The organism is Exiguobacterium sp. KKT215 (assembly GCF_055635335.1).
Window position 1 is genome coordinate 1,566,653 of the sequence record NZ_CM145756.1, and the last position, 115,343, is coordinate 1,681,995.

Genomic DNA, 115,343 nt, shown 5'->3' on the forward strand with positions numbered 1-115,343 from the left:
CGATGTGTTTGGCATCGCGTTTCGTCGCGAGTCGAATCATAACGTCCTCCTTTGTATTGCAGTATTTGAAATACAAATATAACGGACCGTTTCGACTCTTTTCAACCATCTTGCTCATATCACGTGAACGGGACGACCTCGCCTCCATTCAACTGATAACTATACGTCATTGTCGCGTTCAGACTGTGCGATACGGAACAGTAGCGATCAACCGACAACTCGATGGCACGACGGACCCGCTCTTCAGGCATGTCCCCATCGAGGACGTATAAGATGTGAATCGCCGTGAACTTCTTCGGATGTTCCGTCGCCCGGACACCGTCGATGTTCATCTCGAACCGCTCGAGCGGTAAGCGCATCTTATGCAAAATCGAGACAATATCGATGCCTGTACAGGCCGCCGTCGCCTGCAGGAGCATCTCGGTCGGCCGTGGACCGGTGTTGAGACCACCGACTTCCTCCCCGGCGTCGAGCGTCACATCATGCCCCGACGGCGTCGTCGTCTGGAACGCCATCCCTTGTTTCCAATTCACTTGTAAATGCATCTCTGTCTCCTCCTTATGTTTCGATAGCTTACTATTCCCTTGAATGAGGTATTATTAATCTATGCAGTGAAATTGTCGTTTAGGGAGTTGGTCGCATGGATTGGTCGGTCATTATTAGTTGGGGACTGTATATCGTCCTCGGATTGAATTTATTGTTCGCATTAGCCGTCATATTCGCGGAGCGCCGTGACGTCGGGGCGACGTGGGCATGGCTGCTCGTTTTATTTTTCTTACCAATCCTAGGGTTCATCGTCTACATGTTTCTCGGACGTCAGTTAAAGAAAGATAACTTCTTCAACTTGAGCGTCGAAGAGCGCTCGTTCCACGCCCTTCAAGTCGACAGTCAAATCGAGCAGATTCGCCGGAAAGAGACGATGATTGCTCAACCGTTATTCGAGAAGTACGAGCAATTGCTTGAGATGAATTTGCGCTCGTCAAAGTCACTCATTAGCGTCCACAACAAATCCGCCATCATGCATGACGGAGAACAGAAATTCAAAGCGCTCATGGACGATATCCGGAGCGCCGAGACGGAAATCAACATTCAGTACTACATCATTCAACGGGACGCGCTTGGGAAGGCGCTCATCCACGAACTGATCGAGCGTGCCAAGGCGGGTGTCAAAGTGCGTCTCCTCTATGACGCGGTCGGCTCGCGCAGCCTCCGCAACTCCGACTTCAAAGAATTGATTGCCAATAACGGCGAGGTCCGTGTCTTCTTCCCGCCGACGCTCGGTTTAATCAACTTTAAATTGAACAACCGGAACCACCGGAAAGTCGTCATCATCGACGGCAAAATCGGCTACGTCGGCGGCTTCAACGTCGGGACCGAATACCTCGGTCTCGTCGAGAAGTTTGGCTACTGGCGTGATACGCACCTTCGAGTCGAGGGAGACGTCGTCTACCATTTGCAACACCGGTTCATTCTCGATTGGAACTATTCCGGCAGCAAACATCACGACCCGGAGAACTCATTCTGTTTCGCCCGCCACGATATTAAGGATATGTCTCCAATGCAAATCGTGACGAGCGGTCCGAACTCAGACACGGAACATTTGAAAAACATGATGATTAAAATGATTATGTCGGCGAAGGAGCGCGTCATCATTCAGACGCCTTACTTCATCCCGGATACGAGTTTCATGGACGCCTGTAAGATGGCGCTCCTGTCCGGTGTCAAGATGGACATCATGATTCCCGGCAAGCCCGACCATCCGTTCGTCATGTGGGCGTCACTGTCATTCCTCGGCGAACTGCTCGACTATGGGGCGAACGTGTATATGTACGGGGAAGGTTTCCTGCACGCCAAGACGCTCGTCGTCGATGATGAGATTTCAACCGTCGGGACGACGAACTTGGATGCCCGTAGCTTCCGGTTAAACTTTGAAGTGAACGCCGTCATCTATGACGAGCGAGTCGCGCTCGAACTCGCCTCGTTGTTCGAGTCAGACGTCGCCGTCAGCCGGAAGTACACGATTGACGATTATTCAGCCCGGAAATGGACCGTCCGAATGCGCGAAGGCGTGTCACGATTGCTCAGTCCGATCTTATAACCTCCATTTATTGTAGTCGCCCTGTTGTGTCGGATTAGCCATCGACATGACGGGGCGATTTTGTTGGGTCGAAGGTGAACGTTTACCTCACAACAAGCTGTGACGGTTTCTCGTCATATTCTAAATTTTGTTAGCTTTTAAAAGAATACTCGCTAGTTCTTTCCCAATTTAGGGTATAAAGTATCAGTACGAACGTCCTACACTACCGCTACGGTTAGGAAAGGAGGAAGTATGCGTTCACGCATATGTCATACAATGGCTGATCAAGAACGGACTCATCATGACACGCACACCACGAAACCCGATCCTTCCTCATGGGACCAGCTTCCAATCGGCCTGTTCGCCTTCGATCGGCACGGCCAAATCGTGAGCTACAATGAATCATTTGTCCATTTACTTGGGATACTTCCAACCTCGAATCTAATATTCGAGCGATGTAGCTCTTCCTCGTTCGACTTCTTGGGCGCCATCCGGAACGTCTTGAACGGCGAGACGATTCGCTTGGCCGGCTGGTATAAGGCGCCGGAGCGGCAACCTCGCTTCATCCGGACGACGATGTCCCCGAGTTTTTCAGCAGATGGAAAACTCGACGGCGGTGTCGGTATTTTAGAAGACGCGACGGAACAACGTCGCTATGAAGAGCGGATGGAACACTTGTCTTCGCTCGATCCGCTGACGGAACTATACAATCGGAAGAAAGTCGGGGATGTTCTCTCGACGACGGCTCAGGAGACCGTCGACAAGCGGGCACCCGCCGCTGTCATCATGCTCGATATCGACTACTTCAAACTTGTCAACGATACGTTCGGCCATCCGACCGGAGACCTCGTCTTACGTTCGATCGCCCAACTACTCAGGCGCAACATCCGCAAGTGGGACTCGATCGGCCGCTGGGGTGGTGAGGAATTTTTAATCGTCGCCCCGCAGTCGACACTCGCCGATGGCGTTCAGCTCGCGGATAAGCTCCGGCAAAAGATTAACGCCGAGCCGTTCGGTCCCGTCCCGCGCGTTACATGCTCGTTCGGCGTCAGTTCGCTCGAAGGCGGAAAGACGGTCGAGCAGGCACTCCAAGACGCAGACGAGGCGCTTTATGTCGCCAAAAACCGCGGCCGCAATCAAGTGTCGAGCAAACGATAGTGTTGAAAAAGGATGCGTCCGTGCATCCTTTTTTTGTGGACAGACGATTGCGTCAAGTTGGCTTGCCTTTACAAACTTGAGGTAGATGATGCCAGGGCATTCATTCGGTCATCAGTCAGTGAAGCATACTTGTAATAAACAAAAAAGGGATGATCATCTGCCTCGAACAGATCCTCATCCCTTTTTCTCATTCATACGTTAAAGCGTGATACGAGCTCCTGCAACTCTTCTGCCATATCCGCAAGTGACTTCGCGGATTGCGCAATCTCTTCCATCGAACCGAGTTGGTCCTCCGTCGTCGCGGCCACTTGCTTCGAGGCGACCGAGTTCTCATCGGCGATATGGGCGATTTGCGTCGCTGCGGCCGAGGCTTCTTCGACGTTCGCGGCAATCTCTTCAACCGTCGCCGTCACGTCCTCGATTCGCGGTGTCATCGCCTGCGTCTGGGTCATAATCGTTTGGAAACGCTTGGCCGTGTTTTCCGTCGTCTCGAGCCCGGCTTTCGTATGAGCCGACACTTCTTTCATCAACTGGACCGAACGTTCCGTCTCTTGTTTGATATTGTCAATCAACTCGGAAATCTGTTTCGTCGACTGTTGCGATTGTTCGGCGAGTTTCCGTACTTCGCTCGCGACGACGGCGAAGCCTTTCCCGTTCTCACCAGCCCGCGCCGCTTCAATCGCAGCGTTCAAAGCGAGCAAGTTCGTCTGGGTCGCGATGCCGTTGATGACATCAACGATATTGCCAATCTCGTTTGACCGTTCGGCAAGCGAGTGGATGACTTTCCCAAACGTCTCGACCGATGAGTCGATCGCTTGCATCTGGGCCACGTTTTCCGTGACAGCAGTCGTCCCGTTCTCGGCCTCGAGCGCCGTCTCCCGTGACAGCTCTGACACGTCGGTCGAGCTTTCCGCGATGCGCATGATACCACCGGTGATGGCTTGGAGCGATACGGCGTTATCGTCAAGTTGACGTTTCGAGTCATCCGCTCCGGCGGCCATCTGTTGGACCGCACCGGCGATTTGTTCCGAGGCGGCCGTATTCTGCGCCGAGTTGGCCATTAGTTCCTGTGACGAGGCGGCGACTTGTCCGATTGATTGATCGAGATTTTGGATGATGGCGCGCAAGGAACGCGTCATCTCGTTGAAACTTGCGGCGACACGACCGACTTCGTCATTCGACTCGACGACGATGTCTTCGGTCAAGTCACCGGCTTGAATTCGTTCGGCCCCGACCGTCAAGCGGTTCAACGGACGCAAAATCGAGCGTAAGATGACGTAGAGCAGTCCCGCTGCCAAGACGAGCATCAATCCGATCACACCGACGGTCGTCCATAAGATTCCAGACGTCTCATCCGTGATTTCTTCATCATACAGCGTCCCGGCAATTTTCCACCCGGTCAACTCGTTCGTCATGAAATCCATCTGCTTGCCTTCATTCTCGAACTCATAGGCAAAGCGGCCCGCATTTTCCGCATAGAGCGGTTCAATCCATTCGCCTTCCCCTTTTTCCCCAGGCGCCATCGTCGGATGGGTGACGAACTGTTGTAACGCATCAAGAATTGTCACGTAGCCTTCTTTCCCGATTTGAATGCTCGCCGCGACGGCTGCGATATCGTCAACGTCGACGTCCACCGCGATCACCCCGCGACCATCCGTCCCTGTCTGCGACAGCGTGATCATCATCTTGTTCGAGGCTGCATCGACATATGGGTCCGTCACGACGACGTTCCCACCGGCCGCTTCGGCCGCTTCATACCAAGGACGCGTGCGCGGGTCGTAATCATCCGGTAACTCTTGCGCCGGATAAATCGTCATCTCGCCACCAGTCGAGGCGTAGTAAATATTCGTCACGTTCGGATGCGTCTCCAAATACTCGAGAAACTTCTCTTCCAAGTCGAGGTTCTCTGCCCCCGACTCGTAAAGGGACGAATCAATCCGTCCCGCAAAGAACGCGACATCGCGTTGAATCGGTTCAATCAGGTTGGTGATTTCATCATTCATCCGCTCCACTCCCGCGTGGGCCGACTGCATAATTTGTTCGGTGATTTTCTGTTTCGCCTGATTGTAGGCGACAAACCCAATCAATAAAGAAGGAATCAATAATAGCACCAACGACATCGTAATCAATTTTTGTTTGATGGTGATGGTTCGGTCGTTCATTCGTCTCATAAAACAACTCCCATTCTCGAGAAAAACTCGTTATGTTAACCTTTGTATCGGACAGATGGAGGAGGATGTTGACACCCTAGACAAAAAAACATCACCTTTTTCTATTTTTCATCATTGAAACCCTTTTCATACACAAAAAGACCGTCTGTTCGCAGGAAGCGAACAAACGGACTCAGTCGTTGGTCAAATAGCGGGCCAGATTGTCGAGTGTGGAGCGAAGTCCGGCATCATGGTCTTGTTTCTGAATGCCCGGCGGCACGTTCTCACAGACGATCGTGATGCGCGTCCCTCCATCGAGCGCCTCCAAATTCCACGTCTGAATCATCTCACCAGCAAAGGCCGGGTCGGATGACTCGAACGTTCCGATTTGAACGATTTTGAGGCCGGGAACGAGTTCCAAAAAACGGCCGTTCGACACGTCGGTCCGGTCCGTCGTTTTGCCGGAGGCGAAATCAGTTTCTTCATACGTAAGAACGAGCTGGTACGTGCCTCCAATCCAAGGCTCGAACACGGTGGCGCGAGCCGACATGCCTTCCGGCGGTAGCCACTCGACGAGCTCATCAGGGTTGAGAAATGCTTGATAGACCCGTAAAGGTGTTGCCTCAATCCATGTCGTGGCTGTATCGATACGTCGATTCATTTCGGATCACTCCTTCATCGAATGCTGAGAATTATCCGGCTGTATCCTGTTTTCTAGGAATTGATGTAGTGTTACCATCACTTCTGTCAAAACGGTGAGCGTTCTAAACGTATCTTGATTTGACACTCAATTTTTATCACTCGAATCCTCAATTACTTTGCCCTCAGTACGAGTCATTGTTTGAACTCGTCTCCTATCCAACTTGCCCACAGGTGTATACGGCAACTTCTCAACAAAAGTGATTTCTCGGGGGATTTGGTATGCAGCCACTCGCGTGCGTAACCAGCTCAAAAGTGCTTCCTCCGTCATTTTATTATCAGCATATAGCTGTACGAATGCCTTCAGAATGTTGCCAGCGTAGACATCGTCCACACCGATGACAGCGACGTCTTCGACACTCGGATGATTGCACAAAGCAGCTTCGATTTCCGACGGATAGATATTGTTGCCGGCTGAAATGATCAAATCGTCTGTTCGTCCACATAGAAAATAATAACCGTTCTCGTCCCGGTAACCCATATCGCCAGTTTGAATCCAAAGGTTTTGGCTGTTTTTCATGGACCACTTATTCCGAATACAAAATTGCCCAATCCTGCCGGGTTCAACTTCTTTTCCATCCACGACTACTTGCAAGTGGCTTCCCGGAATTGCTTTTCCGAGCGTGTCTGGATGATCATATAAATCTTCGGGAGTAGCAATGATGTTCAAGCCGGCTTCCGACGTTTCGTATAGGTTGTATAAGACGTTCCCCAGATGATGGGTTACTTCACTCACTAAAACCGGATTTAGTTTTGCACCTCCAGACGCAATGCAAGCCAGGGATCCGAGCGCTTCTTGATCGTGCTTCAACATTTTATGGACCATCAAAGGAACGACCGTGACCACTTCCACTTGATGCTGCCGAATGAGGGCGCATGCGTTTTTCGCATCAAAGCTCTCTTGAATGATAACTTTCTTTCCTAAAGCCAGAAATGATAGCAGGACAGCGATCCCGTAGCCATGGTAAATCGGCGTTGCAATATAGGCCGTGTTGTATGTTGGCAGCTGCAATCGGTTCAGTAAAGCCGCAAACGGATTTAGAAAATTAAACAAGGATGGGCGGTGAACCACTTGTTTGGGCTTTCCAGTTGTACCACCGGTCAACAAGACAACCTTTCCGCTGGAAGAGGCCGTCAGTTTGTCTTTTCGATGTGGAGCCGACGTTGACAACCTGTTGATGGATTCATGTGTTTCATGATAACTGACGAGTTTCGCATGTTGATATGAAGATTTTTCAATCAATCCACTAAATTCTTCGTCGTAAATCAGGAAGTCGAAACGATGTTCTTGCACGAGGCGATCGAACTGTAGTTGACTCATCGAACAATTGAGCAAGTATATATCTGCGCCGAGCCGTGAGGCAGCAAAGATGCCTTGCACGAACGACGCGTGGTTTTTACAGAAGAACGCTACTCTATGTCCTTTAACAATTCCATACCTCTCTGCTAAAAGAGAAGCGAGATGTTCAGAGCGCTTCTGCAACTCCTCATAATTGAGTGTTCCCCGACTATCTACCAAAGCAGTCTTTTGGCCTCCTGTCTTTTCCGTCAATGAAAAAAGAAGCATCAGGTTTACACCGTTTTGACGGATTGCCAAGCAAAGACGTCCTAAGTTCGATGGGGAAAGAAAATTGAGCTGCGACAATATGTTCAATAAATTAAACATGGTCTCTGTCACGCTCCTTTTTCTTTACTAACTTGAGAACGATAAAGGATAACGGTGATCTGAAAACAACTGAAGCCCATTGACCTAGAATCAGCCACCACGGTTTATAAACTTTTCGTTTCGTATACAAGGCGTGTCCAATCATTTCCGCCACGTGAACCGGTGACATGGCAGGAGAACTCTGATAAGCAATGGTCGGTTTAATCATGGGTGTTCTCACGAGCGGCAGGTAAATAGAAGTGGTGTATATGTTTTTGACTTTCAGTTCCGGCTCCGCCGAGCGCAACCACGTATCAAACGCGGTTTTCGACGCCTGGTAGGCAGCCCAATAAGGTATGGGGAATAACAAGACGTTGATAGAGGAAAGATTGATGATTTGCCCATTATTCTTGGCAAGCATCGGAATGAGCGATAGCAATAACTGGACCGGGGCAAAATAATTAAGTGCCATTGTACGTGTGAAGTCATGGTAACGATCCAGCGACTGGGCAATTGGACGGTTTATGGAGATGCCGGCATTGCTGACGACAACATCTAATCCGTTCGTCAATTGATGCAGAAATGCCAGCAAGCCTTTTCGTTCCTCTTCATTTCGCAAATCTGCCGGGAATACTGTTACACGGGCTGTAGCCTGTTCAATGTCGACTTTCATGATGTTCATGTTTGCTTCGCTGCGCGCCACTAGAATCAGGTGCGCAGTCGTATCCGCTAATAGATAGGCGAACTCTTTGCCAATCCCTGAACTCGCTCCAGTAATCAGGACAGTCTTCCCATCCATTTCTTTTTTCATCTTCTCAAAATTGAAGGAAGGCGATAAAAACAGGGCTCTCTCCAATAGAGTGTAGTTATGCATGTCGCCAGCACCTTTTTATAAAATATCGTGATTTGATAAGTTAGCTTCTCACTAATTCATTTCATAAATTTTACCATTTTTATCCGATTCATGAAATAGGTAAGGATATCGTGAATACATTCCACATAAAGGCGTCAATACGGGATTTTAATTTCCACGTTCAAGTGTTGTACGTAATGTTATAAGGAAATCCTCATAATTGTAATCCCAAATTTGTTAAGTTACCCTATCGGAAAAGGGGGTAAAGATTTGAATACATTATTGGAAGAAATCAAAGCGTATAAAGAACAATTCAAACAAAAGGCACCAGCTGAAAAGCAACGATTGATGGCACAGGCGACGCAAGAATTGAAAGATTCGGGGATGGCGTCCGGTCTAGTAATAGGCGATCAAGCACCGATGTTTGAATTGCCTCATGCGGACGGAACTCAAATCGATTTGAAGGTACTTCTTCAAAAAGGACCTGTTATCGTCACGTTTTATCGCGGTGGATGGTGCCCCTACTGTAACCTCGAACTCCGAGCGTATCAGCGAGAATTGGCACAAATCGAGGAAAAAGGTGCGACACTCGTGGCCATCAGCCCGGAAACGCCAGATTATTCGCTATCGACGAAAGAAAAGAACGAGCTCGACTTTTACGTATTGAGTGACGTGGACAACCATGTCGCACGACAATTCGATCTCGTCTTTGATATGCCAGATTACTTAATTGAGATTTACGAAGCATCCGGACTTCACGTTGATTCACATAACGGGAATGAGGACTGGCAGCTTCCGAAGCCAGCGACATTCATCATTCAACCAGATGGCACGATTTCATTCAGTGATGTACCCTCTGATTATACGGAACGTGTCGACCCGAAAACAGTCATCGGAAAATTGTAAAAAGTGAGGAGATGACACGTGTCATCTCCTCATCTGTTTTAAAAAAAGACTGTAGAGGGATCTACGGTCACTAAGCTTAGGCTCCCATAATTGAATCATGACGGGTCGTTTCCCAACCATATGCCACTTCGCGGAGCAACAATTCGCCAAACTTCCGATCTTTTTGGTCGATGACCTGTCCTTGTTTCCGCTCATAAAATGTACGGAACGGATTCATCTCAAGCGCCCAAATCAAAAGTCCCGCCTCACACATGGATTGGACGGCATGTTCAAGAAGAGCGGACCCGATTCCGTTCCCTTGATGATTCTCCAAAATATAGATGGCATATACTTCGTTCGTATGGTTCGGATACTCCCCTGTTCGCTCTTCGCCGTAAAGGACGAAACCCACAATCTCATCATTCACAATCGCCACAAAACCGGCTATTTCTTGCCGATGAAGCGCTGTCCGCAACCGTTCTGCCCATTCAATGGAACCGGAAGAAACTTTTAATAAATACTCAGTTGGTACGATCCCCCGATAGGTCGTACGCCATCCGTTCACACGCACTCTCGCAATCCCATACACATCATCTGGTTTGGCGACCCGAATGTCCAATGTGACCCCCTCCTAACCCGAAGCTTTACAAATAGTTTACCACAAATCCCCAACTCACAATCCAAGATTACGTGAATTTTGATCGTTCTTCCAACACAAAAAAAGAGACGCCACCTCCACTGAGGCAACGTCTCTCGTTGATTATGCAACGTCTTTTGATTGAACCTGTGTTGACGATGTTAAAGGTTTTTTCAAGAATGACAAGAGCAGTGCTCCAATCAAGGCTCCGGCAAGAATCGCGAGGGCGTAAAGACCCATGCTCATGACGACGTTTCCAGCTCCTTCAAGAAGTGGGAAGACGAAGACTCCACCGTGTGGCGCTGGCAATTGGATAGCGAAGAAGGCTGACAATCCACCAGCGATGGCTGATCCGAGAATCGCTGACGGCAATACCCGAATCGGGTCGGCCGCTGCAAACGGGATGGCCGCTTCCGTAATGAACGAGGCACCCATGATATACGCTGTCTTCCCGGCTTCACGTTCTTGTTTCGAGAACTTTTGACGGGCGAACACAGTCGAAGCGAATGCGACGAGAAGCGGTGGTACCATCCCACCGGCCATGACAGCTGCCATGATTTCTTGGTTACCGGCAGTGAGTGCCGCTGTACCAAAGACGTAGGCTGTTTTGTTGATCGGACCACCCATATCGACGGCCATCATTCCACCGACGATAACACCGAGCAAGATGGCGTTGGCACCGCTCAGGCTGTTCATGACATCCATCAACCATGTCATGAAGGCTGCGATTGGTTTATTGACAACAAGTAACATAATCATACCGGAAATAAATGATCCAAGTAACGGATAGAGCAATACCGGTTTAATTCCTTCAAGCGAGGCCGGTAGTTTAGAAAGTGCTTTAACCAAGAAGAGGACGACATATCCGGCAAGGAAACCGGCGATGAGTCCGCCGAGGAATCCGGCGCCACCTTGGCTGGCTAATAAACCAGCGACAAGACCTGGTGCGAGACCTGGACGGTCGGCGATTGACATCGCGATGAAACCGGCAAGAATCGGGACGAGGAAGCTAAAGGCTGCACCACCGATTGTGTTGAGTTGTGCCGCAAATTCATTGAATGACGGGTCATCTGGGTTTGCCGAGTTGATGCCCCAGAAGAAGCTGATGGCGATCAAGAGACCACCAGCGACGACGAGTGGGAGCATCGCGGATACACCGCTCATCAAGTGCTTGTAGATGCCTGTGCGCTGTTCTTTCGTCCCACCTGACGAACCGGTTCCCCGATACACCGGTGCGTCTTGTTTGACGGCCCGGTTGATCAACTCTTCCGGCTTCCGGATGCCTTGGGCGACCGGGACTTCGATAACATGTTTTCCGGCGAACCGGTCCATCTCGACGGCTTTATCGGCCGCGACGATGATGGCAGTCGCTTTCGCGATATCGGCAGCTGTCAATTCGTTTTTGACACCGGTCGAACCGTTCGTCTCGACTTTGATGTCAACTCCCATCGCCTCTGCTTTTTGCTTCAAGCTATCGGCAGCCATGTACGTGTGCGCGATACCCGTTGGACAAGCCGTGACAGCAAGGATGTAAGGCGCGTCCGCTTGAACCGGTTTCGAAGCAACAGGAGCCGCCTCAGCCGCTTCTTTTTCTTCGATGGCCCGAATGACGTCATCTTCTGATGTGGCCGCATAGAGACGTTCTTGGAACGCTGGATCCATAAGGAAGACCGATAATTTCGAGAGTGTTTCCAAGTGTTCGTTATTGGCGTGCTCCCCGGCAGCGATCATGAAGAACAAGCGGCTGTCTTGGCCGTCGAGTGCTTCGTAATCGATTCCTTCCGAGCGTCCGAAGGCGATGGCCGGTTGTTTGACGGCTTTCGTCTTCGCGTGCGGGATGGCGATCCCTTCACCGAGTCCGGTCGTACTTTGTGCTTCACGTGCGAGAATCGCGTCGCGGTAGCCGTTACGGTCCGATAGTTTGCCAGCGTGGTCGAGCACGTCGACGAGTTCTTCGATGACTTCGGCTTTCGAACGGCTGCGGAGATTCAGTTGAATCGTGTCCTTTTTAAGAAGGTCCGTGATGTTCATGTTGTTTCCTCCAATCGAGATAGTGGGGTGACGCTGACTTCGCCGACCAAGCGGTCCACGTCTTCTTTTGTGCACAGCCCGAACGTATATGCAGACGCGCTGCCGGTCGTGACCGCATAGCGGAACGCCTCGGTTGCGTCGTGGTCGAGAATGTTGGCGACGAATCCGGCGACGAGTGAATCGCCTGCGCCGACCGAGTTGACGAGTTTGCCACGCGGTGTGTTCGCCGTATAAGCGCCTGAAGCGTTCACGAGCATCGCACCGTCACCGGCGAATGAGACGATGACGTTTTGAGCACCGCGTTCGACCAACTGCTCCGCATATGGAAGTGCCTGCTCGAACGTCTCGATGTCTGTATCGAACAGTTCACCGAGTTCATGGTGGTTCGGTTTAATCATGAGCGGTTTGAGTGAGAGGACTTCGAGCATCGCTTCCTTCGTCGTATCGACGACGAACTCGGCACCGTTTGCCCGAACCGTCTCAGCGAGCGTGCGGTAGAGTGTATCCGGCAGATTGCCCGGAATGCTTCCGGCGAGGACGACGATGTCGCCCGGTTGAACGTGATCGAACTGACGCGTCAACCGTTCAAGTTCCGTGTCCGAGATGACCGGTCCGCTCGCGTTCAATTCCGTCTCTTCTTGCGCTCGAATCTTGACGTTGATGCGCGTCTGACCATCGACTTCGACGAAATCGGTTTGGACGCCTTTGTCGGTCAGCGCCTTCTTGATGAAGTCTCCCGTCGTGCCGCCGACGAATCCTAACGCGACCGTGTCGACGTCATATTCACGTAAGACGAACGCGACGTTGATGCCTTTTCCTCCGGCCCGTTGCGTCGTCTCTTGAATCCGGTTGACTTCACCGAGGACGACCTCAGGGAGCGTCACATAATAATCGATTGAGGGGTTCAGTGTTAACGTGTAAATCATTGGGCGTTCACCACCTTTGTGATTGATTGAATTGAACTGACGCTTGTCGAGTCGCTCCATGTGACGAGTGTGGCCGCTTCGAGCGGTGCCACCCGACTGAACGAACGTTTCCCGAATTTTGAATCGTCCGCCAAAATGTACGCCTCGCGAGCCAGTTCGATTGCTGTTTTTTTGACGAGTGCCTCTTCCGGGTCTGGGGTCGTGTACCCGGCCTCTAGGTCGACGCCATTGATGCCAAGAAAAGCGAGGTCGACCCGATAGTTCATCATGCTCTCTCGAGCGTTATAACCGACGAGTGCCTGTGTCGACCGTTTCAACTCACCGCCGATCACGAACGTCTTGATATCGAGGTCGAACAAGTCGTTGGCGATCGGTAAACTGTTCGTCACGACGATGACGTCTTTTCCATCTAAAAAAGGAACCATCGCTTGCGTCGTCGTCCCGGCATCGAGATAGACGGACATCCCGTCTTCGATGAATGTCGCGGCCTTCCGTGCAATCGCGACTTTTTCATCGACGTGTTGATCTCGTTTCTCCTCGAACGTCGGCTCCTCTTCGTAGCGGGCCACGAGCGTTGCGCCGCCGTGTACCCGTTCGAGATAACCTTCTGCTTCGAGGTCGGTCAAATCCCGGCGAATCGTCGACTCCGACGATGCCGTCAACTCGACCAATTCTTTCAATTTGACAATCTTTTGCTCCGACAGACGTTGCAAAATCAGTTGATGTCGTTGCTTCGTTAACATCATATTCCCTCCGTAGCTCTAATATAAAGCGTTTTCATTTAAAAAACAATCATAAACATTCAAAAACATTCATCTTTTTTTACGTTGTCACAATTATAACATAAAAAACGGTCACTTAGTGACCGTTTTTGACAGTTCATTATCGTTTCATCAACCAATCGTTCAATCGGCGGATGAGTTCGGGATGAAGCGGCGCCTCAATGGCGTCCCGATATTCCTTATGCAACGTGAGGAGCGCGTGCGGACTCGTCCGTTCGACGAGCAAGTGGTTCATGTCATGGATGATGTGGCTGTCGACGTCCCCTTTCGTCCGAATCGAATGGACGTGCTCCGGTGGGACTTGGACGTCGCGGTCGCCGGTCAGGGCGAGCACGGGAACACGCACATGTTCGAGCCGCTCCCGGACGTCATAGGATGCATGCTCGCGAATCCACTTGGCGTTGACGACTTGGCCGCGGTACTTGAAAGCGGCGACATTCGTCCGTAACGACCGTTCGAGCAAATCGTCTTGGCGCTGACGAATCTTCTTCGGGACGCCGGTCAATCGATAGAACACGCCCTTGAGTCCTTTCACCGAACCGACTTCAGTTGCAAGTGCGTCGGCTTGCAACAAAAACATCTTCTTCGAGGAATCGTTGAATCCGGCGAGAAGAATCAGTCCGGCCGCGTTCGTCTCGAGCTGGACCGCCGGGGCGATGACGGCCCCTTCGCTGTGGCCGAGCACATACATGTCCCCTGCGTCCGGCTCCTGTTCGATGGCGTTGACGACGGTGATCGCATCTGTCACCAGGTCGTGCAGACCGACTTTATTGAAATCACCGTCCGATTCTCCGATGCCTTGTTTATCATACCGATAGACGTTGACACCCATCTTAAAGAGCGCCTCGGCCAGTTTTTTATATGTGCCGAATTGGGATGGTCCCAAATTGCCGTCTCTGTCGCTCGGCCCGCTCCCGCTGAGCAGGACGACCGTCTTTCGGGGCTCGCCGTGGGTCATCCACGTACCGGCCAGTTGTCCATAATTCGTTGTCACGTTCAGTTGTCGTTCCATCGTATCGCCTCCCCTTTCATCATACCGAAGTATTTAAGAGAGGACGAGTGTTTATCCGTAAAGAAAAGACGTTCTTATTAGGAACGTCTCGGGAAAAATCGTTTCATTGAGTGATCAGCCACTGCTTCAGCCATTCAACTTGCTCTTCCATCACTTCATTGGATAGACGATCTAGATTATCGTATTCAGTATGCAAGTCATAAACCGCCAACCGCGAATCGCTCAGGACGGCTAGAGGTAAGTCAGCTTCTCCGTAGCTGTCCAGACTTGAACTGCCTAATATCGTCACATCAAGTGAGTCGAACGGTTCTGTCTCTAAAAAGGAGTGGCGTTTCATCCCAATCGTTCGAATGTAAAGTGGGTCGTCGCCCGTTCCTATGGCATCTAACTGCAGAATCGTCTTTACCGATGGTTGACGCTCTTTCAATTGAGCGAGATAGTCATCACTTGCCTCTTCTCCAAACCCACTACCATTTAAAAAAACGTAGCGGATTGTGGCATCGGTTTTCACACCGTCCATCTTTTCTAATAAATGATAAAGGACGGAAGACCCACTAACGCTTGAGAGGACATGATCCCCTTTCCACGAAGCGTCAAGGCGAGACATGATGACAATTTCTTCATCCCCTTCCCCTTGTTGAACATACTCTATATACGGTATTTCTTCGCGGTACGGTTCGATGACAATCATTTCGCCATCACGAAAAGCTTTGGCCGCCTCTCCATCGACTCCGGTACCCCCAATCGGTAATGTATAGGAAACAATCACGAAGCCGCTCTCATCCGGTTCATTTGGATGCGGTGTAATGACGTAACCGGCTGCCCCTGCTTCAGCGAGTTTACCTAAGTAACGGTTGGCCGCTTCATCATTATCGATGACCCCGTAATAATCTGACGTATAGGCCGTATGCGACTTTTCGAGAGAAGTGTCTGTCATCGGCAACACAATCACTTTGCCTTCCACTTGTTCGATGGGGTCATCCCAGTTCATATGTAAAAGTTCACCTTTGATCTCCTGTTCGAGCGCCATGCTCGAGTATCCTTCAAAATAATCGTCGCCTAGATAAATGTCCGTCCAATAAGTAGAGCGCTCCACGTAATGGACGACACGCTTCGCACTCACTTCTAGCTCTGTACCAAATGTGTCAAAAAACTCAAAACTATCATAACTATCTGCATCCCGATCTTGTGACGCAAAATATTCAGCCGTTTCATAAGGACTTGTTGATGAAAGCGGATTGAAATAAAGAAAAACGGTAAATAGTGCCGACAGTAAGCTGTACATAATTGTCATTTGCGTATCTCCATCAAAATTACTCACCAATAAATGGTTGTATTATCCTATTATATTAAGTGATCTGACAATTGTATATTTCTTTTCACAAAAAAACGGCTTCCCTCTGAATGAGGGAAACCGTTTGATTGGTGCAAGACTTATACGCCTTCGTAAGCAGCGTACATAATCTCTTTCAATTCTTCAACGAGCGGCATTTTCGGGTTAGCCGTCGTACATTGGTCTTCAAACGCGTCGACTGCCATCTTGTCGACTTTCGCGTCGAGGTCCGCTTTCTTGATGCCTTGGGCTTTGAACGAGAGCTTGATGTTCAAGCGCTGACCAAGCTCGATGATCGCTTGGATGAGCGATTCGACGCCTTCTTCCGTCGTGCTGGCTGGAAGTCCGAGGTAGCGCGCGATTTCAGCGTAACGCTCGTCGGCGATGAATGACTCATATTTCGGGAACGCCGCGAGTTTCGATGGGCGTGTCGCGTTATAGCGGATGACGTGCGGCATAAGGATCGCGTTCGTCCGTCCGTGTGGGACATGGAACTCGCCACCGATTTTGTGTGCGATCGAGTGGTTGATACCGAGGAACGCGTTCGCGAACGCCATACCAGCCATTGTTGATGCGTTGTGGACTTTCTGACGTGCTTCGGCGTCACTGCCGTTCTCATACGCTTTCGGGAGGTAATCGAAAATCATCTTCATCGAACGAAGCGCGAGTCCATCCGTATAGTCGTTTGCCATGACCGAAACGTACGCTTCGATGGCGTGTGTCAACACGTCCATTCCTGTATCAGCCGTGATTGAAGCTGGGACCGTCATGACGAACTCAGGGTCGACGATGGCGACGTCCGGTGTGATCGCATAGTCAGCGATCGGGTATTTGACGTTGCGTTTCTTATCCGTGATGACCGTGAACGGTGTCACTTCAGAACCCGTACCTGATGTTGTCGGGATGGCGACGAACATCGACTTGTTACCGAGCGTCGGGAATTTGTACGTCCGCTTGCGGATATCCATGAATTTTTGGCGAAGGTTCGAGAACTTCTCTTCTGGGCGTTCGTAGAAGAGCCACATGCCTTTCGCGGCATCCATCGGTGATCCACCACCGAGGGCGATAATCATATCTGGTTGGAAGTGACGCATCGCTTCGGCACCGCGCATGACCGTCTCAACTGACGGGTCTGGCTCGACTTGGTCGAAGATGCGGTACTCGACGCCAGCCGGCAAGTTTTTGACGACTTTATCGGCAAATCCGAGTTTGACCATCATTTCATCCGTGACGATCATCGCCCGTTTTTTCGATGTGAGCGATTGAAGGTATTGGACCGAGTTTTTCTCAAAGTAAATCTTTTCAGGGACTTTAAACCATTGCATATTCACGCGACGTCTCGCCACCTTTTTCACGTTGAGTAGATGTTTCGCCGTCACGTTCTCAGAGACGGAGTTTTTACCGTACGACCCACAACCGAGTGTGAGTGATGGTGTCATTTCGTTATAGAGATCACCGATGCCGCCGTGTGCCGTTGGCGAGTTGACGATGATGCGGCAAGCTTTCATCCGGAGTCCGAATGCGAGGATGGCGTCGTCGTCAGTCGAGTGGATGGCTGCCGTATGACCGAGACCACCGATTTCAAGCATCTTCTCTGCGATGGCGAAACCTTCTTCACGCGATTGGACTTTGTAGGCTCCGAGTACTGGGCTGAGTTTCTCATGTGAGAGCAACTCTGTCGCACCGACCGTCTCGAGTTCGGCGATCAAGATTTTCGTATCGGCCGGGACTGTGAGTCCAGCTCGTTCGGCGATCCAGGCTGCAGGCTTCCCGACGATTTCCGGGTTGACCGCACAAGAGTCTGTTTTAATGACGAGTGTCTCGAGTTTTGCTTTCTCTTCTGGTGAGCAGAAGTAGCAACCGAGCGCCGTCATTTCGGCTTTCACTTCTTCGTACACTTCTTGGTCGACGATAATCGCTTGTTCAGATGCACAGATCATCCCGTTATCGAACGTTTTCGACAAGATGATGTCCGAGATGGCACGTTTTACTTTTGCTGTTTTGTCGATGTAGGCCGGAACGTTACCAGGACCGACGCCAAGGGCTGGTTTACCAGTCGAGTAGGCTGATTTGACCATCGCCGCTCCACCAGTTGCGAGGACCATGGCGACTCCTGGGTGGTTCATGAGCGCTTTCGTCGCGTCGAGTGACGGTTTTTCAACCCATTGGATCAAGTGTTCCGGAGCTCCCGCTTCGATGGCTGCGTCACGAAGGATGCGTGCCGCTTCACTTGAACACTGTTGTGCCGATGGGTGGAAACCGAAGATGATCGGGTTACGTGTTTTGATGGCGATGATTGCTTTGAACATCGTCGTTGATGTCGGGTTCGTGACCGGTGTGACCCCGGCGACGACACCGACTGGTTCAGCGATGTACGTGATGCCGTTTTGCTCATCGTCCTCGATGACGCCGACCGTCTTCTCGCCACGGAGTGAGTTATAAATATATTCTGTCGCAAAGATGTTTTTGATCATTTTATCTTCAAACACACCGCGACCTGTTTCTTCATATGCATGTTTCGCGAGGGCGACGTGTTGTTCGAGACCGGCTAACGCCATCGCTTGAACGATCGCATCGATTTTCTCTTGGTCGAACGTCATCAATGTCTCAAGCGCCGTGTGGGCTCTAGTGACGAGCGTATCGACCATCTGTTCTGCTGATGTTTCTACTACTGCTTTCTCTTTAACTGCCATGTTGGTTTCCTCCTCATGAATGAGAGCTTATACTGTTGACTTGATGGAGAGCACGGGGCAATCAGTTGGTTTGAGAAGAGTTTGTGCTTTCCTTCACATTCATAGAATACAATGTTTCTCGCATTTTGTGCGTGACAACAATGTGAACTCTTTCACAATATTTTTTAGGAGAATGAGGATAGGGCTTGCTTTTTCATATGACGCTCAGTAAAATCGAATGCGTTTTCATGAAAATAAAGCATATGCGATATGTAAACGCTTACATCCATTGTGTCCATGATGAGGCGAATGCGCTGTGCAAAATGTCACGGGATGAGGATTGGTCGTCCACCCTGCGCTCGGTCGTGTATAATGAAGAAAGAACCTAATTAGGAAGTGACATGATTATGCCGAGACAAGACGCAGCCGATCAGTTCGTGAAACTGATCCCATTAATTCGCCGGAAGTTATTACGTCGTTCCGACCTTCCGCAAATCCCAAACTTAAACTTTTCCCACTTTCATCTCCTCATGTTGATTGAAGATGAAGGTGCGGTCACGAACGGACACATCAGTGAGACGTTATCGATTGCCCCGCCGAACGTGACGCCGCTCATCACGAAGCTCGTCGATGAGGGCTACATCACCCGCGTCCCGGACGAACGCGATCGCCGCGTCATCTGGAATCAACTGACCGAAAAGGGCGAACTCGTCCTCCGCGAGCGTCGCGATTCGTTCCGTCGCCTGTTCGAGGACCGTCTCGCGTTTCTGAACGAGGAAGAGACGGACCGCCTAATCGACAGTTTGAAGACGTTGACGGAGATCGTCGAGAAGATGGATAAAAGCGAGGGATGATTTTTGCTCGTCAACATCCACGTCTTCTTATATAATCGAGGATGAATCAATCGAACAATGGAAAGAGAGATGACATGTAATGGGTCGTAAATGGAACAACATTAAAGAGAAAAAGGCGTCAAAAGACGCCAATACGAGTCGCATCTATGCGAAGTTCGGCCGTGAAATCTACGTAGTCGCCCGTCAAGGGGAACCAGATCCAGAATCAAACCAAGCACTCAAGTTCGTCGTCGAACGAGCGAAGACGTACAACGTCCCGCGCGCAATCATCGACCGCGCCATCGACAAAGCGAAGGGCGGCGACGAAGAGAACTTCGATGAGCTCCGCTATGAAGGATTCGGACCGAACGGCTCGATGCTCATCGTCGACACGCTCACGAACAACGTCAACCGGACGGCGTCTGAAGTCCGCGCCGCTTTCGGTAAAAACGGCGGCAACATGGGTGTCAGCGGGTCGGTCGCTTACATGTTCGACGCGACGGCTGTCATCGGTGTCAACGGCATGTCTGCTGACGACGTACTCGAACTCATGATGGAGCACGACCTCGACGTCCGTGATGTCATCGAAGAAGATGAGACGGTGATCGTCTATGCGGAACCAGAAGCGTTCCATGCCGTCCAGACTGCCTTCAAAGCAGCAGGCATCGAGACGTTTGAAGTCGCCGAGTTGACGATGCTGCCACAAAACGAGATTGCCCTCGACGACGAGTCGAAAGAACAGTTCGAAAAACTACTCGACGTCCTCGAAGACCTCGAAGACGTGCGCCAGGTATACCATAACGTTGAAGGATGACGAACGAGCGATAACTTTTCGGAGTTATCGCTTTTTTTGAACAATCGATTTGACAACCCGAAACACGTATGTTAAATTTCAAAAGTCTTTATCATATTAAAGTGATAACAAGAGAAAGAGTTTTGAATGAAAGGTGTTGGAAATGATGAATGCTGTCTTATTAGCTGTTATCGTATTATTCGCTCTTGCGATCAGTCGAGTTCACATCGTCTTATCGCTCATCCTTGCCGCCGTCGTCGGTGGTCTGGTCGGAGGTCTCGGGTTCAATGAGACGTTGACCGCCTTCAGTGACGGGCTCGGCGGAGGTGCGACAATCGCCCTTAGTTACGCGTTGCTCGGCGCATTTGCCGTCGGTCTATCAAAAACAGGGCTCCCAGACGTCCTGGCTGAAAAGTTAATCAGCATGTCAGGCCGCGACGTCACAGGCAAAAGTGTGACCCGGGTCAAGGCATTGTTGCTATCGTTCCTCTTATTACTAGCAATCAGCTCGCAGAACGCGCTACCGATTCACATCGCGTTCATCCCGATCGTCATCCCGCCGCTCCTCGTGCTGTTTAACGAGTTGAAGCTCGACCGCCGTCTCGTGGCGACGATTCTCACATTCGGTCTTGTCACCCCGTACATGTTACTCCCGGTCGGATTCGGCGGCATTTACTTGAATGAGATTTTGCTGCCGAACGTGGAAACTAACGGCATGACCGTCGGTGATGTCAACATCGTCAGCATCATGGCCATCCCGGCCCTCGGTATGCTCGTCGGTCTCATCACCGCCTTCTTCCACTATCGGAAGCCGCGTTCGTATGAGACGATTCAACTCGGACCAAGCGACTATGAGGTCCGGACGTTGAGCCCGCTCAAGATTTGGCTCACGGCCGTTGTCATCCTCGTCGTGCTCGTCGTACAGCTTCAAACCGAGTCGATGATTGCCTCGGCTGTCACAGGACTCATCTTGTTGACGTTACTTCGCCTCATCCCTTGGTCAGAGGCCGATGACATCTTCACGAGCGGCATGCGCATGATGGCCTTTATCGGCTTCGTCATGATTGCAGCAAGCGGTTTCGCCGCCGTCATCCGCGCGACCGGTGCCATCGAACCACTCGTCAGTGGTGCGAGCGGCATTATGGGTGACTCACAATTTATCGCCGCACTCGTCATGCTCCTCGTCGGACTAGTCATCACGCTCGGCATCGGTTCGAGTTTCTCGACGGTTCCAATCATCGCGGCCATCTTCGTCCCGCTTTGCATCCAGTACGGTTTCTCGGTCGAGGCGACGATCGCCATCATCGGGACGGCCGGTGCGCTCGGTGACGCCGGTAGCCCGGCGAGTGACTCGACACTCGGCCCGACGAGTGGCTTGAACGCCGACGGTCAACACGACCACTTGCGTGAGACGGTGTGGCCGACGTTCCTTCACTACAATATCCCGCTCATCATCTTCGGTTTGATTGCCGCCATGGTATTGTAATCACTTCCGATTTCGCCGCGCGTAAATCGTGCCGAGCAAGACGAGCACGAGTAAAAACCAAATCCCGGTATACATGAGGATTTCGATAATCATTGCTAACTCCTCCTAAATATCCATGTAAAAAAGGAGCGACATCGCGTCGCTCCTTTTTATGATGAAGTTTTTAGCTGTTGTTGACAAGTGTTCAAGTATCCGTCGACGGTATCCGCGACTTCGCGACCTTCCCGGATCGCCCAAACGATCAAACTTTGTCCCCGTCTCGCATCCCCTGCGACAAACACACCCTCGACGTTCGACGTATAGTCATGGTTCGCCTCGATGCCGACCTTCCGGAGTTCACGTTCCGGTCGTTCGAATCCGATGGCGACAAGCACGAGATCGGCTGGATATGTCTCGACCGAACCGTCGACGACGAAGAATGTCGCCTGTCCGTCCGGTTTGACGATTTTCTCCATCCGTTCCGTCTCAATCCCGACGACCTGATCCCCTTGTTTGATGACCCGGTTCGAACGAATCAAATACGTACGCGGGTCACGGTCGAAGTGTTCGATTGCTTCCGCATAGGCATAATCGGTCGACAACGTGTCCGGCTGGAGCGGCCATGGCCGTTCCGGCGCCCGGAACATGCCTTTCTCCGGGTGCTTCCCGAACTGTGTCACCGACTTGGCGCCTTGACGGATCGCCGTCGCCACACAGTCCGCGCCCGTGTCACCGCCACCGATGACGATGACGTCTTTCCCGTTCGCGTCGTATCGGGCGTCGAGCGATTTCCCGCCGAGCGTACGCGTCGACTCGGTCAAATAATCCATCGCCGGCTCAACGCCTGTGGCATCATCCCCATCGATGCCGAGCGTACGTTGCTTTTGAGCCCCCGTCGCGAGAATGACGGCATCGTACGTGTGACGGAGTGACTCAATCGTCACATCGGTCCCGACGTTGACGCCCGTCTTGAAGCGAATCCCCTCCGCCTCGAGTAAACGTACACGACGCCGGACGACATCTTTCTCGAGCTTCATGTTCGGGATGCCATAGAACAACAGGCCGCCCGCCTCATCCGCTTTCTCATAAATCGTGACCGCATGACCGAGCTGATTCAACTGATCGGCCGCCGCGAGCCCGGCCGGCCCGCTGCCGATGATGGCGACACGGCGTCCGGTCCGTTTCTCGACGTGACGAGGTTTGACCCAGCCTTCCTCGAACGCCCGGTCGATAATCGTCCGTTCGATCGATTTGATGGCGACCGGGTCCTCACTGATGCCGAGCGTACACGAGCCTTCACACGGCGCCGGACAGACACGACCCGTGAACTCCGGGAAGTTATTCGTCTCCATCAATCGCTCGTAGGCCCGATACCAATCTTGATCCGAGACAAGCTTGTTCCACTCCGGAATCAAGTTATGGATCGGACAACCGATCGTCTCTTGTCCGATCATGTCCCCGACGTGACAGAACGGGGTGCCGCAATCCATGCAGCGCTCGGCTTGTTTGACGATTGGTCCGTCTTCCATGCGGGAAGCGTATTCTTTATAATCATGAACCCGTTCGACGACAGAACGCTCCGGCAATGTCTGTCGTGGGATATCGATAAATTTATGTCTCATACTCCCCCTCCTTCAGTCACGACACGGAATAGTTCGAGGGCGCGGTCGGCGTCACTCAATTCCGGACGCGTCGCCTCGATGTGACGCATGACGTCAAGCACGTTCGCATAGTCACGCGGCACGATTTTGACGAAGCGTTTACGTTCTTGCTCGAACGCCTCGAGCACGGCTCTCGCTTTGACACTGTCCGTATGGAACTGGTGCATCTCGAGCAGTGCGTAAATCTGTTCGGCATCCTCGTCGGTCAATTCACGGTCGACCGAGACGAGCTCTTGGTTGACGAGCTGTTCGTACGCTTGGTCCCCGTACAGATAGGCGACCCCGCCCGACATCCCGGCCCCAAAGTTACGTCCGACATCCCCGAGTACGACGACCGTGCCGCCGGTCATATATTCACAGCCATGGTCGCCTACCCCTTCGGTCACGGCGACGGCACCCGAGTTACGGACGGCAAACCGTTCTCCGACGTGACCGTTGAAGAACGCCATCCCGGACGTCGCCCCGTAGAGACAGACGTTCCCAGCGATGACTTGTTCACTCTCTTCGAACGGGGCATGTTTCTCGGCGATGACGGCGAGCTTTCCGCCGCTCAAGCCTTTCCCGACATAGTCGTTGGCGTCGCCGATAACCGAGATGGTGATCCCGTTCGGCAAGAAGGCACCAAGGCTTTGTCCGGCCGAGCCGCTGAGTCGGAGTGAAATCGTGTCCTCGGCGAGTCCGACGTTGCCATGCACTTTCGTCACTTCATGACCGAGCATCGTTCCGACGGCGCGGTCCGTATTGCGGACACGTCCGACGAAGAACGTCGGTTGGAGCGATTTGATGGAACGCGAGACGGCTGGAATCAATTTGCGGTGATCATACGACTGATAGGCCGGATGGGCCAACTCCTCTTTCTCCGGCAAAGCCGTCGGAATCGACAACATCGGCGTCAAATCGAGCGTTTTCGCTTTCGGATGCGCTTGTTTCCAGGCACTCTCCTCCAATAAATCGGTCCGACCGATGACGTCACGAAGCGAGGTCGCTCCGAGCGAGGCTAAAATCTCCCTTACTTCCTCGGCGAGAAACGTCATCAAGTTGACGACATGTTCGGGTTTCCCCATGAACTTCGCACGCAACGCCGGATCTTGGGTCGCGACACCGACAGGACACGTATCGAGGTGACACGCCCGCATCATGATGCAACCGAGCACGACGAGCGGTGCCGTCGCGAATGCGTATTCCTCGGCACCGAAAATGGCGGCGAGGACGATATCGCGTCCGGTCATGAGTTTGCCGTCAGTCTCGAGCGTGACGCGGCCCCGAAGCCCGTTCAACGCGAGCGTCTGGTGCGTCTCGAGCAGACCGAGCTCCCACGGGAGTCCTGTATGCTTGATTGACGTCCGCGGCGACGCCCCGGTCCCACCGTCATAACCGCTGATGACGATCGTATCGGCGTTCGCCTTGGCGACACCGGCTGCAATCGTCCCGACGCCTGACTTCGAGACGAGTTTGACGCTGATTTTCGCGTTCGGATTGACATGCTTCAAGTCAAAGATGAGTTGCGCTAAATCTTCAATCGAATAGATGTCGTGGTGTGGTGGTGGCGAGATGAGACCGACACCTGGGACGGAGCCGCGCACTTCGGCGACCCATGGATATACTTTGTTCCCAGGCAATTGTCCGCCCTCACCCGGTTTCGCCCCTTGCGCCATCTTGATTTGAATCTCATCGGCGTGATACAAGTATTCGGCCGTCACGCCGAAACGTCCACTCGCGACTTGCTTGATGCGACTAACGCGTTCACTGCCGTCCTCGTCAGGGGTGAACCGCTTCCGGTCTTCCCCGCCTTCCCCTGAGTTACTCTTGCCGCCGATTCGGTTCATGGCGATGGCGAGTGTCTCATGGGCCTCTTTTGACAAAGATCCGAACGACATCGCTCCCGTCTTGAAGCGACTGACGATTGATGCGACCGACTCGACCTCGTCGAGTGGAATTGCATCCTGTTGTTTAAATGCGAACAATTGGCGCAAGAATTGACCTGATGACTCATGGAGCTTGACGTAGGCGTCATAATACCGGCGCTCGTTCTCGCGGCAGGCTCGTTGTAAGAGGTGAATCGTCTTCGGGTTGAAGGCGTGTTCTTCCCCATCGGCGCGCCACTGGAAGTCGGTCCCGGCCTCGAGTGGTCGCTCGCGCTTATAGGCGGATTCGTGCTGCCGGCGCGACTCGTCTTCAAGTTCGGTGAAACCGATACCAGACAACTGTGACGTCGTCCCGCGGAAATGGCGTTCAATCAAAGCGCGGTCGATACCGACCGCCTCGAAGATTTGTGCACCGCGGTAACTTTGTACGGTCGAGATGCCCATCTTCGACATGATTTTCACGATGCCGTCGACCGAGGCCGTCTGATAGCGGCGGACCGCCTCATCGAACGAGTACGAAAGTTGACCGGCCTCGACCGCCTCGGCGATTGTCGCATAGGCGAGATACGGATAGACGGCGTCGGCGCCGTAACCGATTAAGGCGGCCGCTTGATGGACCTCGCGAACTTCACCGCTCTCAGAGACGAGACTGCATGATGCCCGTAGGTCGACGCGAATCAAGTGCTGGTGGACGGCGCTCAATACGAGTAGCGCTGGCATCGCGAGCATATCTTCATTCATGTTTCGGTCCGACAAGACGATGACGTCGGCACCGTCGCGGATGAGCGCCTCGACTCGCCCGAACAACGCCTCTAACGAAGCCTCCAAATCGTGTGTATATGACGTATCGACCCGTTCGACGCGCAACGTCTCGTTCACTTTTTCGAGTGCGACCGCATCGAGGAACGGGTGCTTGAGCCAGACGCGACGGGCGTGACCACGGCCGGTATGGACCGGGTTCGCTTGTGGCCCGAGCCATGTGAATGTCGCCGTGACGATTTTCTCACGCAATGCATCGATCGGCGGGTTCGTGACTTGGGCGAAGTGCTGTTTGAAGTAATGGAACAAAGAGCGTGGCCGCTCAGACAACACCGCGACCGGTTGGTCATGTCCCATCGACCCGATTGGATCCTTTTTTTCGAGGATGAGCGGGACGAGATATTGTTCAATGTCCTCTTTCGTGTATCCGAACGCACGCTGCTTTCGATGCAGGTCGGCGACGAACGGCTCGTCGACCGGTCCATCGCTGAGTTCGGTCATCTGCTTCAACCATTTACCGTACGGCTCGGCCCGTGCGATCGTCTGTTTGATTTCCGCGTCCGGGATGAGTCGTTTCGACTCCAAGTCGATTAATAACAGCTGCCCAGGACGGAGTCGTTGCTTCGACTTCACGTTCTCGGCTTGTACCGGGATGACGCCGCTCTCTGACGACAAAATGAGCTCACCATCCAGTGTCTCGATATAGCGCATCGGTCGTAGTCCGTTTCGATCCAAGATGGCCCCGATTTGACGGCCGTCCGTGAAGACGACACCGGTCGGCCCATCCCAAGGCTCCATGATCGACGAATGATATTGATAGAAGTCTTTTTTGAACGGGTCTATTTTTACTTCCGCGAACGGCTCAGGGATGAGCATCATCGCCGTATGGGCGATGGACCGTCCGGTGCGTGTGAAGAACTCGAAGGCGTTGTCGAGCATCGACGAGTCGCTTCCCGTCTCTTGAAGGACCGGGAACAGCTGATTGACATCCTCGAACAAATCGGTCGAGGTCACGCCTTCACGAGCCCGCATCGCATCGATGTTTCCGCGGAGCGTATTGATTTCCCCGTTATGGACAATCATACGGTTCGGATGCGCCCGTTCCCATGACGGGAACGTGTTCGTCGAGAAGCGGGAATGGACGATGCCGAACGTGCTCTTAAAGGACGGCGCCTGCAAATCGAGATAGAAGCGCTCGATTTGTTCCGGCGTGAGCATCCCCTTATAGACGATCGTCTTTGTCGACAAGCTCGGCATGTACAGGTTCAACGCTTCGGTCTTTTCAATCGTCCGCCGGAGCTGATAGAGCGTCCGCTCGTTCGAGTCATAGTCCGCGAACGGGCACGAGACGAACCATTGATAGATGGTCGGCTGTGTCACGCGGGCATGTTCACCAATCGCATGTGGATTGACCGGGACTTCGCGCCAGGCGATGGTCGCAAAATCGAATTCGTCGGCGATTGCTTCCATCTGACGTTGCTTGTCCTGCAGTCTCGACTCATCCGGTTGGAAAAAGACCATTCCGACTGCATAGCGACCTGGCGTCGGCAAATTCATCGTCTCCAGGAACAGTTCGTGCGGCAGCTCGGTCATGATGCCCGCGCCGTCTCCCGCATCGATGACCCCTTGTCCGCCACGATGTTCTAGCTTGCAGAGCATCGACAGCGATTTACTAACGATGTCATGTTTTTTCTCTCCATTTAGGTTGACATATAGCCCAATGCCACATGCGTCTTTTTCGAATCGTGAATCGTACAAGCCTGTTCGCTTCATCGAATCAACCCCTCTCTCTCGATCTTGTTTCGTAAATTTTATTTTGTTCTAAATATTCTGATAAATCAAGTGGGTTGTATACTATTCTGCATAACACAAATCGTCAAAGTCATAATTGAAAGCGGATTCATTAGCTTTATCAAGCTATTTATGAAAACCACTTATAATCTATAAAGAATAATTATCCATCAAATATATTAGTATATAGGTTCACAAGAACTTAAATATTCACAAGAAAAAACGATAACCAAATTAGGCTACCGCTTCAACTTCAACCAACTTATTCGACCGTCTTGCGAGAATGGTGTAAAAATGCCCGTGGCTTCTTCCAAATGATCAAGCCTACATAACCGAGCGTGAGCAAAATCAAGGCGCTGACGAGGACGACGTAAAGCGTTGCTTCCTCGATTCGCGCGAAGATGGCAATGTACGCCCAGACGAAGACGAGCGGATAGATGAAGTCACGATGCCACCACATGAAGACGAGTGCTAGGACGACCCCGACCATGAGCATGAGCGACGTCCAAGCAAGCTCGTCGAGTCCGAGCACGGTTGTGACCCGCTCCCGATTCATGACGACGAACACGTTGACGATCGTCGCGACGGACACCCAGCCGATATATATCGAGAATGGGAACCGGTCGAGCCAGCTCGTCGACGTCCGGAAGGCGATGTAATAGAGCCAAGCGAGCGTCGCCAAGAACGCGACCATGACGACGAGCGAGGCGATGAACCACTCGTTCGTAAACGTGAGCAACCAAAGGCCGTTCAAGATACACGAGACGAGAAAGCCCGCTTTCATCCGATTCGCCTGCCGGTTCGCGACCGACCCTTTCTTCAATTGCAAGACGAGCCAGACGGCGAGCGCGACATAAATCACGCCCCAAATCGAGAACGCATAGCCGGCCGGTTTGAAGTAAATATCGATGCGGTCCGACACAGCAGCGTTTTCACCGCTCGCGAAGTAGTTGATGACGACCGTCGCCAAAAATGCCAGCCAGTTAATTAAAGGCCATTTTGATAAGTCCATAAGTAGGATCCTCCGAAGAAGACCTGACACCTCCTTTATTAGCATAGTTTTCTATACCCATGTGCCAACGCTCATACACATCCGGACTAGCTCTAGGAAGAATCGCTAATTACACAATAAAACGACCCCGGTCTCAACCGGAGTCGTTTCGAAGAAGCGGCAGTGTCACCGCATTCGAGATTGCCCACCTGAATTCATGGACAAAAGCATCAATTGTTTAAAAGTCAATCTCGTCCGGGTCTGGACCGAGACGGTCATGTGTCGCCACGGAATCGATTTTCGCCAAATCGTCTGCATCAAGCGCGAAGTCGAACACATCGAAGTTCTCTTGAATCCGGTGCGGTGTGACCGATTTCGGAAGCGCGACGTTCCCCGTGTCTAAATGCCAGCGAAGCACGACTTGGGCCGGTGTCTTCCCATGTTTCTCAGCGATCTCGGCAAAGGCCGGGATATCGAGAAACTTCCCTTGCATGAGCGGGCTCCATGCCTCGACTTGGATGCCCTCGTCTTGGCAATATTCGACGAGATCAGGTTGCGGGAGTTGCGGATGGAGCTCGATTTGGTTGATGAGCGGCGTCATGAGACCTTCCTGTTTCAACGTCTCGAGATGATGCTCTTTGAAGTTCGACACGCCGATCGCCTTGATTTTACCAGCCTCATAGAGGTCAATTAAATCTTTCCATGCCTCGACGAACCCGTCGACTGGCCAGTGGAGCAGACAAAGATCTAAATAGTCAGTCTCGAGTCGAGCGAGTGATTCATCAAACGCCTCTTTCGTCCGGCGTTGGCGAATGTCTTCGTTCCAAATCTTCGACGTCAAAAAGATATCTTCACGAGTGACGCCTGATTCTTGAATCCCTTTGGCGACACCCTCTTCATTCTTATAGACGGCTGCCGTATCGATATGGCGATATCCGACTTTGAGTGCCTCGGCGACGGCCTGTGGCGCCTCCGTCTCGTTGTCGACTTGCCATACCCCAAAGCCGATCATTGGAATTTTGATACCGTTGCGTAACGTTGCGAGTTGCATACAGTCATTCCCCTTTCCAATCTGTTCGAGCTGATTGTATCATACCCGTCATTCTATTTCGAAAAACTAAATCGTCAAATCTTTTCGCGTGAAGCGTCCATAAGATAGGAGCATGCCGACGACGAGAATCCCCGCCAACAAGAAGAAAGAACGAAGCGCGGAATCCCCTTGGATTTGTGCGTTGGCGTCAAACAACGAGAAAATCGACAGCGCATTCACCCAGTCGAGCTGGTCACTAAATCCCGAGAACACGTTCGCCATTAAGAAGAGGGCGAATATCCCCCCCGTGACCATGTAGGACCGCGAGCTGTCGTCGAATAGGCTCGCGAGCACATAAGCGAGCGTTCCGAGCACGAGCAGCATCAGACCCGCGTTCAACTGAAGTGTCCACAATAAGCCGAGGTCAATCTGTAAATCGAACAACACGTTGGCGAGCATCAGACTAAGCCCATTCAGTCCGACGAGCAGGGTTGACGCCAACAAGAGTACGACCAGACTGGCCGTCACATAGCCGGCTCGTGAGATCGGGGCGGCCAAATAGAGCATGACCTCGCCTGAGTCGACGGGTTTGGCCATGAGCCGTGAGGCGAATGTGAGCGCGAACAGGATTGCCAACACGTAAAAGATGAGCCCATAGTAATTGCCGGCCAATAAATTCATGACGTTGACCATCGCCATATTTGGATCGATTTTGAACACATCGAGCAGTTCAGGTGGCAACGAATCCAGTTTACCTTCAATCAGCCCCGTCTCTTGGATGGACGGGAACACCGCCGCCAAAAAGAAGAGATAGAGGCTGGTCCCGAGCGAGTAGCCAAGAATCCAGCTCCGGTTTTGTTTAAACAGTGCCGCGATGAGAACCATTTAGTTCGCCTCCCCGTAATATTGCATGAACAGATGTTCAAGCTCGTCGGTGCCGCTCGACAATGATTGGACCTCATGACGAGCGAGCCGGTGAATCAAGTCGTTCAACTCCTCGACCGTCGACAAGTTGACAGTGACGACCACTCCATCACGCATACCAATTTCTTCGCTCAAGCGCTGAGCTGTCGCCTCGTCCTTCAATTCGATTCGATACGTCTTCTGACTATGCCGTTTCAACTCGGTCATCTCCGCTTCGATAATCATCCGACCGTCGCGGATGAGCGCGGCCCGGTCGCACGTCTTCTCCATCTCGGGAAAGTGGTGCGAACTCATCAACACTGCCTTACCCGCCGCCTTCTCCGAGATTACCCAATCGACGAGTCGTTCCTGCATGAGCGGATCGAGCCCGCTCGTCGGCTCATCGAGAATATAAACGGGCACATCTTTCATGAAACATGTAACGATGGCGAGCTTTTGTTTCATCCCTTTCGACATCTTACGCACTTTGAGCGATGTGTCAAAAGCGAACACGTTAGGCAACGTCCGTTCGCGCTCAGCACTTGTCGCATGTAGCTTTCGGGTAAGCCGGATGACGTCCTCACCGGTCATATCCTGAGGGTAATTGATTTCGCCCGGTAAATAACCGACGAGCGCCTTCACCGTCTCACTCTCGTTCCAACAGTCGTGACCCATAACGGTGGCACTACCGGAATCGGCGTGGAGCAACCCCATCAAGTGACGAATCGTCGTTGATTTCCCTGCCCCGTTCGGCCCGATGAAACCGAAGACGGTACCAGGTTCAACGGTGAACGACACGTCGAAGATGCCGTGGGATGAATCGAACCGTTTCGTCAATCCTTTCAATTGAATCACTGATCTCACTCCTTAGTTTTGAAATATATAGTTTATATGATTACAAAACTAGTATATCACGTTATTTTTTGAAATGGAAATGGTATATTGGTTACAAAACTACAAAAGAAGCGAGGATGCCCATGGATGGATTCACAAAACGGACCGAGACGAAGCGACGCGCGATTTTAGACGCGGCCATTCGACTGATGGCCGTGAAACAGTCCCGTTTCACGGTGAGCGAGCTGGCCCGCGCAGCCTCGGTCTCACCGGTATCGATTTATAATTATTTTGGTTCGAAAGAACAAGTGATCATCGCCGTCTTGACCGAGATGACGGAAGAACAGATGGGATGGATCGAGTCACAAATCGCTGACCATGTCCCGTTCGATCAATTGCTGATTGAGATTTTGTCTCGTAAAATCGAGACGGCTGGGCTGTTCGACGAGACGATTACGACGATGATTCAAGCGGACGCATCGTGGCAACAGTTGGCCGGTCGAGGCTACGCCGCATTCCGGCAATTGATTGAATATGGAAAGACGAGCGGGGCCATCGACCCCGAGCTGTCGACCGATTCGTATATACGGTACGTCCAACTCGTGCAGCAGGCGATTTTATCCGACCCGAGCCTGTCGACGTCACCGATGACCGATTCGATGCAAGATTATTTCCGATTTTTCCTTCACGGCATCATCCGGAAATAACAAAAAAGTCGCCTTCCCCTTCTCATGTATATAGTAAGGGGGTAGGCGACTTTTTATATTTCATTGTTATTTATCGTTCGTTCGGAACACGGATTCCTCGATTGGATAGAGTGACAGGTCAAGCTCGCAGTCCCCGGTCATAACGAGGTCGGCGAGCACTTTCCCGATGAACGGACCGACCGTCAAACCGGACGAGCCGAGACCGTTCGCGACGAGCAACTGCTCCGCTCCAGGCACGCGTCCGAGAATCGGAATCGAGTTCGGGGTGACCGGGCGAAAGCCGACCCGCGTCTCAATCAGTTCGGCCTCAGCGAGTCCAGGGGCCGATTCCAGCCCTTTCGAGAGCACTTCATGAATTCCGATTGCCGTCGGCCGTGCGTCGAACGCCTTGTCACGCTCATGCGTCGAACCGATGACGATTCGCCCTTCTTCAAACCCGAGCAAATAGCGGCGCCGCGGCGGCATGACGACCGGCCAGTCGGACGCATCCGTATCCGGAAGCTGCACGTGCACGATTTGCGCTTTCTCCCCGGCGACACGGGCCGTATAGCCGATCGGCTCCATCAAATCGGGCAACCACGCCCCACAGGCGAGCACAATCTCATCCGCCTCAAAGCGGACACCGTCGCACTCGACATGATAGCCGTCCGCTTCGACGAGGACGGCCGAACCGTCGACCAAGGTCACGCCACGCTTCACGGCGACCCGTTCGAGGGCCGCTCGCAATTTCTCTCCATCCACACGAGCCCCGCCTTCGACAAGGAGGGCGTCATATTCGTCCGAGAGCGGTGGAAATAGCGCTCTCGCTTCTTCCGCTGTCATCCGGGTCAACTCCCCGATTTCTGGTGCTTCTTCCCGGCGTAGCGCCGTCCGTTCTTGCATCTCGTTCAATTTCTTGTCTTCATGCAAGGCGAGCGTCCCGACACGTTTGTAGCCGGTCTCCGTCTCGCCTTCTTGTTTCAAGTCCTCGACGACCGTCGCATAGTAGTGAGCGCCGCCTTTGGCGAGCGCGTACCATGCCTTATTGCGACGCTGGGCAATCCATGGGCAGACGATGCCTGCCGCGGCGTCGGTGGCACGGCCCTTCTCTTTCCGGTCGATGACGGTGACGTCGGCTTTCCCGGCTAAATGGTAAGCGGTCGAGATGCCGACGATTCCTGATCCAATTACAATCACTTTTTTCATAACAGCTGCGCCTTCATCGGTTCGACGTCGGCTTCACATCCTTTCATAAAAAATCACCGGCCCGAAGGCCGATGATCAGTCGCGCATGGCGAGGCGATACAGTAAATCAAGAATTTCAATATAGAGCCAGATGAGCGTCACAATCAAACCGAACGCTGCGACCCATTCGAGCTCTTTCGGAGCCCGGCTCTCGACTTGACGAGCAATATAGTCGAAATCGAGGACGAGCGCGAGTGAGGCGATGATGACGATCACAAACTGCACGCCGATGGCGAGCGGTGACGAGCCCGTCATGAACGGGAGTCCTGAACCGAAGAAACTCATCCCGATTTGGACGAGATAGAGCAACATGACCGTAAAGATCGCGGCTGTGACTCCGGCACGGAACTTTTGCGTCACTTTGACGAGACCCGTCGAGTAGACGAACCACATCGCGAACGCGACGATGAACGTCGTCAAGACGGCACGGCCGACGATGCCCGGGAGCATCGCTTCAAAGAAATAGGAAATCAATCCGACGAACACACCTTCAACGATGCCATACAATGGTGCGACAACGGGTGCTGTTCTCGGTTTGAACGTGATGACGAGCGCCAAAATCAAACCGAGAATGAGCGAACCAATCATGAGCGGGAACAGCAATGCTTCTCCGATCGTCGGTACGAGCATCCACGTCGTCCCGGCGGCTGCCGTGACGAGCAAGAGTAGTGTGAACACTTTCGACCACGTGCCGGCTTTCGTCATCGGCGTGGTGCTATAAGCTGTTGTCTCCATCGATTTACGGAGAACTGGATTCGATTTAAGTCTCAACTGTCGTTAACCCCTTTATTCTATTTTCAGTGTTTGGCCATGACTTTGATGAATTCCCGCATATAGTCAGGCAGGTCAGGTGGACGGCGGCTCGAGACGATATGGCCATCAACGACGACCGGCTCATCATGCCAAATCGCACCGGCGTTTTCCATATCATCTTTAATGCCCGGTGTGCTCGTGACGTTGACACCATCGAGAATTTTGGCTGAAATCAACACCCAGCCCGCGTGACAGATTTGACCGATCGGCCGCTTCTCGTCATGCATATAACGGACGAACCCTTTCACCGAATCAAATCGGCGCAACAAGTCTGGGGACCAGCCACCTGGGACGAGGATAGCGTCGTATGATGAGATGTCGACATCATCGAACGCGATGTCCGATTTTGCCGGGACGCCGTACTTGCCGATATAGGCGTGATCCGCCTTCTCGCCGGCCAGGATGACGTTTGCGCCTTCCTCGCGCAACCGATGGACCGGATACCATAATTCTAAATCTTCAAAGTCGTCGCTGACGATTTGCAGGACATTCTTACCTTCTAATTGCATCGAATCCCTCCCTTTATTTGTCTTTCACAAGTATACCCCATAAGCCACGTGGCGAAAACAGGGACTGTCCGCCAAGTGCGCATCTCGCTCTCGATTGAATCAATTTGTTTGTGTCACGGTCACGATCACATTTCCAGCCTTTCCTCCGGCATCAACGTATCGGTGCGCCGCGACGATGTCCTCGAGCGGATAAACCGAATCGATGACAGCCTTTAACCGGCCGGCTTCAAACAGCTCGTTCAAGAAAGCCAAATCCTCTTTCCGTTCACTGGCAGGTCCTTGCCCAGCGACAGAACTGAATTTCCCGTGTGCGGCGACATGTTTCCGGGCCATCCGCTTATCGATTTTACCAGCCGCATCGAACACAGCGTCGTATGTGGTCAGTTTCTCGTCGTAGCCGTCTATGGTGTAGTCAATCATCACGTCCGCGCCGAGATTTCTGACAAGTTCGAAGTTTCGCTCCCGACAGACTGCCGTTACGTGAGCCCCGTAATATTTCGCGATTTGAACGGCCATCGAACCGACTGCCCCGGACGCCCCGTAAATTAATACGGTCTTCGCTTGTTCGATGTTCGCTTTACGCAAAAAGTGAAGAGTCGTCGTCCCGCCGAACGGCAAGCTGGCTGCTTCGACAAAACTAGCGTTGTTCGGCATGCGCTCGACACATTTACTCGCTTTGACACACGCATATTCAGCATAGCCGCCGAACCGCATCCCGGTCAGTGCATAGACGCGGTCGCCGACCTTGAACTGCTCGACACGACTGCCCGTCTCGACGACCTCGCCTGCCAAGACGACACCGAGAATCGGTTGGCGCGGTGCCTTGAAACCGACGACGATTCGCATCGGCAGCTTGCCTAGAGCCGGTACATCGAGTGACCGCAACCGCCGGTCACCTGAATGGACGGCTGTCGTATGGACTTGAATCAATAACTCGTCCGATTTTGGCACAGGCTTGTCGACCTCTTGGAGTTGCAACACGTCCGGTGGTCCATATGCGGTACAAATCACTGCTTTCATCATGTTCCTCCTCACAAGACTGAACAAAACAATGAGCTGTCACGACAAAGGATTTTTGCACGGTTTAATCTACTATTGTCACATCTTCAACTTGTGAAACGTCAGCGTATAAAAAAATTGAAATACACTTATCTGTGACGTAGCTCTACTATATATTGTGTCATTTACTGATATTTTATATGAAATCTTACTATTTTTTGATAGGGTAAAGAAGAATGAACGAAGGAGGTATTTCTACTATGAAACAATACCATGATTTATGCACCCATATCCTCGAGCACGGTGTCGTCAAAGAGGACCGCACCGGGACCGGGACGACGAGCGTGTTCGGTTACCAGATGCGGTTCAATCTTCAGGACGGATTCCCCCTGGTCACGACGAAAAAACTACATACCCGCTCAATCATCCATGAACTGCTCTGGTTCATCACCGGCGATACGAACGTCAAGTATCTTCAAGATAACGGTGTCCGCATTTGGAACGAGTGGGCAGACGAAGACGGCAATCTCGGCCCTGTCTACGGGGCGCAGTGGCGCTCGTTCCCGAAACCAGACGGCACGAGTGTCGACCAACTCGCGCAAGTGATCGAGCAGATTAAGACGAACCCTGATTCGCGTCGCCTCATCGTCTCGGCATGGAATCCAGGGCAACTCGAGGACATGGCGCTCCCGCCGTGCCACCTGTTGTTCCAATTTTACGTCGCGGACGGCAAACTATCATGCCAGCTCTATCAACGTAGCGCTGACACGTTCCTCGGCGTACCATTCAACATCGCGTCATACGCCTTGCTCACGCACATGGTCGCCCATGTGACCGGCCTTGAGGTTGGCGACTTTGTCCATACGCTCGGCGACGCCCACATTTACCATAACCACCTCGAACAAGTGAACCTTCAATTGACACGTGAGCCACGCCCGCTCCCGACATTGAATATCTTGCGAGATGTGACGTCGATCGAGGACTTCCGTTTCGAGGACTTCGAAATCGTCGGCTATGACCCGCATCCTCATATCAAAGGAGCGGTCAGCGTATGATCGTCCACGTCGTCGCCATCGGAAGCAATCGAGAAATCGGGAAAGATAACGCCTTGTTGTGGCGCCTGCCCGATGACTTGAAGCAGTTCAAAGCCATCACGACGGGCCAAACGGTCGTCATGGGTCGTAAAACGTTCGAATCGATCGGTCGTCCGTTACCGAACCGCCGCAATATCGTCGTCACGTCAGAACGATCGTTTTCAGCTGAAGGTGTCGATGTCTGGCACGACCTCGAGTCGCTCAACACCGAGACGACAGACCTTTACATCATCGGCGGCGCGACGCTTTATGAGCAAACACTCTCGATGACGGACCGGTTCTATGTTACTGAGGTCGACGGCACGTTCGAGGCGGACACGTATTATCCACCGCTGCCGGACGGGCTCACCGTGACGGACGAACAGTTCCATCCGGTCGACGAGCGGCATGCCTATAGCTTCACTTTCCGTCAATATGACAAAAGGGACATCGACTGAGTCGACGTCCCTTTTTAGTCGGGCAATTTTTCGAGCCATTGCTCGATTTTTTCAGTGATGACATCATGATGGTCCTGTTCGGCCAAGTCGTCGTATAGCGTACCGAGCTCGAGTGCCGTCCGTTTCGACAACGCTAACACATGACTGTACTTGCCACGCTGCTCTTTGACGGCCGAGAGCGTCCCTCTCGTCTCCGTCGTACTCGATTCGTCTAAAATGAACATCTCCATATGATCGTTACAGGCGTAACGGTCGTAAGGACGATAGATGACCTCGTATCGTCGATGCTGTTTCGGCAATTGTTCGGCGAGCATGGTGTACTTCTCCGGGCTCATCGTCACGTAAGCGAGCCGTTTTTCTTCCCGGACCGCCGTCGAATAACGGATGATTCGATTGCGACCGTCACGCTTCGCCTTGTAGAGCGCCTCGTCGGCGTAAGCGCACCACTCCCCGAGTGTCATCCCGGTCTGACAGACGCGCGTATAGCCGATGGACACCGTCACGTGATGCTCGTATGTAAACGTCATCTCTTCGATTCGGCTGCGGACCCGTTCGAGCACCGCATCGACGACGTGGCGCTCGGACACGTTCAAGATGATGAGGAACTCTTCCCCGCCGTAACGAATCAACTCGTCACTCGAGCGAATCGCCAAACGAACCTCCTCGGCGACGCGATGCAGCACCTCGTCCCCATACGCATGACCAAACGTATCGTTCAACTGCTTGAAATGGTCGATGTCGAGCAGCGCGAGGGTGAAGCTTTCACCGGACCGCTCTAGACGGGACATGAAGCGACTGAACGTCGCTTTCAAATATTTACGGTTGAAGGCGCCTGTCAATTCGTCGACGAGCAGCGCATTCGAGACGAGCCGTGCCTTCTCGATATGATGTCCGAGCCGCACGAGCCGCTCTTCCATCGGGATCCATTCTTCCCAATAGTCATCGAACCCATACGAGTAGGCGGCGAGTCGATAATGTTCATTCGTTCCGATCACAATGAGCGGGACGTACAGCTTCTTCATCTTGCTGACGAACGATTGGATTGCCCGCTCCGGGAAGCGTGCCCACAGTTCGACGTCCATGATGATCGCCTTCGGCACATCTTCATAATCGTATTCGACGGCTTCTTCTAACGTCTGTAAAAAGACAGGACGCGCCCCGAGCTTTTCCACCCGCGGCTTATAACGGCTGAACGTCGCAAAGTTGTTCGACAAAATCAAGACGAGGTCCTCGTCTTCTTGCTCGATGCCGAGGATCGTATGGATATATCGTTTCACCGGGGCAATCAATGCCATCGCTTCTGCTTGCGTCAGGACGGCCGGCAACTCACGCACGTCAGATTCGACACGACTGAAGATTTCAAGCAAGTGCATGAACCGTCGCTGTTTCACTTCTTGTTTCATCCAATCCAATAAAAACTCGATGTCTGTTGTTTGAATCTGTCTCGCGCTCGTGATTTGCGCCAAAATCTTATGTATACGATCTGTGAGTTGCTGCTTCATTCCCGACCCCCCAGTTTCGTTCTCCCGATATTCGCTTCTGACTATGATTATGCGACTTCATCCACGAAAATACAACTATTTACTTATTTTTTTCCTATTGTTTTACAGAAAGTTAGTGCTTACGACCTAATAGACAATAATTAAAGAGCGGTCATGGACCGCCCTTCCCTTATTTACCAACTTTTAGGTTAGGAGATGTCATCTCTTCCGGACGAATCCATTGATCGAACTGCTCTTCCGTCAATAGTGCAGTCTCGAGCGCCGCTTCCTTCAACGACGTCCCATTTTTATGGGCGAGCTTCGCGATTTTGGCTGCGTTCTCGTACCCGATATGTGGGTTGAGTGCCGTCACGAGCATGAGCGACCGTTCCACGTTGTGTGCGATGACGTCCAAATCTGGTTCGATGCCGACGGCGCAATGCACGTCGAACGAATGTAGACTGTCCGTCAACAGGCGGCACGTCTGGAGGAAGTTGTACATGATGACAGGCTTGAACACGTTTAACTCGAAGTTTCCTTGGCTCGCCCCGAATCCGATTGTCGCATCATTACCGAGCACTTGAGCCGCGACCATCGTCAACGCCTCGCTCTGCGTCGGGTTGACTTTACCTGGCATGATCGAGCTACCCGGTTCGTTTTCCGGAATCAAAATCTCGCCGATACCGGCACGCGGACCAGAAGCGAGCCAACGGACGTCATTGGCGATCTTCATCGCGTCCATGGCGAGTGCTTTCAAGGCACCATGTGTGAACACGAGCTGATCGTGGCTCGTGAGCGCATGGAACTTGTTGACGGCCGTGATGAACTGTTTGCCGGTCTCTTGCGAGATTTTCTCGGCCACGACTTCGCCGAACTGCGGATGGGCGTTGATGCCCGTCCCGACTGCCGTTCCGCCGAGAGCGAGCTCTGTCAACGGTTCGAGCGTACCCTCAATCATCTGTTTCGACAGCTCGAGCATACGGACCCAACCGCTAATCTCTTGACCGAGCGTAACCGGCGTCGCGTCTTGCAAGTGCGTCCGACCGATCTTCACGATGTCCATGAATGACTCGGCTTTCTTCGCGAGCGTCGCGTGGAGCGCCTCGATTGACGGCAACACATGGTCCTCGACTGCTAAGATGGCCGCAATGTGCATCGCCGTCGGATACGTGTCGTTCGAGCTTTGCGACTTGTTGACGTCGTCATTCGGATGAATCGTAAGCGTCTGACCACGCTCCTTTAACTTATCGTTCGCCAAGTGGGCGATGACTTCGTTGACGTTCATGTTCGACTGTGTCCCTGAACCCGTCTGCCAGACGACGAGTGGAAACTCGGCGTCATGTTGCCCAGCGACGATCTCATCGGCGACTTCGGCGATGACGTCGGCTTTCGCTTGCTCCAACACACCGAGCTCAGCGTTGGCAAGTGCGGCACCTTTTTTCAAAATCGCGAAGGCATGCACGACCTCAAGCGGCATTTTTTCCGTCCCGATTTTAAAGTTCTCTAGACTGCGCTGTGTTTGGGCTCCCCATTTGGCTGAAGCCGGAACGTTGATTTCCCCCATCGTGTCCCGTTCGATCCGATATTCCATGAAAATTCCCCCTCTTTTTTTGACTACGCTTTCATTTTAGCGAAACTTTTGCAAAAAAGAAATCATTCCCCTGCAATTGACAAAAAGTCGGGCCCACGCCCGACTTTTAGCCTGTCATCAATGCCCGTTTCGCCACGTCGTGAGCCCGGTTCTCTGCTCGCGGAATCCATTTGATGAACTTATTCGGCAATTCGTCATACAGCGTTAGCGCCTTGACGAACAACGGACGCATCGATGGGTCTTTGAAGAAGCGCTGTTCAAGCGCCCGTACGACCGTCTCGGCGTCTGAATAGAACATAAATGTCAATTCGCCCGTCAGTTCGTGTGCTTGTTCGAGGGCGAACGCGAGCGCGGCGAGCTCCGCCTGAACGCTGGTCAACCCGACGCGTTTGGCGATATACGTGGACACCGTGCCGTCGGTCGTCTTGATCCAGACGCCAAGACCGTTCTCACCCGCCTCCTGGTTCGTCGCCGCATCAAAATAAATGTGAACCAAAGCGATACGCCTCCCAATCGGTCTCAATCGGTGCATGAATATCGATGAGCGAGAGACGTTTCGACAAGAGCGCCACTTCTTCTTGCCCGTCGAGTTTCTTCGCAAACTTCTGATGCGCCTCTTGAAGCGCTTCTTGTCTCACGATGTCGTATAGCGTTTCGACCGTGTCATATGACTGGACAAGAATGGTCGCTGTCTTCGGTCCGATGCCGCGGATACCGGGAATATTATCTGAGGCGTCGCCTTGGAGCGCCTTCACATCGACGAACTGCTCTGGTCGGACGCCGTACGTCGCAACGAACACTTCCCGATTCATGATCATCTCTTCCCCTTTTTTCGGAACGATTTGAAACACGTTCGGGGAAAGCAACTGATGCAAATCGCGGTCTGACGAATACATATACGATTCGCCCGGGAACGCGGTCGCGACGGCCCCAATCAAGTCATCGGCTTCGTACCCGGCGAGCTCAGACTGAAAAATCCCGCGCTCGGTCAACGCTGCCCGCAACTTGACGTAATCGTGGAACAACGGTTCCGGTAAGCCGGTGCGAGTCGCTTTATAGTCCGGAAAGAGGGCGTAACGATGCGTCGTTTCGCGTGGTCCGTCCCAAAAGAAGGCGATATGCGTGAAGTCGTTCGTCCACCCGTCAACTTTTCGAAGTAACCCCTTCAACGTCACATCGGGGTCGAGAGCCCGACGACGCTCTGTGGCAAAATAATAACGTGACAGGAGGTTAAACCCGTCGACCAACATCAATTTCATCATGCATTCACCTCACAAGCTTGTAATCCGCGCGTGAGCGCGTCCCGGTCGAGATTCTTTCCAATCCAGACGAAGACGGAACGCGAGTCGTCGCTCGATTCGTTCGCGAACGTCGCCCCCATCAGTTGATTCGTCGCTTGGACGACGAATTTTGATGTTTCTCCGTCTAAACGGACAATCGCCTTCAAGCGATAGACATCATCTTCATAGTGCATGAGCACTTCTCGGACGTATTGAGTGACGCGTTCCCGTTTGAGCGGCACGTCCGTCGTGAGCGTGATGGCCCGAAGTGATGAGACCGAGGAGTGCCCGGCCGTCAGTTGCCCGAGGAGTTGTTCGTCGATTCGTGAGAGCTGGAACGTATTCTCCGTCAAGTCATAGTCGCCGACCGTCTGAACCGTCTCGATGACTCGAACGGTCGGATTCAGCGCATTAATCCGCTCATGCGCCTGTTCGAGCGCATCCGCATCGACGAGGTCGACTTTATTCAACAAAATTACGTCCGCATAGGCGATTTGATGAATTCCTTCAATAAATAGCTCACGGTCCAGTTGACTGGCATCGACGACCGTCAAAATCGCCGTCAACTTGAAGCGCGTGCGCAAGTAGTCGTCATAATAAATCGTCTGAATGATCGGTGCCGGGTCGGCCACACCGGTCGTCTCGATGACGATGCGGTCGAACGTATCCTTTGATGCGAGCTGATAGAACGTCTTGCTTAAATCGCTTTGAATCGAACAACAGATGCAACCGTTCGACAACTCGATCTGCTCTTGGTCCATCTTGACAATCAACTGTTCGTCGATATTCACCGACCCGAGCTCGTTGACGATGACGAGCAGCCGCTCGTCCGTCGCTTCTAGCAAGCGATTCATATAGGTCGTTTTTCCGGCGCCTAAAAAACCGGTCACCAATTGCACGGGAATCATGTACTGCACCTCACCTTATAAATTTTCGTGAACTCGCGCCCATTTCTCATAGCGCGCATCCAGCAAGTCAATCAAATGAAGCATCCACGCTTCTGTCGTGACCGGTAACACGCTCGAGCCCCACTCGCGCTTGCCGTGGTGGGATAAAATCATATGCCAAATCCGATGATGGGCGTCGAGCGACAACGTGACGCTTGCGGCCTGTTGACTCTTCTCGAACAACAGTCCGCCGTACGGCATATGTCCGATCAAGCTTCCCATCGGATTGATCGAGATGCCGGTCGTCTCACTCGTACCGTTAACCGAGAACAGTTGCTCGAACCGTTTCGGGGACGACAGCAAGTGACTGTACTCGAACAACTTGCCGATATCATGGAATAAAATCCCGAGCGCGAGTTCGTCCCAACGGAGCGGCTCCTTCAATTCTGCGATGGCCTCGCAGGCCGCATAGAGCGACTCGAACGTGCCCCGGAACGCCTGTTCAACTTTTACACCGTTCATCGTATTCCATACGTCTACTTTGTGCAACTGCTCGGCTTCTTTTATGACCCGAAACGCCATCGCCAAATGGTCGTCCTGTTCTTGGATGCGATAACCGAGTCGAAGCATACAGACCGTGTGCTTCAAGAGGCCGCCGACATAGTTATGATGATGATACAGTGCAGCCGGTGCGAGAACGAAATCGTCCCAATAGCGGTCGAGTAGCGACATCGCGATTGCTTGATAGTCAGGCGAGAGCGTCGACAGAATCGCGAACAGCTCGTCGGCGTATTGATCCATCGTCTCGTCTCCAGGAAGACCTGGCAACAATGAGACGGCCTCGTCCCGGGCAATCGGTTTGGCCCGGTCGATTGTGATTGACTTGGCGCCGTCCGGTTTCGGATAGACATCGATTTTCCCTTCAAGCTCGATCACACCAGACTCGTAAATCGGTAACAGCTGCTCTTCGTTGCCACGCAACCATTGCTTGGCACGGATGAGTCCGCTCGATGTCGTCAAATTCAGTTGCAGCCATTTGGCACCCGATTTGCCTTCTCTCACTTCGACTGTACTGACGAGCGCTTTCGTCTGGACCGGTGTCCCGTCCGTAAGGTCAGTCAATCGCGTCGACGCTTTTTCGACGGTCGGGAGTTGGAACCGCGTCCGGTCGAAGCCGCTCCCCGTGATCGGATCAATCTGTTGGTAATAATTCATATACAATCCCCTCCTTCTTCTCTTTGCCCATTGTATCGTGTTTTCCACTTCGAGGCGAACATACTTTCGTTATAGGTCATGAAGTTTCCTAAATTATATTGAAAGCGCTTACTAGAATTGATACGATAAAGATAGCTAGATAAAGGGGGAACTCACATGATTTCATTGGTAGATACGTACGAACGATTGATCGCAACAGGGGAAGCGACACGTTACGCCACTACGCATTCAACAATCGCCAGCATTTTACAGGCATCGACTTGCCCGGTCTCACATCACGAACTCGTCGCGGCGGTCTCAGGACATGCCGGCAACCCATATACGCCGGACCAGCTCGTCGACTCCGTCATCGAGCATGAGATGAAAGGCGCGATGGCCGTCCTCGTCGTTGCCGGCTATCCGATTCAAACACCGCTCGCCAAGGCCGTCGTCTTATCGGCGTTCGCCCGGACGAACCGGATGAATATCGAGAAGCTGAAAGAACTTGGCCATGCCGACCTACTCGTGCGCATCCAGTCGGCCGAACGGTCATGGAAACGAACGTATACACACTTATACCGCTCGGCACCGAGTCAGCTCTGTGACCAACTCGACTCACTCCTCGGCGGTTGTGCCGTCCATCGTGTGCTCGAAGCCATCGATTTCGATTCGAACGTAAAAACGGCATAAAAAAAGAGCGGTCCCCGGGCCGCTCTTTCTTTATGCCGTTCATTAGCCTTCTGTCACTTCGACCGCTTCCGGTTCGAACAATGTGACGTTCCGGGCTGGTGAGAACGTTGAAATCGCATGTTTATAAATCAACTGTTGGCGCCCTTCCGATTCGACGATGACCGTGAAGTTGTCAAACGATTTAATGACTCCCCGAATTTGAAACCCGCTGACTAAAAACACGGTCGTCGGCACCATTTCTTTACGTAATTGATTCAAAAAATGGTCTTGAATGTTATAGCTAGCCTTCATGTTGCATTCCCCCTAGTCTATGTCTCTTTGAAATAATCGGAATTTTCGAAAAAACTCCTCAACTTCATCATAAATATTTTGATACGATAGTTCAAATGATTTTCGTCCCATATCGACCCAAATCCCATTAAATTGATGACGGAACCATGTCAATTGACGTTTTGCGAACTTGCGCGTGTGCTGTTTGAGCGTCTCGCTCATCTGTTCTCGGGTCATCAATCCATCAAGATACGGAACGACTTCCTTGTAACCGATGGCGCGCATCGCTTGCGTGTCCCGGTAACCAGCCGCGAGCAAGCGCTCGACTTCCTCGATGAGGCCCGCTTCGAGCATCAAGTCGACACGATGGTTGATGCGCGAGTAGAGCACGTCCCGGTCCGCATGCAAGATGAACAGTTTATAGGCGTAATGTTCCGACGGGAGGCTGTCCATCGCCTGGGCGTCGCCTTGGAGGGCGACTTCAAGGGCCCGGATGACGCGGCGGACGTTATTCGGATGAATGCTCTCGGCCCGTTTTGGATCGAGCGATTGCAGACGCGCATGCAGCGCCTCAGGTCCATCCGTCTCAGCTTCTAACTCGAGCGCTTCACGCAATTCGTGATTGACCGGTCGCTCCGTGAATTCATAGTCATATAAAATCGAACGGATGTAGAGACCCGTCCCGCCGACTAGAATCGGCAATTTCCCGCGCGCATAAATGTCATCGATCGCCGCCCGGGCCAACGTTTGGAATCTGGCGACGCTCATCGGCTCGTCCGGGTCACATATATCAATCAAATGGTGCGGAATCCCTTCCGCCTCCTCGACCGTCACTTTCGCCGAGCCGATATCCATCCCGCGGTACACTTGGACCGAATCGCCCGATACGATTTCCCCATTGAACGCTTTGGCGAGCTCAATCCCTGTCTTCGTCTTCCCGACAGCGGTCGGTCCGACGAGGACGATGACTGGTGTTTGTTCCATCCTTGTCACTCCTCAAACGAAAGACCGTCCCTGAAAGGAAACGGTCCGTTAAATTCTTCTTTTAATTGTATCATCAAACACGACCGCAAACAGCATCCATCCGCATAATAATAGTCCCATCAGTAAAATTAAGCCATCACTCATCCGAGGTCGCCTCCTTTTATGTACCTCATTCCCACTTTTCACATTTTAGACACAAATGAATGCGCAAAAAAAACGACGCTCCCAAAGGAGCATCGTTCATTGTGTCACTTCTACTAAACGGCGCTGGCGCCACATCGTCAATCCAAAATAAAGGATCGCGGTGCCGCTCGCTGCCCACCACATGACGCTATAGAGCGGCGTCATCAAGTTGGCAAGACCGAACAGTGCCGGAATAATCAAGGTCAACCAGGCGAGCACGAATGCGACCCGAGCCGTCAACCCATCAATCTGGCGCCCGAGACCCATTCCCACAAAGAACAGTCCCCACAAGAGCGACCAGAACAACCACGTGACCGCTCCCATCGTATCGCCCGCCGTGAATGCGATTACCGCGTAAAAGACGGCTGACATCGAGACGAAGAGCGAGAACCATCCGACGCCACGGCCGTCTAAATCGAACAAGAACGTCACGCCGACGTACAAGTACGTGAACGCGAACAAATAGATGCTGGCATACCCGAACATCTCGGCCGAACTCGCCCCGACGACGAGCCACGTCGCGATGAATGTCTGCAATAGTCCAGTGAAGAGACTAAACACACCCGCACTCTTGACGTCCACTTTTCCTAACAAAACGAGGCTGTTGATGAACAGTGCCACGCCTCCAAATAATAAACTGATATTCCCCACACTCATTGCTCCTTCATACAGATGTCTGACGTCTAATTTTATCTACGTCCACTGTAACGTGAATTCGCTTTCAGTGCAAGTGGAGAAATAGCCGTTCACGGACTAGACAAACGTCACTCGTTTTCGAGCTTCGCAATCGCCTCGTCGATACGCTCCTGTTCGTCTTCGGTAAACGTCGGAAACTGGGGATCGATTCCCTCTAACACGTCAATCATGACCGTCGAGACGATATAACGAGCGTACCAGTCGTCATCTGCTGGAAGGACATACCACGGGGAAAGTTCTGTCGCCGTGTTCGATAACATGTCCTCAAAGATGGCTTGATAATCGTCCCAATGTTTTCGTTCCTCGACGTCGCTGAACGAGAACTCCCAATTCTTGCTTGGGTCTTTCAGTCGTTCGAGCAAGCGGTCCCGTTGGACTTCTTTCGATACGTTAAAAAAGAACTTGATGACCGCAAATCCATTCTCGTTTAAATATTGCTCGAAATCGTTGATTTGACGATAGCGCACCTTCCAGACTGACTCTTTGTCCTCATTGTCGGGGATGGCCTCTTCTCCAAGCATGTCATGGACGCGCGGAGCAATCACTTCCTCATAGTGGGAGCGATTCAAGATGCCGACCTGCCCGCGCTCCGGCATCAGGTCATGCATCCGCCAGAGGTAGTCATGTTTCTTTTCCGTATCCGACGGCTTCTGGAATGCGTTCGTCTTCAACCCTTGCGCGTTCAAGTTCGAGAAGATGTAACTGATCGCCTCATCTTTGCCACCGGCATCGAGCGCCTGTAAGACGACGACGACACCTTTCTTGGCTTCGGCGTATAGTTTCCAATGTAACTCTTTCAACCGGGCGACACTCTCAGGAATCAACTCGTTTTGCAACGTGTCATCCGATGGTCTGTCCTTGATCGTAGTCGGGTAATCGTCGAGACGAATCCCGTTTTTATGGTCAATGCGAAACGTTTGAATATCCATAGCCCCTCCTTGATTGCGACAAAATTTACGTACAATCCGTATTTACCCGATTCTTTCAAAAAATAGCGATAAAAAATCCTTTCCGCCGAAACGGAAAGGATGCATGAATGGACTCGCCTTAGTAGATTCCGACCGCGTCGAACGATTTCGCCGCCGCGACCGCTTGTGTACTCGTTGAACCGTACAAGTCTTTAGCTGACTGTACGACTGCTTGACGTAGGCTCGAGAAGTTCGATGTCGGTGTCAAGTAGACGGTGAGTGCACGGTAGTATACATCCCCCATTTGCTTGACGCCGATGCCTTGAACCGATACGCCGTAGTGTGAGCCACCGCTCGCGAACAAGTAGGCCGCCTTGTTGACGATACCTGAGTTGATGTGGACGCCACCGTTATCTTGCGTCCCTGTGTAGCGGACCGAGTAGTGGTCCGGGTCACCATTAGCCGCTGGGTTCGACATCGAACGGAGACCGTCCCCGGCGATACCCGGCGTATAGATGTCTTCCCCGACCAACCAGTCGAATTTTGAGCCGACGCTGTACTCCGCGACCGTACCGAAGATATCAGAGATCGCCTCGTTGATCGCTCCTGATTCGTTCTGATAGATCAAACCGGCCGTGTACTCTGTGACCGCATGTGACAATTCGTGAGCGACGACGTCAAGTGCGCCTGAGAGGTATGTGAACGTTTGGCCGTCCCCGTCACCGTATACCATCTTGCTACCATCCCAGAACGCGTTGTTGTAGCTGCGGCTATAGTGGACCGTCGAGTTGAGAGCCGCACCGTTATTGTCATAGCTGTTACGACCGTACGTGTTCTTGAAGAAGTCATACGTCTTCGTCGCGTTGACATGGGCGCTGACCGCGGCCCGGTCGTACGTCGTGTTCAAGACGTTATCGACATCGGCCCATAGTGATCCAGGAAGTGTCGTCCGGTTTTTGGCATCGTACGTATAGATCCCTTTGCCACGTGTCGAGTCTTGGAGATAGTAGTATGAGCCGCTCTTCGTCGTCTTGAACGTTTGACTTTGACCAAGGACGTCGATTCCCGTTCCCGTATACGTCGTACCTGTGACACCATTCGTCGGTTTGGCGTGCGCCAATTGGTTGTATTTGTTCAATACGTTCCCGCTTGCCGCATCGATGAAGTACGTCCAACGTGACGGCTCATCCGCGTCAAGAATCGTCCCGGTCACTTCATACGCGTAGACTGCCTCTTCCCCGTTTGGATAGACGACGAGTTCCGCTGCTGGCTCAAGCTCGTATGCGCCTTTGTGGCCGACAAGCTCTTTATAACGAGCGACCGCTTTTTGTTCGTTCAGCTTGATCGACTTATGTAGTCCTTTGAGTTGTTTCGTGTCATCGACGACCGTTTTCAATTGGCCATCGTTATCGACGACACCGACGACGATTCCGCCGAAGACTGGTACCCCGTCCACCGTCTGTTGTAATTTGACGACTTGTCCGACTTTGTCACGCTTTGATTCGAGCGTTTTGAATTCGCCTTTCGCTTTCGCATACTCTTTGACGATTGTCGTCGGAGCCTCGTTTGATGGTTTCGTCAACGTGCCCGACTTGAGCTCCGCTGCGCCGACAAGTTGCGGCACGAGCAATACGCCTGCGATGAGTGATGTAGATAAAACTTTTTTCATGTGTGTTTCCCTCCTTATGTGGTGTCTCCTACTTTACATAGTTTCCCACATTTAATGTATCCAACTATCTAATTATTTTGACAATTCGAATTATTAAGACATTTGTCCTACTTCTTCGTCTTCTCTAGTCATTTCAGCCATGACAAAAAAAGCGTCACCGGGAACGGTGACGCTAGTCATCAATAGACATCTTTTTGAGTGAAATGATAAAACGCATATGCGAGAGCGGCGAGCGACCAGACAAATATGACGATGAGCGAGAACGGTAATGTCATCCCCTCGATCGGTGGGGCTTGCCCCTCGAGATAGGTATGAAGACCGAAGTTGACGTTCACCAAATATTTCGAGCTGTCCCAATTCGACCCGAGCGACGTGAGGAGCGGTCCTGAAATGAGGACGGCCATCATAATCCCAATCCCAGTCGCCGTATTTTTGACGATGACCGAGATCATGAGGGCAATCGTCCCGACGGCCGCGACAACGAACCAGGATAGTCCGACCGACATGAGCAAATATTGCCACATCGGCAGCGTATGGACGAAGTCGGTCGAGAACGTACCGGTCGCCGAGGCTTGGAATCCTGTCAAAATCGGGGCGGTCCAACCGTCCCAACCGAGCACGATGCCGGAGATGGCATAACTGACGAGTGCGGTGATAAAGATGAGAATCGACGTATATAAGAGCGTCGTCATCCATTTGGCGAGCAAAATCTTGAAGCGTCGGACCGGACGGGACAACAGCGTCTTAATCGTGCCGTCATTGTGCTCACCGCTGACGATATCCGCCATCAAGACGATGATAAATAGCGGCAACACGAGCGTCGTCCCTTGCGAGAAGAAGACACGCATGAACGTCGGCGCACCCGGGTAGTTCGGATTAATGTCATTATCTAAGTAGTATTGATTCTGTTGGACCTGGAACTCTAGAATTTGACGGAACTCGTCCTGAACGTTCGCCGAGGCGAGCCGGTTTTGCGTATCGACGATCTCTTGCTGTAAATCGACACGCCAGTCGATCGTTCCTTGTTCTTCGCGCTGCTTCTCGATTTGCCGGTAGTTGGCGTACGTGAACATCGAGACGAGCACGATGAGAATGATCGACACGACGAGAAGCCGACGTTTCTTATGAATTTTTAAGACTTCGTTTCGAATGAGGCCAAGGATTGACGGATTAGACAATATGGTCACCCCCAGTCAATGAGATAAACAATTCTTCGAGCGTCTGGACGCGTCGTTCCAAACCGAACACGTCAACCCCGCGGTCGAGCAAATAACGGTTCAAGCGGGCCGTGTCCTCTAAGTTCATCGAGACCCGAATCGTCCGTTCATCGACGACGTCGGCCTGGTCGATTGATTCGAATCCACGGATAATCGGCAAGACTTCGAAACTGTCGGCCACATGGACATCGACCGTCGACGCCAACTCATGAATCAGCTCCTCGACCGTCCCGACTTTGACAATTTTCCCGCGCGACATGATGGCGACACGGTCGGCGAGCAGTTCGATTTCAGCCAAGATGTGGCTAGAGACGAGGACGCTCAAGCCCGTTTCTTCGACGAGACGGCGGATGAAGAGTCGAAGGTCACGAATCCCCATTGGGTCGAGCCCGTTCGTCGGCTCATCGAGAATCAAGACGCGTGGATTGTTCAACATGGCCTGGGCGATACCGAGCCGTTGCCGCATCCCGAGCGAGTAGGTCTTCACTTTGTCATCGATTCGTGCCGTCAAGTCGACGAGGTCAATCACTTCTTGAATGCGGGCCTCATCGACACCGGGTAACATCCGGGCGAAGGCGTTTAAGTTCTCACGCCCGCTCATGAACTTGTACAGTTCGGGGTTCTCGACGATAGCGCCGATTTGATTCATCGCCTGCACGAATTGACGTTCGACGCTGAACCCACAAATTGAGACAGTCCCGTTCGTCGGTTTAATCAATCCGACGATCATCCGGATCGTCGTCGTCTTCCCGGCCCCGTTCGGACCTAAGAACCCAAACACTTCTCCGGGGAAAACATCGAACGAGATGTCATCGATGATCGTTTTCTTACCGATTACTTTTGTCAAATGGTCTATTTTCAATGTTGGTTGCATCATCTCACCTCATCTACATTCTATCGGACTCGACCGCATCTGTCCTATTCGAACATTCACATAGGGCAGGTTCAAACTTATTTGATATGATAGTTCTATAGAAAGTGAGGTCATCACATGAAAAATGGGAAATGGTATACGTTTTTAATCGGTTCTGTCTTCTTGACGGGCATCGCCCTTTACGGGTTATGGATCGGTTATCAAGATATCGTCAATCCGCCGGAACGGACACTCTCGGTCAGCGAAGACGCGAGACCCGAACCGGTCGGTGACGTCTACGTCGCACTTGGAGATTCATTGACACGCGGCGTCGGCTCGACTTCGGGTGCTGGATATGTCCAACCGGTTGGTGAAGCGCTCGAAGAAGATGATATCCGCACGCAGAACCTGGCCGTCTCTGGTGCCCGAACGGAAGACCTATTGGCGCAGCTCGAGCAACCCGAAGTCAGACGCACGATTGAGAACGCCCGCTATATCACGCTCACGATTGGCGGCAATGACTTGTTCAATCGCGGCGAGAACGTCGACAATTTCGAATCGGTCGATATCGAGCAAGTCGTGACCGATGCAAAGACGAACTTGAATGAGATTTTCGAACAAGTCCGCGGGTTGAACGATACGGCGCAAATCGTCTATATCGCACTCTATAACCCGTTCCAAGCGAACGAGAACGGCGAGGCGTTCAACCAATTGATTCTCGATTGGAACGCCTCGGCCGCCACGTACGGCAACGCGCAACGCATCGATGTGATCGATCCATTCGCTTACGTCTCTGACGTCGGCCGTGACCTCGCGACCGACCAGTTTCATCCGAGCGACCGGACGTATGACAAGTTAGCCGAGGACGTGCTGTTCATCCTCGAGTAAGCAACATGGCCTGATCGCGACGATCAGGCCATGTTTTCATCGTTCATATTTGACGAGCCAACGATTCCCGTCGCGTGTCATCGTCGTCCCGAACCAGCCCGCCTTCAATAGAGCAACTTGTTGCTCCGTCTCGCCCATGTCGAGCCAAGTCGTGTCACCCGCCGATTTCCAATCGCTGTGCAGTTCCTTCATAAAAATGTAGCGCAACTTGCCGCCGTATTTAGGTTTGAGAGCACCGATACGAAGGCCGAGCGCGAACTTGTCCTTCAGACTAGGGATATTGAACGGCGCCACGGTCGCGCATACGAGGTTGAACCGACTGTCCTGTTCAAGCTCTTTCATAAGGAGCTTGCCGAGATGCTGTTGCAGTCCGTAACCGCGATAGTCCGGGTGGACGTTCGTCACTTCTTGATACAAGATGCGGTCGAGCGCATCAGACGGATAACCGATATCGTATCCGAGATGCTCATCGTCGAGCGGCGGGATGAGCAATGCGCGGAACGCGATTAACGTTCCCTCATGATACGCCCCAATCAAGGTACGGTCGGTCAACAGCTTCACGAACTCCTCGGTCGTGAGCGATTGATACTGACTCCCTTCCGTCAACGTGTCGATGACGGCCTGCTGCACCGCCTCGATGTGTCCGAGCTCTGTCATCGTCAAATAGTTGACCTCGATGTCGAGGCCGTTACACTCACTGCGCCACATGGTCGACCCCTCCGATGACATACGTCGCCGTCGTCAGCCGTGACAAGACGGCCTCATCGACGTCGACACCGAGACCTGGCTCATCGGACAGACGGATGAACGGCAAGTCGTACATCAAGTTGCCGATATCTTCAGCGAACCGAAGTGGCCCTGTCAATTCGACCGATTGGACGATTTTACTCGAGAAAGCGACATGGAAACCTGCGCTCGAGGCGACCGACGATTCGACCATCGACCCGATTTGACACTCGATGCCCGACATTTCGGCCATATGGACGAGCTTTTTCGCCGGGTAGATGCCGCCACACTTCATCAATTTGATATTCACTTTGTGGGCGGCCTGCATCATCGTCAACCGACGCATCTCAGGGATGCCGCGTACGCCCTCGTCAATCATGAGCGGCACCGAAATCTTGCCTTTCACTTCGACCATGCCTTCAAAGTCATCGGCCTTGACCGGTTGTTCGACCCAATCGATTCGGAATGGCTCGAGCTGCTTCATCGCTTGAAGTGTCTTGGCGGCATTGACCCAGCCTTGATTGACGTCGACCCGAATCGGCACGTCTGGACCGACGGCACGCCGGACCGCCTCAACACGGCGTACGTCCGAGGCGACATCGACGCCGACTTTCATCTTGACGGCCGTATAGCCTTGTTCGATTTGTTCCCGAGCCTCGGCCGCCATCGCCTCCGGCTCCCCGATACTGAGGACGTGTGTGACCGGAAAGGCATCGTGATACCGGCCGCCGAGCAAATCATATACCGGAAGACCGAGCTTTTTACCGACGACGTCATGACAGGCGATATCGAGCGCCGCTTTCGCCGCCGGAACGTCACGGATGGCCCGATCCATCACGTCGTGAATCCGTTCCATCTGCATCGGGTTTTCGCCGATCAAGAGCGGTCCGAGTACATGTCGAATCACACTGATCGTACTATAGAGCGACTCGCCCGTGACGTGTTCATCGGCCACGGCCTCGCCATAGCCGACGTGGCCACATTCGGTCGTCAATTTCACAATCACTGACGGCATGTCGTCATACCGATGATAGCTGACGATAAATGGGACCTTTAACGGCAATCGAATCGCAAACAGTTCAATCTTCTCTATTCTCATATCCATTCTCCTTTACTTCTTCTAAGTCATTAGTTATATTGTCGTTAAATAGTCGTTAAATTGCAAGGAGGAGTTCTCATGTCCATCCATATCGCCATCGTCGGTTCGCACGAGTTCGTAGCGATGATTCGCTCGCTCGGTTCACCTGAGGATGTCCGGTTCGCCTATCATCCGTATGACCATCCACACGAGGCGGCGACCATCGCCCAAACGCTCGGCTCGTTCGACGGCGTCTTTTTTTCCGGTTCGTTCCCGTTCACCTATGCGACCCCTCATCTCAACCACGTGGCGGCACATCACGTCGTCCAAGACGAGACTGTGCTCTTGACGACGTTACTCTATGCGACGCTCACCCACTCCGTGTCGCTCGATCAAGTATCCATCGACTTGGTCGACCCGGAACGGCTGTCGTCGATTCTCGACTCGTTCCCGAACGAACGGGTCGCCCCCGCCGCGATGCGAATCCATCCCGAGCTCGCCTTCGAGGATGTCACCGCCTTTCATACCAGCCATCAAGCCGGACATGCTAAATTGGCCATCACGAGCATCGAGCGCGTGCATCATGAGCTCGTTCGTGCTGGCTTCAACAGTCAACTGATGATTGAGCCGACAACGACCGTCAAGCGACATCTCGACCAGTTGATTCAACAAGTGCGGCAACAGTTGGCCGATGCCGCCCAATTCGCCATCATCCGCTATGAAACGGACGATCCGACGTTGCTTGAACATCTTGCCTCGGTCCGGTATTTGGGTGGACATCTCGAATCGAAGCAGGAGCGACACATCACGATCTTGACGACCAAAGGTGAAGTGAGGAACGCTTTCGATGAAGATACGCTCGCACCGAACGGGTCATACCGCATCGGAATCGGCTACGGGCCGGACTATCAACTAGCGTACGAACATGCCGACATCGCCTTGTCTGCCGCGAGTGACGAACGCATCCGCATCGTCGATGATTCGAAACGATTATCGTTCCCTACCCGTGACGCGCACATCCCGTACCGGGTGACGGAACAACTCGCCTTCGACTTCATCAAACAAGCCGGGGTCAGCCCCGTCAATATCGGGAAGATTTTACAGTTCGCCAAACGCAAGCACGAGTTCACGGCAAAAGAGTTGACCGACTATCTCGACGTGACGCGACGGACGACGGAACGGCTCATCAAAAAACTTCATGACGCCGGGATTGTCGATGTAATCGGCGAAGAAATGAGTTATGGTCAAGGCCGGCCCCGTGCCGTCTATAAATTCAATTTCCCGACCTCATGAGGCCGGGAAATTTTTCATTGCGCCGCTTGTCGTTCGATTGGTGGTTCTGCACTCAACACAGCAATCCGTTCAATCGTGAACCCTGTGAATGCATAGATGATTGAAATGACCGGAACGACAAAGTTTAGAATGGCGTATGGCGCATATTCGAACGCCCCGACGCCGAGTGTCCCGAGAATGAACACGCCGCACGTATTCCAGGGGATGAAGACCGACGTGAGCGTGCCGCCGTCTTCAAGCGCTCGCGACAAGTTTTTCGAATGCAGCCCCATCTTCTCGTAGGCACTGGCGAACATGCGTGACGGCACCACGATTGAGATGTATTGTTCGGAACAAGATGCGTTCGTCGCGAACGCCGCTAAAATCGTCGAAGCGACCATCGATCCGGCCGTCTTCGCCAGCTTGACGATTTGGTTCATAATCGATTGGAGCATGCCCGAGTACTCTAATATCCCTCCGAACGTCATCGCGACAATCGTCATCGAGACGGTATACATCATCGCATCGAGACCACCCCGGCTGAACAAGTTATCGACCAACTCATTGCCGGTCTCGATCACATATCCACTTTGGAGCGCGCCGACACTATCTGAGAGCGAGCCACCCTGGACGATGACTTGCGCCAAAAAGCCAAGGGCGATGCCGACGACGAGTGCTGGAATGGCCGGCACTTTTTTCGCGACGAGCGCGATGACGGCCAGCGGGATCACTAACAACCATGGTGAGATGACGAAACTGTCTTGCAAAATATCAAGCGTCTGGACGATTTCCGACGAATCCGTCGTCGTCTCGCTGAAGCGGCGGCCGAGCCACCAATACGCGCCAAGCGCAATGATAAGGCCCGGGATAGTCGTATAGAGCATGTGACGGATATGGACGAATAGGTCCGTATGCGTCAAACCGGCCGCCAAATTCGTCGTATCCGACAGCGGCGACATCTTGTCCCCAAAATAAGCGCCAGAAATGACGGCTCCGGCGACCATCGGTGCTGGTATCCCCATACTTAGCCCGATGCCCATCCCGGCGACGCCGATCGTCCCCATCGTCGACCATGAACTGCCGATGGAGAGCGCGACGACCGCACAGATGATACAAATCGTCACGAGGAAATAGGCCGGTGAGATAATCGTCAACCCATAATAAATCATCGTCGCGACGACGCCTCCCCCAATCCACGCCCCAATCGTCAAGCCGACCAAAATGATGATGACGACCGCCGGCAAAGCGAGTCGAATCCCTTTGTACATCATCTCTTCAATTTCTTTCCACTTATAGCCGTGTCGCCAGGCGACGAGTGCCGCCACCGCAGTCCCGATGATGAGCGGGATGTGTGGGCCTTGTTTTAATTGGACGATTGCTACGAGCATGACCCCGATCATGACAAGTAGCGGCAATACTGCCCAGCGAAGCTTCATGTCTACCTTGTTCCCCTGTTGTTCCATGTGTCTTCCTCCCCGATAGCGAAAGATTCTGAATTGTCGTTATATTGTCGCTAATAAGATGATGATAACGCTTACATTCGAGGAAGGCAATAAAAAAATGAACGGAAGCGCAATCGCCTCGTTCATTTCGTCAATCATGTAGCGTGTACGGCCCGTCGCAACGTATCGGCGAGCAGGGCGGCCGCTTCCGGTAATACGTCACGATCGAACGTCATCTGTGGATGGTGAAGCCCTGGCGTCAAGTTGGCCCCGATTCCAATCATCGTCGCATCAAGTCCCGGCTGTTCGACCGTATAAAAATGAAAATCATCGCTACCTGACGTGATGATGCGATCGACGAGCGCATCATCCCCGAACCGCTGACTAATCGCTTCAGCCGCATGTCGGCTCGAACGCTCGCCAATCAAGGCGCCTGGTGTGAAATCTTGCCACTCCCAGTCGATCGTCACTCCATGTAGGACTGCAATCTGGTGCAACATCGTCTCGACGCGGTCGCGCAGCTCAAGCAGTTCCTTGTTCTGTTGGGCCCGGACGTCAATCGAGAATGTCGCATTGCCCGGAATGATGTTCAAATTCTCACTCCCAGCTTGTACACCCGTCAGTTTGACCGAATGCGGCTCAAACGGTGACAAATAGATACTCTTAAGCATCTGTTGAATCGTGAAGATGACGTCTAACGCGTTCTGACCTTGATGCGGCCGCGCGCCATGAGCATCGTCCCCGCTAATCCTGCCTTTCAAGAAGAACGCGGCCCCGTGTTGAATCGCAGCCGCATATTTACCGCGTTGCAGTTCCTCGAGCGGACGCAAATGAATGCCGTACAGCTGACTAACGTCTTTTAACGCCCCGTGTCGAATCATCGCGAGCGACCCGTTCCCTTGTTCTTCGGCCGGTTGGAAAATAAACCGGACCCGTTTCGGCAAGTGTTCGTGTCGCAACTCATCAAGTGCACCGAGCACCATGCTGATATTCGCATCGTGGCCGCAAGAGTGGTTGGCTTGGAACGTTCCGTCGACTTGTTGCCAAAGGGCGTCGATATCGGCCCGGACAGCGATGACATCATCTCCTTCACCAATCTCGGCGATGACGCCGGTGACGTCGGCAAACGTTTCGTGACGGACTTGCCATGACGCCAAGATGTCGGCAATCGTCTTCGTCGTCTCGAATTCTTTCCAGCTCACTTCGGGATGGGCATGAAAATGCTCAAACCAGTTCAATACGTTCGTCGTCATGATCAATCCCCCATATTATGTACTTATATTTTTTTGACCCCTTGAATCAATACCCATTGCAACGGCAATCGGGCCCACGTCACCCATTTCGGAAGCGGCATCTTACCGAGTTTCGATGGTTTGAGTGCCATATTGATATTGGCCGGGAAGACGGCAATCAAAAATGCGGGTAAGGTGCTCTTCACGAACCGTGTCCCCTTGTTCGTGAGCAACAGCGCGCCATAGACGACTTCGATGACCCCGCTCGCCTGAACCATGAACCGTTTGAACGGCCATGATTTCGGAATGATCGACATGAACGCCCGTTCTTGAACGAAGTGCATGATGCCGGCTCCTAAAAATAAAACCCCGTATAGTGTGCGAATCAATGGAATCCCCTCCTTTTTTCTAAGCATAACAAAAAAGATGGGCTACGTGCCCATCTTTACAATGCATCCCCATTCGCATTTTGAATCTCGACATCGACCGTCTCGGTCTTGCCGTCACGAACGTATTCGATTGTGACCGTTCCGTCCGTATCGCGAATCAATTCACTCCGAAGGTCGATGAACGACGAGACGGCTTGATCATTGATTTTCACGATGACGTCGCGCGCTTCAAGTCCGGCCCGTGCGGCCGAGCTGTTCGCTTGCACTTCCACGACGATTGTACCGGCTGTCACCGACTCCGGCAAGTTGATTTGCTCGGTCAAGTACCCTGGTGGGAACTCAGACACGTCTCGGAGCGACACACCAAGCGACGGATGATTCACTTCGCCCGTCTGCTCGATTTGATTGATGAGCGGCAAAGCGATATCGACTGGAATCGAGAAGCCGACCCCTTCCACCGAATCGGTCGCAATTTTCATCGAGTTGATTCCGATCAATTGGCCCGATTCGTTAATCAAGGCACCACCGGAGTTACCCGGGTTGATGGCAGCATCCGTCTGGATGACCTCGGCATTGAAATCGGCTTGTCCGTTCTCATCCGTATCGACCGGCACGAGACGGGACGTCGACGAGACGACCCCGCGCGTCACCGAGTTCTCAAACTGGCCAAGCGGATTGCCGATCGCTATGACAGTCTGTCCAGGCTTCAGTTCACTCGACTTCCCGATCGTGATGACGGATGAGACTTTGTCCGCATCGACTTCGAGCACCGCCAAGTCGTACGTGGCGTCACTGCCCATCAACTTGGCGTCCGCTGTCGATCCGTCATTGAATGTCACAGTCAAACGGTCAGCACCGTTGACGACGTGATGGTTCGTGACGATGTAAGCCGAGTCACCGTCTTTCTTATAGATGACACCCGAGCCGACACCAGCTTCGACCGATTCATTCGATAATCCGTTCGAAGCGAAATTGTTTACCGTCACGACGGCAGGTTGTGCGGTCGCGACCGCATCGGTGACCGAGCTGTCCGCCGTCGTCGATGTCGTCTGGACCGGTGACCCTTCCGACGTCACGTTCGTATCAGACACGTTCGTTGGGACTTGATCGATGAACGGGAAGGCGATGGCCCCAGTCAAGACAGCACCGATTACCCCACCGACAAACCCAGGGAACATCCGACCGACGAATGAAGGTCGGGCCGGTTGTGTTGCGCGCGACGGCTCTTGTCGTTGTTCGGACGAGCCAAGCTCGGTGTCGAGCCAATCCTCGCGGCGATTTGGTTCATTTGATTCTGTTGGACGATCGTTGCGTTCCATGTGTAATCATCTCCTATATGATGTTTCCTCTTTTGTTCTACCCTTAGTATAAGAGGCATAGTCATCGTTGTGCGGAAATGAGACATCGATTACAAGATTCTTCACAATTTGCGTCAATTGGGTCAGACGATAACGTTTTTTAACGTCCCGAGTCCCGTGATGCTCACTTCGATTGTGTCCCCGGATTGGAGATAGACGGGCGGTTTCATCCCATGGCCGACCCCCGCCGGCGTACCGGTGGCGATGATGTCACCAGCTTCTAGCGTCATCCCTTTCGACAACGTCCGAATCAACTCTTCAATTGGACGAATCATGTCTGCTGTCGACCCGTTTTGGCGTGTCTCACCGTTCACGACCGTTTGAATCGCAAGTGGAAACGAGAGCTCATCCGGTGTGACGATATACGGTCCGAGCGGACAGAACGTGTCGAAGGATTTACCGCGGAAAAATTGGACGTGCTGTTTTTGAACGTCCCGGGCCGTGATATCGTTCAGAATCGTATATCCGAAAATATGGGCGTCGACGTCGTCGATGTCCCGTCCTGATTTCCCGATAATGACGGCGAGCTCGCCTTCGTAATCGAGTTGGTCGGTCAGTTCAGGATGACGTTCGACGACAGCCCCTGGTCCAACGACCGAAGTCGGTGCTTTCGTGAAGATGACGAGTTTGCCGGCTCCCGCCGTATCCATCTCTTTCACATGCTCTTCATAGTTCTTGCCGATACAGATCACGTTTTTGAGTGGTCGGTATGGCGCGACGAGCGTGACGTCGGTCAATGCGGTCCGAGGTGCGACGTCCAAATCGACATCCGGTTCAAACTCTCGCGCGATGACCTCTAACAATGAAGTCGTATGTAATTGGTCACTGACGTCATAGACAAACTCCCCTGCCACGACACCGACCCTTTGTTCTCCTTCAACTTGAAAACTACACCATTTCATCAAAATTCCCCCTTTTTTGCTAGTATACAAAAAATCGGGACGCGACGGTCCCGATTACGCTTTGTTCAAGAAAATAATTCGCTGATTGCTCGACCCCCGAAATCGGAGCGACCGGTCCATGAGCGGCTGTTCGAAACGACCGTCGACAAGGACATCGGCACGATCGAGCACACTTGTGACGTACTCATCGTCCATACCTTGTAACTGTTCGAATGTATAGCCTGTATACACCCACACGTTTTTCTGAAGCGCCTTGCACCCGTCGACGAGCCGGGCCAGTGCTTCCGGTTGCAGGAACGGCTCTCCGCCCGAAACGGTGACACCGTCCCACCCGGATTGTTCGATTCGGGTGAGCAGGTCCTCGACTGGTACGTCTTCCCCACCTCGCGGGTTCCATGATTCCGGATTGTGACATCCAAGACAGCGATGAGGGCATCCCGCCGTAAAGATGACCGTGCGAATGCCTGGACCGTCGACAACCGATTCGTCAAGTACGGATAGGACGCGCATGATGCTTCACCCTCGCTCTTTCTTCTTCTCGTTTCGCCGAATTCCATCGGTCCATCGTGCCGACCAGATAGCCGGTGATGCGACGAATCCGTTCAATCTGCTCTTCCTCGCCACACGTCGGGCACGCGGCATCGATCGTTCCCTCGAGGCCGCAGTTACCGCACCGGTCGACGGGATGATTAATCGATCCGTAGCCGACGTTTTCGGTTCGCATGAGCCGGACGATCGCTTCGACCGCTTCCGGGTTATGGGCGAGCGACCCGTCGACTTCGACATAAGTGATATGACCCGCGTCACAGAGCGCATGGTACGGTGCCTCCAACCGAATCTTGTCACGAATCGACACTGACTGGTACACCGGCACATGAAACGAGTTCGTATAAAAGGCGCGGTCGGTAACACCCTCAATCATCCCGAACGCCTGCTGATCCTTCAATACGAACTTCCCAGACAATCCTTCGGCCGGGGTGGCCAAGAGCGAAAAGTTTAAATCGTGCTGCTCTGCCGCCTGTCTCATCCGATCACGTAAATGAGTGACGATATCGAGTCCGAGACGTTCCGCTTCCCGTGAATCGGCATGCGTGCCGCCTGTGAGCACGCGTAGCGCTTCGGCGAGACCGATGAAACCGACGGACAACGTCCCTTGCTTCAGTACATCCCGTAGCTCTTCTTCCGGTTGGAGTCTCTCGCCGCCCCTCCAGACGTGTTGAGCGTAAAGGAAGCGGAATTCGTCGGCATGACGCTTCGCTTGATAGTCGTACCGTTCGAGCAATTGATCGATGGCGACGTCGACGTAGGCGTCGAGCGTCTCATAAAATGTATGGATGTCCGAAGCGACGAGCGCCATCTTGACCAAGTTCAAGGTCGAGAACGATAAATTGCCTCGTCCAATCGACGTCTCGGCGCCGTGACGATTCCCCATCACTCGTGTCCGACACCCCATATAAGCGACTTCTGAGTCATGGCTCCCATCATAATATTGCAAGTTGAACGGGGCATCGACGAACGAGAAGTTCGGGAATAGACGCTTGCCCGTCACGCGACAGGCGAGTCGGAACAAGTCGACGTTCGGGTCGGTTTCATGAAAGTTGACACCCTCTTTTACTTTAAAGATTTGAATCGGGAAAATCGGCGTCTCCCCGTTGCCGAGCCCTCGCTCGGTCGCACGCAACAACTCGCGGATGAAAATCCGGCCCCAACGGCTCGTGTCAGTCCCATAGTTGATGGAGACGAATGGCACTTGGCCGCCTCCTCGCGAATGCATCGAATTGGCGTTATGGATGAACGCCTCACACGCTTGATACGTCGCTGTGATTGTCTCGGTCTCAGCGACTTCGAGAAGTTGCTCGGTCGACCATTCGACCGGAAGTTTCTTGAGCCGCTCGAGTTGACGTTCATACGTCTTTTCGACGTATGGCGCTAAATCGACATCAAACATCGGGAACGCTTGACCCCCGTGTTGCATATTCTGGTTCGCTTGAAGAATGATCGAAGCGAGTGCCATCGCCGAACGGATGTCCTGGGGCGGTCGAATCGTCCCGTGTCCGGTATGAAATCCGTTCGTCAGCAACTCGCCGAGCGGGATTTGACAACACGTCGTCGATCCCGTCACGTAATAGTCGGCGTCATGGATGTACAAAAAGTTGTCTGCGACGGCCTGACGTGTCCGCTCTGACAATAAGTACGTTGTCGACAGCTGTTTCGATACTTCCGAGGATAATCGTGCCAGTTTGCCAAGTGGTGATTTCCCGTCGACGTTGGCGTTCTCTTGTACGAGATCTTGATCTGGGAGAACACAGACATCTTCATAAAGCTGGAGCATGTTCACTCCGCATCACCTCACTATATATTGATATGAATCGAGTTCATAACTCTTTTCAATTCCATATATAGATTATGTCATGTTTGAGCATAGAGATGTGGAGTCTAAATTGTGAGCGTTGGTTGTGATATAAACGCAAAAACAGCCGAGCCCGCATATGGACTCGACCGTTCTTTCAAGTGATCCAACTTATAATTCTTTTGCCGGTTTCACGATTTTTAACTCAACTTCTTCTTTTTCCTCTGACTCTTGGGCTTCGCGCAAGCCTTTCGCGTTCAACCACGTATAAATCGCACCCATGAACAAGGCGCCGCCGATGATGTTACCGAACGTGGCCGGAATCAAGTTGTGGATGGCGCCGGCAAAGCTAATCGCCTCAGGGTGTGGGACGACGAGCGTGAGCGCAAACAAGACGAAGTTGGCGATGACGTGATCAAATCCTGACGCGAAGAAGACGGCGACGAGGAAAATCATCGAGAAGATTTGAGCGAACTCATTTTTCATCTGTTTTGGTAAGAAAATCGCGAGACAGACCATCCAGTTACAGAAGATGGCACGGAAGAAAATCTCGACCGTCGTATGATGCATCTTGCTCTCGACGACCGCGAACAGCCAGTTGTCCATCCCGAGTTCTTGGATGACGCCGGTCGGGGCGAGCAACAAGGCGAACAAGACGCCACCGAGCGCGTTCCCGACGAAACAAAGTAACCAGACGAGCATCGTGTCACTGAGCGTCGTATAGCCGCGTAACGTCGAGGTCGTGAAATACATTGTGTTCCCCGTGAACAGTTCGGCTCCGCCGTAGATGATCATGACAAGCGCGATCCCGAATGAGAACCCACCGATGAGTGTCGTGAACGGCGAATCGATCAAGTACATCCCGTTGACAACTTTAAGTGTGAAGATTGAAGCGAATCCGATAAAGATCCCCGCGAGCATTGCCCGTAAAAAGTATTCCATTGGCCGATAATGAATCATTTGCGAAGATGCCTGAGCTTTTTTTCGTAATGATTCGAGTGCATGGATTTCCATTGATGCCATGTCACAAACCCTTCTTTCTGTTTAAATGAACCCATATAATAAGAACGAACATGTGAAATCATTAACAATATAAGCCCGAATCCAATAAATTGCAATCGACCTTGGACCGTGTTGACATATTTTTCACATCGTAATCGTTTACATTTGTCGGATTTGTGACGAAAAAAACGACCCTTCGCAAAGGGTCGTTCGATACAGCTTATTCTTTGTCTGCAGACTTCTCTTCAGACTCTTCAGATGATGCCTCAGCCGACTCTTCTTCAGTTGCTTCGGCTTCACTTTCTGTCGTTGTGTCAGTGTCTGCCTCGAGCTCTTCAAGAGAGACCGGCTCGTTCACAGATGCGATTTGAAGCTCGCCATCCGAGACGATGTCATAGTCTTTGTTCTCTGGAATGTCAGCTACCGTGACCGAGTCACCGATACCGAGTTCAGAAACATCGAGTTCAATGCGTTCCGGAATGTTAGCCGGTGTCGCCGATACTGTAACTTTATAGAGCGTTTGCGCCAAGAAGCCGCCTTCTTTGACACCTTTCGCGTCACCGACGAGTGTGACGTCCGCTTCGACTTCCGTCGCTTCGTCCATCTTCACGGCCATGAACTCGACGTGCTTGTATTCGTTTGTGAACGGGTCAACTTCAGTCCCGTGAACGAGCGTGTTTACTTTCTTGCCGTCGATGTTCAACTCGATTAGCGCGTTGTCACCGTGGTCGCGGAGAATTTTGCGAAGTGCCATCTCCTCGAATGCTACTGGTGTGCTCTCGACTTTATAGCCGTAGACGACACCTAGTACTTTACCTTCTTTACGCAAGTTTGCGCGGACCGAACGTGGTCGTAATTCTCGTTTCGTTACTTTAAGCGTGTCTGCCATAATCTATTCCCCCTACTGGTTTATCGATCATGTCTACATCTTGAGGGTGAGGCAGTGAAAAAGCCACCTCTCAACCTCGATGCGTTGAGTGACATGTGTATATTGTTCCCATAGGCACCCGGACATAAACGTTACAGCCGGTTAAAAAAAGATTACAAGCGTGTCACATAACCCGTTTGAACAACTTCTCAAGTTCGTACGTACTCCATTTCACCAAGATCGGTCGCCCGTGCGGACACGTATACGGGGACGTCGTCTGATTGAGGTCATGCAGCAATTGCCGCATCATCTCATGGTTCAATGGATGGTTCGCTTTAATCGACCGCTTGCACGCCATCAAGATTGACGCGTCTTCCCGATATTTGGCGAGATTGACAGAGCGGTCCCGAATCGCCATCTCAATCAAATCGCGGACCGTCCCTTCCAAATCATGCTGCGGGTACCACGTCGGAATCTCTCGGATGAGGAACGTGTTGCCACCGAACGGCTCCAAATCGAGCCCCGCTTCTTTCAAGAGCGGAGCGACTTCTTCAATCGCGAGCGTCTCTTCTTGCGTGAACTCGAGTGTGAGCGGGAGCAGCAACAATTGATACTCTTTGTCTGGATTCCCGAGTTGCTCATAAAACAATTCGTATTTGATCCGTTCCTGAGCCGCGTGTTGGTCGATGACATACATGCCGTCCTCGGCGCCGCAGACGATATAGCTCGCATGCAATTGGCCGATGACGTCGAGCGGCGGCAACCGCTCTCCTTTCGTCTCAATTGCGTCTGATTCGACAATCGGGTCGGTCGGTGCAGGCGCTTCATTGACGAGCGGGGTCGGTGACCATCGACTCGGTGACGTGACAGGCTCACGTGGAATCGGATAGTTCCACGTCGGCGGTTCATCCGTGACAGGTGTCCGTTCGACCGTGAAATCAAGTCGCTCTTGTTCGGTCCGATTGACCGGTCGCTCTTTCGGTTTGACCGACGGGATTAAACGCTGTTCCCGGAGCGTCAGTTGGACCGTCTCGCGAATCAACTGGCACAGCTCTTTCTCTTTCGAGAGTCGGACCTCCCGTTTTGTCGGATGGACGTTGACGTCAATCAACATCGGGTCCATGTTCACTTCGAGGACGGCGATCGGATAACGACCAATCGGGAGTAACGTATGGTAGCCCTCGAGTACACTTTGGGTCAACGCAAAGTTCTTGATGCTCCGACCGTTCAAGATGAGCGTCACGTACTGCTTGTTCGAACGTGTCACTTCAGGCCGGACGAGATGGGCGCTCAAACTATAGTCGTTCGTCTTGCTCGACGCGGTGACGATTTGCGCCGCAACTTGACGCCCATAAATGGCAAGCATGACTTGCTTGATGTCGCCATTCCCACTCGTCCGCAGGAGTTCCTTGTCTTCATGGAACGCCGTGAGGCGAACTTCCGGGTGGGACAAGGCGATCCGGTTCAACGTATCGGTGATGCTCGCGAGTTCGGTCGCCGACGTCTTCAAGTATTTGAGGCGGGCCGGTGTATTGTAGAACAATTGACTGACCGCTATCTCTGTTCCGACGTTGGCTGCGGCCGGTGTTTGCGCCGTAACGACACCCCCTTGGAGCGTCATCTCAAATCCGTCCTCTTCGGTCCGGCGTGACTTAAGCGTCACATGACTGACCGAGGCGATCGAGGCGAGGGCCTCTCCACGGAAGCCGAGCGTGCGAATCCGGAACAAGTCGTGCTCGTCCCGAATTTTGCTCGTCGCATGACGTAAAAAAGCTCGCGGAGCATCCTCTTCATAAAACCCATGCCCGTTATCCCGGACTTTAATGAGACGTATCCCGGCTTCCTCCAAATCGACTTCGATTTTCGTGGCACCGGCGTCAATCGCATTCTCGACGAGCTCTTTCACGACCGAGGCTGGGCGTTCGACGACTTCCCCGGCAGCGATTCGGTTGGCCAGTTGTTCCGGTAACTCTTGAATGATTCCCATCGACTCACTCCTTCTTCGCGGATTGTTGGAGCACATAGAGCGCCTGCATCGCCTCGATCGGGTTCATCGCCAGCAGGTCGAGGTCGAGCAGTTGTCGTTTGATGTCATCTTCCGTCTCAAAAAGTGACAGTTGGGCCACAGGTTCAGCCGGAGCCGACTGTTCTACAGCTGCCCGTGCCGGTTTCGGTTCTGTCTCGAGCTCAGACAAAATCGTTCGCGCCCGTTCAATCAAATCAGGCGGCAAATCAGCGAGTTCGGCGACGTGAATCCCGTACGATTTGTCGGCCCGTCCCGGATGAACTTCATGCAGGAAGACGACACGTCCGTCCCGTTCAATGGCACGGACGTGCACGTTCTCAAGGGCTGGAATTGTGTCTTCGAGCACGGTCAACTCGTGGTAATGGGTCGAAAACAATGTTTTCGCGCCGATGGTGGCCGCGATATATTCGACGATGGCCTGCGCGAGCGCCATACCGTCATACGTCGAGGTTCCTCGTCCAATCTCATCGAGGAGGATGAGACTATCTGCTGTTGCTTCCGTCACCGCCTGACGTGTCTCCGTCATTTCGACCATGAACGTCGACTGTCCGCTCACCAAATCGTCGGCTGCCCCGATGCGAGTAAAGATGCGATCGAACAAAGGAAGTTCGGCCGCTTCGGCCGGCACGAATGAACCGATTTGATGCAGGATGGCAATCAGTGCGAACTGACGCATATACGTCGATTTACCGGACATGTTCGGTCCGGTGATCAAGAGCATGCGCCGCGTGTCATCGAGCGTCAAGTCGTTGGCCACATATTCACCACGAGGTAATACCGTTTCGATGACCGGATGGCGCCCACGATCGATTTGAACATTGTTTGACGTCGTCGGCCGGACATAGTCCCGTTTTTCGGCGACAATGGCGAGCGCGAGCAGGACGTCTAGTTCACTTAATGAGCGGGCCAGTTGTTGGAGCGGTTTCGTCTCTTGTTTGACTTCTTCACGTAACGTGACGAATAAGTCATATTCAAGCGTACAGCTCTTCTCCTCGGCACCGAGAATGAGCGCTTCTTTTTCTTTTAACTCAGGCGTGACATAGCGTTCGGCGTTCGTAAGTGTCTGTTTCCGTTCATACCGCCCCTCTTCGAGTAAGCGCGCATTCGCTTTCGTCACTTCCAAATAATAGCCAAAGACACGGTTATAGCCGATTTTCAGCGACTTGATGCCGGTCGCGAGCCGCTCTTGTTGCTCGAGATTGGCAATCCACGTCTTCCCGTTCGCTTTCGCCTCGAGCAGTTCATCGAGTTCTGTCGAATAGCCTGAACGAATCATACCACCTTCTTTAATCGAGATGGGTGGTGTCTCGACGAGCGCCGCCTGAAGTCGTTCCGATAGCGCGTCGAACGTGTCGAGCGTCGCATCGATGTGATGCAATCGTGTTGCAGTGACATTCGCGAGCAACTCTCGTACCGCTGGAATGCGTTCAAGCGTGTTCCGCAACTGAACGAGGTCACGTGCGTTGGCCGTCCCGTATCCTACTTTCGCGACGAGCCGTTCGATATCGTAGACGTGACGCAACTGCTCTCGCAATTGATCGCGGAGCATGAAATCATCAACCAAGTTTTCAACGGCATCCTGCCGGTCGCGAATCGCCTGTTCCGTATAGAGCGGCTGTTCGAGCCAACGTTTCAATAGTCGTCCCCCCATCGCTGTCGTCGTCTCATCGAGCAGGGCGAGAAGTGATCCTTTCCGTTCCCCGGACCGGGCCGAACGGAACAGCTCCAAGTTGCGGGCCGTGTTCGCATCGAGTTGCATATGGACCTCAACCTCATAGGCGACAGCCGGCTGCAGGTGATCGAGGGCGCGTTTTTGCGTCCGCGTCAAGTAGGCGAAAAGGAGTTCGAACGCACTTACTTGCGCCTCGTCGCGGGCGCCGCTCGACAATGAGCTCGCCAATCGCTCTGTTTGCACCGACAGCGGAATGCCAAGTGATGAGAGATGGTCTGCCAATTCGGAGTCATCAACGATGATTTCGCTCGGGACCAATCCTTCGACTTCGCGTAGGACGGCCTCACGCGACGGTAAAGTCGTCAACCAAGATTCACCTGTCGTCACATCGCCGCGGGCGATTCCAAAACGGCCTGCGACGTTCACGACCGATAGTAAATACCGGTTCTCTTTCTCACCGAGCGCGGCCATATATGTACCCGGCGTGATGACTTGAATGACTTCACGTTTGACGAGTCCTTTCGTCGCTTTTGGATCTTCCATCTGCTCACAAATCGCCACGTTGAACCCTTTTTCAATGAGTTGCTCGATATAGATCGCAGCGGAATGATGCGGGACCCCGCACATCGGAATCGGGTGCTCGGCGTTTTTTCCGTTTTTCGCAGTCAATGTCAATTCGAGTTCTTTGGCGACGATTTGAGCATCTTCAAAAAACAGCTCGTAAAAGTCACCGAGCCGGTAGAAGAGAAAGGCGTCTGGATAATCGGCCTTGATTGAAAAGTATTGTTTCATCATCGGGGTTTGATGTATCGTTTCCATTCGTGTTCACCTCTAGAAATTAGAACAGCTGACCAAAGGCCAGCTGTCTGTTTGTTAGTATCCGCAGCCGCCGCGTGATTTCTCCGCTGCCATGCCGCTTCCTGTTTTACCGGCGAGAACGTCACCGTCCGTCGACTCGATAATGCGATCTGTCACCGAGTTGGCGAGTGTGACCGTCACGTATTGAAGCAAATCGTTCACTTCGACTTGCGTCTCTTGGAACGCCTGGACGACCGGAATCGAATCGAGTTCGTCCATCGCCTTGTCGATTTTTAGCTCGACTTTGGCGAGTGCTTCCGTCTTCCCGTAGTGCTTGCAGTTGACGGCTTCTTTTTGTAAGTATTTGATACGCTTAATCAACGTTTGAACGCGCTCACTTTCGTTCACTTTCGTTTCCGCTTCTTTGAAGCGGGCCACTTCCGGCGTGCTCGCCAATAAGTCGGCTAATTCTCTCGCTTTTTGAATCACAGTTTGATCAGTCACCATCGTAAACCCCTTTGCTCTCTATGATTGAACGCACGTCTTGACGCACGCAAGTATTCCTCATCATTCTACCACGAACTTATGGCAAACGGTACCGCATCGATTCACTTCGAGATGGTCGCCGTCCGAACCATATCGACGTGGGGAATCCCATCCTCTAAGTACTCCTCGCTCGTTCGTGTGAACCCAAAGCTTGCATAGAACGGCTCCACGTACGTTTGCGCTTGCAAATACAAATCGCGATCCCCAAAGTCTGCCACGGCTTCTTGCATCAAGCGCCGCGAATGGCCTTGTCCCCGATGCGTCGATTTTGTGACGACACGACCGATGGCGATTGGCGATTCATCCTCGAGGACACGTAACGCCGCAATCGGGCGACCGTCTGCCTCAATCCAGTAATGGACCGCCGTCACATCTTTCCCATCGACTTCTTGGTACGGGCAATCTTGTTCCACGACAAAGATTTCGGTACGGAGCGCCAATAACTCATAGAGCTCTCTCGTCGTCAATTCGTCAAACCGTTTTTTCTGCATATCAACTTGTCCCCCTCATAACTTCGAACCGAGCGCTCGGGCGACGTGGAGCCCGCTCGTCATCGCCCCAATCGTCCCGGCACCTGGAAACACCGTGTCGCCGCAAACGTAAAAATTCGGAAGGTTCGTCCGATAGCTCGCCGCATGGAATAACGCTTGTTGCGGTGTTTGGGCATATCCACCGACCGCACCGTGCGGACGTTTCGTATATTTCACCCATGCCCCCGGTCCGCCCGGAAGCAACACCGACGATGTGCCGGTCCAACTCGGGAACGCCCGTCGCACTGCCTTGACGAGGCGCTCGGTCCATTCTGTCTCTAGTTTCTCATACGTCTCCTTGTCTTTCCAAGCCTGCCACTCCGACAAATCGATATGGGTCGAGACGGTCAACGTTCGTTCCGGCCGTTCGGTTCGGCGCGTATCGTCCGCATCTGACATCGAAATGAAGGCGTGACCTGACGGCAAATCATCACTATATACTTGTTGGAAGAGCGGACGTCCCGTGCACACCGCTTCCGGTAACGTGACGTAAAGACTGAACGTCCCCCATTGCGACCATTCTAGTTGACGGCCGTACTGTCTATGGAACTGTCGAGCCGCTTGTCCCGTGACCAACTGAGCGGTCGCCTCGAGCGGGATGGCCGACACGACGACATCGACGAGGTCGAGCCGGCCCCGGCGATCGGTCAACAACCAGCCGTCAGCAAGCCGCTCGATTTTAACAATTTGTCGTCCGAGAATCGTTTTTCCATCGTCTCTTCGAATCGACCGCTCCAACGCGTGGGCGAGTGTGTACAATCCCCCATCGACGTAATATGCTCCCTCATGGTAAATGGATAAAGCGACGGCCGCGAGCAAATGGCTCGCTTCGCGGGCACCAGTCTGCAAGCTATCGAGCAAAATCCCGTCGATAACCCGCTCGAACGCAGTCCCGTTCAATCGATGCCGTTTTAACGTTGTACCGAGTGGTCGATACAGCTTCCGGAACGACCGGAGCTGTGCCGGTCGAAACGCTCGTATCGCAATCGATGCGTCACGAATCGTTCGAAACGGCAACGCCGGTAGCGTCTCAAACAAAGGATGGATCGTCTCGAAATCGGTCCACACTTCATTCAAAAAAGCACGAATTCGCGGAGCGAGCTCTGGAAATATCGACTCAAGTTCTGCTAAAAACAGATCCCGGTCTTGAAGATAATGGACAGTCTGTCCGTCGAGGTGAATCTGCATCACCTCGGTTAACGGGCGAACGTCAATCGTTTCACCTAAGTAGGACAAGACTCGCTCATGCAGGCCGCCCGGTTCAAATCCCATCCCGAGCGTCGCCCCAGCCGGGAACCGATAGTCCCCCCGTTCGAATTTCCCGGCACAACCACCCCATTCTCGTGACGACTCGTATACGGTCACGTCATGGCCGATTCGGCTCGCTAACGCACCCGTCGTCAATCCGGCAACTCCTCCACCGATAATCCCGATTCGCATGTTAATCCCCTCCTGCCTTCATCATACATGGCTTCCCGAAATCCGAGACATTTCAACGTGTTCCGTAGACATATTTCACCGGTCAGGCAGGGTTCTGCGGGTAGATGGCGAAAAAATCGATAAAGGACAGGTGAAACCATATGCGAAGTCGGGTCATCATTTATCTGCTCATTCCAATCTTGATTTTTATCGGTATTTTGATTACACCTCCATCCGAAGAATCACAAAAAGTCGCCACCATGACGGCTGTCAACATTCAAGAGATGATTCCGTATGAACGCGAGTACACGGCACAAAAAGTGTTACTCGAGGAAGCGAACGACGGCCGCGAGGCGATTATCGAGGAGTGGCGGCTCGAACGCGGGGCGCGCACGACTTATAGTTACGTGTTGCGACTTCAGGGGTTCGATACGGTGATTCAAGTCGATGCTGGGGCGGCCAACACACGCTCGGACGGCTATTATGCCATGCAGGCGCACAGCCCCGTCTTTGAAGCGGACGAACCGCTGTCGATCGGTTATCCGATTGTGCTCTTCGCCAGCGAGCAACGGCTCGTACTGAACCAGATGGAAGTACGCGTCCTATACGAAGAGGACGGTGTCATTGAAAAATGGCGTATCCTTGAATCCACAGACTCCTAACAAAGGCGGAATCGATATGAATCTCACGTTTCAACGAGCAACCGAATCACAACTGACCGAAATTTATAGTCTTGCAGGCGTCAACCGCGAAGAAGCAACCAATCACGTCTCGGCTGATAACCGGGAAAAGATGGTTGAAGCGTACGAACACTCTGCGAAATTTGGTGCCTATTTCCTCTGTCTCGTCGATGGTGAGACGCTCATCGGCTGGACGCAAATCGATAAAGCGTTCGACTATTTGACGGGTGCAGAGGTCGGTTGGGTGAACGACCTGTATATCAAGCCCGCGTTTCGCGGTCACGGCTATGCCAAACTATTGATGCGAGAGGCGCTTGCCACGTTCAAACAGATGGGCTATACCGATGTGCGCCTGAATGTGTATGCTCACAATCAAACGGCGATGCAACTATATGAACAACTCGGTTTCACAGACGTCAGTAAATTTATGAAGATTGACATTTGAAAGGTGGTATTCGATGCAAAAAATACTTCTCATCGGCTCAGGAGGTTCGGGCAAATCGACGCTCGCCCGCGTGTTGGGAACTCAACTCGGCATCGACGTCCATCACTTAGACGCCTTACTATGGAAACCAAATTGGTCACCCGCCACACGGCAAGAACAAATTAGAACGCAGTCCGCATTGATTGGACGCGATTCATGGATCATCGACGGCAATTATGGGGGCACGCTCGACTTGCGCCTTCATGCTGCCGACACGATTGTATTTCTCGACTTGCCGAGGATCATTTGTACGTATCGCGTCTTGAAGCGCATGCTTTCCTATCGTGTCAAGACACGTCCGGACATGGGACCAGGTTGTGAGGAACGGTTTGACCCGAAGTTCTTGAAATGGGTGTGGGATTATCCGAAATCGCAACGCCCGACTGTGATCAACCGATTGCAAGCCCTTCCTGATAACAAACAAGTCATCATATTGCATTCACGGACAGAGGTTCGTGACTTTATAACGCGCGTCGGTACGGAGCAACACCTATGATTCCTAAACTTGAACCAATTGTAGCAGCGAAGACGTTCGTCACAACGCGTTTCCCCCACTGTCGGGCCGCACTGCTCGCCGGGAGCGTCGTCCGTGGTGAGGCGACCGCAACGTCGGATTTAGACATCATCATCTTCGACGACACCCTCGTCTCGTCTTTTCGGGAGTCGTTCATCGAGTCCGGATGGCCCATCGAGCTGTTCGCCCATAACTTGACGTCGTATCGGACGTTCTTCGAACAGGATTGCCGGCGCGCCATTCCATCGTTACCGAGAATGGTCACCGAAGGCATCATCTTGAAGGACACAAATATCGTCGAAGACATCAAGCGTGAAGCGAGAGCCTTGCTCGACAGCGGGCCCGAGGCTTGGTCGGACGAGACGATTGAGATGAAGCGATACTTCCTGACCGATGCACTCGAGGATTTGATTGGATGCACCACTCGGGCAGAAGGGTTATTCATCGCGGGCACTCTCGCCACGTTGGTCTGCGAGTTCATCCTGCGCACGAATCGACAATGGACGGGATCTCCCAAATGGACGTACCGCGCTCTCGACCGCTACGATGCGCAAGCAGCCCGAGAACTCGTCACTGCCCTTGAGGCGTATTATCAAACGAACGAACCCGACGCGCTCATCCGTTACGTCGATGAGACGCTCACCCCGTTCGGCGGCCGGTTGTTCGCCGGATTCAGCCGCGGGAAATCAAACGAAACGTGAGGGTATCCCATGTTCTTTCTTCAAATGTCCGGTTTCCCTGGGTCCGGCAAATCGACGCTGTCTCGGGAAATCGCTCGACGACTGGATGCGGTCATCGTCGATTACGATGTCCCGAAGACGGCACTGCTCGAATCGACTTCACAACACCCACTTATGCATACGCTTACAATCGATATGAATCGCCCGTTCGAAGCGTATTTATCCGAAGTCATCGCTATCTCCAAGCGATTGATTGACCACCTGATGCATCCTGTGACTTTTTCCTGGATGTATTTTTTTAATCGTATTTGTATTTTTATGCTTTACAATTAATAATCATACATATACACTTAGTCTCATATCTTGAAGGAGGAATTCATACATGAAAAAGTGGGTCATTACAGGGGGATTAGTGGCAAGTGCATTACTAGCAGGATGTAGCCAAGAGACGACGGGCGAAGAGAAAAAAACACTCGTCATGGGAACGAGCGCCGATTACTTCCCATATGAGTTTGTCGATACGGCGAACGGAGACGAGATTGTCGGATTCGATATCGAGATTGCCGAAACGGTTACGGAACGCCTCGGCTACGAACTTAAAATTGAGGACATGGACTTCGGTAGCCTGCTCGGGGCACTCAACGCCGGACGTGTCGACTTCGTCATGGCCGGTATGACGCCGACCGAAGAGCGGAAAGAAAATGCCGCCTTCTCGGACATCTATTTGTCGGCGACGAACTTAGTCATGACGAAAGATGAGTCACTCGAGTCGATTGAAGCGCTCGCCGGCAAGAAAATCGGCGTCCAAACGGCATCGATTCAAGAGAACATCGCCAAAGACCAAGCTCCGGATGCAGAGCTCGTCTCATTGAACAAGATTCCAGAAATCGTTCAAGAGTTGAATACGGGTCGGATTGACGCGATGGTCATCGAGGACACGGTCGCCCAAAAATACTTGGATCAAGATGCCGGACTGTACACGTTCGCCTTGAAAGAAGATGGCGAGAAAGGTTCTGCAGCCGCCTTTAAATTGGAGGATGACCTTCGCGATCAGTTCAACGAGGAGTTGAACAAGATGATTGACTCAGGTGAAATCGACAAACTCGCCAAGAAATGGTTCTCGATGGAGCCGACGGAATGAGACAAGTCTCACTACCGATTTATCCAGTCATCTATCCAGAAGGGTACCGTTTGAATCAAAACGAGAGCCAGTTCCCGGTGCCGTCCCGGTTGTATGACCAACTTGCGACAATCTCGTTCCAAGACTTGCATGAGTATCCGGTCCAACCGATTGACGAGTTGTTCACCCGTTATGCGGCCTACGCCGGTGTTGACCCGAATCAGTTGCTCGTCGGTTGTGGGAGTGACGAGATGATTCATGTCGTCACTCAGGCGCTGTTGGCACCGGAAGACGTCGTCTTGTCACCGAGTCCGGATTTTGCACTCTATCCAATCTTCACGACGATCGCACATGGCCGGCACGTCCAAGCCGATAATCTATCGTATGACGCACTTGTCCAGGCAATCGCGCAACACGAACCGAAGCTGTTGCTGTTGTCGAACCCGAACAATCCGACCGGCAAATTGTGGAGCGTCGCTGAATTGGCAGAACTCGCAGGACTCGTCCCATACTTGATCGTCGACGAGGCATATATCGACTTTACGCCAACGTCGAGCATGGTGGCCCACCTTGATTCATTCACGAATGTGATTGTACTGCGGACGTTATCGAAGGCGTTTGGTCTGGCCAACGTCCGCCTCGGTTTCATGGTCACGACGACTGAACTCGCCGCTTACTTCCGTCAGTTCGTCCCGCCGTTCAACATTAGCGGCGTCAGCGCGAAAATCGCCAACATCTTTTTACAAGATGCCACGTATCTCGACGAGGCCATCGTATGGCACGCCGACATGCGCGGACAGTGGACCGACTTGTTCGCCACCATCGGACACGTCCATCCAGCCGAGGCGAACTTCATTTACGTCACGCTCGATGAGCCGGAGGCCGTCTGGGCCCACCTCGCAGCGCATGGCGTTCACACATCGAAACAACCGAACGGGATTCGCATCACGCTCGGCAACGAACAAGCCCTCGCCCTGGCACACGAGGCGCTCAGCATTTACGCAACTCAAACGACGAATTAACCAACAACGCTCCGACTGTTTCCAGTCGGAGCGTTGTTGTCATGGGATGAGTTTGATGATTTTCGCTGGATTGCCCCCGACGACTGCACGAGCCGGCACATCTTTCGTCACAACGGCGCCAGAGGCGATGACGGCATCGTCCCCGACCGTCACCCCTGGATTCAAGATGGCACCGCCGCCAATCCATACCCGATGTCCGACCGTGACCGGCTTCCCGTATTCAAGGCCCGAGATCCGTTCGATCGGGTCGAGCGGATGCGTCGCCGTATAGACGTGCACACCCGGCCCGAGCATACAATCGTCACCGAATGTGATCGGACAGATGTCGAGGAACACACAGTCAAAGTTAGCGAAGAACCGTTCTCCGAGATGAATGTTATAGCCGTAGTCGCATTTGAACGTCGGCTCCAGATAAAACGAACTCCCGGTCGAGCCGAACAGCTCCGTTAACACAGCTTTTCGGTCGTCGATTTCGTCGATGCCGGAACGATTGAATCGTTCCGTCAAACGTCTGGCCTGACGCCGGTCGGCGACGAGCTCGTCGTCCCCGGCCATGTAAAGGTCGCCCCGAATCATCTTTTCTTTTTCTGTCATCTGCTTCTCCCCCTTTTCTTTTTTTAGTATAGAGGAATTTCTGACAAAACGGGGAATAGGAACATGACGAACTAGAGGAGGAATAGACAGATGAAACGAATTCTTGATTGCAGAGCCAGTGATTTCTTGACGTTCAACCGCTCGGATTTGATTGGATCGATTCGGAAAGCCGAGGGGCGGACCGTACTCGCCGAGGTCATACCGACCGTGCAGCCGCTCTATCCAGAAGTGACGAACGCTGAACTCGCTCGAGCGTTCGGAGCCGATATGATTCTATTGAATATGCTCGACGTGTTCCACCCGTACATAAAGGGTCTCGAAAGCCACGCCTTGTTTGGTAACGTACCGGGCGAGACGATGTCTGACAATCCGATTATGGAATTGAAGCGGCTCGTCGGTTTGCCGATTGGGGTCAACCTCGAGCCGGTCGACTTTTCCGAGAAATCGGAGGACATGTATGACGTAAAACAAGGACGGCTCGCGACACGGGAAGCGTTCGCCAGAGCGTCAGAGCTCGGTATCGACTTCATCTGCCTGACCGGAAACCCGAACACCGGGGTGACGAACGAGGCGATCGAGCAAGCCATCATCAACGCCCGCCAAGAGTTCGCTGGGGTCATCATCGCCGGGAAGATGCATCAAGCCGGCGTCGGCCGTGTACTCGATCAAGAGGCGTACGTCCGTTTTGCTGAAGCCGGGGCCGACATCATCTTGATTCCAGCGCCCGGCACCGTTCCTGGCGTACGTGAAGATGAATTCTATGAAGTCACGCGCGAGATTCAGGCGTTGGATAAACTCGTCGTCGCCGCCATCGGCACTTCACAGGAAGGATCCGATGAAGCGACGATTCGTGACATCGCTTTGTCCTCGAAGCGCGGTGGGACGGACCTGTTCCATATCGGCGATGCAGGGTTGTCCGGAATCGCCACACCGGAGAACATTCAAGCGTTATCGATTGCGATTCGGGGACGGCGCCATACGTATATCCGCATGGCCGCCTCGGTCAACCGCTAATCAAAAGGAACGAAGCCGATAATGGCTTCGTTCCTTTTTGTGTTACCAGTCAGTGACGTCTCGGCGTGGTTTTGCCGGAGTCGTCGTCCCGTGCCGTTTGGCGAGGAGCGCTTCGACGTCTTGTAATGACACGCCTTTGGCGGCGAGCAAGACGAGCAAATGGTACAAGAGATCAGCCGACTCTTCGACCAAATCTTCATCGTTCAGTGCCGCGATGACGACCTCGAACGACTCTTCCCCAAACTTCTTGGCAATCTTGTCGACACCTTGGTCGAATAGATAAGACGTATACGACCCTTCTTTCGGTGACGCCTGTCGTTCTTGAATCAACTTCTCTAATTCGTGAATCATCCTTCCACCTCCGTAAAAAAGCAGCTTCGATTTCCCGTATGACACGTCGGCCCATTGGCACGGACCCGGACCAAGAGTGCGTCTTGATCACAATCGACGTGGATGCTTTCGAGCTCGAGCGTATTTCCGCTCGACTCCCCTTTCATCCAGAGTCGCCCTTTCGAACGTGACCAGAACGTGACCGTGTTCGTCTCGAGCGTCTTCTGAATCGCCTCCTCGTTCATGTAGCCTAACATGAGGACGGCGTCGTCCTCTGTCGACACGATGATGGCTGGAATCAATCCGTTTGCGTCGTAACGAACCGCATCGGCAAGTTGTGCTCGCTGCATACGTGTTTCACCTCTTCCACTGTCGTTTTCCGGTCATGCAAAATCGAGGCGAGTAGCGCCGCATCGACCTTCTCGAGCGCGTCGACGACATGATTTGCGTTCCCGGCACCGCCAGAGGCGATAATTGGGATATCGACGGCGTCCCGGAGCAAATCAAGGATTCGCAAATCGTAGCCGCTCTGCTTTCCGTCCTGATTCATCGACGTGACGAGCAGTTCACCCGCCCCAAGTGCAGCCACTTGCTTTGCCCAATCGACGGCCCGCAACTCGGTCCGGTTCTTCCCGCCATACGTATAGACGAAGTAATCGTCGTCTTCGAACTTGACGTCGATGGCGATGACGATACATTGTGACCCGAACCGCTCGGCCGCTCGTTTAATCAAATCGGGTGATTCGACGGCGAGCGTGTTGAGCGACACTTTATCGGCCCCGGCTTTTAAGAGCGAGGAAATATCCTCAAGCGACCGAATACCGCCACCAACCGTGAGCGGAATGAACACTTTCCGGGCGACGGCACTGACGACGTCAAGCATCGTCTGGCGGCGTTCCGTACTCGCAGTGATATCTAGAAACACGAGCTCATCCGCACCGGATGCGTCATAATACTTAGCAATCTCGACCGGGTCGCCGATATCCCGGAGTGCCACGAACTCGATTCCTTTGACGACACGACCGTCTTTCACATCAAGACACGGAATGATGCGACGTTTAAGCATGGCGCGCCTCCCACTCGATCAAGTCATCGAGGCTGACTTGTCCGGAGAGTAATGCCTTCCCGACGACCGCTTCGTCGATGCCGGCCGCTTGAAGTGCTTCGACATCAGCCTCGGTCGTCACACCGCCCGAAGCGATGAGCGTGACCGAAACAGCCTCACGCAGCGCCTTCATCCGCTCGAGATTCGGTCCGTTCAACTTTCCGTCCGACCCGATGTCCGTATAGAGAATCGTTTTGACACCACGGTCAACGAGGCCTTTCGCGGCATCGATATCTTTTAAGTCGGTCGCTTCTTGCCAGCCGTTGACGGCGACGATGCCATCATAGGCATCGAGGGCGACGGCGACACGATCCCCGTACTTCGCGAGCGCCCGGTCCAAGAAATCCGGGTCTGTGAATGCTTTTGTCCCGAGCAAGACCCGGTCCGCACCGGTCGCCATGACTGCGTCGAGCGCTTCCTCGGAACGGATGCCCCCGCCGGTCTGAACGAAGAAACCGCACGTTTTGGCAAAGCGGACGACATCGAGATGTCTCGGTTCGCCAGCTTTCGCCCCTTCGAGATCAATCAAGTGGAGCATCGGGACGCGCCCTTGCCACTCTTTCAATTTCTCATACGGGTCTCCGTACTGTTCTTCTGTATTGAAATCGCCTTCTGTCAAGCGGACGATTTTTCCGTCAATCAAATCAATGGCCGGTAGTAATCTCACGTTCGACCGCCTCCTTCCATTCTTTCAATAAACTGAGTCCAAACGCGCCGCTCTTCTCCGGGTGGAATTGCATCCCCGTGACGAGCCCTTTTTGCACGATGGCTGGCACGTCTTCCCCCATATAGTCGGCAGAAGCAATCACATGGACCGGGTCGGTCACGACATGATACGAGTGAACGAAATAGACGTCCTCGTCTCGCAAAATCGAGTTCCATCCGACGTGTGGCAGACGTTTCGCCCGCATCCGCTCGACGCGCCCTTCAATCAAACCGAGTCCTTCTGTCGGCACCCCTTCCGTGCTCGACTCGAATAAGAGCTGCATGCCAAGGCAAATGCCAAGGAACGGTTTTTCTTGTGCCGATCGTTTCAATAGCGGAATCAGTCCCGTCTCGTTCAGCGATTGCATCGCCTGCGGGAACGCACCGACGCCCGGCAGCAAGATAGCGTCTGCCGCCTCGAGGTCTAAGGGATCGTTCGTGATGGTGACGTAACAGCCGATAGCTTGGAGCGCCCGTTCGACATTGAACACGTTGCCCATTCCATAATCGATGACCGCGACCTTCATCCTTCGATCAGTCCTTTCGTCGAAGGCAGTCGATTCGATCCGTCTTGCCCGATCGCTTCAGCGAGGGCGCGACCGAACGCTTTGAACAGCCCTTCAATCATATGGTGCGAGTTCGACCCGTAGAGCACCTCAAGATGAAGCGTCAAGCGGGCGTTCATCGCCACGGCCCGGAAAAACTCTTCGGCGAGCTCGGTGTCAAAGTCCCCGAGTTTCGGATTTTTAATATCGGCCCGGTAGACGAGGAACGGACGGCCCGACACGTCGACGACGGCACGCGCGAGCGTCTCGTCCATCGGCAAATAACTCGTGCCGTAGCGGCGAATACCGATTTTGTCGCCGAGCGCTTGATTGATCATCTGCCCAAGGGCGATTCCGACGTCTTCGACCGTATGATGGGCGTCGACCCACGTATCTCCTTCGACATGGACCGTCAAATCGATTTGGCTGTGGAACGCGAACAGTGTCAGCATGTGGTCAAAGAAGCCGACGCCTGTCTTCACGTCACTTTGCCCCGTCCCGTTCAAATCAAGCTTGAGCTCGATGTTCGTCTCTTTTGTTTCTCGTTTCGTCTCAGCTGTTCTCAAGTGAAGTCACCTCTTCTATCGTTTGTTGAAGCAAGCGGTACGCCTCGTCCGTTCCGGCACTGACACGAATCCCGTCTGCGAACGCGCGAACATGTACATCTTTTTCAAGGAAGCGGGCTGCCCAAGCTTCGCTGTCCGGTGTCTCGACGTATAGGAAATTAGCACGACTCGGTAAGACGTTCCCAATCGGTGCGAGCAACGTCTCAAGCTTTTGTCGCTGCGTTTGATGGAAACTGATCGACTCATCGATATAAGCGGAGTCGTTCAACACGACCGTCGCCACGGCCGCACTCAGCCCACTCACATTGAACGGCGAGCGGAACCGGTCAATCTTCTCGATTAAGCGCTCATCGGCGATCATGAAGCCGATGCGCAGATTCGCGAGTCCGAACGCTTTCGATAACGTCCGGAGAATGATGACGTTCGCGTGGTCCGCCAGGCGGTCTTTGAATGAATCTTCCATCGTGAAATCGATATACGCTTCGTCGACGACCAAATACGGGACTCGACTAGCAATCGTCTCGAGATCATCAAGCGACCACATCTTTCCGGTCGGATTGTTCGGGTTCGATATGAGGACAAGTTTCGGGTGTTCCGCCTCAATCGTTTGCATGAGCGACTTGAACGACAATCCGTCCGCATCCGGCTGCATGAAATTCCCACGGGCGATATGCGTGTAAATGCCATACATCGAAAAGTCTGGAATCGGTGCGGCGACGACATCGTCGGCATCGAGAATGGCCTGACAGAGAATCGCGAGCAATTCATCGCTGCCACTGCCGACCATGAGTTGCTGCGGGCTCACACCGGCATACGCCGCATAGCTTTGTTTAAGCGCCGTCAACTCGTCGACCGGATAATGGCTCAAGTCGAGCGGAAGCTCTCGGATAGCCGTCTTCAAGCGCTCTGGAAAGACATATTGGCTTTCGTTTTGATTCAACGCGTGCCCTTTGACCGCATGCGGGACGTAGCGTGGAATCGTCTCATAGTTCAGTCTCATACGTCCTCCATTCGGACCGCCATCGCCCGGGCGTGGCCGTCAAGTTGTTCTTGTTGCGCGATTCGAATCGCGGCACGCGTGATGCGCTCATCGAGTTCTGTCATTTGCAGGAACGTCTGGCGTCGGTAAAAATCATCGACCGAGAGGCCGCTCGAGAAACGGGCCGTCCCGCTCGTCGGCAGGACGTGGTTCGGTCCAGCGATGTAATCCCCAAACGCCTCCGCCGCTTCATGACCGAGGAAGAACGATCCGCCGTGACGGATGGCTTGCATGTAATCTTCCGGGGCGGCGACGGCGAGTTGGACGTGTTCAGCCGCCATCTCGTTCGCATAACGAATCGCCTCAGCCTTCGTCTTCACGAGGACACCCCCGCGCTTCATCGCCTCTATCGCAATGTCACGCCGCGGTAATTCAGCCAATTGTCGTTCTAATTCTTGTCGAATCGCTTCGGCCAATTCGCCAGTCGTGACGAGCGCAAGTGCCGTCGCTTCGACATCGTGTTCGGCTTGGGCGAGCAAATCGGCGGCGACCCATTTCGGATGGGCCGTCTCATCGGCGATGATGAGCACCTCGGACGGTCCAGCGACCGAATCGATGCCGACGATGTGGGAGACGAGCGATTTTGCCGTCGCGACATAGGCATTCCCGGGACCGACGATTTTATCGACCGGTTGAATCGTCTCGGTGCCGAACGCCAAGGCGGCCACGGCTTGCGCCCCGCCGACGAGATAGCATTCATCCGCCCCTGCGATTTTTGCCGCAATCAATAACGACAAATCGATGCCGTCTTGTTTCGGCGGCGTCACCATGACGACACGTTTCACACCGGCCACTTTCGCCGGAATGATGTTCATCAACACGCTCGACGGATAGACGGCCGTCCCGCCTGGCACGTACACGCCGACCGAGTCGAGTGGCATAAAACGGCGTCCAAGTCGGAACATCTCGTCTTCATACACATCTTCTTGACGTCGCTGACGACTGTGGAACGTACGAATCCGTTCGGCCGCGAGCGTCAACGCCTCGGTCAGTTCAGCATATGCGTCAGGTGGCGTAAACGTCGTCAAATCGACCGTTTCGATTTTGTCGACGCCGTCAAATTTTTTCGTGAACGCGAGGAGCGCCTCGTCCCCGTTCGACTCTACGGCCTCGAGGATCGGTTTGACCGCTTCTGCCCAGCTTTCCCGCCGGGCCCGGTTCGTTTCTGTACTCATCGGGCATCCTCCTTGCTCAAGCGACGAATCCACGCCTTCAATTCATCAGGATTGTTGGCGAGAGCCGCCTCACTCGTGATGAACTTGGCGTTCACCGTGAAAATTGTCTCGTATTCTTCAAGGTCGTTCGCGCGGAGCGTCGCCCCCGTCTCGACGATATCGACGATGCAATCGGCGAGTCCTGTAAGCGGTGCGAGTTCGACCGATCCGTTCAACGCAATCACTTCGACGTTCTGTCGTTTCGAGGCGAAGTGAGAGATGGCGATATTCGGATATTTGCTCGCGACTTTCAATTTTTTCGTCCCGTTCTTTCGTTCTTTCGGTCCGCAGACAGCCATACGACAACGGCCGAATGGTAAGTCGACGACTTCAAGCACGCCCGGTGTCTTCTCGCGCAAGATGTCTCCGCCGACGACACCGACATCTGCCGCGCCGTGCATGACGTATTTATAGACATCATCCCCTTTGACGAAGATGAACTCATGCCCGTCGACTTCGACCGTCAGTTCGCGGCCGCGCTTCTCCGGCCAAACCGTGAGTCCGACTTGTTCGAAATAGTCTCGGGCCGCTTTCTCAATGCGCCCTTTGGCAATCGCTACTTTCATAAAATCACCTCACCTAACTGTTCTAAATCAAGGGACAGGCCGAACGCCCGTCGCGATTGGCCGAAATGTCCGTATAGTGAATCATAGCGACCGCCCGAGAGGACGCGCCGTCCATCGATGCTGCCTGTCACCGTCAATCCTGAATAGTAATCAAAATCACCGGTCTGACCAAAGTCGTACGAGACGTTCAAACCGATGGACCGTAAATGTTCGACCGCCCGCTCGACTTCCTCGATTGCAGCCGTCAAGCTTGGCTCAGCGACTTCCCGTAACTCATCAAGTGCCGAGTCACCAATCAGGAACGGTAATTTCGCGATTAACGGGTATTGATACGTATCGGCGAGTTCTCGGAGCGATTCCAAGTTACGGAGCGCCAAATATTGGCGTAACGTCCGTTCTGGGATACCGGCCTCGTCCGCCACTGCGGCGACCAAGGCAGCCGATCCAACTTGAATCCGGAGTCCGTCTTGCGGCAGGACGCGCTCGGTCATACTGAGAAACGAGGCGATCAACTCCATATCTGGAGCGTCCCCGTCAATCCATTCGAGACCGAGCTGTTGACGCTCGTGCGGCTGTCCCGAGTGCTTCGGGGTACGCCGATACACGGCACCGGCGTACGCGACACGCATCGGCTCATGACCGTCCGCGAGTTTCCGGGCGATTTGTAACGTATAGTCTGGGCGCATGACGAGCAATTCGCCGTCATTCCCGAACAGACGATAATAGGCCGACTCATCGAACAAGGCCAAGTCTTGATAGTGCGAATAATATTCTACGAGTGGCGGTTCGATCACGCTATAGCCGTTTGATTCGGCTCGCTCTAGAAATGATAACATCCACTGCTTCGGACGCAGAACGTCCTCCCCTTGCAATTCGTGCCATCCTTCCGGGATGGACCCTTTAGTATTGAACCAAATCATCAATATCACCCTTTATCTTATTATCACTTTACCAAACTAAAGTAGTGTGTTAAATTTATCAAACCAAGCCGGTGCTGTCAACCGGCGAACTCGAAAGGAATGTCGCTTGATGATTGACTTTACCCGTGATGGTCACCTTCACACCCCATTTTGTCCACATGGCTCGACAGACCCGCTCCAGGCGTACGTCGAACAGGCGTTAGCCCGTGGTATCAAGACGCTCACGTTCACAGAACATGCTCCGCTCCCAGCCCGGTTTCAAGACCCAACACCAGACAAAGATTCGGCGATGGCGTTCGAATTGCTTCCGGATTATATCGAGGCCGTGCAGTCGTTAAAACGGAAGTATCCCGAACTCGACCTTCGCCTCGGCTTAGAGATCGACTACTTGCCCGGCTATGAAGCTGAGACGTTGGCGTTGCTCGAGCCGTATGCCGACGTATTAGATGAAACAATCTTGTCTCAACACTTTCTACTCGTCGCCGGTGAGCTCCTGCCTGTCGACTTCTCGCTCGAGACGTTTCATATCCTCGTCGAACGTGTCGGTTCGTTCGAGGCTGTGATGAAACAATACTATTCGGCGCTCGCTGCCGGCCTCGTATTCCCTTGGGAACGCCTGAAAGTGGACCGCATCGGACATATCGATTTACCAATCAAATATCAGACCAAGTATGTATGGGACCGCTCAAACGTCCTGGCCGAACAGTCGCGCCTGCTCCAGACGATGGCCGCTCGCGGTTTCGGTCTCGACCTCAATACGGCCGGACTGCGCAAGCCTGAATGCGGACAGCCGTATGCCATCGACGTCGCATCTGAGGCGGCCAGACTTGGAATCCCGTTCGTACTCGGTTCGGACGCCCATATCGCCAAAGACGTGGGCGCTGGGTTCGAAACAATACAAAAAAAAGCCACGTTCCTATGAACGTGGCTTTTTCACAGCGATCTAGCTATCTAGATCCCCATTTTTGGTTGTCGATAACGATATGGCGTTCCATTTCTTCATCTATTGACAATAATACCATACTGATTCGGCAATGCAACCTAAAAATGAAAAAAGGATGACGGAGTTGTCATCCTTTGTTATTTAGACCGCCATTTCAGCGTATAAACCTTTTAATTCCTCCGTAGACGCCTCGTCCATCTGTAACGCCACGAGTTCGACGAACTGAAGTGCAGGATCCTTGTCGCCCGACATACGAACGATTTCGGCTGCCGCATCATCGAGCGCGAGCAAGATACCTGATACACCGAGCGTCGGATAGTAACGGAGTAGCGCGCGGACGTGCTTCATTTCTGAAATATCGTTGCCATTAATCTTTAGTGCTTTGACCGCCAACTCTTTATGCGTTCCAATCGCGAACTTATCTTCCCACACCTCTTCGAGTGTGATCAACGCTTCCACATCATAGGCACCATCAGTGAAACGAACTTGTTTTTCCATGTAACATTTCCCCTCTCGTTAATCTACTTTCATTATAAGAGAGGAACACACTAAAAGTTTGTGAAATGTTGAACATTTTGTGGAATTTTTGTCTCACCTAGTTGTGAACATAAAAAAAGGTCCCTCCGAGGAGAGACAAATAATGGAAGAGTAAAACACCATTGGCAGTACATTAATAATATAACACCGAATGTAAACGTTTACAATGTGTTTTTAAAACTATTTTCAAGTGGCATATGTACCACGTCAATTCCGCTCTCGCGCATTAAATCGAGACCGTCGCCATGTTCATAACCGACCGCATAGACGACACGAGCGACGCGGGAGGCAATCAAGGCGAGCGAGCAGGCGTGGCACGGCGAATGGGTCACATAAGCCGTCGCCCCGAATGCGTTCGTCGAATCGGCGGCGAGCTTTCCGATCGCGTTGATTTCAGCATGAATCTCATGCTGTTTCGACCAATTGTGATGATCGTACGGGTCCGAGCATTTGATATAGGTCACACCGTCATGAATGAACGAGACCGGCGTTTCGAGCAAGTCGACCGCATTCGCGGATACATACTCAGCACGCTTATAAAATCCGTCATCCCGCTTTAAGAAGATTTCATTACAGTTCGTATGCCCCGGCGGCGTGCCGTTCAAGCCAATCGAAATCGGCTTCTCATCTTTGACGATGACGCAAGCGACACTTTTAGAGGCACACTTCGAATGACGTACCGCCATCATATCGGCAAACTGTAACCACGTCTCGTCCCATAGGTGTTGTTTATCCATTGTTGATCCTCCTCGAAGAAAAGGAAAGTCTGAATGCTCAGACTTTCCCCGTTCAATATCCAGTCTCTTTTGGCAACTCTTTGTTTTTCGAAGCAATCTCGATGACTTTTTCTTTCAACTCGTGCTCCATCCGATCGAGTTCACGTTCCGCCTCACGACGCTTCTGACGTCCCTCTTGTTGAATCCGGAGCGTCTCATCGAGCGTCGAGAGCAAGTTCTCGTGCGCCACTTTGAGCGACTCGACCGAGACGATGCCTTTCTCGTTCTCTGTGGCAATCTCGATTGACGAATCTTTCAACATCTTCGAGTTCTGCTCGAGCAACGTGTTCGTCGTCTTCGTCACGTCTTGCTGCATCCGGAGCGCCGTCTTTTGACGCGTCAAGCTGAGCGCGAGCACGACTTGGTTTTTCCAGAGCGGAATCGTATTGACGACTGCCGACTCGATTTTTTCGGCTAGAATCTGGTTGTTCTGCTGGATGACCCGGATTTGTGGGGCCATCTGCAGGCTGATCGTCCGGCTCAGTTTCAAATCATGCAACTTTTTCTCGAACCGGTCCGCGAGTTGAATCATATCGTTCAACTGTTGCAGTTTGACCTGGTCTTTCGACATCTCGACTTCTTGACGAAGCGGGGCAATCTCATAGCTCCGCACGTGGTCGAGTTTCGTCTCGCCGGCGGCGATATAGACGTTGAGTTCTTCGAAGTAGCGTTTGTTCTTATCGTACATTTGATCGAGCATCGTGATATCTTTCATCAAGCCGAATTTGGCCCGGTCTAGATTATGGATGACCTCTTCTAAATAGACGCTCATTTTTTCAAACTGCAACTTATAGTTCTCGGCTTTCTTCTTGGCCCGGCCGATGAGCGGAAGGTTGTCCATGAAGCTCTTCTTCTCCGGTTGCAACATGTCCGGGTCCATCTTGCGCACGTTCTGCATCAAGTCGGACAATAGCTTGCCGGCGTCTCCGCCATCTTTCATCCGGACCTCGGTCAAGATTTGGTCCGAGAATTGTGATAGTTCACGTTGTACGTTCGAACCGAATAGCATGACGGAATCTGTCTTTTTAATATCGATTGACTCCGCGATGCGCGTGATCCGTTCCCGGTGCGCTTGTGGGACGTCAGCATTTACTTGAATCGCCGGCACCTCATGTTTATCGGTCATTGATGACCAGTCAACGGACGGGTCTGAGATTGCGTCGGTTTCCGTCTTCGTTTTCGTTTGGGAAGTGAGTTCTTCTTCTGGCCATGACTGCCAGTTCGTTTCATTCGATGAAGTCATGCTTTTTTCTCCCTTCTGGTTGATCGGCCAATACTCTCTCCATCATGATCAACTCTCGTTCAAAATCGACCGCGTCATCTTCGAGGAGACGACTGCGCTGTTGTTTGAACTTGTCGACGATAAGCCGCATATTGGTTATCAACTGTTCACGTGTCTCTTCTTGAATGACGACGCGTTTTCCTTCTAGTTCTTTAAATTTCAATACGACTGACACGAGCGAGTCCAAGTAGAACGTGAACAAGTCACGCACGTGCTTCGCATCTTGAGGGTTCTCGAACAGCTCAGCGAACAGTTCGTGTGCTTCTTTCGAGACCGCCTTCATCTCACGCCGCACCTCGATGTCTTTAATTTCAGGCAAGACGCGGTCGATTTGTTGTAACTTTTCATAGCCTTGTTCAATCGTCCGCTGCAGAAATTGCAGCTCCAAATCATCTGTCGCTTCGAATTGACGCACCGGCGCCGCTTCTTCGAGTGGTTTCAGAATGCGCGAACCGACGAACGGTTCGTCTTCATCGAGCAATAGTTTCTTCTTGGCCCGTTTGGCAACAGGCGCGGGTGCCCGCTTCCGCCGTTTATTGTTCGACCACACTTCGTTCAATACGAGCGCCCCGACGATGATAAACAACCAAGAGAAATCAAAAACGCTTATGGCAAAATATAGGATCGCCCCAGTCAGGGCCCATTTCATCCATGTTTTCATCCGTTTCACCTCGTCTCATGATACTTCTATTGTACCTTACGTGACCCTTCAAAAAAAGTTTCGTCATCTTTCTAAGCTTAGCATAACGCTCCCGTTCACTCCCTCGGTCGCAAGAACGAAAAATGGTAGTACAAAAACCTCCTGATTCGACGAATCAGGAGGTTGCAAACGTTATAATCTGACCCACGTCGTCACCATGACAACGGCGACCGTCACCGGAATGACGTAACGGATCAAGAAGTGCCAAATCGGGTACAACTTTACACCGATGTCTGACGTTTGAATCTCTTCTTTCAGAATGCGTTGATCGACGACATATCCGACGAAAATCGATGTCAAGAGTGCACCGACCGGCATCAAGATGTAACTGACGATGTAATCCATCGAATCAAAGAACGTACGACCGCCCAAGAACTGCATCTCGCTCATGACACCAAATGAAAGCGCAGATGGAATTCCGACTGCGAAGACGATAGCCGCTGACAACAGGGTAACGTTGCGCTTCGAGATTGTGTGTTTCTTCTCGTTCAACTTGTCTGTCACACCGGCGACGACGACTTCGAGCATCGCAATCGACGATGTAATCGAGGCAAACGTGAACAAGAGGAAGAACAACACCATAAAGAATCCTCCGAGCGGTACTTGGTTGAACACCGCTGGTAAGACGACGAAGAGCAGTGCTGGTCCTTCTGCTGGGTCAAGACCCGAAGCAAAGACGGCCGGGAAAATCGCAAGTCCTGCCAATAGCGAGACAGCGATATTCAATAGAACGATCATGTTCGCTGAACGATTGAGCGTCCCTTTCGTCTGAATGTACGACGCGTACGTCAACATGGCCGCGACACCGAGCGATAGCGAGAAGAACGCTTGACCGAGGGCGAACAAAACCGATTCACCGGTCAAGGCAGAGAAGTCAGGTTGCAAGAAGAAGCGAACCCCTTCCATCGCTCCGTCAAGCGTCAACGAACGGATGACGAGCACGATGAAACTGACGAACAAGAGCGGCATTAAAATCTTGCTCATGCGCTCGATGCCAGCCTCGACACCTTTTAAGACAATCAAGAGCGTAATCAATAAGAACAAGAACTGACCGAACACGGCGATGCCTGGTGACGAGACGACATCTCCGAACACGGCACCGAACTCATCAGGCGAACGTCCGTTCAACGTCCCGCTCAGTCCGAGCCCGATGTATATCAAGACCCAACCACCTATGACACTGTAGAATGAGAGCAATAAGAAACATGCGATGACGCCCAGGTAACCGACGAATGTCCAACGACTGTGCCCTAATTTTTTAAAGGCGAGCAGTGCCGTCTTTTGTGTCGAGCGTCCGACGATGAATTCACCAATCAATAACGGTAACCCGAGTAAGAGCGTGAACGCTAAAAACATGAGCAAAAAGGCGCCGCCTCCACTTGTGCCGGTGACATACGGAAATTTCCAGATTGCACCGAGACCAATCGCAGACCCTGCGGCCGCTAAGATGAATCCAATTTTTGAGGCGAACGAATTTTGCGCCATTACCATCCCTACTTCCTGTTTTCATATCTTTTTTCATAATAATAGTGAAATACTAACACGGTTCAGAAATGAGAACAACTAAAAACAGAGAAAAGTCTGAATTCTTTTCTCTGTCAGCAATTTTTATCGATTTTTAGTGTGACGGGACGAGAAATGACAACTCTCTTGGCAGGACATCGACGTCCAGCCGTTCCGCCTCGAAGTGCTCCCCATCGACGTCGATGATTTGAGATTCATTTAAATGGACGGTCAGTTGAGACATCTGTAGATGCACCCATTCCGGAGACGACTGTTCGAGTCCGAGCTGTTGGGTCAACAATTGACGAATCATCGGGAAGCCGATGGCGGAACTATGGACGACCTCGACGAGTCCGTCCGTGAACGACTGGGTCGGGAGTTTCGTCGGTACCGTCCCGAGATAAGCCCCGTTCCCTACATATAGGAAGCTGACTGGTCCATCGTGGACGACTTCCCCACCGTGTTCGATGCGAACATCGAACGGATCGAGTTCACGAAACTGCCGGATCGTCGCTAAAAAGTAACCAATCGACCCGAGTGATTCTTTTTGGAGCGGATCGATTTGTCTCGACGCGTCCGCGATCAGGCCGACCCCGATGAAGTTGAGCCCGTACCGTTCGTTGACTCGCATCACATCGACCGATTGTGCGTAACTCATCTTGAACAAACGGGCCGCCTCGATTGGTTCGACCGGTAGCGCAAGGGCACGGGCGAAATCATTACACGTGCCGGCCGGAATCAGACCGATTGTCGGCCGTTCATCTCGCGGAAGCTTCATCAAGCCATTGACGACCTCATGAAGCGTCCCGTCCCCGCCGATGACAATCAAGTGCTCGTAAGCCCCGCTCTCTTCGGCGAAGCGACCGGCGTCTCCTTGCGCGAGCGTCTTCCGAATCAAAATCTCATCGTATAACGATTCAATCGTCCCGACGACCTCACCGAGCATCGTCTCGTTCCCGCCAGACGTGGGATTGGAGATAATCAATGCTCTCATAACAGACCAGCCTGCTCCAAGAAGTCCTTCGCGACGTCGTACGCCCGTTCATTCCCGTACGCGACGCGACGGTTCAATTCAGACATCTCTTCGTCAGTAATTTTACCACCCAATTGGTTGAGGGCATCCTCGATTTCCGGATGTTCATCGAGCGTCTCTTGTTTCACTAACGGAGCTCCTTGGTAAGGTGGGAAGAACTGTTGGTCGTCCTCGAGGACAAGCAATTCGTTCTCGGCGATATCCGGGTCGGTCGCATACGCATCGACGAGGTTGACGTCTCCACGTGCGATGGCACGATAGCGCAACTTTTGTTCCATCGAGACGACCGACGGGAAATCGAGACCATACGCTTGTTGCAGTCCCGGGTATCCGTCTTCACGGTCTGTGAACTCGAGCGTGAATCCGGCCTTAATATCCGATTGAACGTTTCGTAAATCCGAGATGGCGGTGATGTCTTCTTGCTCGGCATAGTCGCGTGGGATCGCGATGGCGTATGTGTTGTTGAACTGCATCGGTTCAAGCAACGCATAGCCGTCATCGGCGAGCGCGTCTCGAGCCTGTTCATACACTTCACGGGCATCGTTCGAGTTCGGTGTCTCTTTTACGAGACTGGCGAGCACCGTTCCCGTGAACTCCGGATAGATGTCGACATCTCCGGATTGCAGTGCACCCCAGACGAACGTCGTCTCTCCGAAGTTCGGGCGGACAGATACGGACAAATCGGTCTGATCTTCAATCAATAGTTTATACATGTTCATTAAAATCTCAGGCTCTGGCCCAAGTTTCCCGGCGATGACGAGATCGGTCTGTTGTGTTCGACCGAAAGCGAGCGGGGCCGCGACGATGAGCGCCAACACGGTCGAGACTGCAATCAATTTCGTCTTGTTGCGGGTTGCCGTCGCGCCTTCCATTTGGCGAAGTAAGAAATCGAACAACAAGGCAAGGATGGCGGCTGGGATTGCCCCGAGCAGAATCAAATAGTTGTCGTTCCGGTTGATTCCGAGCAGGATTAACGTCCCGAGCCCACCTGCGCCGACGAGGGCGGCGAGCGTCGCCGTTCCGACAATTAATACCATCGCCGTTCGAATCCCGGCCATGATGACCGGAAGTGCGAGCGGGAGTTCGACTTTCATCAAGCTTTGGTTCGGTTTCATCCCACAAGCCCGGGCCGCTTCGATGAGCGATTTGTCGACTTCGTTCAGCCCTGTGAACGTATTTCGCAATATCGGGAGCAACGCATATAACACGAGGGCGATTGTTGCCGGTAAGGCACCGATTCCGACGAGCGGAATCATGAGACCGAGGAGCGCCAATGAAGGAATCGTTTGAATAATGGCGGTGACGCCGATTGCGGTCTCGGCCACTTTCTTGCGGCGCGTCAACCAAATCCCGAGCGGAACGGCGATTAAGACGGCAATCAACAGTGAAACGACGGATAGCTGTAAGTGCTCAATCAGCGCTTCGACGAGTTCGCCCCGCCGATTTTGAAATGTCTCAAGCATCCACTTCACCTCTTCCGCGTTGTGTAAAGTCGAGGACGAACGGGTCCGTGCTCGCTCTGATTTCATCCGGAGTACCGATGACGACCAATTCGCCGTCACGCATCAAAGCGATCCGGTCTCCGAGTTTCATCGCTTCTTGCATGTCATGGGTCACGAATAGAATCGTCTTCCCGAGCTCATCGTTCAAGCGTTTGATGTCGTCCTGAAGTTGACCACGGCTAATCGGGTCGAGTGCCGAGAACGGTTCATCCATCAAAATGACTTCCGGGTCGGCTGCAAGTGCCCTTAGCACGCCGACGCGTTGTTGCTGGCCGCCTGATAGTTCCGTTGGTTTTTTCGCGCGCAGGACCGGGTCCAATCCAGCAATCTTCATGAGTTCGGTCACACGCTCTTTCGTCTTTTGTTTTGGCCATTTCAATAATTCAGGAACGACAGAAATATTTTCTTCCACTGTTAAATGAGGGAATAAGGCAATTTGTTGAAGCACATAGCCGATGTTGCGTCGCAACTCATAAATATCGAATTGATAAATCTCTTTTCCGTCGATGAGGATTTTTCCATCTGTATGGTCAATCAGTCGATTCACCATCTTCATCGTCGTCGTCTTCCCGCACCCCGATGGCCCGATCAAGACAAAAATCTCTCCTTTACGGACTGTCAAATCCAAGTCTTTAACGGCTAGCGTCCCGTCTTCGTAGCGCTTGGATACATTTTGAAATTCTATCAACTCTACCCCTCCTCGGCTCGTAACTGTTTCATGAAAGTCAAATATTAGTTTGCCCGTTTCCAACGTTTGTTAAACAATTGGACGTGCTGATTCGGTACGTGTCACTACTTCCGGCAGGCAGAATCAGGAAAGAAGACTCAAAAAAAGGTCCTCCCGAAGGAGAACCTGGTGTTATGGAAGTGTGATTGTAATGTGGCGACGGCCCCAGTTGATGGCCTCACTTTTAGTATCGACAAGCAAGTCAACGATGTTTCCTTTGATGCGTCCACCGGTATCTAAAGCGATCGCTTGACCGACACCTTCGATTTGAACGACCGTTCCGAGTGGGATAACGGCTGGATCGACAGCGATGATGCGCATGCCATTATAGTAAATCGAATCCGTGACATCATGTCCGGTCGCCGTCAAGACGCGACCTCCGTATGAGCCGTTATCAGCTGCATCGTTCGTGTACGCCGTCGATTCGGCTTGAATAGAACGTCCTGTCGTCGAGACTGGCGATGCGGTCGCTGTCGACGATTGTTTTTTCACAGCTACAGCTTGGCGTTTCGCTTCTTCTTGTCGTGCCTGCTCGGCAGCGGCACGTTTTTCTTCGGCCAACGCTTCACGCTCTGCCTGCTCCCGCTCGGCTTTCTCTTCGGCTACCCGTTTTTCTTCAGCGATTCGTTTAGCTTCAGCGACACGTTTTTCTTCGGCGATGCGTTTTTGTTCGGCAAGTCTCTTTTCTCGGGCAATCTGTTGTTGGCGTTCTTGCTCGATCGCCTTCCGTTCCAATTCAAGTGGGTTTTGGACAATTTTTTGTTCTGTCCCAATTCCGATTTGAGCGGCATCAGCTGTCGCAGCAAACGCAAACGACCCAGCAGCAATCATGAGGACAGTTATCATATATTTTAAGGAATGCATTATTAATAGGTCAGCACCTTTCTCGTCTTCTAACGAACAGGTGTAAATTTACCATGCCCGCGCGACCTCGAGAAGGGATTTTGATGAAGTGAAATATTCCTGACATATGGGCTTAAGGTTGGTTACAATCTGTAACATTTACGATGAACCTACCTCTACCAAGCGTTCTCATAAAAAAATTACAGATTCGTTACAACGTGATGTGTAACAAATCTGTAATCTGTTTGTCATTCTGTTTCAGCATCTATCGAGCGCAAATCGTGAGGTCGCACCATTCCCCATGGTGCCACGTCGACGTCCACTTCGAACGCCTTCGCCCCTTCAATCGCAGACGATTCTTCCTCAGCGACCCGATACGAACTCATGTCATCAATATACACTTGTCGGTCGTAATAGTTGGCTCGAGTGCCCCCGAAGAAAGGCCGTGAACTAACCCGGTCAATGGTCGCATACCCGTCATCCCCAGTTTTGAACGAGACGTATACCGTCCCTGTTTCAACATCTTGTCTACCTTCGAACGAGTCATATTCCAAGTACACAAAATCACCGAAGAACGGGTCGTACGGTTCGTAAGAGCTTGCTTTGAACGTATACGTGTCCCCGAACCAAGAGACGGCATAGACGAGCAGTATAAATCCGACGGCAATCAACACTTGCACAATCGGCACTAACCAAGGTATCAATCGTTTCATGTCTGTGCATCCCCTCTCGTACGACTACGGCTGCGCCACCATAAGGCGAGCGACAATGCGAAGACGATCAATGCTCCGATGAGGAAGAAGAGCGAAATATCGAGTTTATCCCAAACGTAGATGAAATAAATCGTCATTTGAACGAACAAGAAATAGATGAAAGCGAGCACGATTGGTTGACGATTGTGGTCTTGATAGACAAGATAGGCAAGTGCAACCACTTCAAGCAGGATGGCCAGCAAAATTCCCGAATCCTCAAACAATGCGAATGGGATGACAGCGAGCAAGCTAACCCATATCAATTCTGGACGTCGGTGCAACAAATAGACAGCGACGAGGGCGACCGATAAAATCGTCGCCTCAATGACCGACGGCATGCGTTGCGACAACCAGCCTTCCGTCGCATTAATCAAGTACCCGATCGACAAGACTGCCGCGACGAAGAGGTAAAGATAATTCCATTGGGTTCGCTCCCGATAAATGAGAAACAGGACGTGCAGCGCGGCAAGTGCCCATAGCGGCCAAAACCGACCTTCATAGTCGGCGTATTGACCGATTGCGATCAATAGTCCATAGAAACCAAACCAGGCGAAGATGCGGTCGAGTTCGTTGTCCCCATAATGGAACCAGACCCACGTCACCACCAATCCGAACACGATCAATGTGATACCAATCCCTTGAAAGCTATTCGTGATGGCCAAAAAGGCTGCGAGTGCGGCCAAAAACGTAAAAATCGGATGTTTGTATATCAGTATGTGTATGACGGCGACGGCAAGGAATAGCCAGAATAAGAACGGAATTTGCGAGGAAAGATTATACGTCGAGAAGATGACAATCATCGTGGCAACAAAGAAGGCGACGCCCAATAGACGAAATAACGTGACGTAGCGAGACGCCTTCACTTGTAGGCGTTCGGCGGTCACATACATCCCGATCATGAACACGAGGAAAATGGCGACTTTCACAAGGTCAGGAATCGCTTGCCAATTGGCCGCGACAAAACTGAATAGACTGAGCGCAAGCAAAATCGATCCGATTATCACAAGAATAGGCGGTTTGTGCTCACGTTTGTCACCGACCGCCAACTTCTTATGTTCGTACTCGACCAAGCGCTGACCGGTCACTTCATCAAGCAAACCGGCCTCTTTCCATTCACGAACTTTTTTGTCAATGGACACCTGAATCATCCCTTTCGCTTAAAAGGTCAGCTGGCGCGTTCGATCAATTCTAAATCTTTTTTCAATAACACTTGTTTCTCAAATTCGAGACCAAGCTGTTGAAATTCTTCCATGATGGAAACGTCCCCAATAACCGTATTTGTCAATACGGCAGTCACTTCTGCGACCCATCCTTCACGAGTTGATTTGACGATATCACCCACTACGAATTCTACAGTCATAACCAGTCACTTCCAATCTTAAATTTGTTTCTATCATTATAACGAAATTATATCGGTTTGAATACGTTTTCTTTAAGTCGTTTAATAAATTGCGTCAAAATTTTTCCAGTCAATCCCCAAATAATGTAGTCTTCATGTTCGTAAAAAGGTTCTTTCATTTTAATTACCCGTTTTTCGTACGCTTTAGCATTCGCCATCCTGTCAAACGGAATATTTTGATCTGGATTCATCGTCCATTCCATCTCGCCATGAAACGGGTCGAGCAACAACAACGTTTCGACCGGGATCGAGAACAAATGGTCGACTTCATCGGTTTGCCGGACGTCTGGGAGTAACGGTATCACTCCGACAAACGGGTAAATCAGTTGTCGATGCGGCGTCGCGAGCGGTTGCAAGCGTCCAATCACTTCAATGTCCGATTCGGCGAGCAACAGTTCCTCGCCCGTCTCACGAACAGCCGCCTCGACCGGTGTCTCGCCCGGATCGAGACGACCGCCCGGGAAGGAAATTTCTCCGGGTTGGCGACGCATCGTATGGGCGCGCACTTCAAAGATGACGTGCCACGCCCCTTCGATCTCGGTCAAAGGAATCATCACGGCAGCTGTCTGTTCATAGTTTTCCTCCATCGAGAAACTGTCACGTAATTGTTGTTCCGTAATCCACGATTGTTTCATTCTATCCACCTCATTCTCTTTGTTTCTACACTTCCACCATTGTCTCCTCGTTTAAACGCATCAAATGTCGGAAATATCATTATTAATGATAGGAGATGGTAGATGTGGTGGACAAACAAGTTGATGTATTGATTGTCGGGGCGGGTCCAACCGGACTCACGCTCGCGCTGACGTTGGCCAGATATGGAATTTCATTTGAAATCATCGATCGCAAGACGACACCGTCGAACAATTCACGCGCCATCGGAATTCAACCTCGGACGATTGAAGTCTTCTCTCGGCTCGATGTCGCCAAAGAAGTGCTCGGCCGGGCGCGGACAATCGAGAAAGGAAATCTATACTTCTCAGGGCAATGGACGGCCAAGCTCGAGTTCTCTCGTCTCGTCACGCCCTACCCGTTCGTGACGTTGCTCCGTCAAAACGAGACCGAAGCGATTCTCGAAGCAGCGTTGAACGAGCACGGGCATTACGTCCAGCGCGGTGAATCGCTCGTCTCACTGACACACTATCCGTCCCGTGTGCTCGCACATCTGCAGTCGGACTCGAACCGGACAATCGAGGCCAAGTATGTCGTGGCAGCCGACGGGGCGAACAGCTCGATTCGACGCATGCTCGCTCTGCCGTTCAGCGGAAAATCGTTCAAGGAATCGTGGGTGCTCGCCGACATGAAAGCCAAATGGAATATCTCGCGCGAAGAAGTCCATATCTTCTTTTCGGACCGTGGCGTTTTAGAAGTATTTCCGCTCACGGACGACACAATTCGCATCACCGGTAATCTCGCGAGCAACGAATCGTTCAGTGAGGCGGAACTACGTGAATTGATCGAACAGCGCAGTCACATGGATGTCGAAATCGATGAGGTCGAATGGTTTTCCTTGTTCCGGGTCCATAACCGCATGGTCGACTCGTTCATTCACAATCGCGTCATCCTCATGGGAGACGCCGCCCATATCAATTCACCCGTCGGCGGACAAGGCATGAATACCGGCATCGCCGACTCGTTCAACCTCGGTTGGAAGCTGTGGCTTCATTTGAAGGCAGGTGCCCCTTACCGCGTCGTTGCGTCTTATCGCGATGAGCGCGAGCATGTGGCACGCAACGTGCTTCAGACAACAAACATCGCGACCGAAGTGTTACAGACGACGCTCCCGGTCCTGTTACCGTTCCAAGCGCTCGGCGCCGACGTCTTCACGCGTGTCAATCTCATCAATCAAAAAATCACAGAACGGATTGCCCAGCTACACTTGTCGTATCCCGGACATTCCCGCGTCCCGTTCTTACGCGTTACCGAGGGCAAAATTTTTCCAGAAATCGAGATTATCCGGACGGATGATGGTCTCCGTACCAAGATTTCAGAAGTCGCCGACGGACGGTTCCAAGTGCTTGTGCTCGACGATGATAAACGAGACGCGAGCGCTCTCTATACGTATTTGAACGAGCATCAAGCATTCTTCCAAATCATCACGCTATCGAAGACGAGCCGTCCCTTCTTCGATCAAGGCAACGAGCTCGCGAAGTCGTTATTCATGAAACGCGGTGTTCTTGTCATCCGCCCCGACGGGTATCTGCTCCACAAACAGCGGCATCTCCGACCGGACGCGCTGCAAGAAACGATGGCAGCTTGGTTGCCGTCCTCATGACAAAAGCTCCGCTCATGATGAGCGGAGCTTTTGTTTACGATTGATTATAATAGAGCGTCCCCGGTTTCGACAGTGTCAAGTCGTAAAATGTCTCGAATGCTTCGATGTCCTCCAACTTACGAAAATCAACTTTGTCCGTCTCTTCATTCGGGATTGCGATGATGATACCGTCCTCAGTTTGCTTGATCATCCCGGTCTGCCCGTTATGAATCCGGATGTAGAGCACGTGCTTGTCTTCTAACAGCGTCACCGCTTCGCGACGCGATTGAATCGTTGTTTTCATAGTCATCCCTCACTTTCTTTTGAGTATACCGGTCTATCGTTGTTGCTTTCAAGCGGTTGCGCCCTTAAAATTATGTAAAGAAGGGGTTGAACGCTTTGAATTTGGAAACTATTTTAATTATCGTCTTAGGCATCACATTCGTTGTGCTCGTCTCGATCCGCGCCGTCCGCAATTTGCAGTGGGTCCGCTTCGGTGAGGCGTTCGGCAAACAAGGCGAGGCGCTGCTTGACGACTATACGTACTTAACAGAACAAGGCATCACGTGTCGCGTCGAGCACGGTTTGCCGACCGGTCGCCTGTTCCGCCCGCTCGCCAAAAACTTGGACGACCGGGTCGCCTTGTTCGTCCATCGCAAAGACGAACAGAAGGCTCGACAATTATTGAAATAAAAATGGCGCTGAGACTACAGCGCCGTTGTGTCAGGCTGTAGACATTAACATCGTCTGCAGCCTTTGTATTTGTCCGACCGGGCACAATGAAAATGGCGCTGACTCTTCAGCGCCATTTTCATTTATGTACTTGCCGCTCCGAGCAATAGTAGGCGATGTGTTTAATCGTCGCCTCAGACAACAGCTCGAGCTTCGTCTTCGTGATAACATCGTCAATCACATCGAACGTCTCGGCACAGTTCGCTTTGATGCGTTCCACTTTGAGACGTGGTGTCTCCGGGAATATTAAAAATGACGTGACGGGGACAGCTTGTCCGCATTGCCTCTTCAAGACACTCCGGACGTGCTTCGTCATCCGCTCAAGTTCTTCCATCGGATGCGGATAGATGTTTTTCCAACCGAGCGGCGTCTCGAGACGACAATCCCGGTTCGTCATATGGACGGCCGACGTCGTCCGGTTGATGCGGACTAAAAAGACGCCCTTCGGTCCGACCAACACATAATCGAGCACGTCATCACCGAGCTGGACGTGTTCAATCATCATCCAATCAAAGCGACATGTATGACGAATGATCTCGACGATCTCGTCCGTGTACGATTTCGGTGGTGCGATGACTTCTTCTTTCGTGCGGAACAAGCCTTTCGTCTGTCGTTTCTCAGGTTCTTTCTTGACGGCCGTCAATACTTGTAACATCTTCTCCACCTCCTCCCTTTATTCGCTTGGACCGACCTGTTTTCCGAAGACGGCCTTTTCTAAATTCGAGATGCGTCGCAACATGTCATAGTTCGACGCGACAGGCTGGGCCGGTTTGACCGGTTCTGCTGCTTGTTCGTTCGAACCGCGACGAAGCGACTCGTTCTCTTGGCGCAACCGTTCGATTTCTTTCGTCATCTTCTCGTAATCGCGGATGACGACGTCCAAAAACTGGTCGACTTCTTCTTGTGAGTAGCCACGGAGGGCGGTTTTGAATTCTTGTTTATAAATGGCTTCAGCTGTTAGTTCGGTCTGCATGATTTTCACTCCCAATGTTGTTCCCATTGTTTTTCTTCTTCGATTACACGTAACTCTTCCGGCGTAATCAAGAATAACTCCATCTGGTGTTTTCGTTTAGCCCCTTCGACGAGAAAACGAGGGCTTCCCCCCGTCTCTTCGTCATACAGCGTGATTAATCCTGCTGCTTTGTCCAAAAAGAAGGCGGTTTTTGCGCGCAATTGGCTCGGGTCCTCGTACGGACGTTGGGTCAGCGGTTCAAAAAAGTCAGCCTCGAGCTGCAAGCGGATGAACAGTTCTTGTTCAAACGGCTTGTACTTCTCTTCCATCTGTAAAAAAGGTGGAAACACGGCAATTTTGATTGGATAAGATTCTCTTAACTCTAACAATACTTCTCCCGCCCACAATTCACAACCGTTCGTGCCACTAAAGATGAACCATTCGGCCCCAAGCTCGATTGCTTCCATTATTTTTCGCTCGTAAGCTTCCTTGATGATATCGATGCCAGGATGGTCGGCTTTGAAGATGCCGAGCTCATGTGGCCGATATCCTGTGATGGCGACAACTTTCATGACCGCTTCCTTTCTAACCGATTCATCCGATGACGGAGTGCCCGCATCTCGGTCAAGGCGGTCTGTCGAAGTACCGTCTCTTTCCGTTCCGAGAGCGTCAGCGCCTGCTCGGTGAACGTGATGGCTCGGTTGATGTCTTTTTGATGATGTTCGGCATATTTCGCCAACTCGACGAATGCTTCGACCGTACCGACCTGTTCGAACAGCGGCAACGCCTGCTCCATCTGGCCGGTCCGTTTCAACAGCAGGGCTTGACGCATCAAGGCACGTTTCGTCGGTTGTTCAAGCCGCTCATATTCTTGAAGCGCCGCCTCGGCGTTACCGAGATCGTTCAACCAGTGGGCCCGCTCTTCCCCAAACGGCGTTTCATCGGCTTCGACGAGATGACAGAGACGTTTATAAAGTGAGACAAGACTCAAACAGTCAGCATGGTGGTGTTCGATGACGGGCTGGATGATATCCGGTTCCCGTTCTTTCACGTATTGAAAATAGTGCATCGGCGCCAAAAAGCCAGGCATGTCGTCCGTCCGGGCATGACCGAAGTGGGCCTCGACCGCTTTGAGCGAGACCGATTCAAGTGTCGGTTTCAACAGACGACGTGAGGCATGCAACAAATCGACGTGGCCGACGGCCGGGAGCGCCTTCACTTTCGAACGGACGAACGTATGCCTTGTTTTGATTTGGGGCCAGTCGAACGACTTGCCGTTATACGTCACGAAACGAACCTCGTCGCCGATGTCATTCAAGAAGTGATAGTAGAACGCCGTCTCGAATGCCGGGTGCGGCAACACGTACTGAATCATCTCCAGATGATCGTCTTGGAAGCGCGCGAAGCCGATTAAAAAGATTGAGGTGCCGGAGCCGCGAAGCCCGGTCGTCTCGGTGTCCATGAACAATACCTGTTCAGATGGCACATCGACTTGAAAGAACGGATGGGTCGATGTCGCGAGCGAGGCTTTCGCCTCTCCGAACGTATAATCATGATACGTCTCATCGAGTGGATAAATCTGTTTCAAGCGGACGCACCACTCTTGTTCGAACGTCAAAATCTCTCCGCCGCGCTCGCGCCACTTCGCCTGTTCGACGTCGTCCGGCGTCACGGTCACCTGTTTCGGTTCATTCGTTTTAATGAGTCGTGATAGTTTTGCTTTCATATCGTTCCTTTCAATGCTTGCAACTGTCTGACGACCTGCTGTTTAAAGTCACCGTAGCCGATCATTCCGACACAGCGCGGACAACCGCTCTCGCACGGACAATCGTCGACCGTTCGAATGGCCGCATCCAAGACCTCATCGGCGTCACGATAAAGTGCTTCGCTCAGCCCGATGCCGCCCGGATAACGGTCATATAAATAAACGGTCGGTTTATTCGTATGGGTCGCTTTCATTTGAATCGTCGTGAACAGATCGAGCGTGTCACACATCAAATAGAGCGGGGCTAGGCGTCGCAACAGATCGCTGACCGCCTCGAGCTGGTCTTCCATGTCGGCTTCCGAATAGGCGAACCGTTCGTCGAGCGTGAACCATGTCGCGGTCGTATGAAGTTCCCGCTCCGGCAAGTGAATCGGTCCGGAACCGATATTCTCATGCGTCCCGAACTTGATTTTCTTGAACAGGGTCGCCATCGCGATGACCGACACTTCCCCGAACGTCTTCACGCCGGTCGTCTTGTTCTCTTCCAACACTTTCAGTTCGACTGCCAAATTGGCGTCCGTATAGTAGTCGACGTCGACGCGTCGGACGTACGCTTTCTTCTCTTCGAAGTCGAGACGTTCGACTTGATACTGTTCGGCGCCATGTAAATAGATGGCTTCGTCGTGGAGCAACGTCATCGCGCTGAACGTATCCATCTCACCGATGACTTGGTTCTTCGCGGTTTGATCGACGATGACGACGTTCTCTTGGTCACTCCTCCGAAGCGAGATGTCATGGGCCGGGAACGCATCAGTCATCCAATAATATTTATCGGCCCGTTCGTGCAAGATGTGGGCGTCCGTCAAGAAATCGAGAATCTCTTCCGTCTCGACCGTGCCGAACCGCTCCCCTTTCTGGAAAGGCAGTTCGAAGGCGGCACATTTCATATGGTCGACGAGGATGATTAAATTGTTCGGGTCGAGACGAGCCGCTTCCGGAGACCGGTCTAAAATCAAATCGGGCTGTTCGACGACGAGTTGGTCGAGCGATGACGATGAGGCGACGAAGATGACGAGCGCCTCGGAATGACGGCGTCCGGCCCGGCCGGCTTGTTGCCACATCGAGGCGACCGTTCCCGGATAGCCGTTCAACACACACGCTTGCAATTGACCGATATCGACGCCGAGTTCAAGCGCATTCGTCGAGACGACGGCCTTAATCTCCCCGTTACGGAGCCGGCGCTCGATTTCGCGACGCTCCGACGGCAAGTAACCGCCTCGGTACCCGACAATCGACTTTGGACCGAGCTCGCGCCGCGTCAATTCTTGTAAATACGTCAACAACACCTCGACCCTGACGCGTGAGCGGGCGAAGACGATTGTTTGGATGTCCGCCTCGACCAATTTTGAGGCAATGCGCTTCGTCTCGAGCGTCGCGCTTCGGCGAATGCCGAGCGCTTCATTGACGACGGGCGGGTTATAGAAAATCAAATGCTTCTTGCCTTGTGGCGCACCGTTATTGTCGACGAGGACGACGTCTTCTTCCGTCAACAGTTCAGCCAGCTCGACCGGGTTGGCAATCGTCGCCGACGTCATAATCCATTTCGGATGACTCCCGTAATAGGCGCAAATCCGTTTCAGGCGGCGGAAGACGTTGGCGACATGGCTACCGAACACGCCGCGATACGTATGAAGCTCATCGACGACGATATACTCCAAATTCTCGAACAAGCGAATCCATTTCGTATGATGCGGCAAGATGCCGGAATGCAGCATATCTGGATTTGTGATGACGATATTGCCGGCGTCCCGTACTTTCGTTCGGGCTGCCGGTGCCGTGTCGCCATCATAGGTGAAGCAACGCAAGTCGCCCTCGAGCGCTTCGACCATCTCCATCAAATCGCTGTTTTGGTCTTGCGCGAGCGCCTTCGTCGGATACAAATAGAGCGCCCGAGCGTTCGGTTGTTCAATCATTTTCGACAGGACGGGTAGATTGTAACAGAGCGTCTTCCCGGATGCGGTCGGTGTGACGATGACCGTCGAGTTCCCACGCGACGTCTGCTCGATTGCTTCGGCTTGATGGGTGTACAGTTGTTCAATTCCCCGGCCATGCAACACCCGGACGAGATCTGGCGGCACACTCGACGGAATCGGTGCGTAGCGGGCCGGTTTCGCCTCGACCGTATGCCAATGTGTCACGTTTTGAGAAAAACCCGGGTCGGTCTTGAGCGTATGGATCATTTCTTCCACGGAACGTTTTTTCCGCATGAGGTTCACCTTCTTTACGATTTCGAAGGTGCGAGTCGCTCCACGATTGCTTTCACTTCGCCGATCCGTTCATCGCGTACGAGCCGATGGACAGCAGGTAAACGCAGCACATCCATTTCTTTGAAGGCGTCGGCAACATGTCCATTCTCTTCTTCGAGTCGAATGATCGCATCGTCATACAACCGTTGCGTCGACCGTCCGAACAAGACGATGGTATGTAGCTTCGTGCATTTCGAATGAACGGCTTGCAAGTGTTTTGTGTAACGCTGCACCGCTTTATGATAATCTTCATGCGTCGCGAGCGCTTGACGCTTGCCCCGCAGAAGTTCTGGATAGAATGTTTCGTCGCCGAGGAACATCGTCTCGACGCCGATTCGTTTCAAATAAGGATGGCCACTGGCCTCGGCCACAGCTTGATCATCAATCAAACGTCCGAACGGAATCGACTCCTCGACGAGCAATCGGCTCATTTTCAAGCCGTTGATACCGTGTAACGGCATACCTAAATCATCGTCTTGCAGTCGGTCGATCACAAACAACACTTTCATCTTGCGTTTCAGTGAGAGTTGTACCATGTGTCACCATCCTATTCGCTTTCTTTTCATTATAGCAAACGAAACAGAAAAACAGGGCGCTGATGTCGCCCTGTTTGCTGTGAGTCGGTTTTAGTCACGACCACCGTTGCCATTCCCGTTGCCGTTACCCTGGCTATTCGAGTCTGTCGATTGACGGCTGACGTCTCCATTCGTATCCGCTTCCCCATCAGTCTCATCGGCTGGTGGTTCTTCTTCGGTCGGTGGTTCCGTATTCTCGTCTTCGGTGTTCGTGTCGTTGCCGTTATTCTCATTGTTTTCGCTGTTTTCATTATTCTCGTTATTGCCGTTGTTCTCAGTATTTTCGCCATCGGTCGGTTCGCCTTCCTCTTCAGGCGGCGTCTCTTCCGTGGCTGGTTCTTCTTCCTCTTCGGCCGGAGGCTCTTCGCCTCGTTCGACCGTGTAAGACGTTTGGAGCGGGCTCGATTGTTGATCGCCGACGAGCGCATTCGTTGCGTTGGCGACAATCGTGAACGTCGTCTGCCCTTCCGCCAGACCGGCGATAGCGATGCTCGTGTCTTCGGTCGTCCCGACGACACGTTCGCTACCGTCCGGACGTGTCTCCGTCACGGTGAAAGAAAGACCTTGATAGCCAGCGGCTTGTACTCCTTGTGTGTCATACGACCACGAGAGTGTGCCTGTCTCACCTGGCACATCATAGTCAATCGATGCGCCGGTCGGAGCGGCCAGTTTATCCGGCTGTAAATCTTTCGGTTTCGTCCCTTTGACGTACAACTCGTTGCCGAGCGAGAGCACCGATTCCGGTTGCTGGAAGCGGTCCGGTTGTCCCGTCGCATTCGTCACTTCTTGCATCATATACTCGAAGTAGTACTGGGCGTAGTTCGGATCCATCACCGATTCAGGTGTGGCACTTGAACGTCCCGACCATACTGAAATCGAGTAATCGGTCGTATAGCCGGTGAACCATTTGTCCATGTCCTTGTTCGTCGTCCCGGTCTTACCTGCGACGTCCCATGGGAACGCGCCCGGCTCATACGTCCCGTTCGAACCGCTGACGACGTCACGGAGCATATCCGTCAACATGTACGCCGTATAGTCTTCCATCGCCTGTTTCGCCTTGATTGGCGAATTGATGGTTGAGCCGTCATTGAACTCGATTTTTTGAATCAAGTGCGGCTTCGTATACATCCCGTTCGTCCCGAGCGCGGCGTAAGCGGCCGCCATTTGTGTCGTGCTCGCCTCGGCGGCACCGAGCGCGTTCGAGGCGTTCATCTCGTCGCCTGACATTGAAGGTTCGATGCCGACGTTCTCGACGAACGACTGGATTGCCTCTTGACCGAACTCGTCGCGAACTTCATAGAAGGCACGGACGGCCGGGGTGTTACCCGAAATCGTCAAGTAATAGCGCATCGTGTTGGCGCCACGATAATCACCGTAGTAGTTTTGTGGATTGTATTCATCTTCTTCGAACGCTTTATCAATCAACACTTTTCCCGTCGACCATTGCGCGTTCTCAATGCCTGGACCGTAATCGAAGAACGGCTTCGCCGTGGACCCGATTTGGCGTTTCTCGCGCGAATAGTCGCGATAGTTCTTATCGCCTTGTTTCGCCTGTTCACTGTCAATGACGGCGACGATTTCACCCGTCTTCGTATCCAGCACGGTCGCGCCCATGCGGAGATCCTCCGGGAACGCACTTGTTGGAAGGTTGACGTTATCATTCTTAATGTCGCTGTTGAACTTCGTATGCAACTCTTTATTGATTGACGTGTATACTTTCAAGCCTGTTCCGTAAATATCGGCCTGCTCGAGACCGTAGTCTTCCTCGAGCTCGGCCTGGACGCGGGCGTAAATCGAACGTGTATACGACTCTTCTTCCGATTGGGCACCCGGCGAGATGATATCCGCAATCTCAACGTCGAGCGCCTCATTGTATTGTTCTTCCGTGATGTGACCGTCACGCTTCATCGAAGAGAGCACTTGCTCTTGACGGTAACGCGTGAGCTCTTGGTCACCACTGATTGGGTCATAGGCGCTCGGACGTTGCGGGAGACCGGCCAAGATGGCCGCCTCTTGATAGTTCACTTCCGAGACCGGCTTATTGAAGTATGTCTTCGAAGCCGCTTGGACACCCCATGCCCCTGAACCATAATAGTTCTTGTTCAAGTACATCTCTAAAATCTGTTCTTTCGTGTATTCGCGCTCAAGTTTGATGGCGAGCCACTGCTCTTGCAGTTTCCGTTTCAACTTTTTATCCGTTGATAAGAACGACTGCTTGACGAGCTGTTGCGTGATCGTCGAACCGCCTTCGGCCCCGAAGCCGTCGGTCACGTTCGCGAGCACGGCGCCGCCGATGCGACGCAAGTCGACCCCGTTATGTTCATAGAAACGACGGTCCTCGATTGAGATGACCGCTTGTTGCATCACTTCCGAGATATCGTCAATCGAGACGTACTCGCGAATCTGTCCGTTCTCTTCGAGCGGTTCACCTTCAGCCGATAGCAGCTGAATCGGGTACGTATCGACCAATTTCTCTTCATCGAGCGGTGGTGCTGTCGCGATCGCATACGCGGTGTATGCGCCGCCGGCGATGACGCCGATGATGAATAAAATCCCTAAAATCGTTATTATGCGTCGAAACTTCGACTTCTTCGCTTTTGGTTTCGGCTTTTTGGCCGCTGGTTTACGTTTATTGGTCGTCGTGTCTTGTCGACGTGCCATCCGACTTCGTTCCATTCACGCTTCACTCCTTCTATTTCAATCGAGCCATGCTTCAATCGCCGTCAAATAATCGATGGCCGGCATCGCCCGGGTTGGAACTTCAATTGCTTCTTGCTCGATATAGGAGAGCGGAATCGACTTGCGTCCTGATTCGCGCTGTTCCCACCAGACTAATAATTGCTCCGTTGATAACACATATTGCGTATTATAGCGGCTAAACCGAATGATGACAAAACAAATCCCTCCATGCCGCTCACACTCGCGCATGTGATGGATTTGGTGGTCGTGGAAGTTTCCGAGCGGAAACGACGTTTTATTGTTCGTCTCTTTCGCCTCGAAATCGATATACTTGCCGCGATACACCCCATTATAATCGGTCGTCGATGCTTGCTTGAAATACGCCTCGGTCACTTTCGCCGCGCTCCGTTTCGGATAATCGACTTTCACGATTTGCAGCGGCGTCGGTTTCTTATGGATGACCGCCCGGCTGTGGAGCCGATAAAACTCGTTCGTGTCGTTCAGTAGCGTCTCGAGGTTCATGCCTCGGTTCGCATACGTCTGCGGATTCGATCGGGCCGGCCCAGTCGAAGGTTGCGGCTTTTTTCCGTTTGGATAATGGAACAATGTCGTCACCCCTAATATCTAGTTTAACAGGTTCGCCCAGCCGTTCCTTCCGTCTGAAGTCTGATTGTCGAGTTCTGTCGCTCGACTCCTGTGTGGATTTTCCGCAATCCATATCGTACCAAACTCCCGTATGTTAAACTAGTATGTAGTGCATTGTGTAGTCAAATTGACACGACCTTGTTACGGAGAAGCTATTTATTTTTCTGAAATAAGTCTTCTACTTATTAGCCATAATCAGGGCGGATTAAACGCAGATTGACGGAAGTTTCTAAAAAGTGTGCAATAAATAGTGTAAACCAAGGTTGATAAACAATTAGCAGGCCCGCTTTTATAAGCAGTAGAGCCATGGTTGGAGGAGTAAGATGGAAACACAAAAGAAGTATGTCATGTTCGTCGATGAGACGGGAACGCCAAAGGGGAACACGCAATTCAATCTGACCGGCGTATTGATGGAATATAAATATGCGATTGATGCCGACGAGGCCGGCATGCCTTGCGAATTGAAACGTCGGTTACACGCCTTCAAACGCGACGTGTTCAAGACAGAAAATATCCCGCTCCATTTAAAAGAAATTTTAAAAGCCGAGCATCCGTACGGGAAAGAAGACGGCATCACGATCGATATGCTTCGTGATTTCTGGAACAAGTTGCCTGATTTCTTGCGCGATATCGACTGTACGATTGTCAGCGTCGAGGTCGATAAACAAAAGCTCCATGACTTCTACTCGACACCGAAAGACCCGTACGTCGTCGCATTCGCTCACTTGATGAAGTCGTTCTATGCGTTTTTGGAAGAGACGGAAGCCGTCAGCGCCCGCGTCGTCTTGGAGTCACGGGATGACTATCAGAACTTGCTCATCCAAAAAGCGTTCTTCGATATCTTCAATTCGGGGACGGTCCATCTCGACGTCGAGAAGAGCCGTCAAAAAATCAAAGGCTTCATCTTTTCTGAGAAGCAGAACACGGTGTATCAGTCGGGTCTCGAAATCGCTGACCTCGTCTGCCTCCCGCTCTCGCGCGTGCGTCGCGGCGTCATCGAAGTAAAACCACGGTTCGTCCATTATGGGGATGAGAACCGCATCTTCAAAGCCATCAAGGACAAGATTTACATTCGTAAAGAAAGTCCTGACCAAGATTTCCGCAACTGGGGATTCAAAAAAGTACCGATTACGAAAAAGCGCCGCGAATGGAGCGACCATCCGTGGAATCACTAAAAACTGCCTTGCCTAGACTGACCTAGCGAAATGAGACACTAATAAAAACACCTTGATTAGGCTGCCATCCCACCGTATTTTATCGGTGTGAGGTAGCCTAATTTTTCTTGGATACGTTCTTCGTTGTAGTAGGTCAAGTAATGGTTCACCCGTTCATGCACTTCCTGGTCGCTTAACGAGTTGAACTTGACGTACTGGAAGCCCTCAGACTTCAAGTTCGAATGGAATGATTCGATCACCGCATTATCCCAACAGTTGCCTCTTCGAGACATGCTGCTCGTCAGATGGCTCCTCTTAACGAAATCTTGAAAGGCATATGAGGTATAGACACTTCCTTGGTCCGAATGGATGATGACCCCTTCGGGGTTGTTCCGGCTTTCCAACGCCTTCTTTAACGTATCGATGACAAGGGGCGTCTGTTGATGCTCGTACAACTTATAGGCAACGATCTCATTGTTGAATAGGTCGATGATGGTCGAAAGATATTTCGTCGTGCTCCCGTATTGGATATAGGTGATGTCCGTCACCCACTTCTTATTCGGTTCACTGGCCGTGAAGTCTCGTTTGAGAAGGTCAGGTGCGATGATGATGCTCTCACCCTGAGACCTCCATTTTCGTTTGGGTTTGATCCGACACTGGAGATGGTGCTTTTTCATGATTCTCTGTACGGTGTTCCGGTTTGCTGTTAACTCATAGTTTTGCTCTAACAGGGCCTTTATCTTTCGATGTCCATATCGATATTTCGTATTCTTCCATACTTCGACGATTGCTTGCTCTAGCACCGAAGGGTGCTTCACCGGTTCTCTGACCCAACGGTAATAGGTTGCCCGTGGCACGTCTAGGACACGTAGGATCGTCGTGATCGTATATTTCCTCTTCAGGAGTTCTACAGTCTTTAGGATTACTTCTTTCTCAACTCTCTTTCGATCTCCATGAATTTTTTTAAGATTTCGTTCTCCGTCTTCAGGTGGGATAGTTGACGCTCTTTCTTGTCATCCTCGCTGGCGGAATCAGGACCAAGTCCGTAGGTGTACTGCTTCCCGATCGGCTGGTCAAATCGATAGATTTCATTGGACCGATACCATCTCATCCATGTGTGGATCTGGGACTCACTTTTGATTCCGTGTTTCTCCATGATTTCTCTATTCGTCAACTCACCGCTCAGTTTGTCTTTCACCACTGCCCATTTCACTTCACTTGAATATACGTTTTTGCCCACGCAAAAACACCTCCGATGCTAGCACTTTTTTAAAGTGTACCACTGCGAAGGTGTTTTTATATTGTCTCAAAAATTTAGGTTAGCCCAGCCGATCATCATTCGGCAAGGCAGTTTTTATGTTCGGCGCAAGCCCGGGAGCGTCTCCCGCAAACGAATGAGCGCGTTGAGGCCGGCCCAAAACGGGATCACGGCCACCAATCCGATTGCCCAGCCGATGGACAAGACATCGGTCAACAGCCCGGCGAATATAGCCCCGAACGCATAGCCACTGTCGCGCCAAAAACGATAGACGCCCATCGCCGAGGCGCGCCACGAAGGTTCGGCGACGTCACTGATTGAGGCTTGGAGCGTCGGATAAACCATCGCCGTCCCGATGCCAAGCATGACCGCTGCGAACACCCATTGCCAATAGTCGGTCATGACGAGAATCGCCCATAGCGAGCCGGCCTGAACCCACATCCCTGCTACAATCAACCATTTTCGTCCGATGCGGTCGCTCCACACACCGGTGAACAGTTGAAAGAAGCCCCATGCCGCGGGATAGAGCGCCACGATCAGCCCGATCTCCGCGAAACTCAGCCCTTGGGCGGCAAAATAAATCGGGAATAAGCCCCATGCCATGCCGTCCTTCAAATTGGTCGACAGACCGGCTACCGTCAGGCTCGAGAGCGAACGATCTCTCCACGTCGTCGCCAGGAATACCTGTTTCGGCGAACGTGTCTTTTCAGGTTGACCTATAGACTGAAGCTGTAATTGTTTCGTCGTATCGCGGACGAACAACGATAACGTGAGACCGATCAAGGCGACGACTACACCGATATAGAACGGTTCCGGCCGACTGCCGTATGTGACGGCGACCATCCCGGACACCGCCGCCATCACGGCGACGCCGATATAACCCGCGAACTCATTCAGTCCGACCGCCAGTCCCCGCTCCGTCGGTTTGGCCAAATCAATTTTCATATTGACCGTCATCGACCACGTCAGCCCTTGGTTGACCCCAAGCAAGACGTTCGCCACGATAATCACCCACCAAGCCGATGCCGATATGACGAACACGGGAACGAGGAGCCCGATTGCCCAACCGAAGATAAGCACTTTTTTGCGACCGTATCGGTCGGCGATGGCTCCTGCGAAGTAATTGACGACCGCCTTCGAGAATCCGAAGCTGATGATGAACGAGAGTGCCGCACTCGTCGAGATGAGACCAAAATCCTCTTCTCCGATAATAGGCAAGATCGTCCGCTCAAGCCCTACCATCGATCCGACAAAGAAGTTTGTCACGACGAGCAGTATAAAATTGAATCGATTTTCTCGGACGCCGATACGTGGTTGATTCATATACATCCTCCTTGCCAACTGGTTGCTGGATTGAGTATATCAAAAAATACCCCCGTACGTATAAAAAGCGTCTTCCCGATCTCGTGATCAGGAAGACGCTTCCGTTCATTGTCCAGTCGCTTGCTTGGACTTCATTCGTTTCTTTCCTTCACGGCACATATCGAGCAGCGGACATGTCTCGCAAGCAGGACGTTGCGCTTTGCAGTGATAGCGGCCGAAGAAGATGAACTGGTGATGGAGCTGTGACCATTCTTCGCGCGGGAACTTCTTCATGAGCGTGTCCTCGACTTGACGGACGTTATCTTTCCAACGACAGATGCCGAGACGTTTCGAGACGCGCTCGACGTGCGTGTCGACGGCGAATGCCGGTTCGTGAAACGCGACCGACAAGACGACGTTCGCCGTCTTCCGTCCGACGCCAGGCAACGCCTCGAGCGATTCACGGTCGGACGGGACGATCCCGTCGTGACGTTCCACGATTTGCATCGAGAGCGCCTTCACGTTTTTCGCCTTGTTCCGATAGAGACCGATGCGCTTGATTAACGCCTCGATGTCGGCGACGTCAGCCGCAGCCATCGATTCGACGGTCGGATAGGCCTCGAACAGACCAGGCGTCACTTTGTTGACGAGTGCATCGGTCGCCTGCGCCGATAACGCCACGGCCACGACAAGCTCGAACGGATTACGGTGCGTCAACTCACAGTGGGCGTCCGGGAACATGCGACGCATCGTGTCAGACACTTCGGTCAATTGGGCTCTCGTCAACATCACTTTTTCCTCCGTTGATAATCGACGAGGTCCTCGAGTGACTCGACATTGTGGTCTTGCCACACTCTGAGAATCTTGTCCATATATTTAAAGTTGCGTACGTTGCGAAGCTTTGCTTCCCGAAGCGCGGCCATAATCAGCTCTTCACTGAAGCCGTCCTCGGTCAACCAACCGACAATCTGTTCGATCTCGAACGGGGTGATCGTCCCGAACTCGCGCTCAAACGTATGAATGATGTTCTCATTTAACGAATGAGCCGATTTTTCAGGTGTCGCCCCTTCTTCAAGTGCAAGGAACAACGGAAGCAGACTGTATCGTTCAACCTCGGTCGACGCATCGATGGCGATCAACTCTTTTTGGAGCAAGCCGAGCAAGACGGAACGAGCCTCGCTCTCGGCCACGTTCATCCGGTCTCCGAGTTCGCTCGGAAGCGGCATCTCAATGCCTTCCCCCGTCATCTCAAGCAAGTGGATGACGAGATTGAACTCGACCGGACTCAAGTTGAGGCGACGCGCCTCCGTGAACAATTTTCTCGGAACGACGACTGGATTTTGTTCGAACAGCTTGATTAGATTATGTGCATCCATGTCGCACATCCTTTCTAGACAAATCAATCGGGGAAGACGAAGTCATCCCCGATTGGCGATTATGGGTGAATGCGGTTCAAAAGGCGTGGGAACGGAATCGCTTCGCGGATATGCTCAATCCCGCTAATCCAGGCGACCGTACGTTCAAGGCCAAGACCGAAGCCAGAGTGCGGGACCGATCCGTATTTGCGGAGTTCGAGGTACCAGTCGTACGCGTCCGTCTCATCGAGACCTTCTTTGATGATTTCTTCTTTCAACCGGTCGTAATCGTCTTCACGTTGCGAACCGCCGATAATCTCGCCGTAGCCTTCCGGTGCGATCAAGTCGGCACAGAGGACGAGTTCCGGGTTTTCCGGATCGACTTTCATATAGAACGGCTTGATGTCTTTCGGCCAATGTGTGATGAACACCGGGAGGTCATGCGCGTTGGCGATGGCCGTCTCGTGCGGGGCACCGAAATCGTCGCCGTACTCGATGTCGTCGAAGCCTTCGTCTTTCAAGAACTTGATCGCATCGGTGTAACGGACACGCGGGAACGGTGCTTGGACTTTCTCAAGTTTCGACAAGTCGCGTCCGAGCAGTTCCAATTCGTTGCGGCAGTTCTCGAGCGCCGATTTGGCGATATACGAGACATAGCGCTCTTGGAGCTCGAGGCTCATGTCGTGGTCGAAGAATGCCATCTCCGGCTCGATCATCCAGAACTCGATCAAGTGGCGGCGCGTCTTCGATTTCTCGGCCCGGAACGTCGGTCCGAACGAGAATACTTTGCCAAGTGCCATCGCGGCAGCTTCCATGTATAGCTGGCCCGTTTGTGACAAGTAGGCCGGTTGTCCGAAGTAATCTGTCTCGAACAACTCAGTCGTGCCTTCCGGTGCACTCGACGTGATGATTGGTGGATCGATTTTCACGAAACCTTCTTGGTTGTAGAACTCATACGTCGCCCGAATCAATTCGTTACGAACTTTCATGATCGCGTGCTGGCGACGCGAACGGAGCCAAAGGTGACGGTTGTCCATCAAGAACTCGGTGCCGTGCTCTTTCGGTGTGATCGGATAGTCGACCGATTCCGCGATCACTTCCATCGCCGTCACTTCGAGCTCGAAGCCGAGCGGCGTGCGTCCGCCGTCCGATTTGACCGTACCCGTGACCCAGACCGAAGTTTCTTGCGTCACGCCTTTAGCGAGCGCGAACAACGCTTCGGCTACATCGGCTTTGACGACGACGGCTTGAGCGAAACCGCTCCCGTCACGAAGTTGAAGGAAAGCAATCTTTCCACTCGAACGTTTGTTGGCGATCCAGGCTCCGACGCGGACCGTCTGGCCTTCGTAATCTTTAAATTGG

The 115,343-nt window shown here is 52.5% G+C and carries 111 protein-coding genes and 3 pseudogenes (2 of these 114 running past the window's edge); 24 read left to right on the forward strand and 90 right to left on the reverse strand.

Annotated elements, in window-relative coordinates:
• Both ACZ2GZ_RS08180 and ACZ2GZ_RS08185 read right to left on the reverse strand, forming a co-directional pair.
• Positions 1–40: the start of a GNAT family N-acetyltransferase gene (locus tag ACZ2GZ_RS08180; protein ID WP_214713666.1), read on the reverse strand. It extends 449 nt beyond the left edge of the window; only the first 40 of its 489 coding nucleotides appear in the window; it begins with the start codon at positions 38–40; its stop codon lies off the left edge, out of view.
• A gap of 79 nt (positions 41–119) precedes the next feature.
• Entirely contained in the window at positions 120–545 is a 426-nt protein-coding gene (locus ACZ2GZ_RS08185) for an OsmC family protein (protein ID WP_214713668.1), read from the reverse strand.
• 95 nt (positions 546–640) lie between these two features.
• Between ACZ2GZ_RS08185 and cls the strand changes: the two genes are divergently transcribed.
• Both cls and ACZ2GZ_RS08195 read left to right on the forward strand, forming a co-directional pair.
• Positions 641–2,098: a cardiolipin synthase gene (gene cls, locus ACZ2GZ_RS08190; protein WP_029595559.1), complete on the forward strand. Its 1,458-nt coding sequence runs from the start codon at positions 641–643 to the stop codon at positions 2,096–2,098.
• 231 nt (positions 2,099–2,329) lie between these two features.
• Positions 2,330–3,235, forward strand: a complete 906-nt coding sequence (locus tag ACZ2GZ_RS08195; RefSeq protein WP_470295181.1) for a GGDEF domain-containing protein — start codon at positions 2,330–2,332, stop codon at positions 3,233–3,235.
• 191 nt (positions 3,236–3,426) lie between these two features.
• On the opposite strand, the gene ACZ2GZ_RS08200 is transcribed toward ACZ2GZ_RS08195, so the two are convergent.
• From ACZ2GZ_RS08200 to ACZ2GZ_RS08215, 4 genes are all read right to left on the reverse strand, one after another.
• The gene (locus ACZ2GZ_RS08200) at positions 3,427–5,406 is read right to left on the reverse strand and encodes a methyl-accepting chemotaxis protein (RefSeq protein ID WP_251135209.1); all 1,980 of its coding nucleotides are present in this window, start codon (positions 5,404–5,406) and stop codon (positions 3,427–3,429) included.
• 172 nt (positions 5,407–5,578) lie between these two features.
• On the reverse strand, positions 5,579–6,046 hold the full coding sequence (locus ACZ2GZ_RS08205) for an SRPBCC domain-containing protein (RefSeq protein WP_214713672.1): 468 nt from the start codon (positions 6,044–6,046) through the stop codon (positions 5,579–5,581).
• Between the two features lie 126 nt (positions 6,047–6,172).
• Positions 6,173–7,681: an AMP-binding protein gene (locus ACZ2GZ_RS08210; protein WP_251135210.1), complete on the reverse strand. Its 1,509-nt coding sequence runs from the start codon at positions 7,679–7,681 to the stop codon at positions 6,173–6,175.
• A 61-nt stretch (positions 7,682–7,742) separates the two neighbouring features.
• Positions 7,743–8,603, reverse strand: a complete 861-nt coding sequence (locus tag ACZ2GZ_RS08215) for an SDR family NAD(P)-dependent oxidoreductase (protein WP_131471161.1) — start codon at positions 8,601–8,603, stop codon at positions 7,743–7,745.
• 249 nt (positions 8,604–8,852) lie between these two features.
• Between ACZ2GZ_RS08215 and ACZ2GZ_RS08220 the strand changes: the two genes are divergently transcribed.
• Positions 8,853–9,488: a peroxiredoxin-like family protein gene (locus tag ACZ2GZ_RS08220; RefSeq protein WP_131471160.1), complete on the forward strand. Its 636-nt coding sequence runs from the start codon at positions 8,853–8,855 to the stop codon at positions 9,486–9,488.
• A gap of 76 nt (positions 9,489–9,564) precedes the next feature.
• On the opposite strand, the gene ACZ2GZ_RS08225 is transcribed toward ACZ2GZ_RS08220, so the two are convergent.
• The 7 genes from ACZ2GZ_RS08225 to adhE all read right to left on the reverse strand — a co-directional run bounded on the left by ACZ2GZ_RS08225 (position 9,565) and on the right by adhE (position 18,881).
• Entirely contained in the window at positions 9,565–10,086 is a 522-nt protein-coding gene (locus ACZ2GZ_RS08225) for a GNAT family N-acetyltransferase (RefSeq protein ID WP_131471159.1), read from the reverse strand.
• Between the two features lie 141 nt (positions 10,087–10,227).
• Positions 10,228–12,135, reverse strand: coding sequence for a PTS fructose transporter subunit IIABC (locus ACZ2GZ_RS08230; protein ID WP_131471158.1), 1,908 nt, complete (start codon positions 12,133–12,135; stop codon positions 10,228–10,230).
• Positions 12,132–13,061 (reverse strand): 1-phosphofructokinase, encoded by a 930-nt coding sequence (pfkB, locus tag ACZ2GZ_RS08235; RefSeq protein WP_029595569.1) that lies wholly within the window; start codon positions 13,059–13,061, stop codon positions 12,132–12,134. Before pfkB ends, ACZ2GZ_RS08230 begins: the two co-directional genes overlap by 4 nt.
• Complete coding sequence (locus tag ACZ2GZ_RS08240; protein ID WP_029595570.1) at positions 13,058–13,804, reverse strand: DeoR/GlpR family DNA-binding transcription regulator; 747 nt, start codon at positions 13,802–13,804, stop codon at positions 13,058–13,060. Before ACZ2GZ_RS08240 ends, pfkB begins: the two co-directional genes overlap by 4 nt.
• 139 nt (positions 13,805–13,943) lie before the next feature.
• On the reverse strand, positions 13,944–14,855 hold the full coding sequence (locus tag ACZ2GZ_RS08245) for an alpha/beta hydrolase (protein WP_029595571.1): 912 nt from the start codon (positions 14,853–14,855) through the stop codon (positions 13,944–13,946).
• A gap of 103 nt (positions 14,856–14,958) precedes the next feature.
• The gene (locus tag ACZ2GZ_RS08250; protein WP_214713676.1) at positions 14,959–16,149 is read right to left on the reverse strand and encodes a zinc-binding metallopeptidase family protein; all 1,191 of its coding nucleotides are present in this window, start codon (positions 16,147–16,149) and stop codon (positions 14,959–14,961) included.
• Between the two features lie 140 nt (positions 16,150–16,289).
• The gene (adhE, locus tag ACZ2GZ_RS08255; RefSeq protein ID WP_214713678.1) at positions 16,290–18,881 is read right to left on the reverse strand and encodes a bifunctional acetaldehyde-CoA/alcohol dehydrogenase; all 2,592 of its coding nucleotides are present in this window, start codon (positions 18,879–18,881) and stop codon (positions 16,290–16,292) included.
• Positions 18,882–19,267: 386 nt separating this feature from the next.
• Here adhE and ACZ2GZ_RS08260 point away from each other — a divergent pair, with 386 nt between their 5' ends.
• The 3 genes from ACZ2GZ_RS08260 (at position 19,268) to ACZ2GZ_RS08270 (ending at position 21,972) form a co-directional block, all read left to right on the forward strand.
• The gene (locus tag ACZ2GZ_RS08260; protein ID WP_021067328.1) at positions 19,268–19,714 is read left to right on the forward strand and encodes a MarR family winged helix-turn-helix transcriptional regulator; all 447 of its coding nucleotides are present in this window, start codon (positions 19,268–19,270) and stop codon (positions 19,712–19,714) included.
• 79 nt (positions 19,715–19,793) lie between these two features.
• Positions 19,794–20,507 carry a YebC/PmpR family DNA-binding transcriptional regulator gene (locus ACZ2GZ_RS08265; protein WP_021067327.1) on the forward strand — a complete coding sequence of 238 codons (714 nt, stop codon included), beginning with the start codon at positions 19,794–19,796 and terminating at the stop codon, positions 20,505–20,507.
• 145 nt (positions 20,508–20,652) lie between these two features.
• Entirely contained in the window at positions 20,653–21,972 is a 1,320-nt protein-coding gene (locus tag ACZ2GZ_RS08270; protein ID WP_214713680.1) for a Na+/H+ antiporter family protein, read from the forward strand.
• A 149-nt stretch (positions 21,973–22,121) separates the two neighbouring features.
• Here ACZ2GZ_RS08270 and ACZ2GZ_RS08275 read toward each other — a convergent pair whose 3' ends face one another.
• The 6 genes from ACZ2GZ_RS08275 to ACZ2GZ_RS08300 all read right to left on the reverse strand — a co-directional run bounded on the left by ACZ2GZ_RS08275 (position 22,122) and on the right by ACZ2GZ_RS08300 (position 31,806).
• Positions 22,122–23,573: a glutamate synthase subunit beta gene (locus tag ACZ2GZ_RS08275; RefSeq protein ID WP_214713682.1), complete on the reverse strand. Its 1,452-nt coding sequence runs from the start codon at positions 23,571–23,573 to the stop codon at positions 22,122–22,124.
• Complete coding sequence (gene gltB, locus ACZ2GZ_RS08280) at positions 23,570–28,009, reverse strand: glutamate synthase large subunit (RefSeq protein WP_214713684.1); 4,440 nt, start codon at positions 28,007–28,009, stop codon at positions 23,570–23,572. The genes ACZ2GZ_RS08275 and gltB overlap by 4 nt, the downstream gene beginning before the upstream one ends.
• A 280-nt stretch (positions 28,010–28,289) precedes the next feature.
• Positions 28,290–29,039 carry a TspO/MBR family protein gene (locus ACZ2GZ_RS08285; protein ID WP_029595576.1) on the reverse strand — a complete coding sequence of 250 codons (750 nt, stop codon included), beginning with the start codon at positions 29,037–29,039 and terminating at the stop codon, positions 28,290–28,292.
• Positions 29,040–29,256: 217 nt separating this feature from the next.
• A complete protein-coding gene (locus ACZ2GZ_RS08290) occupies positions 29,257–30,069 on the reverse strand; it encodes an aldo/keto reductase (RefSeq protein ID WP_214713686.1) in 813 nt (270 codons plus the stop codon).
• A 66-nt stretch (positions 30,070–30,135) separates the two neighbouring features.
• Entirely contained in the window at positions 30,136–30,933 is a 798-nt protein-coding gene (locus tag ACZ2GZ_RS08295) for an ABC transporter permease subunit (protein WP_214713688.1), read from the reverse strand.
• A complete protein-coding gene (locus ACZ2GZ_RS08300; protein WP_214713689.1) occupies positions 30,934–31,806 on the reverse strand; it encodes an ABC transporter ATP-binding protein in 873 nt (290 codons plus the stop codon).
• A 122-nt stretch (positions 31,807–31,928) separates the two neighbouring features.
• Between ACZ2GZ_RS08300 and ACZ2GZ_RS08305 the strand changes: the two genes are divergently transcribed.
• Entirely contained in the window at positions 31,929–32,492 is a 564-nt protein-coding gene (locus ACZ2GZ_RS08305; RefSeq protein WP_214713691.1) for a TetR/AcrR family transcriptional regulator, read from the forward strand.
• Positions 32,493–32,558: 66 nt separating this feature from the next.
• Here ACZ2GZ_RS08305 and ACZ2GZ_RS08310 read toward each other — a convergent pair whose 3' ends face one another.
• From ACZ2GZ_RS08310 to ACZ2GZ_RS08325, 4 genes are all read right to left on the reverse strand, one after another.
• A complete protein-coding gene (locus ACZ2GZ_RS08310; RefSeq protein ID WP_214713693.1) occupies positions 32,559–33,677 on the reverse strand; it encodes an NAD(P)/FAD-dependent oxidoreductase in 1,119 nt (372 codons plus the stop codon).
• 75 nt (positions 33,678–33,752) lie between these two features.
• Positions 33,753–34,487 carry a Bax inhibitor-1/YccA family protein gene (locus tag ACZ2GZ_RS08315; RefSeq protein WP_031200225.1) on the reverse strand — a complete coding sequence of 245 codons (735 nt, stop codon included), beginning with the start codon at positions 34,485–34,487 and terminating at the stop codon, positions 33,753–33,755.
• 26 nt (positions 34,488–34,513) lie between these two features.
• Entirely contained in the window at positions 34,514–35,038 is a 525-nt protein-coding gene (locus ACZ2GZ_RS08320) for a type 1 glutamine amidotransferase domain-containing protein (protein ID WP_058763525.1), read from the reverse strand.
• Positions 35,039–35,137: 99 nt separating this feature from the next.
• Positions 35,138–36,058 carry an NAD(P)-dependent alcohol dehydrogenase gene (locus tag ACZ2GZ_RS08325; protein ID WP_214713695.1) on the reverse strand — a complete coding sequence of 307 codons (921 nt, stop codon included), beginning with the start codon at positions 36,056–36,058 and terminating at the stop codon, positions 35,138–35,140.
• A gap of 239 nt (positions 36,059–36,297) precedes the next feature.
• Between ACZ2GZ_RS08325 and ACZ2GZ_RS08330 the strand changes: the two genes are divergently transcribed.
• Positions 36,298–37,092 carry a thymidylate synthase gene (locus tag ACZ2GZ_RS08330; protein ID WP_029595584.1) on the forward strand — a complete coding sequence of 265 codons (795 nt, stop codon included), beginning with the start codon at positions 36,298–36,300 and terminating at the stop codon, positions 37,090–37,092.
• Positions 37,089–37,568 (forward strand): dihydrofolate reductase, encoded by a 480-nt coding sequence (locus ACZ2GZ_RS08335; protein WP_214713697.1) that lies wholly within the window; start codon positions 37,089–37,091, stop codon positions 37,566–37,568. The genes ACZ2GZ_RS08330 and ACZ2GZ_RS08335 overlap by 4 nt, the downstream gene beginning before the upstream one ends.
• Before the next feature lie 14 nt (positions 37,569–37,582).
• Here the strand turns inward: ACZ2GZ_RS08335 and ACZ2GZ_RS08340 are convergent, their stop codons facing one another.
• From ACZ2GZ_RS08340 to ACZ2GZ_RS08365, 6 genes are all read right to left on the reverse strand, one after another.
• Positions 37,583–39,070: a GGDEF domain-containing protein gene (locus ACZ2GZ_RS08340; protein WP_029595586.1), complete on the reverse strand. Its 1,488-nt coding sequence runs from the start codon at positions 39,068–39,070 to the stop codon at positions 37,583–37,585.
• A gap of 169 nt (positions 39,071–39,239) precedes the next feature.
• On the reverse strand, positions 39,240–40,640 hold the full coding sequence (gene fumC, locus ACZ2GZ_RS08345; RefSeq protein ID WP_214713699.1) for a class II fumarate hydratase: 1,401 nt from the start codon (positions 40,638–40,640) through the stop codon (positions 39,240–39,242).
• A 106-nt stretch (positions 40,641–40,746) separates the two neighbouring features.
• Entirely contained in the window at positions 40,747–41,136 is a 390-nt protein-coding gene (locus ACZ2GZ_RS08350) for a reverse transcriptase-like protein (RefSeq protein WP_214713701.1), read from the reverse strand.
• Positions 41,117–41,902 carry a 5'-3' exonuclease gene (locus tag ACZ2GZ_RS08355; protein ID WP_251135211.1) on the reverse strand — a complete coding sequence of 262 codons (786 nt, stop codon included), beginning with the start codon at positions 41,900–41,902 and terminating at the stop codon, positions 41,117–41,119. The genes ACZ2GZ_RS08350 and ACZ2GZ_RS08355 overlap by 20 nt, the downstream gene beginning before the upstream one ends.
• A complete protein-coding gene (locus ACZ2GZ_RS08360) occupies positions 41,899–42,828 on the reverse strand; it encodes a CobW family GTP-binding protein (RefSeq protein WP_214713702.1) in 930 nt (309 codons plus the stop codon). The genes ACZ2GZ_RS08355 and ACZ2GZ_RS08360 overlap by 4 nt, the downstream gene beginning before the upstream one ends.
• Positions 42,829–42,843: 15 nt before the next feature.
• The gene (locus tag ACZ2GZ_RS08365) at positions 42,844–44,022 is read right to left on the reverse strand and encodes a DNA-binding protein (protein WP_029595589.1); all 1,179 of its coding nucleotides are present in this window, start codon (positions 44,020–44,022) and stop codon (positions 42,844–42,846) included.
• A gap of 156 nt (positions 44,023–44,178) precedes the next feature.
• Between ACZ2GZ_RS08365 and ACZ2GZ_RS08370 the strand changes: the two genes are divergently transcribed.
• Positions 44,179–44,691 (forward strand): hypothetical protein, encoded by a 513-nt coding sequence (locus ACZ2GZ_RS08370; RefSeq protein ID WP_029595590.1) that lies wholly within the window; start codon positions 44,179–44,181, stop codon positions 44,689–44,691.
• 42 nt (positions 44,692–44,733) lie between these two features.
• On the opposite strand, the gene hfq is transcribed toward ACZ2GZ_RS08370, so the two are convergent.
• From hfq to ACZ2GZ_RS08405, 7 genes are all read right to left on the reverse strand, one after another.
• The gene (gene hfq, locus ACZ2GZ_RS08375) at positions 44,734–44,982 is read right to left on the reverse strand and encodes an RNA chaperone Hfq (protein ID WP_021067304.1); all 249 of its coding nucleotides are present in this window, start codon (positions 44,980–44,982) and stop codon (positions 44,734–44,736) included.
• Between the two features lie 12 nt (positions 44,983–44,994).
• Complete coding sequence (gene miaA / locus ACZ2GZ_RS08380; RefSeq protein WP_214713704.1) at positions 44,995–45,945, reverse strand: tRNA (adenosine(37)-N6)-dimethylallyltransferase MiaA; 951 nt, start codon at positions 45,943–45,945, stop codon at positions 44,995–44,997.
• 240 nt (positions 45,946–46,185) lie between these two features.
• On the reverse strand, positions 46,186–46,779 hold the full coding sequence (locus ACZ2GZ_RS08385; protein WP_029595592.1) for an AmiS/UreI family transporter: 594 nt from the start codon (positions 46,777–46,779) through the stop codon (positions 46,186–46,188).
• Between the two features lie 113 nt (positions 46,780–46,892).
• Positions 46,893–47,753: a PPK2 family polyphosphate kinase gene (locus ACZ2GZ_RS08390; protein WP_214713707.1), complete on the reverse strand. Its 861-nt coding sequence runs from the start codon at positions 47,751–47,753 to the stop codon at positions 46,893–46,895.
• Positions 47,754–47,871: 118 nt separating this feature from the next.
• Complete coding sequence (locus ACZ2GZ_RS08395; RefSeq protein ID WP_470295182.1) at positions 47,872–49,401, reverse strand: M4 family metallopeptidase; 1,530 nt, start codon at positions 49,399–49,401, stop codon at positions 47,872–47,874.
• A gap of 179 nt (positions 49,402–49,580) precedes the next feature.
• Positions 49,581–50,579, reverse strand: a complete 999-nt coding sequence (locus ACZ2GZ_RS08400) for an ABC transporter permease (RefSeq protein ID WP_035385675.1) — start codon at positions 50,577–50,579, stop codon at positions 49,581–49,583.
• Positions 50,572–51,492: an ABC transporter ATP-binding protein gene (locus tag ACZ2GZ_RS08405; protein ID WP_029595596.1), complete on the reverse strand. Its 921-nt coding sequence runs from the start codon at positions 51,490–51,492 to the stop codon at positions 50,572–50,574. Before ACZ2GZ_RS08405 ends, ACZ2GZ_RS08400 begins: the two co-directional genes overlap by 8 nt.
• A gap of 117 nt (positions 51,493–51,609) precedes the next feature.
• Here ACZ2GZ_RS08405 and ACZ2GZ_RS08410 point away from each other — a divergent pair, with 117 nt between their 5' ends.
• Positions 51,610–52,359 carry a GDSL-type esterase/lipase family protein gene (locus tag ACZ2GZ_RS08410; RefSeq protein ID WP_029595597.1) on the forward strand — a complete coding sequence of 250 codons (750 nt, stop codon included), beginning with the start codon at positions 51,610–51,612 and terminating at the stop codon, positions 52,357–52,359.
• Between the two features lie 36 nt (positions 52,360–52,395).
• Here the strand turns inward: ACZ2GZ_RS08410 and ACZ2GZ_RS08415 are convergent, their stop codons facing one another.
• Together ACZ2GZ_RS08415 and ACZ2GZ_RS08420 are read right to left on the reverse strand one after the other, a co-directional pair.
• Entirely contained in the window at positions 52,396–53,067 is a 672-nt protein-coding gene (locus ACZ2GZ_RS08415; protein WP_029595598.1) for a GNAT family protein, read from the reverse strand.
• Positions 53,054–54,184, reverse strand: coding sequence for a mandelate racemase/muconate lactonizing enzyme family protein (locus ACZ2GZ_RS08420; RefSeq protein WP_029595599.1), 1,131 nt, complete (start codon positions 54,182–54,184; stop codon positions 53,054–53,056). The genes ACZ2GZ_RS08415 and ACZ2GZ_RS08420 overlap by 14 nt, the downstream gene beginning before the upstream one ends.
• Positions 54,185–54,262: 78 nt before the next feature.
• On the opposite strand from ACZ2GZ_RS08420, the gene ACZ2GZ_RS08425 reads away from it, so the two are divergent.
• Positions 54,263–55,456 (forward strand): HTH domain-containing protein, encoded by a 1,194-nt coding sequence (locus tag ACZ2GZ_RS08425; protein WP_029595600.1) that lies wholly within the window; start codon positions 54,263–54,265, stop codon positions 55,454–55,456.
• A gap of 14 nt (positions 55,457–55,470) precedes the next feature.
• Here ACZ2GZ_RS08425 and nhaC read toward each other — a convergent pair whose 3' ends face one another.
• The 14 genes from nhaC to ACZ2GZ_RS08495 form a co-directional block, all read right to left on the reverse strand.
• Positions 55,471–56,871 (reverse strand): Na+/H+ antiporter NhaC, encoded by a 1,401-nt coding sequence (gene nhaC, locus ACZ2GZ_RS08430; RefSeq protein WP_214714069.1) that lies wholly within the window; start codon positions 56,869–56,871, stop codon positions 55,471–55,473.
• A gap of 161 nt (positions 56,872–57,032) precedes the next feature.
• Positions 57,033–58,130, reverse strand: a complete 1,098-nt coding sequence (locus ACZ2GZ_RS08435) for an amidohydrolase (RefSeq protein WP_214713709.1) — start codon at positions 58,128–58,130, stop codon at positions 57,033–57,035.
• Positions 58,131–58,153: 23 nt separating this feature from the next.
• Positions 58,154–58,498, reverse strand: coding sequence for a DoxX family protein (locus tag ACZ2GZ_RS08440; protein ID WP_201455028.1), 345 nt, complete (start codon positions 58,496–58,498; stop codon positions 58,154–58,156).
• Positions 58,499–58,554: 56 nt separating this feature from the next.
• Entirely contained in the window at positions 58,555–59,817 is a 1,263-nt protein-coding gene (locus ACZ2GZ_RS08445; protein WP_029595604.1) for a S1C family serine protease, read from the reverse strand.
• Between the two features lie 122 nt (positions 59,818–59,939).
• The gene (locus ACZ2GZ_RS08450) at positions 59,940–60,758 is read right to left on the reverse strand and encodes a fumarylacetoacetate hydrolase family protein (protein ID WP_058763491.1); all 819 of its coding nucleotides are present in this window, start codon (positions 60,756–60,758) and stop codon (positions 59,940–59,942) included.
• A gap of 54 nt (positions 60,759–60,812) precedes the next feature.
• Complete coding sequence (gene nrdG, locus ACZ2GZ_RS08455; RefSeq protein ID WP_021067287.1) at positions 60,813–61,268, reverse strand: anaerobic ribonucleoside-triphosphate reductase activating protein; 456 nt, start codon at positions 61,266–61,268, stop codon at positions 60,813–60,815.
• Positions 61,246–63,090 (reverse strand): anaerobic ribonucleoside triphosphate reductase, encoded by a 1,845-nt coding sequence (locus ACZ2GZ_RS08460; protein ID WP_214713711.1) that lies wholly within the window; start codon positions 63,088–63,090, stop codon positions 61,246–61,248. Before ACZ2GZ_RS08460 ends, nrdG begins: the two co-directional genes overlap by 23 nt.
• A gap of 189 nt (positions 63,091–63,279) precedes the next feature.
• On the reverse strand, positions 63,280–64,122 hold the full coding sequence (locus ACZ2GZ_RS08465) for a formate/nitrite transporter family protein (RefSeq protein WP_029595608.1): 843 nt from the start codon (positions 64,120–64,122) through the stop codon (positions 63,280–63,282).
• Positions 64,123–64,330: 208 nt separating this feature from the next.
• A complete protein-coding gene (locus ACZ2GZ_RS08470) occupies positions 64,331–64,999 on the reverse strand; it encodes a 50S ribosomal protein L25/general stress protein Ctc (protein WP_021067284.1) in 669 nt (222 codons plus the stop codon).
• A 163-nt stretch (positions 65,000–65,162) separates the two neighbouring features.
• Complete coding sequence (gene mutL, locus ACZ2GZ_RS08475) at positions 65,163–66,965, reverse strand: DNA mismatch repair endonuclease MutL (protein ID WP_214713713.1); 1,803 nt, start codon at positions 66,963–66,965, stop codon at positions 65,163–65,165.
• Between the two features lie 4 nt (positions 66,966–66,969).
• Positions 66,970–69,495: a DNA mismatch repair protein MutS gene (gene mutS, locus ACZ2GZ_RS08480; RefSeq protein WP_214713715.1), complete on the reverse strand. Its 2,526-nt coding sequence runs from the start codon at positions 69,493–69,495 to the stop codon at positions 66,970–66,972.
• Between the two features lie 54 nt (positions 69,496–69,549).
• The gene (locus ACZ2GZ_RS08485; RefSeq protein WP_021067281.1) at positions 69,550–69,981 is read right to left on the reverse strand and encodes a YlbF/YmcA family competence regulator; all 432 of its coding nucleotides are present in this window, start codon (positions 69,979–69,981) and stop codon (positions 69,550–69,552) included.
• A 101-nt stretch (positions 69,982–70,082) separates the two neighbouring features.
• A complete protein-coding gene (locus tag ACZ2GZ_RS08490) occupies positions 70,083–70,511 on the reverse strand; it encodes a GNAT family N-acetyltransferase (RefSeq protein WP_021067280.1) in 429 nt (142 codons plus the stop codon).
• A gap of 15 nt (positions 70,512–70,526) precedes the next feature.
• Positions 70,527–71,990 (reverse strand): phytoene desaturase family protein, encoded by a 1,464-nt coding sequence (locus ACZ2GZ_RS08495; protein WP_214713717.1) that lies wholly within the window; start codon positions 71,988–71,990, stop codon positions 70,527–70,529.
• 140 nt (positions 71,991–72,130) lie between these two features.
• On the opposite strand from ACZ2GZ_RS08495, the gene ACZ2GZ_RS08500 reads away from it, so the two are divergent.
• From ACZ2GZ_RS08500 to ACZ2GZ_RS08530, 7 genes and pseudogenes are all read left to right on the forward strand, one after another.
• Positions 72,131–72,631 (forward strand): hypothetical protein, encoded by a 501-nt coding sequence (locus ACZ2GZ_RS08500; protein ID WP_214713719.1) that lies wholly within the window; start codon positions 72,131–72,133, stop codon positions 72,629–72,631.
• Between the two features lie 16 nt (positions 72,632–72,647).
• On the forward strand, positions 72,648–73,094 hold the full coding sequence (locus ACZ2GZ_RS08505; RefSeq protein ID WP_051627733.1) for a GNAT family N-acetyltransferase: 447 nt from the start codon (positions 72,648–72,650) through the stop codon (positions 73,092–73,094).
• A 13-nt stretch (positions 73,095–73,107) separates the two neighbouring features.
• Positions 73,108–73,629, forward strand: a complete 522-nt coding sequence (locus ACZ2GZ_RS08510) for a DNA topology modulation protein (protein ID WP_214713721.1) — start codon at positions 73,108–73,110, stop codon at positions 73,627–73,629.
• The gene (locus ACZ2GZ_RS08515) at positions 73,626–74,348 is read left to right on the forward strand and encodes a nucleotidyltransferase domain-containing protein (RefSeq protein WP_214713723.1); all 723 of its coding nucleotides are present in this window, start codon (positions 73,626–73,628) and stop codon (positions 74,346–74,348) included. Before ACZ2GZ_RS08510 ends, ACZ2GZ_RS08515 begins: the two co-directional genes overlap by 4 nt.
• Before the next feature lie 9 nt (positions 74,349–74,357).
• Positions 74,358–74,483 (forward strand): annotated as a pseudogene (locus ACZ2GZ_RS08520) (P-loop nucleotide/nucleoside kinase family protein); the annotation flags it as partial.
• A gap of 226 nt (positions 74,484–74,709) precedes the next feature.
• Positions 74,710–75,468 carry a transporter substrate-binding domain-containing protein gene (locus ACZ2GZ_RS08525; RefSeq protein ID WP_021067270.1) on the forward strand — a complete coding sequence of 253 codons (759 nt, stop codon included), beginning with the start codon at positions 74,710–74,712 and terminating at the stop codon, positions 75,466–75,468.
• Entirely contained in the window at positions 75,465–76,469 is a 1,005-nt protein-coding gene (locus ACZ2GZ_RS08530; RefSeq protein ID WP_029595619.1) for a pyridoxal phosphate-dependent aminotransferase, read from the forward strand. The genes ACZ2GZ_RS08525 and ACZ2GZ_RS08530 overlap by 4 nt, the downstream gene beginning before the upstream one ends.
• Before the next feature lie 39 nt (positions 76,470–76,508).
• On the opposite strand, the gene ACZ2GZ_RS08535 is transcribed toward ACZ2GZ_RS08530, so the two are convergent.
• Entirely contained in the window at positions 76,509–77,063 is a 555-nt protein-coding gene (locus ACZ2GZ_RS08535; RefSeq protein ID WP_214713725.1) for a maltose acetyltransferase domain-containing protein, read from the reverse strand.
• Positions 77,064–77,153: 90 nt separating this feature from the next.
• Here ACZ2GZ_RS08535 and ACZ2GZ_RS08540 point away from each other — a divergent pair, with 90 nt between their 5' ends.
• Positions 77,154–78,077 (forward strand): DUF7916 family protein, encoded by a 924-nt coding sequence (locus ACZ2GZ_RS08540; RefSeq protein ID WP_029595621.1) that lies wholly within the window; start codon positions 77,154–77,156, stop codon positions 78,075–78,077.
• 42 nt (positions 78,078–78,119) lie between these two features.
• Here ACZ2GZ_RS08540 and hisIE read toward each other — a convergent pair.
• The 9 genes and pseudogenes from hisIE to ACZ2GZ_RS08585 all read right to left on the reverse strand — a co-directional run bounded on the left by hisIE (position 78,120) and on the right by ACZ2GZ_RS08585 (position 85,067).
• Positions 78,120–78,757: pseudogene (hisIE, locus tag ACZ2GZ_RS08545) on the reverse strand (bifunctional phosphoribosyl-AMP cyclohydrolase/phosphoribosyl-ATP diphosphatase HisIE).
• Positions 78,706–79,473 carry an imidazole glycerol phosphate synthase subunit HisF gene (gene hisF, locus ACZ2GZ_RS08550; RefSeq protein WP_021067263.1) on the reverse strand — a complete coding sequence of 256 codons (768 nt, stop codon included), beginning with the start codon at positions 79,471–79,473 and terminating at the stop codon, positions 78,706–78,708. Before hisF ends, hisIE begins: the two are co-directional and overlap by 52 nt.
• Complete coding sequence (hisA, locus tag ACZ2GZ_RS08555) at positions 79,466–80,179, reverse strand: 1-(5-phosphoribosyl)-5-[(5-phosphoribosylamino)methylideneamino]imidazole-4-carboxamide isomerase (RefSeq protein ID WP_021067262.1); 714 nt, start codon at positions 80,177–80,179, stop codon at positions 79,466–79,468. The genes hisF and hisA overlap by 8 nt, the downstream gene beginning before the upstream one ends.
• Entirely contained in the window at positions 80,157–80,744 is a 588-nt protein-coding gene (gene hisH / locus ACZ2GZ_RS08560) for an imidazole glycerol phosphate synthase subunit HisH (RefSeq protein WP_029595622.1), read from the reverse strand. The genes hisA and hisH overlap by 23 nt, the downstream gene beginning before the upstream one ends.
• The gene (gene hisB / locus ACZ2GZ_RS08565) at positions 80,741–81,328 is read right to left on the reverse strand and encodes an imidazoleglycerol-phosphate dehydratase HisB (protein WP_029595623.1); all 588 of its coding nucleotides are present in this window, start codon (positions 81,326–81,328) and stop codon (positions 80,741–80,743) included. Before hisB ends, hisH begins: the two co-directional genes overlap by 4 nt.
• Positions 81,315–82,328, reverse strand: coding sequence for a pyridoxal phosphate-dependent aminotransferase (locus ACZ2GZ_RS08570; protein ID WP_470295183.1), 1,014 nt, complete (start codon positions 82,326–82,328; stop codon positions 81,315–81,317). Before ACZ2GZ_RS08570 ends, hisB begins: the two co-directional genes overlap by 14 nt.
• Complete coding sequence (gene hisD, locus ACZ2GZ_RS08575) at positions 82,325–83,542, reverse strand: histidinol dehydrogenase (RefSeq protein ID WP_214713730.1); 1,218 nt, start codon at positions 83,540–83,542, stop codon at positions 82,325–82,327. Before hisD ends, ACZ2GZ_RS08570 begins: the two co-directional genes overlap by 4 nt.
• Positions 83,539–84,147 carry an ATP phosphoribosyltransferase gene (hisG, locus tag ACZ2GZ_RS08580; RefSeq protein ID WP_214713732.1) on the reverse strand — a complete coding sequence of 203 codons (609 nt, stop codon included), beginning with the start codon at positions 84,145–84,147 and terminating at the stop codon, positions 83,539–83,541. The genes hisD and hisG overlap by 4 nt, the downstream gene beginning before the upstream one ends.
• Positions 84,144–85,067 (reverse strand): ATP phosphoribosyltransferase regulatory subunit, encoded by a 924-nt coding sequence (locus ACZ2GZ_RS08585; protein WP_214713734.1) that lies wholly within the window; start codon positions 85,065–85,067, stop codon positions 84,144–84,146. The genes hisG and ACZ2GZ_RS08585 overlap by 4 nt, the downstream gene beginning before the upstream one ends.
• 109 nt (positions 85,068–85,176) lie before the next feature.
• Here ACZ2GZ_RS08585 and hisJ point away from each other — a divergent pair, with 109 nt between their 5' ends.
• Entirely contained in the window at positions 85,177–85,989 is an 813-nt protein-coding gene (gene hisJ / locus ACZ2GZ_RS08590; protein ID WP_214713736.1) for a histidinol-phosphatase HisJ, read from the forward strand.
• A 162-nt stretch (positions 85,990–86,151) separates the two neighbouring features.
• Here the strand turns inward: hisJ and ACZ2GZ_RS08595 are convergent, their stop codons facing one another.
• From ACZ2GZ_RS08595 to ACZ2GZ_RS08655, 13 genes and pseudogenes are all read right to left on the reverse strand, one after another.
• A complete protein-coding gene (locus tag ACZ2GZ_RS08595; protein WP_029595627.1) occupies positions 86,152–86,508 on the reverse strand; it encodes a hypothetical protein in 357 nt (118 codons plus the stop codon).
• 200 nt (positions 86,509–86,708) lie between these two features.
• Positions 86,709–87,284: a deoxycytidylate deaminase gene (locus ACZ2GZ_RS08600; protein WP_214713737.1), complete on the reverse strand. Its 576-nt coding sequence runs from the start codon at positions 87,282–87,284 to the stop codon at positions 86,709–86,711.
• A 52-nt stretch (positions 87,285–87,336) separates the two neighbouring features.
• Positions 87,337–88,566: a toxic anion resistance protein gene (locus tag ACZ2GZ_RS08605; protein WP_029595629.1), complete on the reverse strand. Its 1,230-nt coding sequence runs from the start codon at positions 88,564–88,566 to the stop codon at positions 87,337–87,339.
• Entirely contained in the window at positions 88,550–89,266 is a 717-nt protein-coding gene (locus ACZ2GZ_RS08610) for a 5-bromo-4-chloroindolyl phosphate hydrolysis family protein (protein ID WP_029595630.1), read from the reverse strand. Before ACZ2GZ_RS08610 ends, ACZ2GZ_RS08605 begins: the two co-directional genes overlap by 17 nt.
• 171 nt (positions 89,267–89,437) lie before the next feature.
• A complete protein-coding gene (locus ACZ2GZ_RS08615; RefSeq protein WP_029595631.1) occupies positions 89,438–90,790 on the reverse strand; it encodes a sodium-dependent transporter in 1,353 nt (450 codons plus the stop codon).
• 133 nt (positions 90,791–90,923) lie between these two features.
• On the reverse strand, positions 90,924–91,802 hold the full coding sequence (locus tag ACZ2GZ_RS08620) for a diacylglycerol/lipid kinase family protein (protein ID WP_029595632.1): 879 nt from the start codon (positions 91,800–91,802) through the stop codon (positions 90,924–90,926).
• Complete coding sequence (locus ACZ2GZ_RS08625; RefSeq protein ID WP_021067248.1) at positions 91,799–93,304, reverse strand: ABC transporter permease/substrate-binding protein; 1,506 nt, start codon at positions 93,302–93,304, stop codon at positions 91,799–91,801. The genes ACZ2GZ_RS08620 and ACZ2GZ_RS08625 overlap by 4 nt, the downstream gene beginning before the upstream one ends.
• 10 nt (positions 93,305–93,314) lie before the next feature.
• Positions 93,315–94,031, reverse strand: a pseudogene (locus tag ACZ2GZ_RS08630) (ABC transporter ATP-binding protein); the annotation flags it as partial.
• A 171-nt stretch (positions 94,032–94,202) separates the two neighbouring features.
• Positions 94,203–94,901, reverse strand: a complete 699-nt coding sequence (locus ACZ2GZ_RS08635; RefSeq protein WP_241764589.1) for a 3D domain-containing protein — start codon at positions 94,899–94,901, stop codon at positions 94,203–94,205.
• A gap of 260 nt (positions 94,902–95,161) precedes the next feature.
• Complete coding sequence (locus ACZ2GZ_RS08640; protein ID WP_029595635.1) at positions 95,162–95,626, reverse strand: GDYXXLXY domain-containing protein; 465 nt, start codon at positions 95,624–95,626, stop codon at positions 95,162–95,164.
• The gene (locus ACZ2GZ_RS08645) at positions 95,623–96,813 is read right to left on the reverse strand and encodes a DUF2157 domain-containing protein (RefSeq protein ID WP_214713741.1); all 1,191 of its coding nucleotides are present in this window, start codon (positions 96,811–96,813) and stop codon (positions 95,623–95,625) included. The genes ACZ2GZ_RS08640 and ACZ2GZ_RS08645 overlap by 4 nt, the downstream gene beginning before the upstream one ends.
• A gap of 17 nt (positions 96,814–96,830) precedes the next feature.
• Positions 96,831–97,025, reverse strand: coding sequence for a DUF2187 family protein (locus ACZ2GZ_RS08650; protein WP_029595637.1), 195 nt, complete (start codon positions 97,023–97,025; stop codon positions 96,831–96,833).
• Positions 97,026–97,072: 47 nt separating this feature from the next.
• A complete protein-coding gene (locus tag ACZ2GZ_RS08655) occupies positions 97,073–97,699 on the reverse strand; it encodes an NUDIX hydrolase (protein ID WP_214713743.1) in 627 nt (208 codons plus the stop codon).
• A 107-nt stretch (positions 97,700–97,806) separates the two neighbouring features.
• Here ACZ2GZ_RS08655 and ACZ2GZ_RS08660 point away from each other — a divergent pair, with 107 nt between their 5' ends.
• Positions 97,807–99,339 carry an FAD-dependent monooxygenase gene (locus tag ACZ2GZ_RS08660; protein WP_353048029.1) on the forward strand — a complete coding sequence of 511 codons (1,533 nt, stop codon included), beginning with the start codon at positions 97,807–97,809 and terminating at the stop codon, positions 99,337–99,339.
• Between the two features lie 34 nt (positions 99,340–99,373).
• Here the strand turns inward: ACZ2GZ_RS08660 and ACZ2GZ_RS08665 are convergent, their stop codons facing one another.
• Positions 99,374–99,622 carry a hypothetical protein gene (locus tag ACZ2GZ_RS08665; RefSeq protein ID WP_029595640.1) on the reverse strand — a complete coding sequence of 83 codons (249 nt, stop codon included), beginning with the start codon at positions 99,620–99,622 and terminating at the stop codon, positions 99,374–99,376.
• A gap of 95 nt (positions 99,623–99,717) precedes the next feature.
• Here ACZ2GZ_RS08665 and ACZ2GZ_RS08670 point away from each other — a divergent pair, with 95 nt between their 5' ends.
• Complete coding sequence (locus tag ACZ2GZ_RS08670; protein ID WP_021067239.1) at positions 99,718–100,011, forward strand: hypothetical protein; 294 nt, start codon at positions 99,718–99,720, stop codon at positions 100,009–100,011.
• Positions 100,012–100,129: 118 nt separating this feature from the next.
• Here ACZ2GZ_RS08670 and ACZ2GZ_RS08675 read toward each other — a convergent pair whose 3' ends face one another.
• The 8 genes from ACZ2GZ_RS08675 to recU all read right to left on the reverse strand — a co-directional run bounded on the left by ACZ2GZ_RS08675 (position 100,130) and on the right by recU (position 108,882).
• Positions 100,130–100,705, reverse strand: coding sequence for an NERD domain-containing protein (locus tag ACZ2GZ_RS08675; RefSeq protein WP_214713747.1), 576 nt, complete (start codon positions 100,703–100,705; stop codon positions 100,130–100,132).
• Positions 100,706–100,723: 18 nt separating this feature from the next.
• Entirely contained in the window at positions 100,724–101,023 is a 300-nt protein-coding gene (gene gpsB, locus ACZ2GZ_RS08680) for a cell division regulator GpsB (protein ID WP_021067237.1), read from the reverse strand.
• 5 nt (positions 101,024–101,028) lie between these two features.
• Positions 101,029–101,574: an SLOG family protein gene (locus ACZ2GZ_RS08685; RefSeq protein ID WP_021067236.1), complete on the reverse strand. Its 546-nt coding sequence runs from the start codon at positions 101,572–101,574 to the stop codon at positions 101,029–101,031.
• Positions 101,571–102,728, reverse strand: a complete 1,158-nt coding sequence (locus tag ACZ2GZ_RS08690; protein WP_021067235.1) for a ribonuclease H-like domain-containing protein — start codon at positions 102,726–102,728, stop codon at positions 101,571–101,573. The genes ACZ2GZ_RS08685 and ACZ2GZ_RS08690 overlap by 4 nt, the downstream gene beginning before the upstream one ends.
• On the reverse strand, positions 102,725–104,974 hold the full coding sequence (locus ACZ2GZ_RS08695; RefSeq protein WP_470295184.1) for a DEAD/DEAH box helicase: 2,250 nt from the start codon (positions 104,972–104,974) through the stop codon (positions 102,725–102,727). Before ACZ2GZ_RS08695 ends, ACZ2GZ_RS08690 begins: the two co-directional genes overlap by 4 nt.
• A 14-nt stretch (positions 104,975–104,988) precedes the next feature.
• On the reverse strand, positions 104,989–105,549 hold the full coding sequence (locus tag ACZ2GZ_RS08700; RefSeq protein WP_251135212.1) for a hypothetical protein: 561 nt from the start codon (positions 105,547–105,549) through the stop codon (positions 104,989–104,991).
• A gap of 90 nt (positions 105,550–105,639) precedes the next feature.
• Positions 105,640–108,264, reverse strand: coding sequence for a transglycosylase domain-containing protein (locus tag ACZ2GZ_RS08705; RefSeq protein ID WP_470295185.1), 2,625 nt, complete (start codon positions 108,262–108,264; stop codon positions 105,640–105,642).
• 21 nt (positions 108,265–108,285) lie between these two features.
• Positions 108,286–108,882: a Holliday junction resolvase RecU gene (gene recU, locus ACZ2GZ_RS08710; RefSeq protein ID WP_214713751.1), complete on the reverse strand. Its 597-nt coding sequence runs from the start codon at positions 108,880–108,882 to the stop codon at positions 108,286–108,288.
• A gap of 353 nt (positions 108,883–109,235) precedes the next feature.
• Here recU and ACZ2GZ_RS08715 point away from each other — a divergent pair, with 353 nt between their 5' ends.
• Entirely contained in the window at positions 109,236–110,087 is an 852-nt protein-coding gene (locus ACZ2GZ_RS08715; protein WP_021067230.1) for a DUF3800 domain-containing protein, read from the forward strand.
• A 56-nt stretch (positions 110,088–110,143) separates the two neighbouring features.
• Here the strand turns inward: ACZ2GZ_RS08715 and ACZ2GZ_RS08720 are convergent, their stop codons facing one another.
• The 6 genes from ACZ2GZ_RS08720 to asnS form a co-directional block, all read right to left on the reverse strand.
• Positions 110,144–111,061 carry an IS3 family transposase gene (locus tag ACZ2GZ_RS08720; RefSeq protein WP_470295608.1) on the reverse strand — a complete coding sequence of 306 codons (918 nt, stop codon included), beginning with the start codon at positions 111,059–111,061 and terminating at the stop codon, positions 110,144–110,146.
• Positions 110,989–111,306, reverse strand: coding sequence for a helix-turn-helix domain-containing protein (locus ACZ2GZ_RS08725; protein WP_029596097.1), 318 nt, complete (start codon positions 111,304–111,306; stop codon positions 110,989–110,991). Before ACZ2GZ_RS08725 ends, ACZ2GZ_RS08720 begins: the two co-directional genes overlap by 73 nt.
• Positions 111,307–111,420: 114 nt before the next feature.
• Complete coding sequence (locus ACZ2GZ_RS08730; RefSeq protein ID WP_214713753.1) at positions 111,421–112,647, reverse strand: MFS transporter; 1,227 nt, start codon at positions 112,645–112,647, stop codon at positions 111,421–111,423.
• 105 nt (positions 112,648–112,752) lie between these two features.
• Positions 112,753–113,415 (reverse strand): endonuclease III, encoded by a 663-nt coding sequence (nth, locus tag ACZ2GZ_RS08735; protein WP_214713755.1) that lies wholly within the window; start codon positions 113,413–113,415, stop codon positions 112,753–112,755.
• The gene (locus ACZ2GZ_RS08740) at positions 113,415–114,002 is read right to left on the reverse strand and encodes a DnaD domain-containing protein (protein WP_021067227.1); all 588 of its coding nucleotides are present in this window, start codon (positions 114,000–114,002) and stop codon (positions 113,415–113,417) included. The genes nth and ACZ2GZ_RS08740 overlap by 1 nt, the downstream gene beginning before the upstream one ends.
• A gap of 59 nt (positions 114,003–114,061) precedes the next feature.
• A protein-coding gene (gene asnS / locus ACZ2GZ_RS08745) for an asparagine--tRNA ligase (protein ID WP_214713757.1) crosses the window boundary here: on the reverse strand, positions 114,062–115,343 show its 3' portion. Its footprint extends 20 nt past the window's final position; 1,282 of the gene's 1,302 nt are visible here — the last part of the coding sequence; its start codon lies off the right edge, out of view — the gene reads right to left on this strand; its stop codon occupies positions 114,062–114,064.

Coding starts and splice junctions, on each gene's coding strand:
- ACZ2GZ_RS08185 (WP_214713668.1), bottom strand. CDS start 545: ATGCATTTACAAGTGAATTGGAAACAAGGGATGGCGTTCCAGACGACG.
- cls (WP_029595559.1), top strand. CDS start 641: ATGGATTGGTCGGTCATTATTAGTTGGGGACTGTATATCGTCCTCGGA.
- ACZ2GZ_RS08195 (WP_470295181.1), top strand. CDS start 2,330: ATGCGTTCACGCATATGTCATACAATGGCTGATCAAGAACGGACTCAT.
- ACZ2GZ_RS08200 (WP_251135209.1), bottom strand. CDS start 5,406: ATGAGACGAATGAACGACCGAACCATCACCATCAAACAAAAATTGATT.
- ACZ2GZ_RS08205 (WP_214713672.1), bottom strand. CDS start 6,046: ATGAATCGACGTATCGATACAGCCACGACATGGATTGAGGCAACACCT.
- ACZ2GZ_RS08215 (WP_131471161.1), bottom strand. CDS start 8,603: ATGCATAACTACACTCTATTGGAGAGAGCCCTGTTTTTATCGCCTTCC.
- ACZ2GZ_RS08230 (WP_131471158.1), bottom strand. CDS start 12,135: ATGAACATCACGGACCTTCTTAAAAAGGACACGATTCAACTGAATCTC.
- pfkB (WP_029595569.1), bottom strand. CDS start 13,061: ATGATTTACACGTTAACACTGAACCCCTCAATCGATTATTATGTGACG.
- ACZ2GZ_RS08240 (WP_029595570.1), bottom strand. CDS start 13,804: ATGTTAACGAAGCAACGACATCAACTGATTTTGCAACGTCTGTCGGAG.
- ACZ2GZ_RS08245 (WP_029595571.1), bottom strand. CDS start 14,855: ATGGAACGACAACTGAACGTGACAACGAATTATGGACAACTGGCCGGT.
- ACZ2GZ_RS08250 (WP_214713676.1), bottom strand. CDS start 16,149: ATGACAATTATGTACAGCTTACTGTCGGCACTATTTACCGTTTTTCTT.
- adhE (WP_214713678.1), bottom strand. CDS start 18,881: ATGGCAGTTAAAGAGAAAGCAGTAGTAGAAACATCAGCAGAACAGATG.
- ACZ2GZ_RS08260 (WP_021067328.1), top strand. CDS start 19,268: ATGCCGAGACAAGACGCAGCCGATCAGTTCGTGAAACTGATCCCATTA.
- ACZ2GZ_RS08265 (WP_021067327.1), top strand. CDS start 19,794: ATGGGTCGTAAATGGAACAACATTAAAGAGAAAAAGGCGTCAAAAGAC.
- ACZ2GZ_RS08270 (WP_214713680.1), top strand. CDS start 20,653: ATGAATGCTGTCTTATTAGCTGTTATCGTATTATTCGCTCTTGCGATC.
- ACZ2GZ_RS08275 (WP_214713682.1), bottom strand. CDS start 23,573: ATGAGACATAAATTTATCGATATCCCACGACAGACATTGCCGGAGCGT.
- gltB (WP_214713684.1), bottom strand. CDS start 28,009: ATGAAGCGAACAGGCTTGTACGATTCACGATTCGAAAAAGACGCATGT.
- ACZ2GZ_RS08285 (WP_029595576.1), bottom strand. CDS start 29,039: ATGGACTTATCAAAATGGCCTTTAATTAACTGGCTGGCATTTTTGGCG.
- ACZ2GZ_RS08290 (WP_214713686.1), bottom strand. CDS start 30,069: ATGCAACTCGCAACGTTACGCAACGGTATCAAAATTCCAATGATCGGC.
- ACZ2GZ_RS08295 (WP_214713688.1), bottom strand. CDS start 30,933: ATGGTTCTCATCGCGGCACTGTTTAAACAAAACCGGAGCTGGATTCTT.
- ACZ2GZ_RS08305 (WP_214713691.1), top strand. CDS start 31,929: ATGGATGGATTCACAAAACGGACCGAGACGAAGCGACGCGCGATTTTA.
- ACZ2GZ_RS08310 (WP_214713693.1), bottom strand. CDS start 33,677: ATGAAAAAAGTGATTGTAATTGGATCAGGAATCGTCGGCATCTCGACC.
- ACZ2GZ_RS08320 (WP_058763525.1), bottom strand. CDS start 35,038: ATGCAATTAGAAGGTAAGAATGTCCTGCAAATCGTCAGCGACGACTTT.
- ACZ2GZ_RS08325 (WP_214713695.1), bottom strand. CDS start 36,058: ATGAAAGCAGTGATTTGTACCGCATATGGACCACCGGACGTGTTGCAA.
- ACZ2GZ_RS08330 (WP_029595584.1), top strand. CDS start 36,298: ATGAAACAATACCATGATTTATGCACCCATATCCTCGAGCACGGTGTC.
- ACZ2GZ_RS08335 (WP_214713697.1), top strand. CDS start 37,089: ATGATCGTCCACGTCGTCGCCATCGGAAGCAATCGAGAAATCGGGAAA.
- ACZ2GZ_RS08340 (WP_029595586.1), bottom strand. CDS start 39,070: ATGAAGCAGCAACTCACAGATCGTATACATAAGATTTTGGCGCAAATC.
- fumC (WP_214713699.1), bottom strand. CDS start 40,640: ATGGAATATCGGATCGAACGGGACACGATGGGGGAAATCAACGTTCCG.
- ACZ2GZ_RS08355 (WP_251135211.1), bottom strand. CDS start 41,902: ATGATGAAATTGATGTTGGTCGACGGGTTTAACCTCCTGTCACGTTAT.
- ACZ2GZ_RS08360 (WP_214713702.1), bottom strand. CDS start 42,828: ATGATTCCCGTGCAATTGGTGACCGGTTTTTTAGGCGCCGGAAAAACG.
- ACZ2GZ_RS08365 (WP_029595589.1), bottom strand. CDS start 44,022: ATGAATTATTACCAACAGATTGATCCGATCACGGGGAGCGGCTTCGAC.
- ACZ2GZ_RS08370 (WP_029595590.1), top strand. CDS start 44,179: ATGATTTCATTGGTAGATACGTACGAACGATTGATCGCAACAGGGGAA.
- hfq (WP_021067304.1), bottom strand. CDS start 44,982: ATGAAGGCTAGCTATAACATTCAAGACCATTTTTTGAATCAATTACGT.
- miaA (WP_214713704.1), bottom strand. CDS start 45,945: ATGGAACAAACACCAGTCATCGTCCTCGTCGGACCGACCGCTGTCGGG.
- ACZ2GZ_RS08390 (WP_214713707.1), bottom strand. CDS start 47,753: ATGGATATTCAAACGTTTCGCATTGACCATAAAAACGGGATTCGTCTC.
- ACZ2GZ_RS08395 (WP_470295182.1), bottom strand. CDS start 49,401: ATGAAAAAAGTTTTATCTACATCACTCATCGCAGGCGTATTGCTCGTG.
- ACZ2GZ_RS08405 (WP_029595596.1), bottom strand. CDS start 51,492: ATGCAACCAACATTGAAAATAGACCATTTGACAAAAGTAATCGGTAAG.
- ACZ2GZ_RS08410 (WP_029595597.1), top strand. CDS start 51,610: ATGAAAAATGGGAAATGGTATACGTTTTTAATCGGTTCTGTCTTCTTG.
- ACZ2GZ_RS08415 (WP_029595598.1), bottom strand. CDS start 53,067: ATGTGGCGCAGTGAGTGTAACGGCCTCGACATCGAGGTCAACTATTTG.
- ACZ2GZ_RS08420 (WP_029595599.1), bottom strand. CDS start 54,184: ATGAGAATAGAGAAGATTGAACTGTTTGCGATTCGATTGCCGTTAAAG.
- ACZ2GZ_RS08425 (WP_029595600.1), top strand. CDS start 54,263: ATGTCCATCCATATCGCCATCGTCGGTTCGCACGAGTTCGTAGCGATG.
- nhaC (WP_214714069.1), bottom strand. CDS start 56,871: ATGAAGCTTCGCTGGGCAGTATTGCCGCTACTTGTCATGATCGGGGTC.
- ACZ2GZ_RS08435 (WP_214713709.1), bottom strand. CDS start 58,130: ATGACGACGAACGTATTGAACTGGTTTGAGCATTTTCATGCCCATCCC.
- ACZ2GZ_RS08445 (WP_029595604.1), bottom strand. CDS start 59,817: ATGGAACGCAACGATCGTCCAACAGAATCAAATGAACCAAATCGCCGC.
- ACZ2GZ_RS08450 (WP_058763491.1), bottom strand. CDS start 60,758: ATGAAATGGTGTAGTTTTCAAGTTGAAGGAGAACAAAGGGTCGGTGTC.
- nrdG (WP_021067287.1), bottom strand. CDS start 61,268: ATGCGCGTCCTATCCGTACTTGACGAATCGGTTGTCGACGGTCCAGGC.
- ACZ2GZ_RS08460 (WP_214713711.1), bottom strand. CDS start 63,090: ATGCTCCAGCTTTATGAAGATGTCTGTGTTCTCCCAGATCAAGATCTC.
- ACZ2GZ_RS08465 (WP_029595608.1), bottom strand. CDS start 64,122: ATGGAAATCCATGCACTCGAATCATTACGAAAAAAAGCTCAGGCATCT.
- ACZ2GZ_RS08470 (WP_021067284.1), bottom strand. CDS start 64,999: ATGGCAGACACGCTTAAAGTAACGAAACGAGAATTACGACCACGTTCG.
- mutL (WP_214713713.1), bottom strand. CDS start 66,965: ATGGGAATCATTCAAGAGTTACCGGAACAACTGGCCAACCGAATCGCT.
- mutS (WP_214713715.1), bottom strand. CDS start 69,495: ATGGAAACGATACATCAAACCCCGATGATGAAACAATACTTTTCAATC.
- ACZ2GZ_RS08485 (WP_021067281.1), bottom strand. CDS start 69,981: ATGGTGACTGATCAAACTGTGATTCAAAAAGCGAGAGAATTAGCCGAC.
- ACZ2GZ_RS08490 (WP_021067280.1), bottom strand. CDS start 70,511: ATGCAGAAAAAACGGTTTGACGAATTGACGACGAGAGAGCTCTATGAG.
- ACZ2GZ_RS08495 (WP_214713717.1), bottom strand. CDS start 71,990: ATGCGAATCGGGATTATCGGTGGAGGAGTTGCCGGATTGACGACGGGT.
- ACZ2GZ_RS08500 (WP_214713719.1), top strand. CDS start 72,131: ATGCGAAGTCGGGTCATCATTTATCTGCTCATTCCAATCTTGATTTTT.
- ACZ2GZ_RS08505 (WP_051627733.1), top strand. CDS start 72,648: ATGAATCTCACGTTTCAACGAGCAACCGAATCACAACTGACCGAAATT.
- ACZ2GZ_RS08510 (WP_214713721.1), top strand. CDS start 73,108: ATGCAAAAAATACTTCTCATCGGCTCAGGAGGTTCGGGCAAATCGACG.
- ACZ2GZ_RS08515 (WP_214713723.1), top strand. CDS start 73,626: ATGATTCCTAAACTTGAACCAATTGTAGCAGCGAAGACGTTCGTCACA.
- ACZ2GZ_RS08525 (WP_021067270.1), top strand. CDS start 74,710: ATGAAAAAGTGGGTCATTACAGGGGGATTAGTGGCAAGTGCATTACTA.
- ACZ2GZ_RS08530 (WP_029595619.1), top strand. CDS start 75,465: ATGAGACAAGTCTCACTACCGATTTATCCAGTCATCTATCCAGAAGGG.
- ACZ2GZ_RS08535 (WP_214713725.1), bottom strand. CDS start 77,063: ATGACAGAAAAAGAAAAGATGATTCGGGGCGACCTTTACATGGCCGGG.
- ACZ2GZ_RS08540 (WP_029595621.1), top strand. CDS start 77,154: ATGAAACGAATTCTTGATTGCAGAGCCAGTGATTTCTTGACGTTCAAC.
- hisF (WP_021067263.1), bottom strand. CDS start 79,473: ATGCTTAAACGTCGCATCATTCCGTGTCTTGATGTGAAAGACGGTCGT.
- hisH (WP_029595622.1), bottom strand. CDS start 80,744: ATGAAGGTCGCGGTCATCGATTATGGAATGGGCAACGTGTTCAATGTC.
- ACZ2GZ_RS08570 (WP_470295183.1), bottom strand. CDS start 82,328: ATGAGACTGAACTATGAGACGATTCCACGCTACGTCCCGCATGCGGTC.
- hisD (WP_214713730.1), bottom strand. CDS start 83,542: ATGAGTACAGAAACGAACCGGGCCCGGCGGGAAAGCTGGGCAGAAGCG.
- hisG (WP_214713732.1), bottom strand. CDS start 84,147: ATGAAAGTAGCGATTGCCAAAGGGCGCATTGAGAAAGCGGCCCGAGAC.
- ACZ2GZ_RS08585 (WP_214713734.1), bottom strand. CDS start 85,067: ATGATTTGGTTCAATACTAAAGGGTCCATCCCGGAAGGATGGCACGAA.
- hisJ (WP_214713736.1), top strand. CDS start 85,177: ATGATTGACTTTACCCGTGATGGTCACCTTCACACCCCATTTTGTCCA.
- ACZ2GZ_RS08595 (WP_029595627.1), bottom strand. CDS start 86,508: ATGGAAAAACAAGTTCGTTTCACTGATGGTGCCTATGATGTGGAAGCG.
- ACZ2GZ_RS08600 (WP_214713737.1), bottom strand. CDS start 87,284: ATGGATAAACAACACCTATGGGACGAGACGTGGTTACAGTTTGCCGAT.
- ACZ2GZ_RS08605 (WP_029595629.1), bottom strand. CDS start 88,566: ATGACTTCATCGAATGAAACGAACTGGCAGTCATGGCCAGAAGAAGAA.
- ACZ2GZ_RS08610 (WP_029595630.1), bottom strand. CDS start 89,266: ATGAAAACATGGATGAAATGGGCCCTGACTGGGGCGATCCTATATTTT.
- ACZ2GZ_RS08615 (WP_029595631.1), bottom strand. CDS start 90,790: ATGGCGCAAAATTCGTTCGCCTCAAAAATTGGATTCATCTTAGCGGCC.
- ACZ2GZ_RS08620 (WP_029595632.1), bottom strand. CDS start 91,802: ATGAGAGCATTGATTATCTCCAATCCCACGTCTGGCGGGAACGAGACG.
- ACZ2GZ_RS08625 (WP_021067248.1), bottom strand. CDS start 93,304: ATGCTTGAGACATTTCAAAATCGGCGGGGCGAACTCGTCGAAGCGCTG.
- ACZ2GZ_RS08635 (WP_241764589.1), bottom strand. CDS start 94,901: ATGATTGCTGCTGGGTCGTTTGCGTTTGCTGCGACAGCTGATGCCGCT.
- ACZ2GZ_RS08640 (WP_029595635.1), bottom strand. CDS start 95,626: ATGAAACGATTGATACCTTGGTTAGTGCCGATTGTGCAAGTGTTGATT.
- ACZ2GZ_RS08645 (WP_214713741.1), bottom strand. CDS start 96,813: ATGATTCAGGTGTCCATTGACAAAAAAGTTCGTGAATGGAAAGAGGCC.
- ACZ2GZ_RS08650 (WP_029595637.1), bottom strand. CDS start 97,025: ATGACTGTAGAATTCGTAGTGGGTGATATCGTCAAATCAACTCGTGAA.
- ACZ2GZ_RS08655 (WP_214713743.1), bottom strand. CDS start 97,699: ATGAAACAATCGTGGATTACGGAACAACAATTACGTGACAGTTTCTCG.
- ACZ2GZ_RS08665 (WP_029595640.1), bottom strand. CDS start 99,622: ATGAAAACAACGATTCAATCGCGTCGCGAAGCGGTGACGCTGTTAGAA.
- ACZ2GZ_RS08675 (WP_214713747.1), bottom strand. CDS start 100,705: ATGTTACAAGTATTGACGGCCGTCAAGAAAGAACCTGAGAAACGACAG.
- gpsB (WP_021067237.1), bottom strand. CDS start 101,023: ATGCAGACCGAACTAACAGCTGAAGCCATTTATAAACAAGAATTCAAA.
- ACZ2GZ_RS08685 (WP_021067236.1), bottom strand. CDS start 101,574: ATGAAAGTTGTCGCCATCACAGGATATCGGCCACATGAGCTCGGCATC.
- ACZ2GZ_RS08690 (WP_021067235.1), bottom strand. CDS start 102,728: ATGAAAGCAAAACTATCACGACTCATTAAAACGAATGAACCGAAACAG.
- ACZ2GZ_RS08695 (WP_470295184.1), bottom strand. CDS start 104,974: ATGCGGAAAAAACGTTCCGTGGAAGAAATGATCCATACGCTCAAGACC.
- ACZ2GZ_RS08700 (WP_251135212.1), bottom strand. CDS start 105,549: ATGGTACAACTCTCACTGAAACGCAAGATGAAAGTGTTGTTTGTGATC.
- ACZ2GZ_RS08705 (WP_470295185.1), bottom strand. CDS start 108,264: ATGGAACGAAGTCGGATGGCACGTCGACAAGACACGACGACCAATAAA.
- ACZ2GZ_RS08715 (WP_021067230.1), top strand. CDS start 109,236: ATGGAAACACAAAAGAAGTATGTCATGTTCGTCGATGAGACGGGAACG.
- ACZ2GZ_RS08730 (WP_214713753.1), bottom strand. CDS start 112,647: ATGAATCAACCACGTATCGGCGTCCGAGAAAATCGATTCAATTTTATA.
- nth (WP_214713755.1), bottom strand. CDS start 113,415: ATGTTGACGAGAGCCCAATTGACCGAAGTGTCTGACACGATGCGTCGC.
- ACZ2GZ_RS08740 (WP_021067227.1), bottom strand. CDS start 114,002: ATGGATGCACATAATCTAATCAAGCTGTTCGAACAAAATCCAGTCGTC.